The 112407-nt window shown below is 63.1% G+C and carries 111 protein-coding genes and 1 tRNA gene (2 of these 112 running past the window's edge); 63 read left to right on the top strand and 49 right to left on the bottom strand.

Going from position 1 to position 112407, the window contains the following annotated elements; translation table 11 throughout:
* On the top strand, window positions 1-1068 hold the 3' portion of the coding sequence (locus ASC86_RS03260; protein ID WP_056315927.1) for a CoA-acylating methylmalonate-semialdehyde dehydrogenase. The gene continues 429 nt to the left of window position 1, outside the view; only the last 1068 of its 1497 coding nucleotides appear in the window; its start codon lies off the left edge, out of view; it ends in the stop codon at window positions 1066-1068.
* A gap of 212 nt (window positions 1069-1280) precedes the next feature.
* Here ASC86_RS03260 and ASC86_RS03255 read toward each other — a convergent pair whose 3' ends face one another.
* Entirely contained in the window at window positions 1281-2321 is a 1041-nt protein-coding gene (locus ASC86_RS03255; protein ID WP_056315924.1) for a Fe(3+) ABC transporter substrate-binding protein, read from the bottom strand.
* Between the two features lie 265 nt (window positions 2322-2586).
* Here ASC86_RS03255 and rirA point away from each other — a divergent pair, with 265 nt between their 5' ends.
* Complete coding sequence (rirA, locus tag ASC86_RS03250) at window positions 2587-3051, top strand: iron-responsive transcriptional regulator RirA (protein WP_056315920.1); 465 nt, start codon at window positions 2587-2589, stop codon at window positions 3049-3051.
* A gap of 67 nt (window positions 3052-3118) precedes the next feature.
* Here rirA and ASC86_RS03245 read toward each other — a convergent pair whose 3' ends face one another.
* Together ASC86_RS03245 and ASC86_RS03240 are read right to left on the bottom strand one after the other, a co-directional pair.
* Window positions 3119-3508 (bottom strand): response regulator, encoded by a 390-nt coding sequence (locus ASC86_RS03245; RefSeq protein ID WP_056315918.1) that lies wholly within the window; start codon window positions 3506-3508, stop codon window positions 3119-3121.
* Window positions 3509-3589: 81 nt separating this feature from the next.
* On the bottom strand, window positions 3590-4288 hold the full coding sequence (locus tag ASC86_RS03240) for a helix-turn-helix transcriptional regulator (RefSeq protein ID WP_156386881.1): 699 nt from the start codon (window positions 4286-4288) through the stop codon (window positions 3590-3592).
* Window positions 4289-4786: 498 nt separating this feature from the next.
* On the opposite strand from ASC86_RS03240, the gene ASC86_RS03230 reads away from it, so the two are divergent.
* From ASC86_RS03230 to ASC86_RS03175, 13 genes are all read left to right on the top strand, one after another.
* Window positions 4787-6382 (top strand): ABC transporter substrate-binding protein, encoded by a 1596-nt coding sequence (locus ASC86_RS03230; RefSeq protein ID WP_056315906.1) that lies wholly within the window; start codon window positions 4787-4789, stop codon window positions 6380-6382.
* Between the two features lie 100 nt (window positions 6383-6482).
* A complete protein-coding gene (locus ASC86_RS03225; RefSeq protein WP_056315904.1) occupies window positions 6483-7487 on the top strand; it encodes an ABC transporter permease subunit in 1005 nt (334 codons plus the stop codon).
* Window positions 7488-7498: 11 nt separating this feature from the next.
* The gene (locus tag ASC86_RS03220; RefSeq protein WP_056315899.1) at window positions 7499-8389 is read left to right on the top strand and encodes an ABC transporter permease subunit; all 891 of its coding nucleotides are present in this window, start codon (window positions 7499-7501) and stop codon (window positions 8387-8389) included.
* The gene (locus tag ASC86_RS03215) at window positions 8389-9243 is read left to right on the top strand and encodes an ABC transporter ATP-binding protein (RefSeq protein ID WP_082509846.1); all 855 of its coding nucleotides are present in this window, start codon (window positions 8389-8391) and stop codon (window positions 9241-9243) included. The genes ASC86_RS03220 and ASC86_RS03215 overlap by 1 nt, the downstream gene beginning before the upstream one ends.
* A complete protein-coding gene (locus tag ASC86_RS03210; protein WP_056315896.1) occupies window positions 9240-10067 on the top strand; it encodes a dipeptide ABC transporter ATP-binding protein in 828 nt (275 codons plus the stop codon). Before ASC86_RS03215 ends, ASC86_RS03210 begins: the two co-directional genes overlap by 4 nt.
* A gap of 288 nt (window positions 10068-10355) precedes the next feature.
* Window positions 10356-10700 (top strand): RidA family protein, encoded by a 345-nt coding sequence (locus ASC86_RS03205; RefSeq protein ID WP_056315893.1) that lies wholly within the window; start codon window positions 10356-10358, stop codon window positions 10698-10700.
* Between the two features lie 260 nt (window positions 10701-10960).
* Entirely contained in the window at window positions 10961-11131 is a 171-nt protein-coding gene (locus ASC86_RS26185; protein WP_200943767.1) for a hypothetical protein, read from the top strand.
* 101 nt (window positions 11132-11232) lie between these two features.
* Window positions 11233-11559, top strand: a complete 327-nt coding sequence (locus tag ASC86_RS03200) for a CHASE3 domain-containing protein (protein WP_056315889.1) — start codon at window positions 11233-11235, stop codon at window positions 11557-11559.
* 4 nt (window positions 11560-11563) lie between these two features.
* The gene (locus tag ASC86_RS03195) at window positions 11564-12760 is read left to right on the top strand and encodes an ATP-binding protein (RefSeq protein WP_056315886.1); all 1197 of its coding nucleotides are present in this window, start codon (window positions 11564-11566) and stop codon (window positions 12758-12760) included.
* Complete coding sequence (locus tag ASC86_RS03190) at window positions 12717-13160, top strand: response regulator (protein ID WP_056315883.1); 444 nt, start codon at window positions 12717-12719, stop codon at window positions 13158-13160. Before ASC86_RS03195 ends, ASC86_RS03190 begins: the two co-directional genes overlap by 44 nt.
* Complete coding sequence (locus ASC86_RS03185; protein WP_056315881.1) at window positions 13160-13561, top strand: response regulator; 402 nt, start codon at window positions 13160-13162, stop codon at window positions 13559-13561. Before ASC86_RS03190 ends, ASC86_RS03185 begins: the two co-directional genes overlap by 1 nt.
* A gap of 158 nt (window positions 13562-13719) precedes the next feature.
* Complete coding sequence (locus tag ASC86_RS03180; RefSeq protein ID WP_244477511.1) at window positions 13720-14781, top strand: AI-2E family transporter; 1062 nt, start codon at window positions 13720-13722, stop codon at window positions 14779-14781.
* A 23-nt stretch (window positions 14782-14804) separates the two neighbouring features.
* Complete coding sequence (locus ASC86_RS03175) at window positions 14805-16049, top strand: FAD-dependent oxidoreductase (protein WP_056315878.1); 1245 nt, start codon at window positions 14805-14807, stop codon at window positions 16047-16049.
* Between the two features lie 7 nt (window positions 16050-16056).
* On the opposite strand, the gene ASC86_RS03170 is transcribed toward ASC86_RS03175, so the two are convergent.
* Window positions 16057-16857 carry a response regulator gene (locus tag ASC86_RS03170; protein ID WP_056315875.1) on the bottom strand — a complete coding sequence of 267 codons (801 nt, stop codon included), beginning with the start codon at window positions 16855-16857 and terminating at the stop codon, window positions 16057-16059.
* Between the two features lie 220 nt (window positions 16858-17077).
* On the opposite strand from ASC86_RS03170, the gene ASC86_RS25540 reads away from it, so the two are divergent.
* The gene (locus tag ASC86_RS25540; protein WP_200943774.1) at window positions 17078-17239 is read left to right on the top strand and encodes a NepR family anti-sigma factor; all 162 of its coding nucleotides are present in this window, start codon (window positions 17078-17080) and stop codon (window positions 17237-17239) included.
* A 92-nt stretch (window positions 17240-17331) separates the two neighbouring features.
* Here ASC86_RS25540 and ASC86_RS03165 read toward each other — a convergent pair whose 3' ends face one another.
* The 4 genes from ASC86_RS03165 to ASC86_RS03155 form a co-directional block, all read right to left on the bottom strand.
* Window positions 17332-17580: a YMGG-like glycine zipper-containing protein gene (locus ASC86_RS03165; RefSeq protein ID WP_056315871.1), complete on the bottom strand. Its 249-nt coding sequence runs from the start codon at window positions 17578-17580 to the stop codon at window positions 17332-17334.
* A gap of 55 nt (window positions 17581-17635) precedes the next feature.
* Window positions 17636-17791: a DUF3309 family protein gene (locus ASC86_RS24925; protein WP_082509844.1), complete on the bottom strand. Its 156-nt coding sequence runs from the start codon at window positions 17789-17791 to the stop codon at window positions 17636-17638.
* Between the two features lie 134 nt (window positions 17792-17925).
* Window positions 17926-18828: an alpha/beta hydrolase gene (locus ASC86_RS03160; protein WP_056315865.1), complete on the bottom strand. Its 903-nt coding sequence runs from the start codon at window positions 18826-18828 to the stop codon at window positions 17926-17928.
* Window positions 18829-19102: 274 nt separating this feature from the next.
* Window positions 19103-19309 carry a hypothetical protein gene (locus tag ASC86_RS03155; RefSeq protein ID WP_056315861.1) on the bottom strand — a complete coding sequence of 69 codons (207 nt, stop codon included), beginning with the start codon at window positions 19307-19309 and terminating at the stop codon, window positions 19103-19105.
* Between the two features lie 219 nt (window positions 19310-19528).
* Here ASC86_RS03155 and ASC86_RS24920 point away from each other — a divergent pair, with 219 nt between their 5' ends.
* The 3 genes from ASC86_RS24920 (at window position 19529) to ASC86_RS03145 (ending at window position 21461) form a co-directional block, all read left to right on the top strand.
* On the top strand, window positions 19529-19693 hold the full coding sequence (locus tag ASC86_RS24920; RefSeq protein WP_025426013.1) for a DUF1328 domain-containing protein: 165 nt from the start codon (window positions 19529-19531) through the stop codon (window positions 19691-19693).
* A 130-nt stretch (window positions 19694-19823) separates the two neighbouring features.
* A complete protein-coding gene (locus ASC86_RS03150) occupies window positions 19824-21077 on the top strand; it encodes an FAD-binding oxidoreductase (protein WP_056315857.1) in 1254 nt (417 codons plus the stop codon).
* Between the two features lie 111 nt (window positions 21078-21188).
* On the top strand, window positions 21189-21461 hold the full coding sequence (locus ASC86_RS03145; protein ID WP_156386879.1) for a hypothetical protein: 273 nt from the start codon (window positions 21189-21191) through the stop codon (window positions 21459-21461).
* A gap of 35 nt (window positions 21462-21496) precedes the next feature.
* On the opposite strand, the gene ASC86_RS03140 is transcribed toward ASC86_RS03145, so the two are convergent.
* From ASC86_RS03140 to ASC86_RS03085, 11 genes are all read right to left on the bottom strand, one after another.
* Window positions 21497-21919: a hypothetical protein gene (locus tag ASC86_RS03140; protein ID WP_056315853.1), complete on the bottom strand. Its 423-nt coding sequence runs from the start codon at window positions 21917-21919 to the stop codon at window positions 21497-21499.
* A 14-nt stretch (window positions 21920-21933) separates the two neighbouring features.
* Complete coding sequence (locus tag ASC86_RS03135) at window positions 21934-22722, bottom strand: TIGR02587 family membrane protein (protein WP_056318181.1); 789 nt, start codon at window positions 22720-22722, stop codon at window positions 21934-21936.
* Between the two features lie 76 nt (window positions 22723-22798).
* The gene (locus ASC86_RS03130; RefSeq protein ID WP_056315851.1) at window positions 22799-23320 is read right to left on the bottom strand and encodes a BON domain-containing protein; all 522 of its coding nucleotides are present in this window, start codon (window positions 23318-23320) and stop codon (window positions 22799-22801) included.
* A gap of 165 nt (window positions 23321-23485) precedes the next feature.
* Entirely contained in the window at window positions 23486-23962 is a 477-nt protein-coding gene (locus ASC86_RS03125; RefSeq protein ID WP_056315848.1) for a hypothetical protein, read from the bottom strand.
* A gap of 96 nt (window positions 23963-24058) precedes the next feature.
* Entirely contained in the window at window positions 24059-24751 is a 693-nt protein-coding gene (locus ASC86_RS03120; protein WP_056315843.1) for a response regulator, read from the bottom strand.
* Window positions 24748-27426 carry a sensor histidine kinase KdpD gene (locus ASC86_RS03115; RefSeq protein WP_056315840.1) on the bottom strand — a complete coding sequence of 893 codons (2679 nt, stop codon included), beginning with the start codon at window positions 27424-27426 and terminating at the stop codon, window positions 24748-24750. Before ASC86_RS03115 ends, ASC86_RS03120 begins: the two co-directional genes overlap by 4 nt.
* 8 nt (window positions 27427-27434) lie before the next feature.
* Entirely contained in the window at window positions 27435-28004 is a 570-nt protein-coding gene (kdpC, locus tag ASC86_RS03110) for a potassium-transporting ATPase subunit KdpC (protein ID WP_056315837.1), read from the bottom strand.
* Window positions 28005-28006: 2 nt separating this feature from the next.
* Window positions 28007-30043 (bottom strand): potassium-transporting ATPase subunit KdpB, encoded by a 2037-nt coding sequence (gene kdpB, locus ASC86_RS03105; protein ID WP_056315835.1) that lies wholly within the window; start codon window positions 30041-30043, stop codon window positions 28007-28009.
* Window positions 30044-30053: 10 nt separating this feature from the next.
* Complete coding sequence (kdpA, locus tag ASC86_RS03100) at window positions 30054-31763, bottom strand: potassium-transporting ATPase subunit KdpA (RefSeq protein ID WP_056315831.1); 1710 nt, start codon at window positions 31761-31763, stop codon at window positions 30054-30056.
* A 319-nt stretch (window positions 31764-32082) separates the two neighbouring features.
* A complete protein-coding gene (locus tag ASC86_RS03090) occupies window positions 32083-32514 on the bottom strand; it encodes a GNAT family N-acetyltransferase (protein WP_056315825.1) in 432 nt (143 codons plus the stop codon).
* A gap of 230 nt (window positions 32515-32744) precedes the next feature.
* Window positions 32745-32818: transfer RNA gene (locus ASC86_RS03085), tRNA-Gln, on the bottom strand.
* 568 nt (window positions 32819-33386) lie between these two features.
* Here ASC86_RS03085 and ASC86_RS03080 point away from each other — a divergent pair.
* Window positions 33387-34193 (top strand): sugar transferase, encoded by an 807-nt coding sequence (locus ASC86_RS03080; protein ID WP_244477510.1) that lies wholly within the window; start codon window positions 33387-33389, stop codon window positions 34191-34193.
* Between the two features lie 86 nt (window positions 34194-34279).
* Here ASC86_RS03080 and ASC86_RS03075 read toward each other — a convergent pair whose 3' ends face one another.
* A complete protein-coding gene (locus tag ASC86_RS03075; RefSeq protein ID WP_056315821.1) occupies window positions 34280-35287 on the bottom strand; it encodes an NAD-dependent epimerase in 1008 nt (335 codons plus the stop codon).
* 236 nt (window positions 35288-35523) lie between these two features.
* Between ASC86_RS03075 and ASC86_RS03070 the strand changes: the two genes are divergently transcribed.
* The 3 genes from ASC86_RS03070 to ASC86_RS03060 are packed head-to-tail and all read left to right on the top strand — an operon-like array spanning window position 35524 to window position 38259.
* The gene (locus ASC86_RS03070; protein WP_056318177.1) at window positions 35524-37125 is read left to right on the top strand and encodes a Ppx/GppA phosphatase family protein; all 1602 of its coding nucleotides are present in this window, start codon (window positions 35524-35526) and stop codon (window positions 37123-37125) included.
* A complete protein-coding gene (locus ASC86_RS03065; RefSeq protein WP_056315818.1) occupies window positions 37122-37868 on the top strand; it encodes an RlmE family RNA methyltransferase in 747 nt (248 codons plus the stop codon). Before ASC86_RS03070 ends, ASC86_RS03065 begins: the two co-directional genes overlap by 4 nt.
* A gap of 4 nt (window positions 37869-37872) precedes the next feature.
* Window positions 37873-38259: a VOC family protein gene (locus tag ASC86_RS03060; RefSeq protein WP_056315815.1), complete on the top strand. Its 387-nt coding sequence runs from the start codon at window positions 37873-37875 to the stop codon at window positions 38257-38259.
* A gap of 2 nt (window positions 38260-38261) precedes the next feature.
* Here the strand turns inward: ASC86_RS03060 and ASC86_RS03055 are convergent, their stop codons facing one another.
* Window positions 38262-39671, bottom strand: coding sequence for a DHA2 family efflux MFS transporter permease subunit (locus tag ASC86_RS03055; RefSeq protein ID WP_056315811.1), 1410 nt, complete (start codon window positions 39669-39671; stop codon window positions 38262-38264).
* A gap of 187 nt (window positions 39672-39858) precedes the next feature.
* Here ASC86_RS03055 and ASC86_RS03050 point away from each other — a divergent pair, with 187 nt between their 5' ends.
* Entirely contained in the window at window positions 39859-40842 is a 984-nt protein-coding gene (locus ASC86_RS03050) for an MBL fold metallo-hydrolase (RefSeq protein WP_056318174.1), read from the top strand.
* A gap of 322 nt (window positions 40843-41164) precedes the next feature.
* Entirely contained in the window at window positions 41165-42664 is a 1500-nt protein-coding gene (guaB, locus tag ASC86_RS03045) for an IMP dehydrogenase (RefSeq protein ID WP_056315808.1), read from the top strand.
* Window positions 42665-42708: 44 nt separating this feature from the next.
* Here the strand turns inward: guaB and ASC86_RS03040 are convergent, their stop codons facing one another.
* Window positions 42709-43962 carry a low temperature requirement protein A gene (locus ASC86_RS03040; RefSeq protein ID WP_056315806.1) on the bottom strand — a complete coding sequence of 418 codons (1254 nt, stop codon included), beginning with the start codon at window positions 43960-43962 and terminating at the stop codon, window positions 42709-42711.
* A gap of 259 nt (window positions 43963-44221) precedes the next feature.
* Between ASC86_RS03040 and ASC86_RS03035 the strand changes: the two genes are divergently transcribed.
* From ASC86_RS03035 to ASC86_RS03025, 3 genes are all read left to right on the top strand, one after another.
* Window positions 44222-44641, top strand: a complete 420-nt coding sequence (locus ASC86_RS03035) for an MAPEG family protein (protein WP_056315803.1) — start codon at window positions 44222-44224, stop codon at window positions 44639-44641.
* 117 nt (window positions 44642-44758) lie between these two features.
* On the top strand, window positions 44759-45541 hold the full coding sequence (locus ASC86_RS03030) for a 3-hydroxybutyrate dehydrogenase (protein WP_056315800.1): 783 nt from the start codon (window positions 44759-44761) through the stop codon (window positions 45539-45541).
* Between the two features lie 140 nt (window positions 45542-45681).
* Complete coding sequence (locus tag ASC86_RS03025; protein ID WP_056315797.1) at window positions 45682-46557, top strand: dienelactone hydrolase family protein; 876 nt, start codon at window positions 45682-45684, stop codon at window positions 46555-46557.
* Window positions 46558-46810: 253 nt separating this feature from the next.
* On the opposite strand, the gene ASC86_RS03020 is transcribed toward ASC86_RS03025, so the two are convergent.
* Complete coding sequence (locus tag ASC86_RS03020) at window positions 46811-47761, bottom strand: LysR substrate-binding domain-containing protein (RefSeq protein ID WP_056318171.1); 951 nt, start codon at window positions 47759-47761, stop codon at window positions 46811-46813.
* Between the two features lie 236 nt (window positions 47762-47997).
* On the opposite strand from ASC86_RS03020, the gene ASC86_RS03015 reads away from it, so the two are divergent.
* Window positions 47998-48306, top strand: a complete 309-nt coding sequence (locus ASC86_RS03015) for a DUF1127 domain-containing protein (RefSeq protein WP_056315794.1) — start codon at window positions 47998-48000, stop codon at window positions 48304-48306.
* Between the two features lie 317 nt (window positions 48307-48623).
* Here the strand turns inward: ASC86_RS03015 and ASC86_RS03010 are convergent, their stop codons facing one another.
* The 6 genes from ASC86_RS03010 to ASC86_RS02985 all read right to left on the bottom strand — a co-directional run bounded on the left by ASC86_RS03010 (window position 48624) and on the right by ASC86_RS02985 (window position 55027).
* The gene (locus ASC86_RS03010; protein ID WP_056315791.1) at window positions 48624-49430 is read right to left on the bottom strand and encodes a DUF937 domain-containing protein; all 807 of its coding nucleotides are present in this window, start codon (window positions 49428-49430) and stop codon (window positions 48624-48626) included.
* 94 nt (window positions 49431-49524) lie between these two features.
* Window positions 49525-50898 carry a glutamate--cysteine ligase gene (locus ASC86_RS03005; protein ID WP_056315788.1) on the bottom strand — a complete coding sequence of 458 codons (1374 nt, stop codon included), beginning with the start codon at window positions 50896-50898 and terminating at the stop codon, window positions 49525-49527.
* A gap of 131 nt (window positions 50899-51029) precedes the next feature.
* Complete coding sequence (locus tag ASC86_RS03000; protein WP_056315785.1) at window positions 51030-51767, bottom strand: 16S rRNA (uracil(1498)-N(3))-methyltransferase; 738 nt, start codon at window positions 51765-51767, stop codon at window positions 51030-51032.
* 9 nt (window positions 51768-51776) lie between these two features.
* Complete coding sequence (locus ASC86_RS02995; protein WP_056315782.1) at window positions 51777-53282, bottom strand: inorganic phosphate transporter; 1506 nt, start codon at window positions 53280-53282, stop codon at window positions 51777-51779.
* A gap of 185 nt (window positions 53283-53467) precedes the next feature.
* Window positions 53468-53974, bottom strand: a complete 507-nt coding sequence (locus ASC86_RS02990; protein WP_056315780.1) for an NUDIX hydrolase — start codon at window positions 53972-53974, stop codon at window positions 53468-53470.
* Between the two features lie 246 nt (window positions 53975-54220).
* Complete coding sequence (locus ASC86_RS02985; RefSeq protein ID WP_244477509.1) at window positions 54221-55027, bottom strand: FCD domain-containing protein; 807 nt, start codon at window positions 55025-55027, stop codon at window positions 54221-54223.
* A gap of 164 nt (window positions 55028-55191) precedes the next feature.
* Between ASC86_RS02985 and ASC86_RS02980 the strand changes: the two genes are divergently transcribed.
* A complete protein-coding gene (locus ASC86_RS02980; RefSeq protein ID WP_056315773.1) occupies window positions 55192-56466 on the top strand; it encodes a DUF3422 family protein in 1275 nt (424 codons plus the stop codon).
* Window positions 56467-56475: 9 nt separating this feature from the next.
* On the opposite strand, the gene ASC86_RS02975 is transcribed toward ASC86_RS02980, so the two are convergent.
* Window positions 56476-57372 carry a LysR family transcriptional regulator gene (locus tag ASC86_RS02975; protein ID WP_056315771.1) on the bottom strand — a complete coding sequence of 299 codons (897 nt, stop codon included), beginning with the start codon at window positions 57370-57372 and terminating at the stop codon, window positions 56476-56478.
* A 112-nt stretch (window positions 57373-57484) separates the two neighbouring features.
* On the opposite strand from ASC86_RS02975, the gene ASC86_RS02970 reads away from it, so the two are divergent.
* The 3 genes from ASC86_RS02970 (at window position 57485) to glcF (ending at window position 61705) form a co-directional block, all read left to right on the top strand.
* On the top strand, window positions 57485-58924 hold the full coding sequence (locus ASC86_RS02970) for an FAD-linked oxidase C-terminal domain-containing protein (RefSeq protein WP_056318168.1): 1440 nt from the start codon (window positions 57485-57487) through the stop codon (window positions 58922-58924).
* A complete protein-coding gene (locus tag ASC86_RS02965; RefSeq protein ID WP_056315768.1) occupies window positions 58921-60120 on the top strand; it encodes an FAD-binding protein in 1200 nt (399 codons plus the stop codon). Before ASC86_RS02970 ends, ASC86_RS02965 begins: the two co-directional genes overlap by 4 nt.
* A 277-nt stretch (window positions 60121-60397) precedes the next feature.
* Window positions 60398-61705, top strand: coding sequence for a glycolate oxidase subunit GlcF (gene glcF / locus ASC86_RS02960; protein WP_056315764.1), 1308 nt, complete (start codon window positions 60398-60400; stop codon window positions 61703-61705).
* Between the two features lie 42 nt (window positions 61706-61747).
* Here glcF and ASC86_RS02955 read toward each other — a convergent pair whose 3' ends face one another.
* Together ASC86_RS02955 and ASC86_RS02950 are read right to left on the bottom strand one after the other, a co-directional pair.
* Window positions 61748-62431, bottom strand: a complete 684-nt coding sequence (locus ASC86_RS02955) for a L,D-transpeptidase (RefSeq protein WP_056315761.1) — start codon at window positions 62429-62431, stop codon at window positions 61748-61750.
* A 237-nt stretch (window positions 62432-62668) separates the two neighbouring features.
* Window positions 62669-63448, bottom strand: coding sequence for a L,D-transpeptidase (locus ASC86_RS02950; protein WP_056315758.1), 780 nt, complete (start codon window positions 63446-63448; stop codon window positions 62669-62671).
* Window positions 63449-63648: 200 nt separating this feature from the next.
* Here ASC86_RS02950 and ASC86_RS02945 point away from each other — a divergent pair, with 200 nt between their 5' ends.
* Window positions 63649-64290 carry a DNA-3-methyladenine glycosylase I gene (locus ASC86_RS02945; RefSeq protein ID WP_244477508.1) on the top strand — a complete coding sequence of 214 codons (642 nt, stop codon included), beginning with the start codon at window positions 63649-63651 and terminating at the stop codon, window positions 64288-64290.
* 157 nt (window positions 64291-64447) lie between these two features.
* Here the strand turns inward: ASC86_RS02945 and ASC86_RS02940 are convergent, their stop codons facing one another.
* The 3 genes from ASC86_RS02940 to ASC86_RS02930 form a co-directional block, all read right to left on the bottom strand.
* The gene (locus tag ASC86_RS02940) at window positions 64448-64837 is read right to left on the bottom strand and encodes a DUF305 domain-containing protein (RefSeq protein WP_056315755.1); all 390 of its coding nucleotides are present in this window, start codon (window positions 64835-64837) and stop codon (window positions 64448-64450) included.
* A 51-nt stretch (window positions 64838-64888) separates the two neighbouring features.
* A complete protein-coding gene (locus ASC86_RS02935) occupies window positions 64889-65263 on the bottom strand; it encodes a hypothetical protein (protein WP_156386878.1) in 375 nt (124 codons plus the stop codon).
* A gap of 74 nt (window positions 65264-65337) precedes the next feature.
* Window positions 65338-65778 carry a hypothetical protein gene (locus ASC86_RS02930; RefSeq protein ID WP_056315749.1) on the bottom strand — a complete coding sequence of 147 codons (441 nt, stop codon included), beginning with the start codon at window positions 65776-65778 and terminating at the stop codon, window positions 65338-65340.
* A gap of 217 nt (window positions 65779-65995) precedes the next feature.
* Between ASC86_RS02930 and ASC86_RS02925 the strand changes: the two genes are divergently transcribed.
* From ASC86_RS02925 to ASC86_RS02900, 6 genes are all read left to right on the top strand, one after another.
* On the top strand, window positions 65996-66622 hold the full coding sequence (locus tag ASC86_RS02925) for a helix-turn-helix transcriptional regulator (protein ID WP_056315746.1): 627 nt from the start codon (window positions 65996-65998) through the stop codon (window positions 66620-66622).
* A gap of 67 nt (window positions 66623-66689) precedes the next feature.
* The gene (gene hisS, locus ASC86_RS02920; protein ID WP_056315743.1) at window positions 66690-68204 is read left to right on the top strand and encodes a histidine--tRNA ligase; all 1515 of its coding nucleotides are present in this window, start codon (window positions 66690-66692) and stop codon (window positions 68202-68204) included.
* A gap of 262 nt (window positions 68205-68466) precedes the next feature.
* Complete coding sequence (locus ASC86_RS02915; protein WP_056315738.1) at window positions 68467-69591, top strand: ATP phosphoribosyltransferase regulatory subunit; 1125 nt, start codon at window positions 68467-68469, stop codon at window positions 69589-69591.
* Window positions 69588-70280 carry an ATP phosphoribosyltransferase gene (hisG, locus tag ASC86_RS02910; protein WP_056315735.1) on the top strand — a complete coding sequence of 231 codons (693 nt, stop codon included), beginning with the start codon at window positions 69588-69590 and terminating at the stop codon, window positions 70278-70280. The genes ASC86_RS02915 and hisG overlap by 4 nt, the downstream gene beginning before the upstream one ends.
* 7 nt (window positions 70281-70287) lie before the next feature.
* A complete protein-coding gene (locus tag ASC86_RS02905) occupies window positions 70288-70890 on the top strand; it encodes a class I SAM-dependent methyltransferase (protein ID WP_056315733.1) in 603 nt (200 codons plus the stop codon).
* Window positions 70891-71000: 110 nt separating this feature from the next.
* Window positions 71001-72218 carry an FAD-dependent oxidoreductase gene (locus ASC86_RS02900; protein ID WP_056315726.1) on the top strand — a complete coding sequence of 406 codons (1218 nt, stop codon included), beginning with the start codon at window positions 71001-71003 and terminating at the stop codon, window positions 72216-72218.
* 160 nt (window positions 72219-72378) lie between these two features.
* Here ASC86_RS02900 and ASC86_RS02895 read toward each other — a convergent pair whose 3' ends face one another.
* The 3 genes from ASC86_RS02895 to groES form a co-directional block, all read right to left on the bottom strand.
* Complete coding sequence (locus ASC86_RS02895; RefSeq protein WP_244477539.1) at window positions 72379-72816, bottom strand: hypothetical protein; 438 nt, start codon at window positions 72814-72816, stop codon at window positions 72379-72381.
* 532 nt (window positions 72817-73348) lie between these two features.
* Entirely contained in the window at window positions 73349-74989 is a 1641-nt protein-coding gene (gene groL / locus ASC86_RS02890) for a chaperonin GroEL (RefSeq protein WP_056315720.1), read from the bottom strand.
* Between the two features lie 63 nt (window positions 74990-75052).
* A complete protein-coding gene (groES, locus tag ASC86_RS02885) occupies window positions 75053-75349 on the bottom strand; it encodes a co-chaperone GroES (RefSeq protein ID WP_056315717.1) in 297 nt (98 codons plus the stop codon).
* A 168-nt stretch (window positions 75350-75517) separates the two neighbouring features.
* On the opposite strand from groES, the gene chrA reads away from it, so the two are divergent.
* The 9 genes from chrA to ASC86_RS02840 all read left to right on the top strand — a co-directional run bounded on the left by chrA (window position 75518) and on the right by ASC86_RS02840 (window position 85579).
* The gene (gene chrA, locus ASC86_RS02880) at window positions 75518-76852 is read left to right on the top strand and encodes a chromate efflux transporter (RefSeq protein ID WP_056315714.1); all 1335 of its coding nucleotides are present in this window, start codon (window positions 75518-75520) and stop codon (window positions 76850-76852) included.
* Window positions 76853-76965: 113 nt separating this feature from the next.
* Entirely contained in the window at window positions 76966-77814 is an 849-nt protein-coding gene (locus tag ASC86_RS02875; protein ID WP_056315710.1) for a TIGR01459 family HAD-type hydrolase, read from the top strand.
* An 18-nt stretch (window positions 77815-77832) separates the two neighbouring features.
* Window positions 77833-78837 (top strand): bifunctional riboflavin kinase/FAD synthetase, encoded by a 1005-nt coding sequence (locus tag ASC86_RS02870; RefSeq protein ID WP_056318164.1) that lies wholly within the window; start codon window positions 77833-77835, stop codon window positions 78835-78837.
* 5 nt (window positions 78838-78842) lie between these two features.
* Window positions 78843-79082, top strand: coding sequence for a BrnA antitoxin family protein (locus tag ASC86_RS02865; protein WP_056315704.1), 240 nt, complete (start codon window positions 78843-78845; stop codon window positions 79080-79082).
* Window positions 79083-79310: 228 nt separating this feature from the next.
* Window positions 79311-82217: an isoleucine--tRNA ligase gene (gene ileS / locus ASC86_RS02860; protein ID WP_056315701.1), complete on the top strand. Its 2907-nt coding sequence runs from the start codon at window positions 79311-79313 to the stop codon at window positions 82215-82217.
* Between the two features lie 196 nt (window positions 82218-82413).
* Complete coding sequence (locus tag ASC86_RS02855; RefSeq protein WP_056315697.1) at window positions 82414-83037, top strand: hypothetical protein; 624 nt, start codon at window positions 82414-82416, stop codon at window positions 83035-83037.
* Window positions 83038-83270: 233 nt separating this feature from the next.
* On the top strand, window positions 83271-83750 hold the full coding sequence (locus ASC86_RS02850; RefSeq protein WP_056315694.1) for a GNAT family N-acetyltransferase: 480 nt from the start codon (window positions 83271-83273) through the stop codon (window positions 83748-83750).
* 103 nt (window positions 83751-83853) lie between these two features.
* Entirely contained in the window at window positions 83854-84273 is a 420-nt protein-coding gene (locus tag ASC86_RS02845; RefSeq protein ID WP_056315691.1) for a YciI family protein, read from the top strand.
* 43 nt (window positions 84274-84316) lie between these two features.
* Window positions 84317-85579 carry an RNA polymerase sigma factor gene (locus tag ASC86_RS02840; protein WP_056315687.1) on the top strand — a complete coding sequence of 421 codons (1263 nt, stop codon included), beginning with the start codon at window positions 84317-84319 and terminating at the stop codon, window positions 85577-85579.
* A 165-nt stretch (window positions 85580-85744) separates the two neighbouring features.
* Here the strand turns inward: ASC86_RS02840 and ASC86_RS02835 are convergent, their stop codons facing one another.
* Window positions 85745-86197, bottom strand: a complete 453-nt coding sequence (locus ASC86_RS02835; protein WP_056315683.1) for a nucleoside deaminase — start codon at window positions 86195-86197, stop codon at window positions 85745-85747.
* A 68-nt stretch (window positions 86198-86265) separates the two neighbouring features.
* Between ASC86_RS02835 and ASC86_RS02830 the strand changes: the two genes are divergently transcribed.
* The 3 genes from ASC86_RS02830 to ASC86_RS02820 are packed head-to-tail and all read left to right on the top strand — an operon-like array spanning window position 86266 to window position 89715.
* Window positions 86266-88284: a pseudouridine synthase gene (locus ASC86_RS02830; protein WP_082509839.1), complete on the top strand. Its 2019-nt coding sequence runs from the start codon at window positions 86266-86268 to the stop codon at window positions 88282-88284.
* Window positions 88285-88290: 6 nt separating this feature from the next.
* A complete protein-coding gene (gene rsmD, locus ASC86_RS02825; RefSeq protein ID WP_056315680.1) occupies window positions 88291-88848 on the top strand; it encodes a 16S rRNA (guanine(966)-N(2))-methyltransferase RsmD in 558 nt (185 codons plus the stop codon).
* Between the two features lie 15 nt (window positions 88849-88863).
* The gene (locus tag ASC86_RS02820; RefSeq protein WP_056315676.1) at window positions 88864-89715 is read left to right on the top strand and encodes a patatin-like phospholipase family protein; all 852 of its coding nucleotides are present in this window, start codon (window positions 88864-88866) and stop codon (window positions 89713-89715) included.
* Between the two features lie 5 nt (window positions 89716-89720).
* On the opposite strand, the gene ASC86_RS02815 is transcribed toward ASC86_RS02820, so the two are convergent.
* Window positions 89721-91571, bottom strand: coding sequence for a monovalent cation:proton antiporter-2 (CPA2) family protein (locus ASC86_RS02815; protein ID WP_056315673.1), 1851 nt, complete (start codon window positions 91569-91571; stop codon window positions 89721-89723).
* Between the two features lie 139 nt (window positions 91572-91710).
* Here ASC86_RS02815 and ASC86_RS02810 point away from each other — a divergent pair, with 139 nt between their 5' ends.
* The 5 genes from ASC86_RS02810 to ASC86_RS02790 all read left to right on the top strand — a co-directional run bounded on the left by ASC86_RS02810 (window position 91711) and on the right by ASC86_RS02790 (window position 96300).
* Entirely contained in the window at window positions 91711-93057 is a 1347-nt protein-coding gene (locus ASC86_RS02810) for a TldD/PmbA family protein (RefSeq protein ID WP_056315669.1), read from the top strand.
* Between the two features lie 31 nt (window positions 93058-93088).
* The gene (locus tag ASC86_RS02805; protein WP_056315667.1) at window positions 93089-93904 is read left to right on the top strand and encodes a 3'(2'),5'-bisphosphate nucleotidase CysQ; all 816 of its coding nucleotides are present in this window, start codon (window positions 93089-93091) and stop codon (window positions 93902-93904) included.
* Window positions 93905-93964: 60 nt separating this feature from the next.
* Window positions 93965-94195 (top strand): DUF4170 domain-containing protein, encoded by a 231-nt coding sequence (locus tag ASC86_RS02800; RefSeq protein WP_056315664.1) that lies wholly within the window; start codon window positions 93965-93967, stop codon window positions 94193-94195.
* Between the two features lie 61 nt (window positions 94196-94256).
* Window positions 94257-95570 carry a lipid IV(A) 3-deoxy-D-manno-octulosonic acid transferase gene (gene waaA, locus ASC86_RS02795; protein WP_056315660.1) on the top strand — a complete coding sequence of 438 codons (1314 nt, stop codon included), beginning with the start codon at window positions 94257-94259 and terminating at the stop codon, window positions 95568-95570.
* A gap of 22 nt (window positions 95571-95592) precedes the next feature.
* On the top strand, window positions 95593-96300 hold the full coding sequence (locus tag ASC86_RS02790; protein ID WP_056315656.1) for an HAD family hydrolase: 708 nt from the start codon (window positions 95593-95595) through the stop codon (window positions 96298-96300).
* A gap of 175 nt (window positions 96301-96475) precedes the next feature.
* Here the strand turns inward: ASC86_RS02790 and ASC86_RS02785 are convergent, their stop codons facing one another.
* A complete protein-coding gene (locus tag ASC86_RS02785) occupies window positions 96476-97573 on the bottom strand; it encodes a flagellin (RefSeq protein ID WP_056315653.1) in 1098 nt (365 codons plus the stop codon).
* 304 nt (window positions 97574-97877) lie between these two features.
* On the opposite strand from ASC86_RS02785, the gene lpxK reads away from it, so the two are divergent.
* A complete protein-coding gene (lpxK, locus tag ASC86_RS02780) occupies window positions 97878-98909 on the top strand; it encodes a tetraacyldisaccharide 4'-kinase (RefSeq protein ID WP_056315651.1) in 1032 nt (343 codons plus the stop codon).
* Here lpxK and ASC86_RS02775 read toward each other — a convergent pair.
* Both ASC86_RS02775 and mutL read right to left on the bottom strand, forming a co-directional pair.
* Complete coding sequence (locus ASC86_RS02775) at window positions 98906-99136, bottom strand: DUF2093 domain-containing protein (protein WP_056318161.1); 231 nt, start codon at window positions 99134-99136, stop codon at window positions 98906-98908. The two genes, lpxK and ASC86_RS02775, sit on opposite strands and share 4 nt — an antisense overlap.
* 276 nt (window positions 99137-99412) lie before the next feature.
* Complete coding sequence (gene mutL, locus ASC86_RS02770) at window positions 99413-101227, bottom strand: DNA mismatch repair endonuclease MutL (RefSeq protein ID WP_056315649.1); 1815 nt, start codon at window positions 101225-101227, stop codon at window positions 99413-99415.
* A 290-nt stretch (window positions 101228-101517) separates the two neighbouring features.
* Between mutL and ASC86_RS02765 the strand changes: the two genes are divergently transcribed.
* Complete coding sequence (locus ASC86_RS02765; RefSeq protein WP_056315641.1) at window positions 101518-103236, top strand: response regulator; 1719 nt, start codon at window positions 101518-101520, stop codon at window positions 103234-103236.
* Between the two features lie 157 nt (window positions 103237-103393).
* Entirely contained in the window at window positions 103394-104752 is a 1359-nt protein-coding gene (locus ASC86_RS02760) for an EAL domain-containing protein (RefSeq protein ID WP_056318158.1), read from the top strand.
* On the opposite strand, the gene ASC86_RS02755 is transcribed toward ASC86_RS02760, so the two are convergent.
* Window positions 104701-105684, bottom strand: a complete 984-nt coding sequence (locus tag ASC86_RS02755) for a LysR substrate-binding domain-containing protein (RefSeq protein WP_056315638.1) — start codon at window positions 105682-105684, stop codon at window positions 104701-104703. The two genes, ASC86_RS02760 and ASC86_RS02755, sit on opposite strands and share 52 nt — an antisense overlap.
* A 91-nt stretch (window positions 105685-105775) precedes the next feature.
* Between ASC86_RS02755 and ASC86_RS02750 the strand changes: the two genes are divergently transcribed.
* Window positions 105776-107326, top strand: coding sequence for a trimethylamine methyltransferase family protein (locus ASC86_RS02750; protein WP_056315636.1), 1551 nt, complete (start codon window positions 105776-105778; stop codon window positions 107324-107326).
* 162 nt (window positions 107327-107488) lie between these two features.
* Here ASC86_RS02750 and ASC86_RS02745 read toward each other — a convergent pair whose 3' ends face one another.
* Window positions 107489-108124, bottom strand: coding sequence for a PRC-barrel domain-containing protein (locus ASC86_RS02745; protein WP_056315632.1), 636 nt, complete (start codon window positions 108122-108124; stop codon window positions 107489-107491).
* On the opposite strand from ASC86_RS02745, the gene ASC86_RS25535 reads away from it, so the two are divergent.
* Window positions 108123-108269: a hypothetical protein gene (locus ASC86_RS25535; protein ID WP_156386876.1), complete on the top strand. Its 147-nt coding sequence runs from the start codon at window positions 108123-108125 to the stop codon at window positions 108267-108269. The genes ASC86_RS02745 and ASC86_RS25535 overlap by 2 nt on opposite strands.
* 243 nt (window positions 108270-108512) lie before the next feature.
* On the opposite strand, the gene ASC86_RS02740 is transcribed toward ASC86_RS25535, so the two are convergent.
* Genes ASC86_RS02740 through ASC86_RS02725 form a run of 4 tightly spaced genes read right to left on the bottom strand, consistent with a single transcriptional unit; the run spans window position 108513 to window position 111735 of the window.
* Complete coding sequence (locus ASC86_RS02740; protein ID WP_056315628.1) at window positions 108513-109397, bottom strand: SMP-30/gluconolactonase/LRE family protein; 885 nt, start codon at window positions 109395-109397, stop codon at window positions 108513-108515.
* Window positions 109398-109400: 3 nt separating this feature from the next.
* Window positions 109401-110033 (bottom strand): 2-dehydro-3-deoxy-6-phosphogalactonate aldolase, encoded by a 633-nt coding sequence (locus ASC86_RS02735; RefSeq protein ID WP_056315626.1) that lies wholly within the window; start codon window positions 110031-110033, stop codon window positions 109401-109403.
* Window positions 110034-110047: 14 nt separating this feature from the next.
* Window positions 110048-110965, bottom strand: a complete 918-nt coding sequence (locus ASC86_RS02730; RefSeq protein ID WP_056315623.1) for a 2-dehydro-3-deoxygalactonokinase — start codon at window positions 110963-110965, stop codon at window positions 110048-110050.
* Window positions 110965-111735, bottom strand: coding sequence for an SDR family oxidoreductase (locus ASC86_RS02725; protein WP_056315621.1), 771 nt, complete (start codon window positions 111733-111735; stop codon window positions 110965-110967). The genes ASC86_RS02730 and ASC86_RS02725 overlap by 1 nt, the downstream gene beginning before the upstream one ends.
* 135 nt (window positions 111736-111870) lie before the next feature.
* On the opposite strand from ASC86_RS02725, the gene ASC86_RS02720 reads away from it, so the two are divergent.
* Window positions 111871-112407 carry the 5' portion of an IclR family transcriptional regulator gene (locus tag ASC86_RS02720; RefSeq protein ID WP_056318154.1) on the top strand. Its footprint extends 246 nt past the window's final position, so 537 of the gene's 783 nt are visible here — the first part of the coding sequence; it begins with the start codon at window positions 111871-111873; the stop codon falls past the right edge of the window.

Here is a 112407-nt window from a genome sequence, read left to right as displayed (position 1 = left end):
GCGGGCATCACGCCGTTCAACTTCCCCGGCATGATCCCGATGTGGATGTTCGCGCCTGCCATCGCCTGCGGCAATGCCTTCATCCTGAAGCCTTCCGAGCGTGATCCGTCCCTGCCGATCCGCCTTGCCGAACTGATGATGGAAGCGGGCCTGCCTGCCGGCGTCCTCAACGTCGTCAACGGAGACAAGAGCGCGGTCGATGCGATCCTCACCCACCCGGATATATCAGCCGTTTCCTTCGTCGGCTCCACGCCGATCGCCCGCTACGTCTATGGCACGGCGGCTTCCAACGGCAAGCGCGCCCAGTGCTTCGGCGGCGCCAAGAACCACATGATCATCATGCCGGATGCCGATCTCGACCAGGCCTGCAACGCCCTCATGGGCGCAGGCTACGGCTCGGCCGGCGAGCGCTGCATGGCGATCTCGGTTGCCGTTCCGGTCGGCGAGGAAACCGCAAACCGCCTGATCGCCAAGCTTTCCCCGATGGTTGAAAGCCTGCGCATCGGCCCCTACACCGACGACAAGGCCGACATGGGCCCGCTCGTCACCAAGGAAGCCGAGACCCGCGTCCGCGGCCTGATCGAAAAGGGTCTCGAGCAAGGCGCCAATCTGGTCGTCGATGGCCGCGACTTCAAGCTCCAGGGTTATGAAGACGGCTTCTTCGTCGGCGGCTGCCTGTTCGATAACGTCACGCGGGACATGGACATCTACAAGACCGAAATCTTCGGCCCTGTTCTCTCCGTCGTCCGCGCCAAGACCTATGAGGAAGCCCTCGACCTGCCGATGAGCCATGAATACGGCAACGGCGTCGCGATCTACACCCGCGACGGCGATGCGGCCCGCGATTTCGCCAGCCGTATCAATATCGGCATGGTCGGCGTCAACGTTCCGATCCCGGTTCCGTTGTCTTACCACTCCTTCGGCGGCTGGAAGGCTTCGTCCTTCGGCGACCTCAACCAATACGGCACGGATTCGATCAAGTTCTGGACCCAGACCAAGACGGTCACCAGCCGCTGGCCCTCGGGCATCAAGGGCGGCGCCGAATTCTCCATGCCGACCATGAAGTAAGTTACGGAAAGGGCCTCTTCGGAGGCCTTTTGTCGAGAAAAAAAGGGCAGCAACCGTTAGGTCGCTGCCCTTTGTTTTGTGATAGTTCTGCACTCTCTGCGTCATCCTCGGCCTTGAGCCGAGGATCTTCCAGCCTCTTGCCAAATGGAGGATTGATGGATGGTCGGGTCAGGCCCGACCATGACGGAGGAGAGGGGGTGAGGGGAGGCCGATTACATCGCCGGGCCGTCGTTGTAGCCCACCTTGTCCACCAGCTCGGACGCCTTCTTGCGGTTCGCGGCGATCTCGGCGAGCGGCAGCGGATCGGGATTGATCTTGCCGAAGGATTTGACGATTTCCGAAGGCTCGGAGCCCGGCATGACCGGATATTCGAACACCTGCTCCGCATAGATGTGCTGGGCTTCGCCGGAGGCGAGGAATTCCATCAGCTTGATGGCATTGTCCTTGTTCGGGGCGTTCTTGGCCAGCGCCATGCCGGAAATGTTGACGTGGGTACCGCGGTCGTTGTTGTTCGGGAACAGAACCTTGATCGCGCCCGCCCAGTCCTTCTGTTCCGGCTCGATCTCGTTGGTCATCATCAGTCCGACATAATAGGTGTTGCCGAGCGCGATATCGCATTCGCCGGCATAGATGGCCTTGGCTTGGTCGCGGTCGGAGCCGTCGGGCTTGCGAGCGAGATTGTTCTTCAGGCCCGTCAGCCACTTTTCCGTATAGGCTTCGCCGTGATGGACGATCATCGAGGCGAAGAGACCGATATTGTAGGAATGCTGGCCGTCGCGGGTGCAAATCTTGCCCTTCCACTTCGGATCGGCAAGCTCCTCATAGGTGATCTCGTTCTGGGCAACGCGCTCCTTGGAGGCATAGACCACGCGGCCGCGTGTCGTCAGGCCGAACCAGTCGCCGTCCGGGTCGCGGTAGTGGGCGGGAATATCCTTGTCGATGATGGCACTGTGCACCGGCTGGGTCACGCCGCCGTCCTTGGCCTCGGTCAGGCGAGCGATGTCGACGGTCAGGATCAGGTCTGCCGGCGAATTGGCGCCTTCCGCCTGCATGCGCTCGACGAGGCCCTTGTCGAGGAAAAGCACGTTGGCGGTGATTCCCGTTTCCTTTTCGAACTGGTCGAGCAAGGGCTGGATCAATTCCGGCTGGCGATAGGAATAGATATTGACCTCGCCATCCGCAAAGGCGGCACCCGCGGATGCGGCAGCAATGGCAAGGGCAAGAATGCCCGTCCGGAAGGTTGCACGCGCCATGATATCTCCTTTTTTGGATCGGTATTTAATCTGAGTTATTCAATCACCTTTTGCAACGGGCTGCGGCAGCGGTCAAGCCAGCGGCGGTATAATCACGGGAATATGAAGTTTGTCGGTTTTTGGAATTGTTCCAAAGTGCATAAGGTCCTATATGAGAACTGGAGTATTTGCGTGAGGATTCCTCCACCCGCAAGCAGCAACCGGGACTATGACCGCCATGGCTTGAGGAGGCCTTGTCGGTCTCGATCCTAAGCCGGAGTCGAGAATGCGCCTGACGAAGCAAACCAACTACGCGGTCCGCATGCTGATGTATTGCGCCGCCAATCATGGCAATCTGAGCCGCATTCCGGAAATCGCCAGGGCTTACGGCGTCTCGGAACTTTTCCTGTTCAAGATTTTGCAGCCGCTCAACAAGGCCGGGCTGGTGGAAACCGTGCGTGGCCGCAACGGCGGCGTGCGCCTGCCAAGACCCGCCGATCAGATCACCCTGTTCGATATCGTCAAGGTTACCGAAGACAGCTTCGCCATGGCCGAGTGCTTCGAGGCCGGTGAAATCGAATGTCCGCTCGTCGACAGCTGCGGCCTGAATGCCGCGCTGCGCAAGGCGCTCAACGCCTTCTTCGAGGTGCTGCAGCAGTACACGATCGACGATCTCGTCAAAGCCCGCCCGCAGATCAACTTCCTGCTGGGCCTGGAGACCACGCCCAAGGGCCAGATCGCGGCCGCCTGAGTGGTTTGAAAGATCGAATCGTTGAAGGGCCTGGCAGAGATGCTGGGCCTTTTCGTTGGGACAACCCTCAATTCCGGCTCAGATATTCCCGCAGGATAAATTCGATCGCGGTCGGGTCCATCTCGGCCTTGTCGAGACGGAAGTCGACGCCATATTCCTCGAAGGTCTGGAAATAGGGGTCGGCCAGCGACGACGAGATGACGCCGATCGGCCCGATGAAGCCGCTCTGGCGCAGGGCCGGCACGGTCTCGCGAAAATCCCGCTGCGGCTGCAGCCGATTGTCCATCAGCACGATCGAAACCGGCTTTCCCGAGGTGATGAAGGCGAGCGCGTCGTCGATCGTCTCGCAATAATGCAATTCGATCCTGAGCGCGGTGATCTTGCGGATCAGACCGCGCAGGATGAGGTTTTCAGCCGGATCGTCGTCTACAAGCAGGATGTGGATCGGTTCTATCATGTCTGTCTTGGTGGTTCCGGTTACTGAAGGCTTGGGAAGGATATGCAGGAACTCGGGGCGGAGGCCGGCGAGGCCGCCGCTTTACTGGATGATCTGCTCGCGGATCGCCTTCGCCACCATCTGGGTGCGGTTGACCACATCGAGTTTCTTCAAAATCGTCGCCGTGTGCGAATTGACCGTATGCTCGGAGACCGAGACGATCAGGGCAATCTCGCTGGCGGTCTTGCCATGCGAAATCCAGCGCAGGATTTCCGTCTCGCGCGGTGTCAGCCCCAGCCCGGTCTTGTTCGACAGCACCTGCCGGTAAAAATAATCGAAGGCGCAGGCCGCATCGTAGCAGATCTCGAAATGATCCTGCCGGGAGATATCCTCGATATCGCCGAGGAAGAGCACGGCGTAGCGTGCGCCGTTGGTACCGGCGACCGGCACGCAGAGCAGCATGTCGAAGCCGAGTTGCGCCAGCAGGTTGCTGCCATTACCCAGATGCGGGTCGTCCGCCTTCCAGACGGAGGAGATTGTGGATTTGTGCAGGCTGCGGAACACGACGGAATCGCCGAAACGGTGGCGCTTGTCGTACTCCTCGGCAAGGCCCGATGGCAGGTCGTGCAGCGCCAGCCGATTGGACAGCATGCAGGCATCCGCCTCGTTGCCCAACTGCAGGACGCCGAAATGCTCGAATCCGAAGCGCAGCGCCATCGTGTGGAAGATACGGAAGAAATCCACACGGTTGAGCGCCTTCTCGAGATCGCTGTCGAAGTCGTAACGCCGATGATTTTTCACCAGATTTGCCACGAATCGAAAGCTTCCCGTCCCATTGCCTCCAGGTCAATTTAGCGCGCCATAAACCATTGGCAACACTAAACCGGAAGATGAGTGAAGATGCGAGCGAGGGGGAAGGCGGGGCGAGTGGGAGGACTGTTTAGAAGCTTGCGAAATTCCCCGCCTGGAGCTTGCAAGCCGGCCAGCCCTCCCGGCCCCGTGAGAGCGCTTATGGCACGAGGAGATGCTTCGCCTCTATCCGTGCACCTTGGGATTGACTTTTTTATTTTGGCATCCACGATTCGCGCTCCCCTTGCGATTTTTCGCGACACACGCGCTCAAAAAGTCGTGCATAGCGACATTGAGGTCGTTTTGAGAAGAATTTTCCAGTTGGACAAATTCTTGGAGAGGCTTATTGCAAAGGCTCGTTAAATGTCGTTTCCTCCGGCCTGACCGGACGCAACGGCGTTCAGCGTCAAAAAAACACGAGAACAAAGAACAAAGCTGGGAAGCAATCTCATGAAAAAGCTCTCTACTCTCCTTGCGGCTACTGCGATCGCCACGTTGATGGCCGGTTCCGCATGGTCGAAGACATTGGTTTATTGCTCGGAAGCATCGCCGGAAGGCTTCGATCCGGGCCTTTACACGGGCGGCCAGACGTTCGACGCCTCGTCGCGCACCGCTTACAACCGTCTCGTCGAATTCAAGCACGGCGGCACCGAACTGGAGCCGGGCCTCGCCGAGAGCTACGAAGTATCGGCCGACGGCAAGGAATACACCTTCAAGCTGCGCAAGGGCGTCAAGTTCCAGACCACGGAATACTTCACCCCGACCCGCGAGCTGAACGCCGACGACGTCATCTTCTCGTTCGAGCGCCAGTACAAGACCGATAATCCGTGGAACAAGTATGTTGCAGGCGCCTCCTGGGAATATTTTGCCGGCATGGGCTTCCCGGACCTGATCGACAAGATCGAGAAGGTCGACGACCTGACCGTCAAGTTCGTGCTGAAGCGCCCGGAAGCGCCGTTCATCGCCAACCTCGGCATGGACTTCGCCTCGATCCTCTCCAAGGAATATGCTGACAAGCTGGCAGCTGACGGCAAGATGGAGCTTCTGAACCAGCAGCCGCTCGGCACCGGCCCGTTCACCTTCGTCGCCTACCAGACGGATGCGGCGATCCGCTACAAGGCCAACCCGGACTACTGGAACGGCAAGCAGCCGATCGACGATCTCGTCTTCGCGATTACCACGGACGCTGCCGTTCGTGCCCAGAAGCTGAAGGCCGGCGAATGCCACATCATGGCATACCCGAACTCTGCTGACGTCGCAGAACTCAAGAAGGACGAGAACCTGACGGTTCTGGAGCAGGAAGGCCTCAACGTCTCCTACCTCGCCTACAACACGCTGGTTCCGCCGTTCGACAAGGCCGAGGTCCGCAAGGCCCTCAACATGGCCGTCAACAAGCAGGCCATCGTCGACGCCGTCTTCCAGGGTGCTGCAACCGTTGCCAAGAACCCGATCCCGCCGACGATGTGGTCGTACAACAATGCCGTCGAAGACGACAAGTACGATCCGGAAGCCGCCAAGAAGATGCTTGAAGAAGCCGGCGTAAAGGATCTTCACATGAAGATCTGGGCTATGCCGGTTGCCCGTCCGTACATGCTGAACGCCCGTCGCGCAGCTGAACTGATGCAGGCCGACCTCGCCAAGATCGGCGTCACCGCCGAGATCGTCTCCTACGAATGGGCCGAATACCTGAAGCTCTCGTCCGCCAAGGACCGCGACGGCGCGGCCATCCTCGGCTGGACGGGTGACAACGGCGACCCGGACAACTTCCTTGACACGCTGCTCGGCTGCGATGCCGTCGGCGGCAACAACCGCGCCCAGTGGTGCAACAAGGACTTCGACGATCTGATGACCAAGGCGAAGGCAACCGCCGACGTCGCCGAGCGCACGAAGCTCTATGAAGAGGCTCAGGTCATCTTCAAGAAGGAAGCGCCTTGGAACACGCTCGACCACTCGCTGGTCGTCGTTCCCATGAGCAAGAAGGTCACGGGCTTCAAGATGGACCCGCTCGGCATTCACCGCTTTGACGGCGTAGACATCGCCGAGTAAGATCGGTCAAAACAAAGGCACGCCGCAAAGAGCGTGCAATGGCCGGCGGCTCGAAGACATTCGGGCCGCCGGTTTTTCAAAAAAGAAGGGGTTGGCGCCCATGTTTCGTTTTATCTTCGGACGGCTCGCTGTCCTGATACCCACGTTCATCGGGGTATCGATCATCGCATTTTCCTTCATACGACTTCTGCCGGGCGATCCGGTCATGCTGATGTCGGGCGAGCGCGTGATGTCGCCCGAGCGGCATACCGAGCTGATGCACCAGCTCGGCCTCGACCGGCCGATGTACGTCCAGTATTTCGACTATCTGACCGGCCTGCTGCAGGGCGATTTCGGCTCGTCGATCGTCACCAAGCGCCCGGTTCTGGAAGATTTCGTCAATCTCTTCCCGGCAACGCTGGAACTGTCGCTCTGTGCCATCATCGTTGCAGTCGCACTCGGCATTCCCGCCGGCGTGCTGGCCGCGGTGAAGCGGGGAACGTGGTTCGACCAGTCGATCATGGGCGTCGCCCTTATCGGCTATTCGATGCCGATCTTCTGGTGGGGCTTGCTGCTCATCATCTTCTTCTCCGGCTATCTCGGCTGGACGCCGGTCTCGGGGCGCATCTCGCTGATGTATTTCTTCCCGCAGGTCACCGGCTTCATGCTGATCGACAGCCTGATTTCCGGGCAGGCGGGGGCGTTCAAATCGGCGCTGACCTATCTGATCCTGCCGACCACGGTGCTGGCGACCATTCCGCTTGCCGTGATCGCCCGCCAGACCCGCTCGGCCATGCTCGAGGTTCTGAGTGAGGATTACGTGCGCACCGCCCGCGCCAAGGGCATGCCGCCCTTCCGCGTCATCGGCATCCATGCGCTGCGCAACGCGCTGATCCCGGTCATCACCACCATCGGCCTGCAGGTCGGCGTGCTGCTTGCCGGCGCGATCCTGACGGAGACGATCTTCTCCTGGCCGGGCATCGGCAAGTGGATGGTCGATAGCGTGTTCAAGCGCGACTACGCGGTCGTGCAGGGCGGGCTGATGCTCATCGCCGCCGTCATCATGCTGGTCAACCTCGTCGTCGACGTGCTCTACGGGCTCGTCAATCCGCGTATCCGGCACTAGGAGGCGCACCCATGGCTGCTGTCGAAACACCGAAGAACCCGCCCACCGGCCTCGCCGAGTTCTGGTTCTATTTCTCTCGCAACAAGGGCGCCGTGATCGGTCTCGTCGTCTTTGTCGTCATCCTGTTCCTGGCGGTCTTCGCCGGTGTGGTCGCGCCGCATGATCCGGCGATCCAGGACCGCGCCGTGCTGCTCCTTCCGCCGGCCTTTTCCGAAGGCGGGCAGGCGTCCTATCTGCTCGGCACCGATGCCGTCGGCCGCGACATCCTCTCGCGCTTGATCTATGGCGCGCGTTTCTCGCTGTTCATCGGCGTGATCGTCGTGACCCTGTCGGTCATCTCGGGCGTGCTCGTCGGCCTGATCGCCGGCTACTTCCGTGGCCGTGTCGATACGGTGATCATGCGCGTCATGGATATCATCCTGGCGTTTCCGTCGCTGCTTCTGGCGCTGGTGCTGGTTGCCGTTCTCGGTCCCGGCCTCGTCAATGCGATGATCGCGATCTCGCTCGTCAACCTGCCGCATTTCGTGCGCCTGACCCGCGCCGCGGTGATGACCGAGCGCGCCAAGGACTACGTCATCGCTTCCAAGGTTGCCGGTGCCGGCACGCTTCGCCTGATGTTCCTCACCATCCTGCCGAACTGCCTTGCACCGCTGATCGTCCAGGCGACGCTCGCCTTCTCGGCGGCGATCCTCGATGCGGCAGCGCTCGGCTTTCTCGGCATGGGCGCCCAGCCGCCGACGCCGGAATGGGGAACCATGCTCGCCGAAGCCCGTGAATTCATCCAGCGCGCCTGGTGGGTGGTGACCTTCCCCGGTCTTGCCATTCTCATCACCGTCCTTGCCATCAACCTGATGGGCGACGGCCTGCGCGACGCGCTCGATCCCAAGCTGAAGAGGTCGTGATGTACCTTCTCGAAATCGAAAACCTGGTCGTCGAATTCCAGACGGCCTCCGGCCCCTTCCGCGCCGTCGACGGCGTCTCGCTCAAGGTGAGTGCGGGCGAAGTCCTCGCGATCGTCGGGGAGTCCGGTTCAGGCAAATCGGTCTCCATGCTCGCGGCCATGGGGCTTTTGCCCTGGACGGCGAAGGTGACGGCCGACAAGCTGACCTTCAACGGCCGCGACATGCTGTCCATGTCCGACGCCGAGCGGCGCAGGATCATCGGCAAGGATATTGCCATGATCTTCCAGGAGCCGGTCGCCAGCCTCAACCCGTGCTTCACGGTCGGCTTCCAGATCGAGGAGGTGCTGCGCTTCCACACCGATCTCGGCAAGAAGGCGCGACGCGACCGCGCCATCGAGCTGTTCAATGCCGTCGGCATTCCGAACCCGGAAGAGCGCCTCGGCCACTACCCGCACCAGATGTCGGGCGGCCAGTGCCAGCGCGTGATGATCGCGACCGCGCTTGCCTGCAATCCGAAGCTCTTGATCGCCGACGAGCCGACCACTGCGCTCGATGTGACGATCCAGAAGCAGATTCTCGATCTCCTGATGCGCATCCAGGCCGATCACGGCATGGGCCTGATCATGATCACCCACAACATGGGCGTCGTGGCCGAAACCGCAGATCGCGTCATCGTGCAGTACAAGGGCCGCAAGATCGAGGAAGCCGATGTGCTGTCGCTCTTCGAAAGCCCGAAGAGCGCCTATACCAGGGCGCTGCTGTCGGCGCTGCCGGACAATGCGACCGGCGACCGCCTGCCGACGATCACGCAGTTCCTCACCGACCAGCAGATCTTTGAAGGAGCCGTGCGATGACCCCCGTGCTCGAAGCGCGCAACCTGAAGCGCGACTACCACATTCCCGGCAGCCTGTTCAAAAAGGCCCGCACCGTCCATGCCGTCAAGGGCGTCAGCTTCTCCGTCGAGCAGGGCAAGACGCTTGCCATCGTCGGCGAAAGCGGCTGCGGCAAGTCAACGCTCGCCCGTATCGTCACCATGATCGACCCGGCGACCTCGGGCGACATGCTGATCGACGGCAATAAGGTGGACATCGCCCATCAGGCGCTGACCTCGGACATGCGCCGCAAGGTGCAGATCGTCTTCCAGAACCCCTATGGCACGCTCAATCCGCGCAAGAAGATCGGCGATATCCTCACCGAGCCGCTGGTTATCAACACCGACATGAAGGCCGCCGACCGCAAGGACAAGGCCATGGCGATGCTGAAGAAGGTCGGCCTCGAAGAGAAGCATTACGGGCGTTACCCGCATATGTTCTCGGGCGGCCAGCGCCAGCGTGTGGCGATCGCCCGCGCGCTGATGCTCAATCCGCGGCTTCTGGTGCTCGACGAGCCGGTTTCGGCGCTCGACCTTTCGGTGCAGGCGCAGGTGCTGAACCTGCTCGCCGACCTGCAGGACGAGTTCCAGCTGACCTACGTCTTCATCAGCCACGATCTCTCGGTCGTGCGCTACATCGCCGATGATGTGATGGTGATGTACTATGGCGAAGCCGTCGAATACGGCAGCCGCGAAGAGGTCTTCGCCAACCCCCAGCACAGCTATACCCGGACACTGTTTGCCGCGACGCCGCGCGCCGATGTCGACAGCATCAAGGCCCGCCTTGCCAAGAAGGCGGCGGCTTAGAAGCAGCGGGCCGCTCGCTCCGTCGTCCCCTCTTCCCCGCGTGCGGGGAGAGGGCTAGGGTGAGGGGCAAAGCTCTCATCCTCGAAGATGCCGCGGTTCCAGCGTGCCCCTCATCCGGCCTGTCGGCCACCTTCTCCCCGCAGGCGGGGAGAAGGGACAAGCGGCGACCTGTTGGCCTCATACGCTCTTTCGTGTAAACGAACCTCGCCGCCCCGGATTTTGCCTTCGGTGGCAGGCGCCGATCCGCCGCCGGAACCCGTCCGGCCGTCAATCCCGAGGAATATGACCATGGAAATCAAACGTTTCGAAACCGGCCCTCGCATGAGCCAGGCTGTCGTCCACAACGGCACCGTTTATCTGGCCGGCCAGGTCGGCAATGCCGGCGATGACGTCGCGACCCAGACGAAGCAGGCGCTTGCCGAGGTCGACCGCCTGCTGGCGCTTGCCGGCACCGACAAGACCCGCATCCTTTCGGCCACCATCTGGCTGGCCGATATGATCGACTTCCCGAAGATGAACGCTGTCTGGGATGCCTGGGCGCCGCAGGGCAACACGCCTGCCCGCGCCACCGGCGAAGCGAAGCTGGCCGCCCCGGAATACCTCGTCGAAGTGATCGTCGTCGCCGCCCTCTAGAGTTTGTCAGGGAAAAGTGGAACACGGTTTTCCCGAAAGACAAACGAAAGCAAAAGAACCCGGAGTATGTCAGGTTCAATCTGAACCTGACATACTCTAAGGGCGTATCGATAGACCGAAAAGAGGCCCGGCACGCGATTGCGCCGCCGGGCTTTTTGTTGTTTCATTAATCTTCGTTAAAATAGCACGCAGCCCCTGGAACAAAGGGCGTTGCGCCGCGTTTTCCGTTGGATTTCCGAAACCATCAGGAGGAATGCGCCATGCTATACTGGCTTCCCAGGCTCTGCCTGTTCGCGTTGATCGGTGTCGTGCTCGGCCTCGGCGCCTTGCCGGCGACATCAGAGGACATTGCCAACACGCTGATCGTGGTTCTTCTGGGCCTCGGCCTGTTTTCCGTCACGCTGAACGTCTTTCCGCCGGAACACCACTGACGCCATCGTCAGATTTCGCTTGAAGGCTGTTTCCTTTTTCAGGGCAGCCTGTACTCTCCCGCCGGGCTTGTCGCCCGGCATGCGTTGAAGGGGAGGGGGCGATGGGGAGCGTGCCGACCGGGTTTTCCCGGACCGTGCCCCTCAGCCTGTTTGCGGGCGCTCTCTTGTTGTTGGGTCTCGTGGTATCGGCGCTGGTTTTCGCTAATATGACCCGCAACAACTCCGCCGAGGCGCTTCGCACCGCGCGGTTGAACCAGCGGGCACTGCTGCTTCTCAGCCTGCTGCAGGATGCCGAGACTAACGCGCGCGGCTATATTCTCACCGGCCATGAAGTCTACCGGACGGAATTCGAGCGCGCCGGCGCGCTGGTGCGGCTGCAGATGGATAGCCTGCGCGACAGCCTGCAAAAAAACCGAGCTTGGCGATAAGACGGTGCGCCGCCTCGGCGAACTCGTCGATCTGAAACTTGCTGAAATGACCCGCACCGCGGCGCTGAACGCCAGTGGCGAGAAGGGCGCGGCGGTTGCCACCGTCACCGGTGGCGAAGGCCGGCGCATCATGCTGGAGATCGAGCAGATCATCACCCGCGTCGATGCCGTCACGAGCAACCGGGGATACCAAAACATGCGCGCGCTGACGGATGCGACATGGATGCTGCTCGCCACCATTGCCATTGGCGCGGTGCTTCTGGTCCTGCTCGTCGGCGGAGCCATGCGCCTGGTCATGGAGCATTCGGCGCAGATCGAGACGGCGCGGCGCTCGCTTTCCGAACAGAACGATACGCTGGAAACCCGCATACGCCAGCGTACCCGACACCTGGAGCGGGCAAACCGCGAGTTGCAGAGCTACAGCTATATCGTCAGCCACGACCTGCACGCCCCGCTGGTCAATATCATGGGCTTCACCGCCGAGTTCGAGCGCGCCGCTCAGGCCTTCAGGGCTTTCCTCGACACGTTTCCCGCAGGCGACAGCCCGGCAGAGCGCGAGGCGCGCGAGGCCGTTGACGTCGATATCCCCGAAGCGCTCGGCTTCATCCAGTCCTCGACCCGCAAGATGGACGAACTGATCAGTCAGATCCTGAAGCTCGCCCGCGCCGGCAGCCGGCAGTTCAACGCCGAGCCGTTAGAACTTACGGCGCTCTTTGCCGAGATCATTGCCATATCGAAGCACGAGGCCGACGCGATGGCCGCGACGATCGAGATTGCGCCGGGTTTGCCGGCCGTTCGCTCCGACCGGCTTGCATTGCAGCAGGTTTTTGGCAACCTTATCGACAATGCGTTGAAATATGCGGCGCTCGGCCGCGCCCCCGTCATCCGCATATCCGCAAGGATTGACGGCGAGGAGGCGGTGGTCGAGGTCGAGGATAACGGTCGCGGCATTGCCGCGGGCGATCTGGAGCGGATATTCGAGCTGTTTCGCCGGTCCGGCCCGCAGGATCGTGCGGGCGACGGCATCGGGCTCTCCCATGTGCGGGCGCTGACCCGGCGTCTCGGCGGCGATGTTACCGTCCGATCCGTGCTGGGCAAGGGAACCACCTTTACCGTCACGTTCCAGGCGGTGCTGCGGCAGAAACAGGAGGCGGCGGATGACAGCGGTACAACCGGTCAGGATCATCATGGTCGAGGATGACGAGGGACACGCGCGGCTGATCGAAAAGAATATCCGGCGGGCCGGCGTCACCAACGAGATCGTGCCGTTTCCCGACGGGTCTTCCGCCCTTGCCTATCTGCTTGGCGAGGACGGCACGGGTGCGGCGCATGCCGGCCGGCCGCTTCTTCTTCTGCTCGATCTCAATCTCCCCGATATGACCGGGCTGACCATCCTCGAGCGCCTGCGTGTGAGCCCGCATCTGCGCCGGATGATGGTGATCGTGCTCACGACGACGGACGACCCCGCCGAAATCCACCGCTGCTACGATCTCGGCGCCAATGTCTACGTCACCAAGCCGATGCAATACGAGGCCTTCGTCAATGCGATCAGGCAACTCGGCCTGTTCCTTTCCGTCGTCACCGTGCCCGAGGTTCCCTGATGGCTGATGCGGGAAGGGCGATCACGGTTCTCTATATCGATGACGACGAGGCACTGGGCGTGCTCCTGCGCAAGAACCTCGGCCGGCTCGGGCTGACGGTGGTGAGCGTGGCGGACGGGCGTTCGGCGCTGGCGCGGCTTGAGGACGGCGATATCGATGCCGTCGCGCTCGATCATTTCCTGACCGGCGAGATCGGCCTCGATATCCTGCCGGAAATCCTCGCCCGGCCGGATCACCCGCCGGTCGTCTACGTTACCGGCCTCGGCGAGACGGCGGTCGTCGCCGAGGCCCTGCGCCGCGGCGCCGTCAACTGGGTGACGAAAAACATCTCTTCCGATTTCTTCGTTCGGCTGGCCGAGGCCCTGACCGAGGCGGCGCGGCGTCACTCCCGCGAAACCTGACAATCCCTTGCCGGAACTTTTCGGCCACTGCCGCGTTTAGCGGCGTCTGTGCGGAAGCCTTCCGTGGACGGATAAGGGAGTGCGGCATGGGGGCGACGATGTCCGAAGCGGGACAAGCGAAATTAAAGCGCAGATATGCCGATATCGAATCGGAGGTCATGGCGGCGGAACTTGTTCTTGCCGCGCCGCCGAAGGCCGGGCTCGACCTCGTCGTCGCCTGGAGCATCGTCGGCAGTTTCATCATCATGGCCTGTGCGGTCATCTATTTCATGGAAACGATCCTGATGCCGGTGGTGCTGGCGATCGTCGTCGGCATGGTGCTCGGGCTTGCGGCCGATCGGCTGTCGAAATTCGGCGTGCCGCCGGCAGCTGGCGGCCTTATCCTCGGCCTCGTCTTCGTCGTCGGACTGTTTCTGCTCATCAATGCATTGATCGAGCCCCTGTCCTCCCTGGCGAGCGAAGCGCCGGGCATGCTGGAGCGGGTCATGGAGCGCATCCTGCCCTATCTCGAACGTTTCGAATGGGTGCGCGTTGCGCTCGCCGGAACGGACGAGAAGGCGGTTGCAGACGTCGCCATGCAGAATGCCGGCTCCATGCTCGGCATCGTTGCCTCCGGCGTCACCCCTGCCTTCGTCCAGACGCTGATCTTTCTTGCGGCATTGGGTCTCTTCCTGCTTGGCCGTGCGCAATTGCGCAAGACGATCATCCTCGCCTTCGCCACCCGCGAACGCCGCCTTGCCGCCATCCGCATCATGAATGCGATCGAAAGCGCGGTCGGTTTCTATTTCTCGACAGCAAGCATCATCTATCTCGTGCTCGGAACGATCACCGCGCTGATCGCCTTCGTCGGCGGTCTCACAATGGCGCCACTCTGGGGTCTGTTTGCCTTCGTCTCCAGCTTCATTCCCTATCTCGGCGTAACCGCCATGACGATCGCTCTCTTCGTGGGCGGCTTGATGGTGCATGATTCCTTGCTGCTGGCCATCGCTCCGGCAGCGGGCTTCTTCCTGTTGCACCTCGTCATGGAAAACCTCGTGACGCCGGCCATTCTCGGCCACCGGCTGGAGATCAATCCGTTTCTGATCTTTTCGGCGATCATCTTCTGGACATGGATGTGGGGCGCGGTCGGCGCGATGCTCGCCATGCCGCTGTCGCTGATCGCCATGACGATCTTCGAGGAGGTGCGCCCGCATCCGCCGGAGCGGCAATTGCCGGCATGATTTTGTGTAACGGAGTATGACGGATGCTTGACATCATGCCGGACGACCAGTCTCAGGACGACCTCCATGCCGGATCGAGCCCCTGGGGACGAGGAAGGCATGGCCCGCAGACGCGCCCACTGACCGAAAGCACCAAGGCGGACGTGCTGGTCGTGGGTGGCGGTATCACCGGCTCCATGGTGGCGCAGCATCTGGCCGCGCGCGGCCTGGATGTCGTCATCGCGGACCGGGAGCGTCCGGGACTCGGCAGCACCGCTGCAAGCACGGCGATGCTGCTCGGGGAGATAGACCGCAGCCTTGAGGAACTCACGGCCGTCTACGGTTTCGAAAGGGCTGCCGCCATCTACCGGCGTAGCCTTGCCGCTATGCAGGGGCTTGGTGCGCTGGTCGCCGGGCTTGGCATCGACTGCATCTTCCGCAATCGCCCGACGCTTTACATCACGGCGGAAGATATGTCCGGCAGCGCTCTCGTCGAAGAGCATCGGCTTCGGCAGAGGGCGGACTTGCCGGGCGTCCATCTGGGTCACGCCGATCTTCTGTCCGGCTTCGGGATCGATCGGGCAGCGGCGATTTATTCGCCGGGCGCGGCGGAAGCCGATCCGCTGCTGATGTCATGGGGTCTGCTGACGGATGCGATCTCCCGTGGCGCGCGGCTGCTGGACGCCAATATCAAGACCTATGATCACGGGCCTTCATCCGTAGTCGCGGTGACGGACGACGGGCGGGTTGTCGAGGCGCGGCATGTCGTGCTCGCCACCGGCTACGTCATGCCCGATTTCGTGAAAAACGGTCTCCACGAGACGGTTTCCAGCTACGCGATCGCCACCGTGCCGCAAGCGGACAGGGCTCTCTGGCCCGAGCACGCGCTCATATGGGAAGCGTCGGAGGATTATCTCTATTGCCGCACGACGGCGGATGGCCGTATCGTCATCGGCGGCGGTGACGACGCAACGACGGATGCCGACCAGCGCGCCGCAAAACTGGCCGGCAAGACGTGGTTTCTCGAAGAGAGCCTGCGCCGTCTCTGGCCGAAGGCCGAGCCTCGTGCCGCCTGTAGCTGGTCGGGCGCCTTTGGAACGACCTGCGACGGCCTGCCGCTGATCGGCCCGGTGCCGTCCATGCCGAGGATATTGGCCGCCTACGGATATGGCGGCAACGGCATCACCTTCAGCTTCATGGCCTCGCGCATGCTGGCCGCCTATATCGCCGGCCAACAGCAATCCTGGTTCGAGACTTTCGCGCTCGATCGCGATCCCCCCGGACTCTGAGCGGTCTTCAGCCTTTGCGCGACGCGTTGGCGTTTTCGTCGAAGAACAGCGCCTGGCTGATCAGCGCCTTGACCATGTCCGGGTTGAACGGCTTGGTGACGAGGAAGGCCGGCTCCGGCTTGGTGCCGGTCAGGAGCCGTTCCGGGAAGGCGGTGATGAAGATCACCGGCACCGTTGCGCCAGCCAGGATTTCGTTGACGGCATCTATGCCCGAGCTGCCGTCGGCAAGCTGGATGTCGGCAAGGATCATCTTCGGCCGTGTTTCGGCAAACAGCGAAACGGCCTCCTGATGGGTGCGCGCCACGCCGGCCACCCGGTGGCCGAGGCTCGAGATCATGTCCTCGATGTCCATGGCGATCAGCGGCTCGTCCTCGATGATCAGGATGTCGGTCGCGACCTGCTGCGAGATGTCCTGCGAGGCGCGGTCGAGCAAGGCTTCCGCCTCGGCCTCGGAAACGCCGAGGATCGTAGCGGTCTCGCTCGTCGAGAACCCTTCGACGGAGGCAAGCAGGAAGGCTTTTCTGGCCGCGGGCGAGATGCGCGCGAGATTTTCAGCGGCCTTGTTTTCCCAACCGAAGGGCGAAGGCGTATCCGGCAGGGTGATCGTCACCTTGTCGATCTGGCTGCAGAACAGCTTGTAGAGGCTGACGCGGTCGTTTGAGCCTTGCGGAAACAGCGAGATGTCGGCGATCAAGGCCTCCAGCACCGCGGCGACATAGGCGTCACCGGAGGCTTGCGATCCGCTCACCGCGCGCGAAAACCGGCGCAGATAAGGCAAATGGGCGGCGATGCGCATTGAAAGTGACATTTTAGACTTCCTTCAGTATGATGCCCCACAATTTTCATGGCTCCGATGTCCAGAAATTGTCTTGCGCAGTGTTTTGACCATGTTTTTCGGCCGATGGAAAGATTGAGGCGATGGAAGAAGGCAGGAAAGGATATTGTCCACCGGCTGCAGGGCGTGAGCCATGCGGCGGCAACGGGCATATCAGGCGTGGTCTATGAGTGACGTTCCGAAACATCAGCGCATGACGGCCGGCGCCGGCCGTGGGGGCAGGGCCGATTCCAACGGCCAGATCGCCTCGAAACTCAAGGCCCTTTACAATGCGGTGGAGCAGGAACCGATACCCGACCTGTTTCTCGATCTTCTGGAAAAGCTGGATCGCGCCGAGCGTGCCGCCAAAGGCTGAGGCCTGGCTTGATCTTCCACTGCGACCGCCGTTGGACGTCGCAAAAAAACGGGCCGAAGACCGGCCCGTTTTCTCATCCATGTTTGTTTGCCTTAGCAGGCTGCTTCGTAGCGGCGGCCGTAGCGGTCGCGGTAGAGGCAGCGGCCCGGCTCGTTGGCATTGCCGATCAGCGCACCGGCGACGCCGCCCACGGCAGCACCCACGGCCGCGCCGCGCACATTGCCGGTCGCAACGCCACCGATGACGGCGCCTGTGCCGGCGCCGATAGCTGCGCCCTTTTCCGTCTGGGTGCAGGCGGCGAGCGGCATGATGAGGGCCACGGCGACAAGAATCTTTTTCATGACAGGGTTCCTTTTGACTGGTTTGGGGGGCGACGAATGGCGTGTGCCGGACGGATCAAATCCGCCCCATCAGCACGAGAATGAGGATGATGACCAAAACGAGGCCAAGCCCGCCAGACGGTCCGTAGCCCCAGGAGCGGCTATAGCCCCAGTTGGGCAGAGCGCCGACAAGCAGCAGGATCAGGATTATCAGGAGAATTGTGCCGAGCATGGTGTGTCCTCTTCGGGTTCATGGCCATAGGACGCCGCACGTCCGGTCGGACGTTGGAACGGTCTATCGCCGAGGGGGCCGCTTCATGATCCCGGACCGAAACGGAGGAGATGCATGGCACGGCATTCTTGCTGTCACGAGAACGCCTTCGGCTTGTTTTTGTTCCCGAACTCGGCCGCCTGCGATAACAGTTTTGTGACGGCGGCCGTCGCCGACGGCCGGGAACGCCGGCCGATCCGGGCGTTCAGCGGACCGAACAGCAGGAAGTGGGACACCAACCGGTCCACCTGCTCGCGCGCCTCGGCCATCGGCAGGTGGCCGACATCGTTGAGGATCGCCGTTTGTACGCGGCTGAGGCCTCCGGAAAGATGCAACTGATGGGATGGCGGCACGATACGGTCGCGCGCGCCGATGATGTTGAGCACCGGCACATCGATATCGGCAAGCTCGCCAAAGACCGAGGTCGAGGACATCCAGGAAACGAAGGCGGCGATCTCGTCGGGCAGGGAGTTGAGCAGGCTGTCGCGCACCTCCTCCATTGCCGTGAGCGCTTCTTCCGTTTCCCATGCCCGCGTCTGGTCGAAGACGCAGTCATTCGCGCCCCAGCGGAAGTTTTCACGCGAGGAAATCCATCGGGTGAAGAAGGTGATGAACAGCATGCGCCCGAGCAGCGGCAGCCGGAGGATGCGGGCGGCGATGCGCTCCTGCCCCTCGAAACGGCCGCAGGCGAAGGCGCCCATCAGGATGACGCTTGAAACGAGGTCCGGCCGGTGGCGGGCAAGCAGCAGCGAGACGAAGCCCCCGGTCGAATGGCCGATCAGCGTCACCGGTTCGCCGCCGAAATCGCGTTCGATCGCCTGGGCATAGGCGTCCACGATCTCCGCAGTGCGAAGCGGCAGGGTCGCATCTTCGAGCGACCAGGGGCTGTGGCCGGGCAGGGGATAGGCGACAGAACACCCCTGGCGGACGATGGCCGGGGCGAAATAATTCCAGAAGGCGGGAGACATGACCATGCCGTGAATGAACACGGTCTTCATGCCTGCTTCGCGGGAGAGCCAGAGAGGATTTGGTGCTCGCAGCATGACGGACGCTTTCGTTTGTCGTCCGCACCTTTGCTGGATTGGAAGAGCGCGCGGTTCGGGCACGTTTCGCGAAGATCGCGGATGGTCCGCCAGCGCAAGGCCGGACGTGGAAGAGAACGAATGAGCCGAAAAAATGTTCCGAGCCGGTGGTTCTTCCGAAGAAGAAACGCCCGGTCTTTTGCCGGGCGTTTCCAACGATGAGGCATGATCCGGCGGCGGGAGGCTGCCGCTATCGACGCCCCTTTTCCTTTTCCGTTCTCTCCGCCGTTTCGAGCTTGTCGAGAAGTTGCACGAAAACCCCTTCGGTCTTTACGGCAGGCTCGTTGAAGAGATCCCGGAGCGTGCTGCCGATATGGAGGTTCGTTTCGCGCATCCGCGCCGGCTGGCGCAGCGTCGCCGAGGCTGATTTCCAGAGGTTGGATGTGGATACGGTCATATACTTATCTCTCATTTGCGAGTTCGCTTTCACAACGCATCCCGGAAGGTGAGGTTCCGAGAAACCGGTGGCGAAACCGTGTCGAAACGGGTCAACTTCGGCAAACGTGGTTAAGAGATCCTTTCCGCGACCGTCCGATCAAAGGCGTTCCGAGCGGCTGGAACAAAGCCCTGGTTCAGGCGTTTCTTGGAAGACCTTTATGAACCAAGGAGAATATCGATGCTTTACTACGCTCTTGTCTTTCTCGTCGTTGCAATCATCGCCGGTGTACTCGGTTTCGGCGGTATCGCCGGCGCGTCTGCGGGTATTGCCCAGATCCTGTTCTTCCTGTTCCTGGCATTCCTGGTGATCTCGCTGGTAGTCGGTCTTATGCGCCGGACCTGATGCACACGCACAAACATTTCTGAAGGAGGCGGCCTGCGGGCCGCTTCTTTTTTGTGTGGCGTCGGCTGCTTGATGAAGCCCGCGGCCTTGGCTATGGGTGACCATCTAAGCCCGCGGAGATGCCCGAAGTATGAAGACCGATATCGTTGTTCTGGGTGCCGGGATCGTGGGCCTTTCAAGCGCCATTCATCTGGCCCGCCGCGGCAAATCGGTCGTGCTGCTGGACCGGCGTGGAGCCGGCGAGGAGACCTCCTACGGCAATGCCGGCCTGATCCAGCGCGAAGGTGTTTTCCCCTACGGTTTCCCGCATGATTTCGGCGCGCTGTTCCGCTATGCGTTGAACAACACCATCGATGCCCATTATCATCTCAAGGCCTTGACAAGCCTCGTGCCGTTCCTGGCGCGCTACTGGTGGCATTCCGGTTTCACCCAGCACAATCGCATCGCCCGCGCCTATGCGCCGCTGATCGAAAATTCGATCACCGAACATGCCGACCTGATCAACGCCTCCGGCGCCGGCGAACTCATCCGCAAGGACGGCTGGATGAAAGTGTTCCGCACGGAAAAGGCGCGTGATGCTGCCTATAAGGAAGCCGAGGCGCTCTCGATCGGCTACGGCGTCAACCACCAGAAGCTGTCTGCAGCCCAGCTGAAGGTGCTGGAGCCCTCGATCACCGCCGATCTCGCCGGCGGCCTGCGCTGGACCGATCCGTGGTCGATCCGCGATCCGCACAGCCTCAACAAGGCCTATCTCGCCTATTTCCAGTCGCTCGGCGGCCGGCTCGTTTCGGGTGATGCCGCAACGCTCGAACACATTCTGGAAGGACCGGGCTGGCGCGTCGCAACCCCGGAAGGCCCGCTGGAGTCAAACGAGGTCGTCGTCGCCCTCGGCCCCTGGGCCAATACCGTCACCCGCAAGCTCGGCTATCACTTCCCGCTCGCCGTCAAGCGGGGCTATCACATGCATTACGGCACGCAGGAAGGTGCAAAGCTCAACAACTGGGTGCTCGACGCCGAGAAGGGCTATTTCCTGGCGCCGATGCTGCGCGGCATCCGGCTGACGACCGGGGCCGAATTCGCCTTCCGGGACTCGCCGAAAACCCCGGTGCAACTCACCCGTGCGGAACCCGTCGCCCGCGCCTTCTTCCCGCTCGCCGAACGACGCGACGAGGAACCGTGGATGGGCGCGCGCCCCTGCACGCCGGACATGATGCCGATCATCGGCAAGGCGCCGCGCCATCAGGGTCTGTGGTTCGCCTTCGGCCACGCTCACCACGGTATGACGCTCGGCCCGGTGACCGGCCGGGCACTGGCGGAAATGATCACCGGCGACAAGACCGTCATCGACATGAAGCCTTACCGTCCAGACCGCTTTCTCGCCTGACTGCACGAATTTTTTTCGAAAGGTCGCGGAACCGGATCGTCCTTCGAGCGTTTTGCGGGTTGGCTCATGGCGAGGCATGGGCCGGCACTCGTTAGTGGGAGCGGCATTCTCATGAAAAACCAGGCTATCGTCCACGGCATGGAAGCCGTGGGCGTGCTTATGCCGGATGGCGACCGTTTTCGGTTCATCGCGGTGAAGTTCAGCGTTTGGGCGCTGGACGGCAGTCTTTACGATACACCGGCAGAAGCGCAGGCTGCCGTGCAGGCGCATTTTGCCGGCGCACGGAAAAAGGAGGCGGCGGCTCGGGATTCCGAGCCGCATAGTTTCCCGACCGCGGAGGGCTATCACGCCTTTGCGGACATGCGCGCCGCATTCAGCGAATAGGACATGAGACCGGTCGGCTTGAATGCCGATCGGTCTTACGGGTCTTCGTAGCCGGAGGCGCGGATATCCAGCCGGTATGTTCCCGGATCGGTGCCGAACAGCAGCGCGCCGGATGTGCTGGAGAGGGCCGGCACGTAATCGAGCGTGACTTCGCGCTCCTCGACCAGCCGGTCCTGGTCATAGAGCCGAGCCGTCACCGGCACCGCCGCCGCTGTCCGTTGCCCGCGATTGACGATAGTGAAGGCGATGCGGTGGCCGCCTTCGGTGCTTTCGAATGTGCCGGCCTGCACAACAAGTTCCGGCTTGCCGTCCTCTTCGCCGGCCGCCTGCCAGGCAAGCCAGCCAACCATCGTCAGCACCAGCGCGGCAGAGACAAGGCCGGTCGCCCATTCGAGCCAATGGGCTTTACGCCCCAGGGGCTTGCGAGAAGGCTTTGCGGAGCCGGTATCGTCAGGCATCGTCGTCCTTTCTGTCACAGGATAAGCCGCGCGGCGGCAGCACCGATAGCGCCGGGGAAGGCGAGCACGATCATCGCCATGATCGCGGGCGTGGCGCCGACATTGTCGAGCCGGCCGAAGGTCCAGAGCGCATAGAGACTGATCAGCAACGCGATCACGTAACCCGGCAGGGTAAAGCGGATGAAGGCGTGCCATTGCGGCGTGCCGGGTTCGATCTCATGTCCGCCCTTGAAGGAGACGGCATAGACGAAGCCGTGCATCAGCACGAGCGAGAGCGCGACAACCGCGAGCGCATGCCAGTCAGTCATCTTGTAGGAAATCAGGATCATTTCCTCCGTCGGCGCCATGTTGAGATTGAGGAACAGCGCACCGACCGCCATCAGCAGCAACTCGCCGCCATAGCTCGCATCGTCGTTGCCGCTGTCCTGGTGCGCACTTTCGAGCTGGCTCCGGCCGAGCAGCGCACCGATGCTGGAGGGCACGGCCTGAATGGCGATCTTGCCCAGAATTTCCGATGCCGGCATGGCCGGCTGTAACAACCGGAAAAGCAGCAGAACGAGCGCACTGGTGAGAATGCCCAACCCATAGGCGATGAAAGCGTCACGAAGGTCTTCCTTCAAGTCGAAGGTTTCCTCGAAGCCGACTTTGTGGGCGATACCGACCAGAAGCGGCAGCGCCACCACCAGAAGCAGCACGAGCCGCCATCGATCCATGGAAAAACCGAGTTCCCACATTTCCATGGTCATCTGCATCGGCAGCGCAAACAGAAGAGCGCCGCCGATACCGCGGCCAAGACCGATGATGAAATGACCCGGAACGGGAACCGTGTCCCGTCCCTCTTCGCTGGCATTGCTTTTTACGGTGCCGGCCTTCACGCCCTTATTCGTCCCAGTCCGAGGGCAGGCCGGCATCGGCGGCCCGGAGCGTCAGCCGGTTGTGCACGCTGCGCACGCCGGCCACACGCTGGATCGTCATGCCGACACGCCGCCGGTCTTCGGCGGTATCGACTTCGCCTTCCAGCGTGACCACGCCTTCATCGATCTGCACTTCGAAGCTGGAGGTATCGATGTCGGCGTCTTCGAGCCTGTCGTTGATGGTTTCTTCCAGCACGTCGTCGGCAATGTCCCGGTCGGGATCGTCCTTGATCAGATCAGGCCCGCCGCGGGAGCGGATCGCCGCATCGCTGCCGGTCTCGAAGCCGGGATTGCCGGTTTCGTCGAAATTTTCGTCGGTCTCGCCATAGGCTTCGTTACGGGCCGAGCTGTCCAGGTCGGGTTGCGCATCGGCATAGGGCCAGCCGTCATCGATATCGCGCTCCTCGTAGTCGCGATAATCCGCCTCGCGGCTCGTGGGCTCGCCATCGCCGGCATCGTGCGGAAGGGGGCGTTTGATCTTGTCCATGGAAGTCTCCTGTCTCTAGGATTGTGGACATAAACGCAGCCGGGCCATGCTTGGTTTCGCGACGGGCGGCAGATCCTGGCCCCTCGATGCAAAAAAAACGGAAGCATCGCTGGATGCTTCCGTTTTTTGTGGAGGCAGCGGGCGGGGCGCCCGCTCCACCCGTGGTTAGTTCTGCGGAGCCGGCTGGGTGGCCTGCGGCGTAGTGCCGGTTGCCGGCTGCTGGTCGGTGCTGGTAGCCGGGGCAGGCTGGGTGCCGGTTGTCGTATCCGGCGTCGTGGTTGCCGGCGCGGTCGCATTGTTGTCGGCCGGTGCCATCGTATTGTTATCGGCCGGCGGCGTCGTGGTGGTCTGTTCCGTTGCCGGCGGTGTTGCTGTGTTGCTGGCCTGTTCGCCCGGCAGCCAGAAGAGCAGGGCAAGAACGACGCCGGCAAGCAGTACGATCAAAAGCGGCCACATGCTGCGGCTCTCCCGCGGCGCATCGACGGCTGCATTGTTGATGTTGATGTCGCGCTGGCGATCTGCGGCGAGCGGATCGGTGACGGGAGCACCAGTCGTTGGGTCGATGCGCTGGGAAGCCTGCTCGCTCGGCCAGGTGGCCGGGTTGATGGGGCGGCTGTCATTCGGATCGAAACGTTGGTTCATGGAAGTATCCTTTCGAAGCTGATCTCTTGCGGGGACAGTCGACTGGGAAAGGAACGCCGAACGGCTGATAAAGTTCCGCTGTGGCCGGAAAGGCGGTTATTCGCCCTCGGAAACGAAGCGGTATCCGACACCTGGCTCCGTGCGCAGGATCACCGGATGGGTCGGGTCGCGCTCGACCTTCTGGCGCACCTGCCCGATGAAGACCCTGAGATAATGCAGGTCCTCCCCATGCGCCGGCCCCCAGACGGAGGTGAGCAACGTGCGGTGAGTGACGACGCGGCCGGCATGGCGGGCAAGCAGCAGCAAAAGATCGTATTCCTTTGGCGTCAGCCGGATCGGCTCTCCGTCACGCGACACCAGCCGCCGCACCGTGTCGATGACGAGGCCGTCGGTCTCATAACTCGTCGTCGTCGCCTCTGTCTTGCCGCGATGGCGTAGTGCCGTGCGGATGCGGGCGGTGAGTTCGCCGATGCCGAAGGGTTTTTCGACGTAATCGTCGGCGCCGAGGTCGAGGGCGGCGATCTTCTCGCTCTCGCGGTCGCGGGCCGACAGGATGACGATCGGGATATCCGACCAGCCGCGCAGGCTCGCGATCACATCCTTGCCGTCCATATCCGGCAGGCCGAGGTCGAGGATGACGAGATCGGGCGCGACGGTCGCCACCGCCTTCAGTGCGTCCGCGCCATTCATGGCCTCCACCACCTCATAGCCGGCAGCGGCAAGCGCCGGTTTCAGGAAACGCTGGATCTGCGGCTCGTCATCGACGACGAGGATACGGGCCAGCATCATGGCCGGGCCTCCGGTTTGGCGCTCGATGGCAGGCGGATCACGATGCGGGTTCCTCTCTTCTTGACGGCCGGGCTTTCGGCATGGATGCGCCCGCCCATCGCTTCGATGAAGCCGCGGGCGATCGACAGGCCAAGACCGGTGCCGGCGGCGCGGCCATCGCTCTTGCCGCGGCGATAGAACTTTTCGAACACGCGGTCGAGGTCTTCAGGCGGAATGCCGCGCCCGAGATCGGTCACCGAAATCACCACATCGGAGCCATCCGGCCGGGCAAAGACCTGGATCGGCTCCTGCCCGCCATATTTCACGGCATTGTCGAGCAGATTGAACAACACCTGCCCCAGGAGCACGCCATCGCCCGCCACCAGCGGCAAGCCTTGCGCAATGCTGGTCTCGATCATCCGGTCCGGGAAATATTTTCGCGCCCGCTCCACGGCCATCTGCACCGTATCGGCCACGTCCACCCAGTCGCGTTTCGGCTGGATTGTGCCGGCCTCAATGCGGGTCATGTCGAGCAGGTTGGCGACGAAGCGGCTCATACGGCTGCCTTCCTCCTCGATCGATTGCAAAAGATCGTCGCGGCTTTCCGGGCTCATCTTGTCGCCTAGCTCGCGCAGGCTGGTGACGGCGCCGGTGATGGTGGCAAGCGGCGTCTTTAGATCATGCGAGATGGAGGAGAGCAGGGCCTCGCGATAGCGCTCACCCTCCAGCCGCGCGGCCTGCGCGACGCTTGCTTCCGAAAGCCGCGCGCGATCCATGGCGATCGCCGTCTGGTCGAGGATGGCGGATAGTGCACGCTCGTCATTGGTATCGAGCCGGTCCAGCGTCTGCTCGATGCCGCAGACGCCGACAGCGCCATGGGGGCTGAGCAGCGGGCGGAATTCGAAGCGGCTGTTTGGCAGCGTGCCGGTGCCGTATCCCGCGCGCTCCTGCTTGTCGTTGGCCCAGCGCGCTGCGGCGAGATCGGCGACATCAAGCTCGGTATCCGGCGGCCATGCTGCGGCAACGGTGAGTTCGCCGTCGCGCGGCACGAGCAGCACGACATTGCGCCGGAGACTCGCCTGCAATTGCGAAACCGTCGCCCAGATCGCGTCTTCGGCCTTCTCCGTGCCCGACAGTTTTCGCGAGAAATCATAGAGGCCCTGCAGGGCGCTGGCGCGGATGCGGGCGATCTTCGCCTGTTCGCGGATACGCGAGGCAAAGCCCCCGGCAAACAGCGCCACCGCCAGGAAGACGATCAGCGCGAAAACCTCGTGGGGTGCGGCGATGGTGAAGGTGTAGTGCGGCTCGATGAAGAAGAAATTGTAGCACAGCGCCGAGAGCACTACGGCCAGAAGCGCCGAGAGATAGCCGGACGCCACCGCCGCCCCCAGCACCGCCAGCAGGAACAGCAGCGAAATATTCGGCAGCCGCACGAAGACGTTGATGCCGATACCGAGAAGGGCGGTCACAGTGACAAGGCCAACCGCGACCGCCACGGCCTCCGGCAGGCGCCGCAGCGACGGTGCGGGAAAGAACGGAATTTTCGGCTTTTCCTGCTTTTCGTCCGGCGTGACGAGATGCACGCCGAGGCCCCGCGCACGCCGCGCAAGCGCATCCGCCAGTGACGGCGAGAAGAACCGGGTACGCTGTTCCGCCCCGATGACGATCTGGGTGACATGCTCGCGCCGGGCAAGCTTCAGGATTTCTTCGACGAAATCATTGCCGATGATCCGCCGCGTCTCCGCGCCCAGTTGTTCGGCGAGGCGAAAGATCTGGTCGAGCCGGCCGATGCCGTCCTTCGTCTGCGCTTCCCGGTCGGCGCGCTCGATGGAAACCACCGTCCACGATGCATTGAGCCCGGTCGCCAGCCGGCTCGCCACCCGCACGACCTTTTCCGAAAGCTCATCCGCCCCGACGCAGACCAACAGCCGTTCGCCCGTCGCCCAAACGCCCTCGATGGCATTCTGCCTGAGATAATCGACCACCTGATCATCGACCCGATCGGCGGTGCGCCTCAGCGCCAACTCCCGCAGCGCCGTCAGGTTGCCGAGGCGGAAGAAACGATCCACCGCGCGGCTGGCGCTATCCGGCAGATAAACCTTGCCCTCCTTCAGCCGCTCGATAAGCTCTGTCGGCGGCAGATCGACCAGCAGCACCTCGTCGGCCCGGTTCAGCACCACATCCGGCACCCGCTCGCGCACGGTGACGCCGGTGATCTGGGCGACGAGATCGGCCTGGCTTTCCAGATGCTGGATATTAAGCGCGGTCCAGACATCGATGCCGGCTGATATCAGTTCCTCGATATCCTGATGGCGCTTGGGATGCCGGCAGCCCTCTGCATTGGAGTGCGCAAGTTCATCGACGATGACGATGCGCGGACGTCGCGCCAGCGCCGCATCGAGATCGAATTCCTCCAGCATGCGGCCGCGATGGGCGACACGGATGCGCGGCAGGGCTTCGAGCCCTTCCAGCAGGGCGGCCGTCTCGCCACGGCCATGGGTTTCGACCAGCCCGACGACGATATCGACGCCGTCGCTCTTCAGCCGGCGGGCGCGCGACAGCATCGCATAGGTCTTGCCGACGCCGGGTGCGGCACCCAGAAAAACGGTCAGCTTGCCCCGGCGGTCCTTATCCGCCAGGGCAAGCAATGCGTCCGGGTCTGGCCGCCGGTTGGCGTCGCGGGGTTCGTCCGCCATGCAGTTTCTCACGTCTTCGAGGCATCCAGTGCAAGGTTCAGCTCTAGCACGTTCACGCGCGGCTCGCCGATGAAACCGAGCGCACGGCCCTCGATTTTCTGTTCGACGAGGTTGGCGAGATCGGTCTCGTTCAACCCCCGCGCCTTGGCGACGCGGGCAATCTGCGCGCGGGCGAAATCCGGCGAGATATGCGGATCGAGCCCCGAGCCGGAGGCCGTCGCCGCATCCGCGGGAACGGGCGCCGCGATGCCCGCCGCCTTCAGCCGCTCGATATCGGCCGCAACCCTGTCCTTGAGCTTCACCGAGGTCGTGCCGAGGTTGGAGCCGGATGAGGCGGCGGCATTGTAGGGATCGGGACCGGTGGCCGAAGGGCGCGGCCAGAAGTAGCGGTCGCTGGTGAAATTCTGGCCGATGAGGCTGGAGCCGATCACGGTCCCGTCCTTTTCGATCAGGCTGCCGCTTGCTTGTGCCGGCATCACGGCCTCGGCAATCCCGGTGATGGCGAGCGGATAGCCGAGGCCGGTGAGCGCTGTCATGGCAAGCGTCAGGACGATAGCGGGGCGAAGATGGTTGAGCATGGTTACACCAGATGAAGAGCGCTGACGGCGATATCGATGACCTTGATCCCTGCAAAGGGCAGGATCAGGCCGCCAACGCCATAGACCAGCAGGTTGCGGCGAAGCAGGGCGGCAGCGCCCGAGGGACGATAGGCGACGCCCTTCAACGCCAAAGGAATCAACGCCACGATGATCAGCGCGTTGAAGATCACGGCTGAGAGGATCGCCGATTGCGGCGAGGAAAGCCGCATTAGGTTCAGCGCATCGAGCGCCGGATAGGTGGCGACGAACAAGGCCGGGATGATGGCGAAATACTTCGCCACGTCGTTGGCGATCGAGAAGGTCGTCAGCGAACCGCGGGTCATCAGCAGTTGCTTGCCGATGCCGACGATCTCAATGAGCTTCGTCGGGCTCGAATCGAGGTCCACCATGTTGGCGGCTTCGCGGGCGGCCTGCGTGCCGGTCTGCATCGCCACACCGACATCGGCCTGAGCGAGGGCAGGGGCATCGTTGGTGCCGTCGCCGCACATGGCGATCAGCCGGCCGCCCTGCTGCTCGCGGCGGATATAGGCGAGCTTGTCCTCCGGTGTCGCCTGCGCAAGGAAATCGTCGACGCCGGCTTCCGAGGCAATCGCCGCCGCCGTCACCGGGTTGTCGCCGGTGACCATGACCGTGCGGATGCCCATGGCGCGTAGCTCGGCAAAACGCTCCTTGATGCCGGGTTTCACCACGTCCTTGAGGTGGATGACGCCGAGCAGGCGCGGACCATCGGCAACGGCCAGCGGCGTGCCGCCGCTGCGGGCGATTGCGTCCACGGCGCGGCGGAATTCCTCCGGCGCCTGCTGTTCGCCGATACCGGCAAAACCGAGCACGGCATCGACCGCGCCCTTACGCAGCCGTCGCTCGCCTTGATCGACGCCCGAGAGGCGGGTCTCGGCGGTAAACTCGATCACGGCATCGAAGCGGCTTTCCGGCATGGCAATGCCGAATTCACCCATTGCCAGTGCCACGATGGAGCGCCCTTCCGGCGTCTCATCCGAGAGACTGGCGGTGAGGGCGGCCTTGGCAAGCTCCGCCTGCGTCACGCCCGGTGCGGCCAGGAAATCGCTCGCCATGCGATTGCCGAAGGTGATCGTGCCGGTCTTGTCGAGCAGCAGCGTATCGACATCGCCGGCAGCCTCGACCGCACGGCCGGAGGTGGCGATGACATTGAAGCGCACGAGGCGATCCATGCCGGCAATGCCGATGGCAGACAGCAGACCGCCGATGGTGGTCGGGATCAGCGTCACCAGCAGCGCGGAAAGAACGGTGACCGACAAGACGGTACCGGAATAGCCGGCAAGCCCCCAGATCGCCACGCAGACGAACAGGAAGATCAGCGTCAGGCCGGACAGCAGGATCGACAGCGCGATCTCGTTCGGCGTCTTCTGCCGCTGCGCGCCTTCGATCAGCGCGATCATCCGGTCGACGAAGCTCGACCCCGGCGCAACCGTGATCTTCACCCGGATTTCGTCGGAGAGAACCTGCGTGCCACCCGTCACCGCCGAACGGTCGCCGCCCGATTCACGGATAACCGGGGCGGATTCGCCGGTGATGGCGCTTTCATTGACGGAGGCGACACCTTCGATGACCTCGCCATCGCCGGGGATCAGTTCGCCGGCTGCGACAACAACGATATCGCCGACCTTGAGGCTGGTGGCCGGGATGGTCTCCGTGCCGCCGCCGGCGATGAGCCGACGGGCAACGAGTTCGGATTTGGTGCGCTTCAGGCTTTCGGCTTGCGCGCGGCCGCGGCCTTCAGCGACGGCTTCGGCAAAGGTGGCAAACAGCACCGTGAACCATAGCCAGGCCGCGATCTGTCCGGAGAAGACGGTTTCGGACGAGCCGGTTGCGAGATCGCGCAGGAAGATCAGCGAGACGAGGGCGGCGCCCACCTCCGTCACGAAGATGACGGGATTGCGCAAGAGTTGGCGCGGATCGAGTTTCCGCACGGCATTCTTCGCCGCCGGCAGAAGGATGGCCGGGTCCGAGAGGCTAGGGGCTTTATGGTCCTTGGACATGATATTTCCTTTAGAAAGTCTGGCCGGCAAGCATCGCGAGATGTTCGACGATGGGGCCAAGGGCGAGCGCCGGGAAGAACTGCAGCCCGCCGAGGATCAGGATGATGCCGATCAGCAGGCCGACGAACAGCGGGCCATCGGTCGGGAACGTGCCGGCGGAAGCGGGCGACTTGACCTTGCGGGCAAGCGAACCGGCCATCGCCATGACCGGCACGACATAGGCGAAGCGGCCAAGCAGCATCGCAATGCCGAGCGTCGTGTTGTACCAGACGGTATTGCCCGACAGGCCGCCGAAGGCCGAGCCGTTGTTGCCGGCCGCCGAGGTATAGGCATAGAGGATTTCGGAGAAACCGTGCGGACCTGATGTGCCGATACTTGCGACGGCAAAGGGCAGCATGGCCGAGACGGCTGTAAAACCGAGAATGACGAGCGGCAGGATCAGCACCGCCAGCATCGCGTATTTCATCTCGCGACCCTCGATCTTCTTGCCGAGGAATTCCGGTGTACGGCCGACCATCAGTCCCGCCACGAAGACGGAAAGCAACGCAAACACCAGCATGCCATAAAGCCCGGAGCCGACACCGCCCGGCAGAACCTCGCCGAGCTGGATCAGGAACATCGGCACAAGGCCGCCGAGCCCGGTAAACGAGCCGTGCATGCCATTGACGCCGCCATCGGAAAGGCCGGTTGTAACAGCGGCATAAAGCGCCGTCATCGCCTGCCCGAAGCGTACTTCCTTGCCTTCCATATTGCCGAGCGCCGGATCGACGCCAAGGGCGGTCAGGATCGGATTGCCCTGTGCTTCCGCCCAGTAAACAACGGCGACGCCGCTAATCAATAGTACAGCCATGGCCGCGAGAAGCGCCCAGCCCTGCCTGCGGCTGCCGACCATCTGGCCGAAGGCGTAGACCATCGCCGCCGAGATCGACAGCATGGCGAAAATATTGAGATAGTTTGCAAAAGCGGTCGGGTTTTCAAACGGATGCGCGGCATTGACGTTGAAGAAGCCGCCGCCATTGGTGCCGAGCTGCTTGATGGCTTCCTGGCTCGCGACCGGGCCGAGCGAGATCACCTGCTGCGCGCCTTCCAACGTCGTCGCCGTGACGGACGGTGCAAGCGTCTGCGGCAGGCCCATGGCGACGGAGGCAAGCGCCACGACAATGGCCATCGGCAAAAGCACGAACAGCGTCGCCCTGACCATATCGACCCAGAAATTGCCGAGCGTCGAAACCTTCGAGCGGGCAAGCGCGCGGGTAAACGCGGCGGCGAGCGCCATGCCGGTCGCAGCTGACAGGAAATTCTGTACGGTCAGCCCGGCCATCTGGCTGAAATGGCTCATCGTCGTCTCGCCGGCATAGTTCTGCCAGTTGGTGTTGGTGACGAAGGAGACGGCGGTGTTGAAGGCGAGATCGGAAGGGACCGCGGCAAAGCCCTGCGGATTGAACGGCAGGATGCCCTGCAGCCTCAGCGTCGCATAGAGCGCGACGAAGCCCGCGACCGAGAAGGTGAGCATGGCCAGCGTATAGGAGAGCCATCCCTGTTCCCTGTCGGGATCGATGCCCGCAGCACGATAAAACCCGCGCTCGACGGGTCCGAGTACGGGAGAGAGGAATGTGCGTTCGCCGCCAAAGACCTTGGCCATGTATAGGCCGAGCGGCTTGATGACGATGAGCACGGTGAGAAAAAGGAGGCCGATCTGCAGCCATCCGATAAGGGTCATGGAGGATACTCCGATGGATCAGAAACGCTCGGGCCGCAAAAGCGTCACCACGAGATAGACGCCAAGGCCGATGGCGACGAGAAGACCGAGAAGGGGCTCAAGCATGGCTCGCCTCACAGCCGGTCGAGGGCGCGGGCATAGAGCGCCAGCACGAGAAGCGTGGCGCAGCCCAGCGCCAGAAAGATGAAATCGGACATGTTCCGTGTCTCCTGTTTGACAGGAGCTAATTAGGGGCGGCCGTGGTCAGGTTTCGATTGCGAAGGCGCAAGACGGGCATAAGGAAAACATAAGGATGCGTGAAAGGCCGCGTCTTCGACGATCAGCGCGCCTGAGACGGAAGTGGTCCTTCCATCAGAACGGCAGGAAGTTTGGCGGTCGGTCCCATCGCAAGCTCGAATACGGCCAGCCGTTCAAGGCCAAGGCTTCGATAGAAAGGTTCGGCATTCAGTCCGGCGAAGGCCTGAAAGCGTGTGGTGCCGTACTTTGCGGCATCCACGGCGCAGCGCAGGATAATAGAGCGCCCGATGCCCCTGCGGGTCATATCGGGGTCTGTCGCAAAATGGCGCAGATGGGAAAGCCCTGCCTCGATCTTGCCGGAGCCGGGTTGATCAAGGCTCCAGCCGCCGCAGCCGACGAGACGTCCGGCATCTTCGGCGACACAGTATTTGCCGGAAGCCAGCAGTTCAGGGTTTGCCCTCGTCATCACCGGAAGCGCGCCGGCAAGAAGCTCGGCATCATAGGACGACGCCATCAAGGCGGGATATGTCCGCAGCAGCAGTTCCGTGACTGCCGCGGCGTCTCGGGGAAGGGCTATCCTGATGTGCATGCTCAACCGGACCATCGAGAGTCGTTGATCGTTCTGCGCCTATAGCACATCGCTTTGGATGACAAAACCATAGGTCGGCCTGGCGACGTGCAGACGCGGCAAAACGTGCTGATCCAATGGCTGGGAAAGCTTTAGATTTTTCTTTTAGCAAGAATTGGCTGGGGAACCTGGATTCGAACCAGGACTAACGGAGTCAGAGTCCGTGGGTCTACCGTTAACCTATTCCCCAAAGCCTGCAAACATTGATGTTTGCGTTAGAAACGAACTTGCAGGCGACGCCGTCTTTGCCCCGGTCAGGCAAACTTGACCTCGTTTCGAGGCGCCTTCTAGCATATTCGCGCGGTCAGGCAAGAGCCTTTTTACGATTGCCGCAAGAAATCACGGCTGGTGCGAATTCCCGTCAACGGCAGATCACTGCGCATCCTTGGAAACCCCGGATGGTGTGAGGGAGTATCCGCCCCCTGTCCCGAATCGGGAGTATCCTCCTGATGGAGTAGCGCCCAGGCCGGTCTCTTGCAGCGCCGATCCGCCCAAAAATGAACCATCTTTACGGCTGTGCAATTAACCATTCCGCCGAACTGTGTAGTTGCGCAATCTTGCAAATGACGTTTATATTTAATAGACCGTTAAAGAACTAAAAGAACGTGCCTAACGCGATAGTTGCCGCTGGAAACGCTTGTCGGGAAAGAAGCTCGATGCCGTTTCTTACGGTGGCGGCGTAAATCTATAAATTACTTTTCAGCTAAAAAATTGCAAACCAAGGCATTGGATCGAGATTTACTTGCGGTAATGCAGTATTGATCGAAACTTCAAAAATTTCAGAGGCATTGGGCGCCATGACGGAAAATATTGTATTGCATCATTCGTCGGCCGTAGCGCTTGATACTCGTGGTCTTTCCCAGGGGGGCAGAGGAATCGGAAGCGTTGCTGCGGTGCAAAAGCCACACGGTGCCGAAGAAAGCAATTTTTACATCAATCCTGCATCCGCCCCTGATAAGCCGTTCCAGCTTATACTGAAGCGTGGCATGGATATCGTCGGTTCGCTATTCGGGCTGGCCGTGTTGGTGCCGTTGTTGTTGATGATCGCGGGTTTGATCAAGCTCGAAAGCCGCGGCCCGGTGCTTTTCCGCCAGATTCGGACGGGTTTGAACGATGTCCCCTTCGAGATCCTGAAATTCCGCTCGATGTATTCCGAGAGTTGCGACCATTCGGGCGTTGCGCAGACCACGGACAACGATCCGCGCATCACGCGGCTGGGCAAAATCCTTCGTAAAACCAATCTCGACGAGCTTCCGCAGCTCTGGAACGTGCTGATTGGCGATATGTCGCTGGTCGGGCCGCGTCCGCATGTTCCGGATATGCTGGCGGCCGGACGGAATTATTCTGATTTGGTGCAGGGTTACGACTACCGCCATCTGATGAGACCGGGTCTGACGGGCCTTTCACAGGCGCGTGGGCTGCGCGGCCCGACGACTCACCGCTGGGTAGCCATTCGCCGGATCGTCTGCGATGTCGAATATATCCGCAACTTCTCCATTTTACTGGATGTCAAGATCATCCTTCGGACGATCGTCAATGAACTGCGCGGTGGAACCGGCCTCTGAGCCACTGCGATCGCTGTTGCTGAAGATCGAGCCGCCCATTGAGGGGCGGCTTTTTTATGAGATGATGGCGAAGACCGGGTGGGTGCTCAGCCGCGATATCCCAGATACCAGTCCACGAATTTCCTGACCCCGTCCTCGACGCTGATGGCGGGCGTGAAGCCGGTCAGCGCGTTCAACAGAGCCGGCGATGCGTAGGTGCGCGGAACATCACCCTGCTGCATCGGCAGCATGTTGCGAATGGCGGGTTTGCCGACCGCAGTCTCGACGATCTCGACGAACCGCATCAGCTCGACCGGCTCGCCGCCGCCGATGTTGACGACCCGGAAGGGCGCCTGCCGCGACAGCGTATCTTCGACGCCGGGTGTGGTGATCCGGTTTACCTCGTCCGGGGCCACGGCCGAAAGCCTGACGATGCCTTCGACGATGTCGTCGATATAGGTGAAGTCGCGGCTCATCCGGCCTTCACCATAGATTTCGATCGGCTTGTCGTTGAGAATCGCGTCGACGAACTTGAACAGCGCCATGTCAGGCCGCCCCCAGGGACCGTAGACGGTGAAGAAGCGGAAAGCGGTCGTCGGCACCTTGTAGAGATGGGCATAGGAATGCGCCATCAGTTCCATCGATTTCTTCGTCGCCGCATAGAGCGTCATCGGTTCGTCGGCGCGGTCGGTTTCGGCGAAGGGGATTTTCTCGTTGGCGCCGTAGACGGAGGAGGTCGAGGCCAGCATCAGGTGTTGGGGTGCGACCTCCCTGGCAAGCTGCAGCATGTTCCAGGAGCCGGTGAGATTGGCGTCGACATAGGCTTTTGGATTTTCCAGGCTGTAGCGCACGCCTGCCTGGGCGGCGAGGTGGATGATGATCTGCGGCTCGGCGAGATCGGCGGCGCGTTTCAGCGCGTCGGCATCTTCCAGCATGCCGATGACCGGCTTGAAGCCGTTGGAGCGCGACAGGATGGCGTGGCGTTTTTCCTTGAGGCTGACGTCGTAATATTGCGTCATGCCGTCGAAGCCGACGACGAAATGTCCCTCGTCCAGAAGCCGCTTGGCAAGGTGAAAGCCGATGAAGCCGGCCGTGCCGGTGATCAGATAGCGCATGATATCCCTCCATCCATCGCCTTGATGCGAGCCGGGTTCGCAAAGCCCTGGATCGCTTGGCTTGGCTATCGCAGGAAAAGTCAGTCATATCAATAAAAGAACGGCTGTGACGCTCGATAGGCATTGGCAGGCAAAAAGAATTTGGCGAAACCGGCGGGCGCTGGTAAAGTCGCGCCAACGAAGATCGAGAGAGCGCTTTGAGCGGCACAGTCCCGCGCGGCGCCATGGACAGTTACGTGAGAGACCCCGACAACGGCGATAAGCCGTCCGTTTCCGGGGCGTCGGCAGCAGGCCGGGTCGAAGGGCAAAGTGTGTCCAGATCCGGCAAGGGCAAGCGTAGGCGGGGAAAGCCGTCGCGTGCACCTTCTGCAAATGTCAGCCTTTCCGGCATGCCGGCAGAGGCAGGACGTCCCGAAATGAAAGATGCGATCGGTGCGGAGCCGGTTCGCAAACGCAAGCGCAGGCGCCGTTCCAAGTCCGGTCCGGCCGCACCTGTGCCCGGCCGTGAGGCTTCGGACGCGCCCAATCCACCGAAGAGCGTCGCCAAGGATGGTTCACAGAAGGACCATCACGGCCGCAAGAATCGCAATCGCCGCGGCCTGCAGGGCCGTCCGCTGGCGACGGCGGAAAAGCCGCGCGCAGCGGCCCCGGCCGGAAAATCCGGCGCTGCACCGGCGCCCGAGCCTGTGCGGGAGCGGGCGCAGAGCGCTGGCGATCATCAGCGCTTGGCGGGCCTTTCGCCCTCCGACCGGCGGCTGCATCGGCAGCCGGAGGCGGGCGATCACGGCGCACCGCTCTATGCCGCGCTCGATCTCGGCACCAACAACTGCCGCCTGCTGATCGCGCAACCGACCCGGCCAGGCCAGTTCCGTGTCGTCGATGCCTTTTCGCGCATCGTGCGTCTCGGCGAGGGGCTTGGGGCTTCCGGCCGGCTTTCGGCGGAGGCCATGGATCGCTCCATCGAAGCGCTGAAGATCTGCGCGTCGAAGCTGCGCACCCGCAATATCCGCCGTAGCAGGCTGATCGCTACCGAAGCGGCCCGTGCCGCTTCCAATGGTGAAAGCTTCCTGCAGCGTGTACAGGAAGAGACGGGCCTCGAACTCGAGATCATCAATCGCGAGACCGAAGCGCGGCTTGCCGTTTCCGGCTGCTCGTCGCTGGTGGGGCGCGAGACGAAATCGGTGGTGCTGTTCGATATCGGCGGCGGCTCCTCGGAAATCGCCGTCATCCGCATCGGCGAAAACCGCTCCAGCCGCCTTGCCAATCATATCACCCACTGGACTTCGCTGCCGGTCGGCGTCGTTACACTGTCGGAGCGCCATGGCGGCCAGCATGTGACGCCGGAAAGCTTCGAGACGATGGTGGTCGAGGTGGAGGGCATGCTCGCGCGCTTCGACTGCCCGGATATCGACCGGCTCGACGAAGCAGGCGACGACAGCGGCTTCCATCTGATCGGAACCTCCGGCACGGTGACGACGCTTGCCGGCGTGCATCTCGATCTGCCGCGCTACGATCGCCGCAAGGTCGATGGACTCTGGCTTTCGGATGATGAAGTCTCCGCCATGCAGGCGCGGCTTCTGTCGTGGGATTTCTCGGCCCGCGCGTCGAATCCTTGCATCGGGCCGGATCGCGCCGATCTCGTTCTCGCCGGCTGCGCCATTCTGGAAGCAATCCGCCGCCGCTGGCCGTCGCAGCGCATGCGGGTTGCAGACCGGGGGCTGCGCGAAGGTCTGCTCACCGATATGATGGCCGATGACGGCATCTGGCGCCGCGGCCGTGGCCGCCGGCATCCCCGTGGCGGCGTGCCGCACGGTTCGCGCGAAGGAAACGCATCATGACGAAACCCCCGATCGGCGGAAACCGCACCGGGCGAAAACTGGGCCAGAAGGTCAAGAAGGGCAAGCTGAAAGCCTCGTCGCGCCGCTGGCTGGAGCGTCATATCAATGACCCCTACGTCCAGCGGGCGCAGTTGGAAGGCTATCGCGCCCGCGCAGCCTTCAAGCTTCTGGAAATCGACGAGAAGCACAAGATCCTGACCGGCGCGCGCCGCATCATCGACCTTGGCGCCGCCCCCGGCAGTTGGTCGCAGATCGCGGCCAATGTCACGCGCTCCACGGATGAAGACCCGCGCGTCGTGGCGATCGACTTTCTGGAGATGGACCCGCTTCCGGGCGTGCATATCTTCCAGCTCGACTTTCTCGATCCGACCGCGCCCGATCAGATCATGGAGGCGCTTGGCGGCGCACCCGATCTCGTGCTCTCCGACATGGCGGCCCCAACCACCGGCCATCGCCAGACCGACCACCTGCGCACCATGCACCTCTGCGAAGTCGCGGCCTATTTCGCTATCGACGTTCTGGCGCCGGGGGGCCACTTCCTGGCAAAAACCTTCCAGGGCGGCACCGAGCGGGAACTGCTGACGATGCTGAAGCAGAATTTCAAGCAGGTCGTTCATGTGAAGCCGGCGTCGTCGCGGGCCGAATCGGTCGAGATGTTCCTGCTTGCCAAGGGCTTCAAGGGGCGTTCCGCCGTGAAGGCCGAAGCAGAAGACGAAGCACACGACGAAATCGAAGTGGACTGAACCGGTGCTGCTCTACGTCACGATCGGCAGCCGCGATCTGTCGCGCGCCGGCGGTTTCTACGATGCCGCCCTTTTGCCGCTCGGCTTTGTCCGGCGCAAGGAAGACGACGTCGAAATCGGCTACGGGGCGGCGGATGACAGCCGCTGCCGGTTCTGGGTCGTAACGCCCTATGACCGCGAGCCCGCCACACGCGGCAATGGCTCGATGGTGGCCTTGCAGGCCGAAAGCCGGGCGGCGGTTGACGAATTCTACCGGGCGGCGCTGGCGGCAGGCGGCACGGATGAAGGTGCGCCGGGGCTTCGACCCTTCCATGCCCATTTCTATGCGGCCTATGTCCGCGATCCCGATGGCAACAAGCTGTCGGCCGTCTGCGAAAAGCCGGAAGCCTGAGCTTATTTCCCGACGACGGTTTCCGCCTGCTTTTCCACCAGCCGATGGCCGGATACCGATGCACCGGCCGTTTTCGACATGCGGATGAACGGGATCACGGCCGTCAGGGTGATTGCCGAAATCATCATGAAGGCGTTCTGGAAATCCTGCAGTTCCAGCTTCGAGCCTCTGAGCATCGTTTCGATTTCCAGTATGCCGCCGGCAACGGCGACGCCGAGCGCCAGGCTCATCTGCTGCAGCACCGCGCTCATCGAGGTTGCCTTGCTGGCGTCGCGGTCTGGAATATCGGCAAAGGACAGCGCATTGACGCTGGTGAAGAAGAACGACCGGACGAAGCCGGCCAGCAATAACACGCCTGTCATCACCAGCGCCGGGGTCGCTGGCGTGAACAGGCCGTTGATGAAGGTGAAGGCCGCGCCGCAGAGGCCGGCGGCGATCAGCGTCGTGCGGAAGCCGGCAAAGACCAGCACGCGCCGGGCGATGACCTTGGTGGTGATCGCACCGATGGCGCCGGAAAAGGTGATGAGACCGGATTGAAACGGCGATAGCCCGAAGCCGACCTGCAGCATCAGCGGCAGCAGGAAGGGCGTGGCGCCGATCGAGATGCGAAACAGCGTGCCGCCGATCGCCGCCGCCCGGAAGGCGCTGTCGCGGAAGAGCTTCAGGTCGAGCAGCGGCGCCGGATGGTTGCGCGCATGGCGCACATAGAGCACGCCCGCGATAATGCCGGCGACGACGGAGACGGCCCCGATCTCCGGCGGCAGGGCCGGCAGGCTCATGACCGAAAGGCCGAACATGGTACCGGCTGCCGCAATCGCGCTGAGGATGAAGCCGGTGACATCGATCGGCGGCGGGTTTTCGCTGACGATTTCCGGCAGGTAGATGCCGGAGAGGATGAAGCCGACGATGCCGACGGGCACATTGATCAGAAAAATCCAGTGCCAGGAGAAATAGGTGGTGATGAAGCCGCCGAGCGGCGGGCCGGCAAGCGGGCCGACAAGCGCAGGGATCGTCAGCAGCGCCATGGCGCCGACAAGCTCGCTGCGGGGCGTGCTGCGCACGAGCACCAGCCTTGCGACCGGCGTCATCATCGCCCCGCCCATGCCCTGCAGGAAGCGCGAGACGACGAAGGCGAAGATGCTGTCGGCCACCGCGCAGGAGATCGAGCCGATGACGAAGACGACGATGGCCGCGCGAAAAATACGCTTTGCGCCGAAGCGGTCGGCCATCCAGCCGCTCAGGGGAATGAAGATGGCGAGCGACACCATGTAGGCGGTGAGCGCCAGCTTCAGCGTGATCGGCCCGACGCCGAGATCGTGGGCGATGGCCGGCAACGATGTCGCAATGACGGTGGAATCCATCTGCTCCATGAACAGAGCGACGGCGAGAATCATCGGGACAATGCGCTTCATGCGGGTGGGCCTGCGTGCGATATCGGTACGGGAAGGGAAGATAGGCTTTTCCGGGCGAAAAGGGTGCCCGTGCTCTCACTTTGCCATCACTTCCCTGTGAGCGCCGGGGTCGGAATCGACCGGGGCGCTATGTCCTGCGGGTATAAGCGCATTGGACATCTTCGACAACCGAACCTGGGAGCACTTCATGACCTCTTTCTCACCCGGCCGTCGCGGGCTATTCATGGCAACGGCGGGCGGCGCACTGGCCGTCCCTTTCCTCATGACCGGCGCAACGCAGGCGCAGGACCAGACCCCGGAAACATCCATGACATCCACGAAAACCAGAGGCTTCAATCTCGGCGCGTTCAAGGTGGCGGTCATCAGCGACGGCACGCGCCTCGCCGACAATCCCCACGAAACCTACGGCCAGAACCAGCCGAAGGAGGCGGTGGCGGAACTGCTGCACGCCAACTTCCTGCCGGCCGATAAATTCGTGAACGGCTTTTCGCCGGTGCTCATCGATACCGGCTCGCAGGTCGTGCTGTTCGATACCGGCATGGGCGAGGCGGGCCGCGAAAGCGGCTCGGGCAAGTTGATCGAGGGCCTGAAGCAGGCGGGATATTCACCCGATCAGGTGTCGGTCGTGGTTCTCACCCACATGCACGGCGATCACATCGGCGGCTTGATGGAGGGTGGTGCCCCGGCCTTCAAGAATGCCCGCTATGTCGCGGGCCAGGTGGAATATGATTTCTGGAAGGACCCGGCGCGGGTCGGGACGCCGGCGGAAGGCGGCCACAAGGGCGTCGTCTCGAAGGTCGTCCCGCTGGCGGAAAAGATGACCTTCATCAAGGAAGGCAGCGAGGTCGTGCCCGGCATCGTCGGCATGGAGGCCTTCGGCCATAGCCCCGGCCACATGATCTTTCGCATCGAATCACAAGGCAAGCAACTGATGCTGACGGCGGATACCGCCAACCATTTCGTGCTGTCGCTGCAAAAGCCCGATTGGGAAGTGCGCTTCGATATGGACAAGGCGAAAGCGGCGGCGACACGCAAGCGTGTGTTCGACATGATCGCCACGGAGCGCATTCCGTTCATCGGCTATCACATGCCGTTTCCCGCGGTCGGCTTCGTGGAAAAGGCTGAAGGTGGCTACCGCTTCGTTCCCGTCAGCTATCAGTTCGACGTCTGAAACCGGAAAAACGAAAAGGCCGGCTCGTCACGGGCGGGCCTTTTCATGAAGAGAGTTTTTGCCTGACCTGCGTGTCCTCAGTCACGGTGATACTTGTTACCGCAGGTCTCGGAAAGACCGGCAGCGGATACAGCTAATAACCCATGAAAATGCGCAGGACGGTGCAAAGGCACCCCGTGTCGGGTTTTTGCTATTCCTTTCCTGTCAAACTCGTGTTACCAGCCCTCGCCAACTTCCAAGAATTTCTTGCAAGCGATCGAGGTGGCGCACTCCCAATGTTCCCCCTTCGGTAGCCTGTTTTTCCACTGAAGGGACTTGGCCTATGGCGCGCATCATCGAAACGGCAACCGGTCTCGAAGCTTTGACCTTCGACGACGTTCTCCTTCAACCCGGACATTCCGAAGTCATGCCGGGGCAGACGAATATCGCCACCCGCATCGCCCAGGATATCGATCTCAACCTGCCGATCTTGTCGTCGGCGATGGATACGGTCACCGAAGGCCGCCTTGCCATCGCCATGGCCCAGGCCGGCGGCATCGGCGTCATTCACCGCAACCTGACGCCGGCCGAGCAGGCCGAGCAGGTCCGCCAGGTGAAGAAGTTCGAAAGCGGCATGGTCGTCAACCCGGTCACCATCGGCCCGGATGCGACGCTGGCCGACGCCCTGAACCTGATGAAGATCTACAGCATCTCCGGTATTCCGGTGGTGGAAAATGCCGGCGTCACCGGCAAGCCCGGCCGCCTCGTTGGCATCCTCACGAACCGCGACGTGCGCTTCGCCTCCGATCCCAACCAGAAGATCTACGAACTGATGACCCGTGAGAACCTGATCACGGTCAAGGAAAACGTCGACCAGCAGGAAGCCAAGCGCCTGCTGCACTCGCACCGCATCGAAAAGCTGCTGGTGGTCGATGGCGACGGCCGCTGCGTCGGTCTCATCACCGTCAAGGACATCGAGAAGTCGCAGCTCAACCCGAATGCCGCCAAGGATGCGCAGGGCCGCCTGCGCGCCGCCGCCGCCATCAGCGTCGGTGACGATGGCGTCGAGCGGGCCGAGCGGCTGATCGATGCCGGCGTCGACCTGATCGTCGTCGATACCGCCCACGGTCATTCGCAGCGCGTTCTGGATGCCGTCGCCAAGGTCAAGACGATGTCGAACTCGGTTCGCGTCATGGCAGGCAACGTCGCCACCGCAGACGGCACCAAGGCGCTGATCGATGCCGGCGCGGATGCCGTCAAGGTCGGCATCGGTCCGGGCTCGATCTGCACCACCCGCATCGTCGCCGGTGTCGGCGTGCCGCAGCTGGCGGCGATCATGGCAGCCGTCGAGGCGGCGCAGGCTTCCGGCATTCCGGTCATCGCCGATGGCGGCATCAAGTTCTCCGGCGATCTCGCCAAGGCGATTGCCGCCGGTGCTTCGGCCGTCATGGTCGGCTCGCTGCTCGCCGGCACGGATGAAAGCCCCGGCGAAGTGTTCCTCTACCAGGGCCGTTCCTTCAAGGCCTATCGCGGCATGGGCTCCGTCGGCGCCATGGCCCGCGGCTCGGCAGACCGTTACTTCCAGGCGGAAGTGCGCGACACGCTGAAGCTCGTGCCGGAAGGCATCGAAGGTCAGGTTCCCTACAAGGGTCCGGTCTCGGGCGTGCTGCATCAGCTCGCAGGCGGTCTCAAGGCCTCCATGGGCTATGTCGGCGGCAAGGACATCAAGGAATACCAGGAGCGCGCGACCTTCGTGCGCATCTCGGGTGCAGGCCTGCGTGAGAGCCACGCGCATGATGTCACCATCACCCGCGAAAGCCCGAACTATCCGGGCTCGATGTAAGCTTCAGGAAAAAAAACGGCGGGCTTGTCCCGCCGTTTTGCTGTTCAGGAGGCGAGACGCCGTTCCAGGGCGCGGCTGCCATAGGCATGGCCCTTCAACTCATAGCCGACGACGAGAACCGCCGGGGCCGCAACGATGATCAGCAGGCACAGCGCCACGTCGAAGCCGGCGGCGGCTGCGGATACGGATAGCACCAGGATGAAGACGGCAGCGGCAAGCAGGTTGATGTAGAGCCGCTCGATCGTGCCGAGCAGGTAGATGTAGAGCGCAAAGATCATCGCGATGTAGAAGCCGACCGGGACGGCCACCGCCGCAACGGCCGCGGCTTCGCCGACATGCGCCTTGTGCTCGATGAAATAGGCTGCGACATGCAGGCCCGCCCCGGTCGCCGCGATCGCCGCGAAGACGAAGATGTGGCCGTAGCCCCAGACGAAGGACCTCTTGCGCTGGGCATGCAACACCTGCGCCGAGGGAATGACGAAATAGAGCCACCACATGGCAAAGGTCAGTGCCGTGCCGGCAAGCGCGATGGTAACGGCCTCAAAACTCCAGCCCTGCTCGTCGACGATTGCTGAAATCGAGGCGACGGTGCCGACGACGCCTTCGCCGAGCGCGATGATGGCCAGCAGGCTGTAGCGCTCCGCGATATGATGGGCGTGCCAGGGCGTGCCGCCATAACGCTGCTCGGCGATATAGGGACCTGCCATTTCCACCAGCGTCAGGGCGACGACGCAGAGGAAGGTCGGCAGCAGCGGCATGTCGATGAAGATCACCGCGACCCAGCCGATCTGCGCGATCAGGACGGCCGTTATATAGGTCATGCAGGCGGCCCGCCGGTCCGGGTTCTGCCGCGCCGCGCGCGCCCACTGAAAGACCATCGCCACGCGCATGATGACGTAGCCCAGCACCATCACGCCGTTATCGACATGGACGCCTTCCTCGATCGACTTGAACATCTGCGGCAGGCCGAGCGACAGAACGAGCACGCCCGCCATCTGCACCATGGTCGTCAGCCGGTAGAGCCAGTCGTCGGTATCGAAGGCCGAGGCGAACCAGGAGAAATTGATCCAGGCCCAGCAGACCGCAAACATTGCGAAGGCAAAGCCCATGAGGCCCGCGCCGAGATGCCCTTCGGCCACGGCATGAGCGAGGTGCGAGGCGGCAATGCCGAAGGCGATGACGAAGGTGAGATCGAACAGCAGTTCGAGCGGCGTGGCGACCCGGTGGCTTTCATGCGGATTGCGACCGCTCATGCGCTCGGCGCGGTGGGTTGGGAGGGCAGGGGCGTGATCGGGCATGGCAGGTCTCTCGAGCTTTGGCAGGCCAGAATTTCGGGCGCTCGACCAAGAGTCAAGCCGGCCCCGATTGTCCGGAGGGCGGTTCCCCCTTCTCCCCAGCGGGGAGAAGGTGCCGAAGGGCGGATGAGGGGCCCTGTCGGCATATTCGGAGTTAGCCGCACCTTCCGCTGATCGCTTCGCGGGAGAGGAGGGAGAAGTACACCTCTCGAATCGCCATCCGGCGCGCTATATAGGCCGATGATTCTCCACGGGAGCCCGCATGAACGCCAATACCGCCATTTTCTGGCCGATGATCGCGCAGACGGCGCTGATCTTTTCCATCTATTTCCTGATGTCGCGCCGGCGTATCGGGGCCGTCAGGGCAGGCACCGCCAAGCCGCAGGACTATCGCATCCCAACCGTCGAGCCCGCCCCGAGCGCCACGGCCGCGCGAAACCTGATCAACCAGTTCGAGCTGCCGATGCTGTTCTACATCGTCTGCATTCTCTTCAATATCACCGCCGGCGCCACCTGGCTGGCGCTGGCCGTCGCCTGGCTGTTCGTCGCCAGCCGCTGCGCCCACGCCTACGTCCACGTCACCTCCAACAGGCTCATGGTCCGGCGCCGGCTGTTCATGTTCGGCTTTGCCTGCGTCGTCGTGCTCTGGGTGCTGTTTGCGGTGCATATCGCCTTTCCGTGATCGGCCCGCCGCGATTTTCGACCTTGCGGAAAGCCGGCCGAAACCATCACATTGGGACAGGAATGAAGGGCATCGCTTCACGTCGAGGCGAGGCCCGTCACAACAGGGAGTGACATCATGAAATTGAAGGACAAGGTCTGCCTCGTCACCGGTTCGGCAAGCGGCATCGGCCGGGCGATCGCGACGCGTTATGTCGGCGAGGGCGCCAAGGTGGTCATCGCCGACCTGCAGCAGGATGCGGCCGAAAAGACCGCGGCAGACCTCACCGCTGCCGGTCCTGGCGAAGCCATCGGCATCGCCATGGACGTGACCAGCGAGGAGGCCGTCAATGCCGGCGTTGCCGCCGTTGTCGCCAGATGGGGCAGGGTGGATGTGCTGGTCTCCAACGCCGGTATCCAGATCGTCCACAAGATCGAGGACTTTCCCTTCACCGATTGGAAGAAGATGCTGTCGATCCATCTCGACGGCGCCTTCCTCACCACAAAGGCCTGCGTTCCCCACATGAAGGCGCAGGGCGGCGGCGCGATCATCTATATGGGTTCGGTGCACTCGCATGAGGCCTCGCCTTTGAAATCGGCCTATGTCACCGCCAAGCATGGCCTGCTAGGCCTTGCCCGCGTCGTTGCCAAGGAAGGCGGACCGCACGGCATCCGCTCGAATGTGATCTGCCCTGGCTTCGTGCGCACGCCGCTGGTCGAAAAGCAGATCCCCGAGCAATCCAAGGCGCTCGGCATTTCCGAAGAGGAGGTCGTCAAGAAGATGATGCTCTCCGGCACGGTCGATACGCAGTTCACCACGCTTGAGGATGTTGCCGAAGTGGCGCTGCTGTTTGCCGGTTTCGAAACCAATGCGCTCACCGGCCAATCGCTGGTCGTCAGCCACGGCTGGTACATGCAGTAAAATAGCAGGGCGCGATCACGCTCTCTTCACGCAATTTTGTGATGTGGGATGGCCTCCGGGCTCTCCCGCCTCTGGTCCGGTCATCAGCATGATCTACTCTTTAGCGCCATGGGAACCCGCTACAAGAGGAGGATGTTGGCATGGATAAACCGCTCATTACCCAGGCGATGATCAACGCCTATGACGAATATACCCACCTGACGCTCGATCGCCGCCGCTTCATGGAAAAGCTCACGGGGCTTGCAGGCTCCGCTGCGGCCGCAGCCGCAATCGCGCCGATGCTCGCGGCAAACAGCGCCAAGGCGGAAATGGTCGCCGGCGACGACGCGCGCATCAAGGGCGAGGATATCACCTATCCCGGCGCGGGCGGTGAGATGAAGGGCTATCTGGTGCAGCCGGCCAAGGCGTCCGGCAAACTGCCGGCCGTCATCGTCATCCATGAAAACCGTGGCCTCAACCCGCATATTCGCGATGTCGCGCGGCGCATGGCGCTCGAAGGTTTTATCGCACTCGCCCCGGATTTCCTGTCACCGGCCGGCGGCACGCCCGAAAACGAAGACAAGGCCCGCGAGATGATCGGCGCGCTCGATGCCGCAGCGACCGCGCAAAACGGCGTTGCGACGGTGGCCTATCTCGAAGGCAGTGACGTGACGAACGGCAATGTCGGTGCGATCGGTTTCTGCTGGGGCGGCGGGCTCGTCAACCGGCTGGCGGTGAATGCGCCCGATCTCAAGGCAGGCGTCGCCTATTACGGCGCCCAGCCGCCGGCCGAGGACGTGCCGAAGATCAAGGCCGCACTGCTGTTGCACTATGCCGGCCTCGACGAGCGCATCAATGCCGGCATCGATGCCTATCGCAAGGCATTGACCGACAATGGCAAGGATTTCGAGATTTTCGTCTATGACGGCGTCAACCACGCCTTCAACAACGATACCTCGTCCGCCCGCTACGACAAGGCCGCCGCAGACCTCGCCTGGGGCCGGACGGTGGCGTTCCTGAAGACGAAACTGGGCTGATCTGAAGGGTGAAAGGTAGCGAATCTTAACTATATGTGAGCGAAATTCGCCCTCTGCCCCAAAAATGGTCACATGCCCTATCTTCGGTTTGTTACCGGCCTCGGCTATTTATGGCCCACCGCCCGCCACAAGGACGGAATTTTGACGATATCCTTTGGGCCTCACGGCCAATATTCATAGTCCAAGCCACATTGCAAAAAGGCTGCATCCTCTTCAGGAAGATGCAGCCTTTTTATCGTCGCCGGATCGAGGCTTACCAGCCGGGCAGCATATGGCTCTGCCGCAGGCGCGGATAGCGCGGGAAATTCTTCACATCGCCATCGATATCGTCGGCTGCGGCAACGGGGGTGATGTTGTCGAGGCAAGCGGTGATGTGGTTGGTGATGGCATTGGAGAGCGAGGGCGACAGGCCCGGCCGCTTCATGATGCCGATCTGCACCGGCGCCAGCGCCGGGAAGCCGTCGGCCTGCGTCAGCACCTTCATGCCGGTGCGCAGCGCCGATTCCGGCAGCACCGAAACCGCCATGCCCGCCAGCACCGCCGAGGCGACCACGGTGGAAGACCAACTGGTGAACAGGATTTGGTATTCCTTGCCGGTCGCATCGAGCGCCGCGCAGGCCGCCTGTCGCCACAGGCAATCGCGCTTTCCGACCGCAAGCGGCACCGGCGCGTTTTCCGGCAGCGGATGGTTGATCGAGCTGACCCAGCACAGCGGCTCGGTGCGCACGACATCGGAGGCGCGGGCGCGCGGATTATGGGTCACCAGCGCGATATCGAGATCGCCCTTGGCCATCTTCTCGGCAAGGTCCACCGAGGGCTCGCAGACGATGTAGAGCTCCACATTCGGATGCGTCTTGGCAAAGCGCATGATGATTTCCGGCATGTAGCGGTCGGCATAGTCGTCCGGCGTGCCGATCCTCAGCATGCCCTCCAGCCGGTTGTCGTCGAAGGAGGCGATCGCCTCGTTGTTGAGGCGGATCATCCGGCGGGCGAAATTGAGCAGCCGGTCGCCCTCGGTCGTCAGCCGGTTGCCGCGGCCGTCCTTGGCGAAAAGCTGCTTGCCGATGCGCTCTTCGAGCCGGCGCATCTGCATGGAAACCGCCGATTGCGTCTTGAAAACCCGCTCGGCCGCCTTGGTGAAGCTGCCGGTATCGGCGATGGCAACGAAAGTTTGCAACTGATCGATATCGAGCGGTGCGGACATGGCCGGAATACCCATAAGATTGTTTGATAGATACCATTAGAAACATTCGTTGGACTGATCAATAAGGATTTGCGAGCTTGGCGATGCAAACAGCGCAAATCGCCGCTCCGGCCCGCACTCCGGACAAAACCTCGGTTCGACCCGTCCCCTGCCGACCTCCCCGGCGGACGGGTCCCCTGTGGTCGGTGAATTGCGCCTGCACCCGGAAAATTCGTGCCAGAAAAAGGAGTTTCGTTATGCGCGCGACCGATTACGCCCTCGGCCCCGACCTTGCAGGGAAGGCGGCCACTGCCTCTCGCCGCAACGGACTGGTTGTGCTGGTGGCAATGGTCTGGCGCGCCTTGCGAAACCGCAATGCGCTGATGCGCCTGGATGAACTCGACGATCGCCGGCTTCTGGATCTCGGCCTCTGCCGCGAGGATGTCCGCAGCGCCATCACCTCGACCCTGCTTGAGGATACCGGTGCCTACCTGACGAAGGCCGCCCGCGCTCGCACGCGCGGCTATTACCGGGAAGCGCTCGACAAGGCGCAGTCCGAAGCATGAACCATTCGTCATGCCTCCCGCATGTCCCGCGGGTTGGCATGGCAGGCGCGCGGCCGCCTCCGCGCGTCATCCTTCCCCGCAGGGTAGAGCCAATAGACCCTGCCGCTTGCCCGGCGTTCGATCCCCAAGGTCGGCGCCGGGCTTTTTCTGTTATGGGGAGGAAAGTGTGTTGCACCAGCCTCCTTTCTTCCGTCATGCTCGGCCTTGTGCCAAGCATCTGCTGGTCCCTCGATTTTCTCGGAGAAGCTGGAAGATCCTCGGCACAAGGCCGAGGATGACGAAAGAGAGGGGCAAAAGCCGTAAAATCGGCCGCGTGATTATTCGCTCTTGCCACGCGCACTGTCGAACAGCGCGTCGATGGTCTTCTGATATTCCTTCTGCGCCTCGATGCCGCTGTCGAACATCGTGCTGATCATGTCGGTGAACGGCGCAAGCGGGCCTTTTTCTGGCGGCTTTTCCTTCTCGGCCGGCGTCATCATGTCCTGAAACGCCTTCATGAACGGGTTATTGGCAAAAAGGTCTGCCGGTTCCGGCTTCTTCGCCACCGATTTCGGTTGCAGGAAGGCCTGCATCGCCTGGGTGAACGGGTTGTCGAAGGGGTTCGGCGCCGGTTCAGGCTTGCGGGCGAAGCCGGAGGCTTCGAGCCAGGATTGCATCATCGGCGCGAAGGGATTGTTGGCGCCTGTCATCTGGCCGGTCATCTGATCCGTCGCCTGCTTGAAAAGCCCGCCCATCAGCGCCGTCGCCATGACCGGCAGCATCTGCTTGTAGACCTCCTGGCCGATGCCGGTCATCTGCGCCGCCTGTGCGGCAATCGCCCGCGACATTTCCTTCGAGCCGAACAACTGGCCGAGAATGCCGTTGCCGTCGGCGAGCCCCTTGTCGGTGAAGGCCTTCGACATATCCTCGAAATATTGCAGGTGGTTGCCGCTTCCCATCGCCGTGAGGAAGGCGCCGAAATCATAAGGATTGGCGGCATTGCGCTTCAGCGCGGTGGAAAAGGCCGGCATTAACGCTGCCGTCGCCTTGGCCATCTGTTCCTGGGCCAGGCCGAACTGCCGGGCCATGACCTCCATTGCGTGGCCGTTTTCGGCCTGCAGCATCATATCAAAAAGCGGAAGCATCTACGGACCCTCTCCTCCGGCAACAATGGGCCGTAACCCATGTTGTTGCACTATAACGGGAAAACCTCCGCAGAAAACCGCTTTCTGCAGTCCTTCAATATTGGTAGTCGGCAAAGACCGGCTCGACCGAGCCATTCCAGCGTCCGTTGTAGAGCGCCAGCATGTCCTCGGCGAGCGTCGCCTTCTTGGCGAGCACTTCGTCGAGCGGCGCCAGGAACACGCTCTCATCGATACCGTCGCCATTGAGGCGGTTGCGGTTCTTCAGGCCCATGCGGGAAATCGCGATGACTTCGCGGGCGATATCGTAGAGCGAGATGCCGTCGAGCGTCGCCTTCAGCCCCTCGGCCGGCACGGCATCGCGCATGGCGATCGTATCGGCATAGGTCCAGTCGCGCGTCAGTTCTTCGGCGGCAGCAAGCGCCTGATCGTCATAGAGCAGGCCGACCCAGAAGGCCGGCAGCGCGCAGATACGACGCCACGGGCCGCCATCGGCACCGCGCATTTCCAGGAAGCGCTTGAGGCGAACGTCCGGGAAGAGGGTGGAGAGATGGTTCGTCCAGTCGCCCATGTTCGGCTGCCAGTCGGCGATCTCGCCCTTCAGCGCCCCGCCAAGGGCCTGGCGGAAGGTGATATGGGTGCAATCATGGTAACGGCCGTCACGCACGACGAAATACATCGGCACGTCGAGCGCCCATTCCACATAGTCGGCAAAACCGAAATCCGGCTTGAAGGCGGCGGGAAGCACGCCTGCGCGCTGGTTGTCGGTGTCGCGCCAGATCTCGCCGCGCCAGGAAACGAGGCCGTTCGGCTTGCCGTCGGTGAAGGGCGAGCTGGCGAAGAGCGCCGTCGAGAGCGGCTGCAGCTTCAGCGAAACCAGCATCTTGCGGCGCATGTCCTCTTCCGAGGAGAAATCGAGGTTCACCTGGATAGTGCAGGTGCGGTACATCATGTCGAGACCCTGCGTGCCGACCTTCGGCATATAGCGGCTCATGATGTCGTAGCGGGATTTCGGCATGCGTGGCGTTTCAGCCAGCGTCCATTTCGGGCTGCCGCCCATGCCGAGGAAGCGGATGCCCAGCGGCTCGGCGATTTCGCGCAGCACCGCGAGGTGATGGTTCGATTCCTTGCAGGTCTCATGCAGGGTTTCGAGCGGCGCGCCGGAAAGCTCGAACTGGCCGCCCGGTTCCAGCGAGATCGCGCCGCGGCCGGATTGCTCGCCAAGACCGATGATCTTGCCGGCATCGATGATCGGTTCCCAGCCGCTCTTTGCGGCCATGCCGTTCAAAAGTGCGGAGATGCTGGCCTCGCCGTCATAGGGCACGGGGCTGTTGTCGGCCTTGAAGAAGGCGAATTTCTCGTGCTCGGTGCCGATCCGGAACCGTTCCTTCGGTTTCGATCCCTCGGCCAGGTATTCGGTCAGGTCTTCGATCGAGGCAATCGGTGTCTGATCGGTGGTGTCGCGAGCCATGGGCATCTCTTCTATGGGTGCGGTAAGGCGGAAGGCCCCGGCTGCTTGAACCGGATCGCGCCCCCGCGCAAGTGAAATTCTTTCAAGCTGCGTTCAAAAAATCAACAGCATGGAACGGCAGCGGCGGGATATCATCTCCAGTCGCCGATCGCCGCCTGGATGACGGCCATGGCGGCAACCGCTGCGGTATCGGCCCTGAGAATGCGCGGCCCGAGCGGAATGGCGGTGACGAAATCGAGGCTGCGCAAAAGACGGCGTTCCTCATCGGAAAAGCCGCCTTCCGGACCGATCAGCAGCGCATGTTTCGTCTCTTCGATGCGCGACAGGATCGGCAGCGGGTTCTGTCCCTCGTCGCCCTCGTCGCAGAAGATGATGCGGCGGTCCTTCGGCCAGCTCTCGAGAAGATCGGCAAGCCTGCGCGGCTCGGCGACATCGGGAATGCCGAGCACGCCGCATTGTTCGGCCGCTTCGATCACATTGGCGCGCACGCGGTCCAGGCTGCCGAGCTTGCCTTGCACATGCTGGGTCATGACCGGCTGCAGCAGGCCCGCGCCCATCTCGACGGCCTTCTGCACGAGATAATCCAGCCGGCCGACCTTCAGCGGTGCGAAGAGATAGTGCAGGTCGCAAGGGGCCGGCTGCGGACGGGCCTGCTCGGTGGCGGTGAGGATCAGCCGCTTGCGGGTAGGAAAGGAAAGCTCCGCCTGCCACTCGCCGTCGCGGCCGTTAAAGGCCAGCACGGCATGCCCTTCCTCGAACCGCAGCACGTTGACGAGATAGTTATACTGTTCCTTGGTCGCCTCGTAGACAGCGCCCTTTGAAAGCGGCGCGTCGATGAACAGCCGCTGCATCCGGAAATTGGCCCGCATGAAAGCCCCTTACATGAAAAGCAGATAGAAGAGACCGTAGACCGCCGCCGAAAGCAATGCTGAAATCGGCACCGTGATCACCCATGCACCGACGATCGTCAGGATATGCGAGCGGCGCACCAGCCGGCGGCGATGCTGCTCGTCGGGGTTTTGCTGGGCGCGGAGTTCGAAATTGTCGTGGCCGGTTTTCTGGCGCACATATTCCAGCCGCCGCTTCGAATTGCGGGTGTACCATTCGCGGAAAAAGCCGATGCCGAAGACGGCGCCGACGGCGATATGGGTGGTCGAGACGGGCAGGCCGAAGGTGGAGGCCAGGATGACGGTTATCGCAGTCGAGAGCGCCACGCAAAAGGCCCGCATCGGATTGAGGCGGGTGATCTCATGGCCAACGACGCGAATGAGCCGCGGTCCGAACAGCAGCAGTCCGCAGGAAATGCCGAGCGCCCCGATCAGCATCACCCAGAACGGGATGGCCGAGTAAGGGCCGACTGCTGCGGTCTTCAACTGCGTGACGATGCCGGAAAGCGGGCCGACCGCATTCGAAACGTCGTTTGCGCCATGGGCGAAGGACAACAGCGCCGCCGACAGGATCAGCGGTATCCCGAAAAGCTTGCGCAGCGACTGATTGCGGTTGTCGAGACCGACGGCCTGACGCCGGATCACCGGCCGCATGACGATGAGGGTGAAGATTCCGACGACAAGACCCGTTCCGAGCCCTCTGGCTGTCTGGATTTCCATCACCCGGTCGAGGGCAATCAGCACGAAATAGCTGGTGAAGATGCCGGTCATCGCCGCGACAAGGATCGGCGTCCAGAAGATCGCCGCCTCAATCTTGTCTTCGCGGTAGATGATGAAGGTCTTGATGAAGGCGAGCAGCAGCGCTGCCACGCCGCCGCCGAGCACCGGCGAGAGCATCCAGCTCAGCGTGATGCCGAAGAGGCTCAGCCAATGCACCGCCGAAAGCCCGGCCGCAGCGATGCCGGCCCCGAGAATGCCGCCGATGATCGAATGCGTCGTCGAGATCGGTGCGCCCGACCATGTGGCGATATTGATCCAGATCGCCGAGGAGAGCAGGGCGGCCATCATCACCCAGACGAAGGCCATGCCTGTCGGCATGTAGGCCGCCGAGACGATGCTGGATTCGATCGTCTGCACCACCGTTCCGCCGGCAAACAGCGCGCCGATGATTTCGAAGACGGCGGCGATCGTCAGTGCCACCGGCATGCTGATCGCGCGTGCGCCGACGGCTGCCCCGACATTGTTGGTGACATCGTTTGCGCCGATGTTCATCGCCATGTAGCCGGCGACGACGGCTGCGAAGACAATGATCAGGAAGCCGGGCTGGTCGAGAACATAGAGCGCCGCGAACATGCCGCTGGTCAAAAGGAAGATGAGCCCGAGCCCGAGGCCGGCCCAGGGCTTCAGCACGTAATGCGACGCTTCCTCGGTAAAGGTGACCTTGTCCAGATCCTTGTCGAGCGTCGGCTTTTCAAGGCTGGGCGGTGATTTTGCCACAGACGCTCCTCCATTCGGGCCGCAAGACGGGCAAATGTCTTGCAAGGGGTGAACCCGGTTAGGTTCGCCCCCGGCCGATATTAGCCGCTTTTGAATGATTCTTTATGAAATGCAAGGCTGTGCAAACGCCCGGCGGAGGGTTTTTGCCGATCGCGCAACAAAGGATGCCGCAGGTGCGATATTATTTAGCCAGCTGCAGACTTTTGGTCCGGGCGGATCGTCTCCAGAAGCTGTTGCTCGTAGCGTAGGATCAGCTCCTTCAGCTCCGGTTCCGCGACGCGGTTTGCCGCTTCTGTGAAGCTCACCCATTCCAGCTTCCTGCTGCCCTTTTCCGGGTAGCGCTTAGCCATGTCGAACACCGCGACGGAATAGACCTGCGCCCGGCAGCGCACGCTCATGCCGTGTTCGAGGCCCTTCTGGTAGGTGTAGTCGCCGATGCTGTCGGGGTTGGCATCGCCCTTGACGCCGGCTTCCTCCCAGGCCTCGCGGGCCGCGACCTCATGGGATTTCTTGCCGTCCATCGGCCAGCCCTTGGGGATGATCCAGCGGCCGGTATCGCGGCTGGTGATGACCAGCATTTCCGGCTGCAGCGTCTTCTTCTTGAACCGGTAACACAGCGCAGCACACTGCATTCGCTCGGGACGGCGAAACATCAGGCGTACCTCGTTGGTGATGCGGTCGAAAAAGCTCAATGTCAGGGCGTCCTTTCCGGATCTTTCGTGGGAGAGAATCGTCGGTAACTGCGCAGTATGCCCTGTTTGCGAGGGCTGTAAACGCGCAGAATTCGTGATTCAAATATAGTGCTGAAAGACTTCCGATGAAGGGCCGGAAGATGGGAAACATGCCCATAAAGGATTTCCGGCCCGGCGTCTCGCCCGAAAGCGATATTCGAAGACGCTGAAACGACATTGTTGTCGCGGGCGCGCGATGGGGGCAATTCAACCGGCCCGCGTCGGGCCTTCGGCCTTTTCACGGGCCTTGAGGCGCAGGCTGGAAATGCGGCTCCATTCGCCGCTGCGCTCGGCGTCCAGGGTGGCGGTGACGATGAAATCGATATGGGCATGCGCCGCCTCGCGCGCCGCATCCGCATCTCCGGCCATGATCGCGGCATAGATCGCCTCGTGCTGGGCAAGCAGCCGCTCGGAGGCCCCCGGCGCATCGAAAAGCACGGCGCGATTGAAGAAGATGCCCTCGCTCAGGAGCCGGTAGCAGGAGCGCAGCGTGTGCAGGAGGACGATGTTGTGGGCGCTTTCGCCGATGGCGTTGTGCAGCTCGATATCGGCCTTCATTTCGCCCTCGGCCGAGCCCTCGCGATGGGCGGCGCGCATCGCCTCCATGATGCCGGTCAGCATTTCCCGGTCGAAGCGGGTGGCGCGGCGAGCGGCGAGCGCCGCGGTCATGCCTTCGAGTTCGCGGCGGAATTCGAGATAATCCAACGTCGCCTTCTGGTGGCGGGCGATGAGGGCGATGACCGGCTCGGAAAAGATCTGCCCGATGACATCGCCGACGAACGTGCCGCCGCCATGGTGGCTGACGAGCAGGCCGCGCGCCTCCAGCTCCTTCAGCGCCTCGCGCAGGATCGGCCGCGAAACCTCGAGCCGGCCCGAAAGATCGCGTTCGCTCGGCAGCCGTTCCCCGTCGCGCAGCACCCCTTCGAGGATCAGCTGTTCGATCTGGTTGACGATCTCGTCGGCCGTGCGGCTCTGCGCGATGCGGGAATAAGTATCGATGGGGACGTTTGTCACGGGCTGCTCCTTGGCAAAGAATCTAGCCATGCGGCTAAAAGTGGTCAAATTCTTTGTCCACTTTGATCATGCGAAAGATGCGGCATGCGGCAAACTGTCCTTTTCCTTTTTGATCAACGGTTGCTAAAGAGTCTGCTGATGTGAGCGCGAAGGGGACACGCTTCATGGGAAATTTTGCCTTTCCGGGGTCGCCCGTCCGGGCGCAGGCTCTGGGAGAAATTCACGCGCGGCCTTATGCGCTGGTCAGCGCGCCGCGCGTCATCTTTCAGCTTGCCTTCATGACGGATGGCGGCGCGAGCGTCGATCATGCTGTTTTGTGCGAGCTGTCGCGGGGTCGCGGCGTGGCGCCGCCCGGCCGCGAGGCCAGTCACCACGCCATGCCCTGGGGGCAGGGCACGCTGCGCTGGGAGCGCCACACCGAATTCTCGACCTATTTCTGGGATTGTCCGGCGCCCGAGAATTTCGACGATCCGGTGACGATGCACCCCTTCGGCGACGGCTTCCTGCCGCCGGGAACGCTGATCTCCGGCATCCGCCTGGAAATCCGCCCCGATACGCCCGATGTCCGCAAGGCGCTGCTCGCCTTCGACCCGACCAGCCTCTGCTACGGTGACGTCAAGGGCGGGCAGGCGACCGTCGTCACCGACTTCCGCCAGAACGGCGACGGCCTGACGCGCATTCTCATTCTCGATGCGGGCCTGACCGAAGCCGGCACCGGTGCGCTCGTTCAGCGCCTGCTCGATATCGAGACCTACCGGACCCTTGCGATGATCGGCCTGCCGATGGCGCAATCGCTGTCGCCGGACCTGCGCCGCATCGAGGACGGCCTGACCGCCATCACCCAGCAGATGCGCAGCGACGCCCGCGAACACGCCGACAAGCTGCTCGCCGAAATCACCCGGCTCGCCGCCGAACTGGAAGCGAGCGCCGCCCTCAGCCTATACCGCTTCGGCGCCAGCCGCGCCTATTACGGCATCGTCCAGGAGCGTATCCGCACGCTGGCCGAAACCGGCGTGCCCGGCTACGAGACCATCGGCAGCTTCCTGGAGCGGCGTCTGGCGCCGGCCATGCGCACCTGCCAGTCGGTCGAGGAGCGGCAGGCCAACCTCTCGCGCAAGCTGGCGCGGGCGACCGCGCTGCTCAGAAGCTGGGTCGATATCGAGCTGGAGCGCCAGAATACCGTGATCCTCAACTCGATGGATCAGCGCGCCAAGCTGCAGTTGCGGCTGCAGCAGACGGTCGAAGGCCTCTCGGTCGCAGCGATCTCCTACTATGTCGTCGGCCTGTTCGGCTATCTCGCCAAGGCGCTGGAAAGCGAGGGCCTGCCCTTGAAGTCGAGCGTGCTCACCGGCCTCTTCGTGCCCGTCGCTATCGTTGCCATGTGGTTCGTCGTCCGCCGTATCCGCCAGCATCACGCGGAAGAGGATGGCGGCCACTAAACCCCGTCTTCACCGCTCCCAATAGGGTGTCGGGCCGTAAAGCTCCGCGAGGAAATCGACGAACAGCCGCACCTTGGCCGGCAGGAACTGGCGGCTGGGGTAAAGGGCGGAAACTGCGAGATGCTTGGTGCCTTCCCATTGCGGCAGCACCTGCACCAGCTTGCCGCTTTTCAGCTCCGGCCCGACATCCCAGGTCGAGCGCAGCGCGATGCCGGCGCCCGAAATCACCGCTTCGCGGATGACCTCGGAGGAATTGGTGATGAGCGGTCCATCGGCGCGATAGGCGATCTGCCCATCCGGCCCTTCAAGCCGCCAGCTTTCGTGATTATGCGCCGGCAGGCAGATGTGGTGGGCAAGCTCGGCAATGGTTTCCGGCAGACCGTGACGCTCGATATAGGTCGGCGCGGCGCAGAGAACGCGGCGCACCGGCGCCAGCCGCCGGGCGACAAGGCTGGTATCGACGAGTTCGCCGATACGGATGGCAAGATCGAAACCGTCGGCGACGATATCGGTGAACTCGTCGGTCAGCACGATATCGAGAACGAGGCCCTGATGCGCCTCCATGAAGCGTGGCAGGTAAGGCGCGATATGCAGGCGGCCGAAGGAGGTGGGTGCGGTGATCCTCAGCCGCCCCTGCGCCAGCTGCGAGCGCCCGGTGGCAAAGGCCTCCGCCTCGTCGATGCCCGCCAGCACGCCGAGAATACGGTCGTGAAAACCTTGGCCGGCTTCCGTCAATGAAATCTGTCGTGTGGTGCGCTGGAAAAGCCGCGTGCCCAGTCGATCCTCCAGCCGCCGGATGCGCTTGGAGACCACCGCTGGCGAATAGCCGAGTGCCCGGCCCGCCGCCGACATGCTGCCCGTTGCCACGACGCGCGTGAAGATTTCAAGATCGCCCAGGTTTGTCATCAGTATCGGCCAATTATTTCGGAAACGGAAAAGATGGGAATAGCATTTGCCCGGCAGTTTCGATAGTGGTAAAGAAAATAGACCAATCGGTAAAATTCCGGAAGGGATGCGCGTGTCCGATCAGATCGCATTTCTGGCGCCCCGGCGCTCCGTGCTCGACCGCCGCGAGGCGATCATCGCCGATCTTGCCGATCTTTTGCCGCCCGGCTGTCTTGTCAGCGATATCAGAGGTCTCGTTCCCTTCGAAACCGATGCCTTCATCGCCTATCGCCAGTTGCCGCTCGCCGTCACCCTGCCGGAAACCACGGCGCAGGTGGCGGCTGTGCTCAAATATTGCGGCCGCTACGGCATTCCCGTCGTGCCGCGCGGGGCGGGCACCTCGCTTTGCGGCGGCGCGATCCCGCAGGAGGATGCCGTCGTCATCGGCCTCTCCAAGATGACCCGCATCCTCGATATCGATCTTGCCAACCGCACCGCCACCGTCGAGGCCGGCGTCACCAACATCAACATCTCCGAAGCCGTCATGCCCGAAGGCTTCTTCTATGCGCCGGACCCGAGTTCGCAGCTCGCCTGCACCATCGGCGGCAATATCGGCATGAATTCCGGCGGCGCCCACTGCCTGAAATATGGGGTGACGACCAACAACCTGCTCGGCGTGAAGATGGTGCTGTTCGACGGCACGATCATCGAGCTTGGCGGCAAGGCGCTGGATGCGGCGGGCTATGATCTTCTCGGCCTCATCTGCGGCTCGGAAGGCCAGCTTGGCATCGTCACGGAGGCGACGGTGCGGCTCTTGGCGCGGCCGGAAGGGGCGCGGCCCGTGTTGTTCGGCTTTTCCTCGTCGGAGGAGGCTGGCGCCTGCGTTGCCGAAGTCATTGGCGCCGGCATCATTCCCGTCGCCATCGAATTCATGGACAAGCCGGCCATCAGCATCTGCGAGGCCTTCGCCAAGGCCGGTTATCCCATGGATGTGGAAGCCCTTCTCATCGTCGAGGTCGAAGGCTCCGAAGCCGAGATGGAGGCGACGCTCACCAGCATCATCGAGATTGCCCGCCGCCACGGCGTGACGACCATCCGCGAAAGCCAGTCGGCGACCGAGGCGGCGCTGATCTGGAAGGGCCGCAAATCCGCCTTCGGCGCCACCGGCCGCATCGCCGATTATATCTGCATGGACGGCACGGTGCCGCTCTCCCAGCTTTCGCACGTGCTGCGCAAGACCGGCGAGATCGTCGCGCGTTATGGCCTTCGCGTCGCCAATGTCTTCCATGCCGGCGACGGCAACATGCACCCGCTGATCCTTTACAATATCAACGACCCCGAAGACGCCGCCCGCGCCGAGCAAGCCGGCAACGATATCCTCAGACTCTGCGTCGATGCCGGCGGTTGCCTGACGGGCGAACATGGTGTCGGCATTGAGAAACGCGACCTGATGCTGCACCAGTTCAGCCAAGCCGATCTCGACCAGCAGATGGCCGCCCGCGCCGCCTTCGATCCGCAATGGATCATGAACCCGTCAAAAGTCTTTCCGCTCGAAGGGCGCCCGGCCGCATGACCGTCGATTTCGAACCGCAAAGCGAAGAAGAGGCGGCCGAGATCGTGCGCGCAGTGGCGGAACGTTCCGCCCGGCTGAAGCTCGTCGGCGGCGGCATGCGTGGCATCGTTGCCGATGTGGCGGCGGATGCCGTCCTTTCTACCCGCCGCCTTTGCGGCATCGTCAGCTACAACCCGGCCGAGATGACCATGAGCGCGCTGTCGGGCACGCCGGTCTCCGAAATCGAGGCGGTGTTGACCGAGCGCCGCCAGATGCTCGCCTTCGAGCCGATGGACCCGCGGGGCATTCTTGGCCTCACAGGCGAACCGACGATCGGCGGCGTCTTTGCCGCCAATGTCTCCGGTCCGCGACGGCTTTCGGCAGGCGCCGCCCGCGATCATCTGCTCGGCATCCGCTTCGTCAATGGCGAAGGTGCGGTGATCAAATCCGGCGGCCGGGTGATGAAGAACGTCACCGGCCTCGATCTCGTCAAGCTGCTCGCCGGATCGCACGGCACGCTCGGCCTGCTGACGGAAGTGACCTTCAAGGTCCTACCGCTGCCGCCGGCCTCGGCAACTGTTGTGCTCTCGGATTTGAACGACGCGGAGGCCGCCGGCGCCATGGCGCGGGTCATGGCGATGCCCTACGAGGTTTCGGCCGCCGCCCATCTGCCCGAAAGCGTGCGCGGCCGTTTCCTCGGCGGCGCGCTCCCGGATGGGCCGGCCACCGTTCTGCGGCTGGAGGGGCTGACCGCCACCGTCTCGGCCCGCGCCGAAAAGCTGGCGCAGGCCTGTTCGGTCGCCGGCCCGGTTGCGGTGCTGGAGGATGGGGCGAGCCGAAAACTCTGGCGCGAAATCCGCGATGTCGCGCCCTATGCCGATGGCACGGAGCGGGCGCTTTGGTGCATCTCCATCGCGCCGACATCAGGCCATCAGCTGGTGGCGGCCCTTCGCCTCGAAACCGGCGTTGATGCCTTCTACGACTGGCAGGGCGGCCGGGTATGGCTGCGCATGGAGGCGGACCCGGAGGCGGCGCTGATCCGGCGTTTTATCAAGGCACTCGGCGGCGGCCACGCGCGGCTGATACGGGCATCAGCGGCCATGCGTGCGGCCACGCCGGTTTTCGAGCCGGAAGCGCCGGCTGTCGCGGCGCTCTCTGCGCGGGTACGGGAAAAATTCGATCCCAAGGGGATATTCAATCCGGGACTGATGGGGTGATGACGATGGTGCGTTTCGAGTTTGCCACGACCACCCCCCTCTGTCCCTTCGGGACATCTCCCCCTCAAGGGGGGAGATCGGTTCCGAGCGCACGGCAGGTTTTCCCTTCTCCCCAGCGGGGAGAAGGTGGCCTGAAAGGCCGGATGAGGGAGACGGCTGGCACTGAACAAGCGGGGACACCCCCTGAACTGCCCTTCGGGCACCTTCTCCCCGCGGGGGAGAAGGGGGAGTTTGTCGCGCTCACTTCGCCCCATCCGTCTCCAGAGGCCGCCGCCTGATGCAAACCTCATTCACCCCGGCTCAACTCGCAGACCCTCATATCGCGACCTCAGAGCAGATCCTGCGTAAATGCGTGCATTGCGGCTTCTGCACCGCCACCTGTCCGACCTATGTCACGCTCGGCAACGAACTCGACAGCCCGCGCGGCCGCATCTACCTGATCAAGGACATGCTGGAAAACGACCGTCCGGCGGATGAGGAGGTCGTCACCCATATCGACCGCTGCCTCTCCTGCCTTTCCTGTATGACCACCTGTCCCTCCGGCGTGAACTACATGCACCTCGTGGATCACGCCCGCGTCCACATCGAAAAGACGTATAAACGTCCGCTCGGTGACCGCCTCGTGCGCGCCGTGCTTGCCGCCGTTCTGCCCTATCCCGGTCGCTTCCGGCTGGCGCTGAAGGCGGCCGCGCTCGGCCGCCCCTTCGCGAGCTTGCTGAAACGCATCCCGCCGCTAAAACCCTTCGGCACCATGCTCGATCTCGCACCCTCGAAGATCGCACTCGCTTCTGCCGCAGATACGCCGGGCACGCACCGTATCGATGGTGTGAAGCGCGGCCGGGTGGCGATCCTTTCCGGCTGTGCCCAGCCGGTGCTCCGGCCGGAAATCAACGAGGCGACCTTGCGGCTGCTTGCCCGGCTCGGCATCGAGGTGGTTGTGCCCGAGGGGGCCGGCTGCTGCGGCGCGCTGGTCCATCACATGGGCCGCGAGGAACAGGCGCTGGACGCCGCCCGCCGCATGGTCGATGCCTGGCTGAAGGTGAAGGAGGAAGGCGGGCTCGATGCCGTCATCATCACCGCCTCCGGCTGCGGCACGACGATCAAGGATTACGGCCACATGCTGCGGCTCGATCCCGCCTATGCCGAAAAGGCGGCGCAAGTTTCGGCCCTTGCCAAGGATATCACCGAATATCTGGCAAGCCTCGATCTGCCGGCGCTGGAGAGGAAAACACTGACGGTCGCCTATCATTCCGCCTGCTCGATGCAGCACGGCCAGAAAATCACGACGGCGCCGAAACTTCTGCTGCGCAATGCCGGCTTCACCGTGCGCGATCCGGGCGAGGGGCATCTCTGCTGCGGCTCGGCCGGCACCTACAACATCCTGCAGCCGGAAATCTCGGAAAAGCTCAAGGCGCGGAAAGTGCGCAATATCGAGGCAACGAAGGCGGATATCATTGCCACCGGCAATATCGGCTGCATCACCCAGATCGCGACCGGGACAGTGATTCCGATCCTGCACACGGTGGAATTGCTCGACTGGGCCTATGGCGGCCCGAAGCCGGCGATGCTGGAAAAGGTGAGGTAAGGCATTGCGCGCCGATGTGGCGCGCAATGCGGAAGCTGTTTCTTAGCCGCCGAAGATCGTGCGCAGGATATCCACGCCGCGATCGTCATAGGAGACTTCGCCCTGCTTGTTGCCGGGGCCGACGACGATGACCTTGGTGCCGATCGGCGTGCGGGCATAGAGATGCTCGACATCCTGGTTCATCATGCGGATACAGCCGGAAGACATGTTCTGGCCGATGGTCCAAGGCTGATTGGTGCCATGGATGCGGAAGCCTGAGTCGGACTTGCCCTTGTAAAGGTAGAGCGCGCGGGCGCCGAGCGGGTTGTCGATGCCGCCTTCCTGATAGGCAGGCAGGATATGGCCCTTCTTGCGCTCGCGGACGATCATTTCCGGCGGCGGCGTCCAGCCGGGCCATTCGGCCTTGCGCTGCACCTTGACGACACCCGACCAGCCGAAGCCTTCGCGGCCGACGCCGATGCCATAACGCGTCGCCTTGCTCGGACCTTCGACGAGGTAGAGATACTTGTTGTTGGTATCGACGATGATGGTGCCCGGCGCTTCATCGGTCTTGAGCCGGACCTTGGTACGCCAGAACTGCCTCGGCGGCTTCTTCTGCTGCGTGGCGACGAGCGTGACGTCGCTCTGGGCAGCCGCGGTCTTGGCGGCTGGCGTGAAGGCGGCGGCATTGGAAGCCGTCAGCAGCAACGTGGCGGTGAATACGGCCGCGAGTATGCGGTGTTTCATGAAATCTCCCTCTCAATCGATCGGTCAGGCAGCCCACGGTGACAAAGAGACTGATCCTTGGTCGAAAGACGCTAACCAAACCTGTGTTTGCCGTGCAAGCCTGCGCTGCCCGCGATAGCCCGAATGTGATCGCAGACGCTGTATCACCGGGAACAGCTGTTGCAGAAACGACACGGGCGACGGGCCGGGAGACCTGAATCTCCCGGCCCGTCGCCCGTTTGCGAATGTTTCGTCAGATCAGATCACCACGACCTTGGTGCCGACATTCACGCGCTCGTAGAGATCGACCACGTCCTCGTTGCGCATGCGGATGCAGCCGGAGGAAACGGCATAGCCGATCGTCCAGGGCGCATTGGTGCCGTGGATGCGGTAAAGCGTCGAGCCGAGATACATGGCGCGCGCGCCGAGCGGGTTTTCCGGCCCGCCCTGCATCGAGGCCGGCAGGTAATGGCCCTTGGCGGCCTCGCGCGAGATCATTTCGGACGGCGGTGTCCAGGTCGGCCATTCGGCCTTGCGGGTGATCTTGTGGGAGCCGGCCCATTCGAAGCCCGGCTTGCCGACGCCGACGCCATAGCGGCGCGCCTCGCCGTTGCCGGTCACCAGATAGAGAAAGCGGTTGTTTGTATCGATGATGATGGTGCCGGCCTTTTCGGTCGTGTCATAGGCCACCATCTGCGGCAGGTATTGCGGGTCCATCTGGCGGCGGGCCGGCTTTTCCGGGCGGGCCATGGCGACGGGCTGAACCTGCCGCTGCGGCTCGGTGGAAATGCCGGGCAGCTGCTGCATCGGTTCGCGCACGCGCATGTTTCGGGTGGCGCTGCGGGTCTGCGGTGCTACGGCTCGCTGCTGGCGATAGACACCGGGATCGACCTGCACGCCGAGCTGCATCACCCAGGGGGCGGTAAGATCGGGGCTGACAATCACCGGCGGGCGATTGCCGTAACGATCCTGCGCCTCGGCGACGGTGGCGAAGACGACAAACAGGGCAGTGGAAAGAACAACGCTTTTCTTGAACATGGCGGACTTAGGACCTTTCGCCGGACGGGGATGCGCCAGGGCATGGCGTTCTGGGCCGGATCGTGGCACCGCTGCGGCAAGCGAATGGTAAACGTGGCATCGGTAAAAGACCGCCGGGCCCGGAAAGCTTTCGGTAGGGTTATCGCCCGCTTTAGAACTATGGTTGGCGATTGGTAAAACGGTGAATAAGGGGTTAAGACGTGACGAACGAGGCGATACCGCAGGGCATTCTCACCGGCAGCGATGGGCAAAATCGTTGCGCCTGGCATGGAGGATTGCCCGACTACCAGCACTATCACGACGAGGAATGGGGCCGCCCGGTTACCGACGATGTCCGCCTGTTCGAGAAGATCTGCCTCGAAGGTTTCCAGTCCGGCCTCTCCTGGCTGACGATCTTAAGAAAACGGGAGGCCTTCCGCGCCGCCTTCGCCGGCTTCGATTTCGATGTCGTCGCGGGGTTCGGCGAGGCGGACATCGCGCGCTGCCTTGCCGATACCGGCATCGTGCGCCACCGCGGCAAGATCGTCTCGACCATCAACAATGCCCGCCGCGCCCAGGAACTGAAGGCGGAGTTCGGCTCGCTCGCCCGCTATTTCTGGCAACACGAACCGTCCAATGCCGAGCGTCCTGCCATCGTCACCTGGGAGGCGATCAGGGCAAATCCGACGACGCCGGTGTCGGTGCGTATTTCCAAGGATTTGAAGAAGCGCGGCTGGACCTTCGTCGGCCCGACCACGGTCTATGCCTTCATGCAGGCCATGGGGCTGGTCAACGATCATATCGAAGGCTGCATCTGCCGCGAACGGATCGAAGAGATGCGCCGCAATTTCGCGCGGCCTTAACGCCGTCCCCTCTCCCCGCAAGCGGGGAGAGGGTTAGGGTGAGGGGCAAATCCCTCATCCCCGAGATATCGGAGCTTTGCCCCTCATCCGCCCTGTCGGGCACCTTCTCACCGCGGGCGGGGAGAAGGGACAAACGGCAAATTCTCAGCCTGGCAAATCACCCGCCGTTCTTGGCGAGCCATTCCTTCATCATTTTGATCTCGCCTTCCTGGGCGGAGATGATGCCCTCGGCGAGCTTCCGCAAGGCCTCGTCCTTGCCGTACTGCAGCTCGATCTTGGCCATGTCGATGGCGCCCTGATGATGGGCGATCATGCCGCGCACGAAGTCCGCATCGGCATTGCCGCTATATTCGATATCCATCGCCGCGTGCATGCGGGCATTGGCCTCGGCAAAGGCGGTGCTCGACGGGCCGGTGTCACCCTTGGGGGCGGCGGCCTGCATGGCGCCGTGGCCCATCTTGCTATGGTCCATGCTCTCCTGAGCGAGCGCAGCGGTGGAGAAAGCCAGGGCGATGGCCGAGGCAGCGAAAAGGGTTTTCAGGGACATATCTTATCCTCTTGTCCTGAATGAAAGTTCGGGCGCTGGGCGCCCGTGTGGTCAGGCAGGGAGGATGGATCGGGGAGGGGGAAACCGCGGCTTCAGCGCCCGGCCGATGAGATGGGCCTCGAGCGCGGGCGCGATGCGGCCGTTTTCGATGCCGTGTCGCTCGATCACAGGATCGTCGATGAAAATCGCGTAACAGGCGGCGCAGAGCAGCGGATGCCCCGGCTGGCCAGATTTGCCGCAAGGGGAAGCCTTCTCCCCGCAGCTCTGAACCGGCGTTGCAGCCGCATGGCCGGCATGCGCAGCGTGTTGCATGACAGCCGCATTCTCGGTCTTCAGGGCCGCCAGATGCTGCGTCTGGCCAAGCGCCGATGTCCAGCCGCTCAAGGCTGCGCAAAGGAAACAGAGCATGAGGACGATGGCGCGCATGCGGCCAACATAGGTGCGGCCTATCCGTAAGAAAAGATGCGCGGCCGGTTTTGCCGTGATCTTTCTGCGCTCCGTCACGCTTCTGAACGGGCGAAGGCGAAGATGCCTTCCATGCGATTGCCCCTGATGCCGAGGGTCGAGGTGCCGATACACCAGATGGGCCGCGCCTCGCCGGCCGATCGCAACAGCGTGCAGTAGCAGAAGGACGATGCCGCCGCCGTTGCCTGTTCGAGGATCGTCAGCACCGTCTTGTGGTCAGCCGGATGGTAGGCTTTCAAGAGGTCGAGCAGACCGCAAAGACTGTCGGCCAGTGCATGCCGGATGCGGGCGATTTCACCCACCCGGAACAGTCCGGTATCGAGGTCGCAATGCCAGCCCTCGGTCACGTGACGGGCTTCAGTCACGTCGCGCAGCCATTGTTCATGGGCTGCGACAGCCTGCGGATGAACAGCGCCGAAGCCGGGTCGTGGAATCTGGAACATGTAGGGGATGGTCGCTCCGTCGATACGGTTCATGGATGCGACATTTCGGCCGGTCTTTTTCAGCCGGGGCACAAATGCCGCTTGTGGTGGCGGGCAAGACGCTTTCATCTTGTGCGTGCGCAAAGGTTTCCCTTTGATTTTTCTAGAATAATCGACAGTGTAGGAGTTCGGAATGGCACGGATTGATCATTTACTTTTCCTGTGGTGGTGAAATTTGAATGATTGCATTCGTAGATTGCGAGAAGGCGACATGCTGATCGGAACGGTGAGCGAGCTGGTGCGCCAGCTCCACGACTACCGGCGCAAGGCCGGTCTCAGCCAGAGCGATATCGCCTGGAAGCTGGGCTTTTCCCTACCGACCGTGTCGCGCTGGGAGCGCGGCATCTGCACGCCGGACCTGCGCGCCGTCGGTGCCATCGTCGATTTCCTGCGCCGCGCCGACAGCCACGACGAAAAAACCCTGATCCGCTCGATCCTTATGGCCCGCGACAGCCGCAATCTCTGGGAAGGCGAGCAGGTGCGCTATCTCGCGGGCTCGCGGCAGGAATATATCGATACGCCGCAGATGCGCGCGGTGGTCGGCACCAGCATCCGCCATCACCTGACCGGCCTCTATCAGGATTTCATCGAGGATGCGGCGATGATCGCCAGCCTCAGGGCACGCGAGCTGGCGAGCGTCGATATCTATGGCGGTGCGGCGCTTTCGACGACCAGCATTCCCGAAGGCTTCGTGCAGCTGAAACGCATGACCTTCCAGTCGCAGCTGAAGGGCATCATCCGCGCCGAAACCCATTCCATCCTCATTCCGGCCACCGACGCGCCGATGCTGCACGGCGCACAGCTCCATAGCTGGGATGCGCTGTCGCGGCCGCTCTAAGGCTTGCCGCCTCGGGTACGATCGTTTAGGGAAAGCCGACACCCGCAAAAGCCCGGACCGGATCCCCATGACCGACAAGAAGAAAAAGCCTCAGAAGCTCAGAGCCCGCCTGCCGCGCGGCTTCGTCGATAGGTCCGCTGCCGATATCCGCGCCACCGACGAGATGATCGCCAAGATCCGCGAAGTCTACGAGCGCTACGGCTTCGACCCTGTCGAAACGCCGCTCTTCGAATATACCGATGCGCTCGGCAAATTCCTGCCTGACAGCGACCGCCCGAACGAAGGCGTCTTCTCGCTGCAGGACGACGACGAGCAGTGGATGAGCGCGCGCTACGACCTGACCGCGCCGCTCGCCCGCCATGTCGCGGAAAATTTCAACGACATCCAGCTGCCCTACCGCACCTATCGCGCCGGCTATGTCTTCCGTAACGAGAAGCCGGGTCCGGGCCGCTTCCGCCAGTTCATGCAGTTCGATGCCGATACGGTCGGCGCCGCCGGCGTGCAGGCCGATGCCGAAATGTGCATGATGATGGCCGACACGATGGAAGCCCTCGGTATCGCCAGAGGGGATTACGTGATCCGCGTCAACAACCGCAAGGTTCTGGATGGCGTGCTGGAAGCCATCGGCCTCGGCGGTGATGACAATGCCAATGCCCGCCTCACCGTGCTGCGCGCCATCGACAAGCTCGACAAGTTCGGCCCGGAAGGCGTGAAGCTGCTGCTCGGCGCCGGCCGCAAGGATGAAAGTGGTGACTTCACCAAGGGGGCAGGCCTGAACGCGGAGCAGATCGAGAAGGTGCTGTTCTTCGTCGGCATCACCGATTACGCCGAGAGCGCCGACGCGCTTGCGGCACTGGTCGCTGGCACCTCCAAGGGTGCCGAAGGCGTCGAGGAACTGAACCTGATCGGCAGCCTCGTGACCAGCGCCGGCTACGATGCCGGCCGCATCAAGATCGACCCGTCCGTCGTCCGCGGCCTCGAATATTACACCGGCCCAGTCTTCGAAGCCGAGTTGCAGTTTGCCGTCACCAACGAGAAGGGCGAAAAGGTCGTCTTCGGTTCGGTCGGCGGCGGCGGCCGATACGATGGCCTCGTGTCGCGCTTCATGGGCCAGCCGGTGCCGGCCACCGGCTTTTCCATCGGCGTCTCGCGCCTGATGACGGCGCTGAAGAACCTCGGCAAGCTCGGCGTGGAAGAGGTCGTCGCCCCCGTCGTCGTCTGCGTCATGGACCGCGATACGACAAGCCTCGGCAAGTACCAGCAGTTCACCCAGACGCTACGCCACGCCGGCATCCGCGCCGAGATGTATCAGGGCAACAAGAAGAACTTTGGCGACCAGCTGAAATACGCCGACCGCCGCAACGCCCCGCTTGCCATCATCCAGGGATCGAGCGAACGTGACGCTGGTGAAGTGCAGATCAAGGACCTGATCGAGGGCAAGCGCCTCTCCGGCGAGATCGAGGATAATGCGGCCTGGCGCGAAGCGCGTGTGGCGCAGGTCTCGGTGCCGGAAGGCGAATTGGTCGAGAAAGTGCGTGAGATGCTGGCCGCGCAGGCCGAGGATCGGAAGCGGAACGGCTGATGGCACGCGGCGAGGCGGCGAAGAACGCTTTCCCCGATGGGAAGAGGAAGGAGCGATGCGCTCCGTTGTCCCCTCTCCCCGCGAGCGGGGAGAGGGCTAGGGTGAGGGGCGAACTCTCCTCCTCGAGCCTGTCGCGACATCGCCCCTCATCCGGCCTGTCGGCCACCTTCTCCCCGCAGGCGGGGAGAAGGGAGATGCCGCACCCTCTCAATTCCATCTCCCCTTTGTCGGAAGGTCTTCTGACGGACACTGGACTTAGCCCATGACCCTCATCAACCTGCCGGATTTCGCCGGCGATCTCATCGCGGATTTCGAGCGGCTCGGCACGACGCGCGTCGATACGCCGGTCATCCAGCCGGCCGAACCCTTCCTCGACATGGCCGGCGAAGACCTGCGCCGCCGCATCTTCCTCACCCAGAGCGAAACCGGCGAAAATCTGTGCCTCAGGCCGGAATTCACCATTCCCGTCTGCATGCGCCACATCGAGACCGCGACCGGCACCCCGAAGCGCTATTCCTATCTCGGCGAAGTCTTCCGCCAGCGCCGCGAAGGCGGCAGCGAGTTCTATCAGGCCGGCATCGAAGACCTGGGCACCCGCGATTCCGCCAGCGCCGATGCCCGCGCCGTGGCCGATGCCGTGACGATCCTCGGCGGGTTGTTGCCGGAGAGGCCGCTGGCCGTCACCATGGGCGATCAGGCGATGTTCGAGGCTGTCGTCGCGGCGCTTGGCCTGCCCGCCGGCTGGCAGAAGCGGCTGATCCGCGCCTTCGGCGAGCAGACGCAACTGGAAGCCCTGATGCTGCGGCTGGCAAAGCCCGAACAGGTCGCCGGCCTCGGCGCCGAGGTGGAAGCCTTGCTCGCCAAGGATGATGAGCAAGGCCTCGTCGCCCATATCGATGGCGTGATGGAAGCGACCGGCTATCTCACCAATGCCAGCCGTGCGCCAAAAGAGATTGCCCGCCGGCTGAAGGATAAGCTGGCGCTGGCCGGCACCTCGCTCGATCCCGGCAAGCTGGATGTGCTCCGCGAATTCCTGTCGCTGAACGTCAGCCTGCGCTACGCGCCGGGCGTGCTCGCCGATTTCGCCAAAAGCACCGGCCTGCCGCTGCAGGCGGCGGTCGAGCGTTTCGACGCCCGCGTCGCGGCCTTCGCCAATGCCGGCGTCAAGCTGTCGGATATCACCTGGCGGGCCGCCTTCGGCCGTCCGCTCGATTATTACACAGGCCTCGTCTTCGAGGTCAGCCTGCGCAACGATCACCGGGTTCTGGCCGGCGGCGGCCGTTATGACGGCATGCTGACCTTGCTCGGTGCCGAGGAAAACATTCCGGCCGTCGGCTTCTCGCTGTGGCTGGACCGGATCGAAGCGGTGCGGGGAGAGCGCTCATGATCACCATAGCCTTGCCCTCCAAGGGCCGCATGAAGGACGATGCCTCCGCCATCTTCGAAAAGGCGGGCCTGAAGGTGGTCGCCGTCGGCAACGAGCGCTCCTACCGCGGCCGCCTCGAAGGCATCGACGATGTCGAGATCGCCTTCCTCTCGGCCTCGGAGATTTCGCGCGAGATCGGCAACGCCTCGATCGATTTCGGCGTCACCGGCGAAGACCTGATCCGCGAAGGGCTGGCGGAAGCCGATGGCCGCGTCGAGTTCTGCGCCCGCCTCGGCTTCGGCCATGCCGATGTCGTCGTCGCCGTGCCGGACATCTGGCTCGATGTCGATACGATGGCCGATCTCGGCGATGTCGCCGCCGATTTCCGCGCGCGTCACGGCCGTCGCCTGGCGATCGCCACCAAATACTGGCGGCTGACCCAGCAATTCTTCTCCAGCCAGCACGGCATCCAGCTTTACCGCATAGTCGAAAGCCTCGGCGCGACGGAAGGGGCGCCCGCCGCGGGCTCTGCCGATATCATCGTCGACATCACCTCCACCGGCTCGACGCTGAAGGCAAACCACCTGAAGATCCTGTCGGATGGCGTTATCTTGAAATCAGAAGCCTGCCTCGTGCGCGCCCGCAAGGCGGAGCATCAGGGCGATGCGACCGTGGCCGAGATCATCTCACGCATCCGCGCCGTCGTCTGAGGCCGGTATGGGAGACGCCGACGACATTCCGTCGCTCTACACCCGCCACGCCGATGCCTTCGACCGTCTGCGCGGCAAGACGCTGTTCGAAAGGCTATGGCTCGATCGTTTCGTCGAGGGCCTGCCGAAGGGCGGCGCCATTCTCGATCTCGGCTGCGGCTCGGGTGAGCCGCTGGCGGCTGCCCTCATCGCCGATGGTTTCAAGCTCACCGGCATCGATGTTTCGCCGCGCCTGATCGAACTTTGCCGGGAGCGTTTCCCCGACCATGACTGGCAGGTCGCCGATATGCGCGCCCTGCCGCCGCTCGGCCGCTATGCCGGCATCCTCGCGTGGCACAGCTTCTTCCATCTCGATTTCGAAGCGCAGCGGCGGATGTTCCCAGACTTCTCCGCCCTTGCTGCGCCCGGCGCGTCGCTGATGTTCACGTCCGGCCCGTCCCACGGCGTGGCGATGGGCACCTTCGAAGGTGAACCGCTGCATCACGCGAGCCTTGCGCCGGAAGAGTACCGGGCACTTCTGGCGGAAAACGGGTTTTCGGTGATCCGCCATCAGGTGGAAGACCCGGATTGCGGTGGCGCGACCATCTGGCTGGCGCGCAAGGTCGGCTGATATCTCCCGCCAAATTAACTCTCTGCAAACTCCGCTATCGCCCGAGTTGACGACGCTCGGGCCGGCAGGCTACGTCTGGTGAAAAGCATTTCCATAAGGGTGGAGCAGACGTGGCAGGAAGACTTGTTGTAGCGGGGGGCGGCCAGGCCGCCTTTGCCCTGGTCGCCAAATTGAGGGCGCTGAAGGACGAACGTCCGATCACCATCGTTGCGGGCGAGGCAAGCTTTCCCTACCAACGGCCGCCGCTGTCGAAGAAATATCTCCTGCGCGAGATGGACCTCGACCGGCTGCTTTATCGCCCGGCGGCCTGGTACGCCGAGCACAATATCGACATCCACCTCTCGACGACCGTGACTGCCATCGACCGTGCTGCCCGTAAGGTTACGCTGAGCGACGGCACGGTCCTCGACTACGAAACGCTGGCGATTGCCACCGGCTCGACGCCGCGCCGCCTGCCGGATGCCGTCGGCGGCAATCTCGACGGCGTCTTCACCGTGCGCGATTTCACCGATGCCGACCGGCTGGCGGAAGAGATGAAGCCCGGCCGCCACGCGCTGATCGTCGGCGGCGGTTACATCGGGCTGGAAGCGGCGGCAGTCGCCCGCAGCCTCGGCCTTGAGGTGACAGTCATCGAAATGGCCGACCGTATCCTCCAGCGCGTCGCCTCTGCCGCCACATCCAACATCGTGCGGGAAATCCACAAAGTGCGCGGCGTCGATATCCGCGAACGCACCGGGCTTTCGCACCTCGTCGGCACCGATGGCCGCGTCACCGCCGCCCAACTGACGGATGGCACGACCATCCCCGTCGATCTCGTCATCGTCGGCATCGGCGTCGTCGCCAATGATGCGATTGCCCACGATGCCGGGCTCGCCATCGGCAACGGCATCCTCGTCGATGCGTTCGGCCGTACCGAAGACCCTGCCATTCATGCCATGGGCGATTGCGCCGTGCTGCCCTATCAGGGCCTGAACATCCGGCTGGAATCGGTGCAGAACGCCGTCGATCAGGCAGAGGCCGTGGCGGCCCTCCTTGCCGGCGGCTCGGCACCCTACGAGCCCAAGCCGTGGTTCTGGTCGGATCAATACGACGTCAAGCTGCAGATCGCCGGCTTCGGCCTCGGCCATGACGAAACCATCGTCCGCCCCGGCCAGCGCGAGGGCAGCGTCTCCGTCTGGTATTTCCGCCAGGGAAAATTCATCGCCGTCGATGCGATCAATGACGCCAAGGCCTATGTCACCGGCAAGAAGTTGCTCGATCTCGGCATCACGCCGGACCGCGCCATGCTGGAAGACCCGGCGACCGATCTGAAGTCGCTGCTGCAGTAGGAGCGGTTTGTGTTCCCTTCTCCCCAGCGGGGAGAAGGTGGCCCGAAGGGTCGGATGAGGGGGATGGCCGGCTCGGAATATGCGGCAAAGACCCCCTCATCGCCTCGCATGCGCTCGGCACTTCTCCCCAAGGGGAGAAGGGAAAGTGGCATCTGCAGAGTTACTGCCGGCTTGCGAAATAGCTGCGGGTTTCGAGCTGGAAGCGCGGGAAGAAGAACATGCCCTGCAGCGCGCCGGAATAGCGCTGCTCCAGCCCCGAGGATTCTCCGACGCAGAACACCGGCTGCTTGCTGCCGGAAAGCGTGACGATCGTCGTGGAATAGCAGAATGAGGACGACGTCGTGGCCGCCTGCTCGAACAGTTCGAGCACATGGTTGCGGTCGGCCTGATCGTAGCAGCGCACGAGATTGAGCAGGCCGCATTCGCGCTGACGAAGCCCGTGCAGCGACGCGGCATTGTCGCCGATGTAGAACAGCCCGTTCGACAGATCGCCGGACCAGCCTTCCGAAACGCAGAATTGCCCGAGCATCTCCTGGCTGCTTTCCGCAAGCGAGAGAGCACCGGAAACCGGGAATTGCGAAAGACCCGCTCTGGCTATCTTAAACACGTTCTGCCTCGAAATATGTACGACGTTCGGACGGCATTCGCTGTCCCACTAAACTGGTACCGAAAGGAATGTTTTCCGCGCCGCCGGAAAAGTCCGGCCTGGCTGCGAAAAAATCTATGCTTCACATTCCCTGCAGTCTTGGTAACTGCGCCCCTCTCCAGAAGTGTTCCCGACGGGAAACCCAAGTAGATCGGCGTCTATGGTGCGAGAAGGACTAAACTCTATGTGTGGTCGAATCAAAGGAATGTTCGTTGCACAGTTAATACGAAAAAATTGATCGATTTTAGCTTCGAATCTTTCGTATTCCAGTTCCCGGTGAATCTGTCGTTCACTTGGGGCGCTGTTATAGTTGCTTTTTTCGGGGCATCAATGGGGGCTGCTCAAATTTTTCACACGGCCTGTTATATTTGTTGACGCTGATGTCTCGTTTTCGAAAAGCCACCCAACCTAAACCTCCGCCGAAACAAAAAAGGGCGGTCCGAAGACCGCCCTTTCCATGTCTGCAACAGGCAAGGCCTGATGATTACATCATGCCGTCCATGCCCATGCCGCCCATGCCGCCAGGCATGCCGCCCGGTGCATCCTTCTTCGGCAGTTCGGCGATCATGGCTTCCGTCGTGATCAGCAGCGAAGCAACCGAAGCGGCGTTCTGCAGGGCGGTACGAACGACCTTGACCGGGTCGACGATACCCATGGCGATCATGTCGCCATATTCGCTCGTCTGGGCGTTGTAGCCCCAGTTGTCCTGGTCCTTGTCGAGGATCTTGCCGACAACGATCGAGGCTTCATCACCTGCGTTTTCAGCGATCTGGCGAACCAGAGCCTGCAGGGCGCGGCGGACGATGTTGATGCCGGCTTCCTGGTCGTCGTTGGCACCCTTGACGGTGATCTTGACGGAGGAACGCAGCAGGGCAGTACCGCCGCCGGGGACGATGCCTTCCTGAACGGCAGCGCGCGTCGCGTTGAGAGCGTCGTCGATGCGGTCCTTCTTTTCCTTGACTTCGATTTCCGTCGAGCCGCCGACGCGGATCACGGCAACGCCGCCAGCGAGCTTGGCAAGACGTTCCTGCAGCTTTTCGCGGTCGTAATCGGAGGTGGTTTCTTCGATCTGGGCCTTGATCTGGGCAACGCGGCCTTCGATTTCAGCCTTGGCGCCGGCGCCGTCGACGATCGTGGTGTTTTCCTTGGAGATCGAGATCTTCTTCGCACGGCCGAGCATGTCGAGCGTGACGTTTTCGAGCTTGATGCCGATGTCTTCGGAGATGACCTGGCCACCGGTCAGGATGGCGATGTCTTCGAGCATGGCCTTGCGGCGATCGCCGAAGCCCGGAGCCTTGACGGCAGCGATCTTCAGGCCGCCACGCAGCTTGTTGACGACGAGCGTTGCAAGAGCTTCGCCTTCGACGTCTTCAGCGATGATGACGAGCGGCTTGCCGGTCTGGACGACGGCTTCGAGAACCGGGAGCATCGCCTGCAGGTTCGAGAGCTTCTTCTCGTGGAGGAGAACGAAAGCGTCGTCGAGGTCGGCGACCATCTTTTCCGGGTTGGTGACGAAGTAGGGCGACAGGTAGCCGCGGTCGAACTGCATGCCTTCGACGACTTCGAGTTCGGTTTCGGCGGTCTTGGCTTCTTCAACCGTGATGACGCCTTCGTTGCCGACCTTCTGCATGGCTTCGGCAATATCGAGACCGATCTGCTTTTCGCCGTTTGCCGAGATCGTGCCGACCTGGGCAACTTCTTCCGGGGTGGTGATCTTCTTGGCCTTGGCCTGGAGGTCCTTGACGACTTCGGCAACGGCGAGGTCGATACCGCGCTTCAGGTCCATCGGGTTCATGCCGGCTGCAACGGCCTTGCCGCCTTCGCGAACGATGGCCTGGGCGAGAACGGTTGCGGTCGTGGTGCCGTCACCGGCGATGTCGTTGGTCTTCGAAGCAACTTCGCGGACCATCTGGGCGCCCATGTTTTCGAACTTGTCTTCCAGTTCGATTTCCTTGGCGACCGATACGCCGTCCTTGGTGATGCGCGGTGCGCCGAAGGACTTGTCGATGATCACGTTGCGACCCTTCGGGCCGAGCGTGACCTTCACTGCGTCGGCGAGGATATCGACGCCGCGCAGCATCTTTTCGCGCGCGGTGCGGCCGAACTTAATTTCTTTAGCTGCCATGATAAAAACTCCTGGGGCTGAGGCCCAATTGGTTTTTGGAATGAGAAGTGAAAACCGGCTGGATTAGCCGATAACGCCCATGATGTCGGCTTCCTTCATGATCAGAAGGTCTTCGCCGTTGAGCTTGACTTCGGTGCCCGACCACTTGCCGAACAGAACGCGGTCGCCAGCCTTGACGTCGAGCGCGATCAGGGCGCCCTTGTCGTCACGGGTGCCGGAGCCGACGGCGACGATTTCGCCTTCCTGCGGCTTTTCCTTGGCGGTATCCGGAATGATGATGCCGCCCTTGGTCTTTGCTTCGGACTCGACGCGACGTACAACGACGCGGTCATGCAGCGGGCGGAAGTTGGTGCTTGCCATTGTCTAATCCCTCGATCAAATGACATTGCGGATCGCTGATGGACCCGATGGATGGATGTTAGCACTCCTTGAAGTCGAGTGCTAGCGGCCTGGAGATAAGGATGGTGCGGAAACGAGTCAAGGACGGGCCGTCGAAAATATTTCACGCAAATTGGTTACTGCCTGTTCATGGATATCGCTGATCAAGACGACCGCAATGTGACGCCGACCCGGCCCGGCTTCAAGGAAGCCGCTGGCGTCTGGGCGAAGATCGGCCTTCTCGGCTTCGGCGGCCCGGCCGGCCAGATCGCCCTCATGCACCGCGAGCTTGTCGAGGAGCGGCGCTGGGTTTCCGCAAGCCGCTTCCTGCATGCGCTGAACTACTGCATGCTGCTGCCCGGCCCGGAGGCGCAGCAGCTTTCGATCTATATCGGCTGGCTGCTGCACGGCACCCGCGGCGGCATCGTCGCCGGCACGCTGTTCGTGCTGCCTGGTTTTATCGTCATAACCGGGCTGTCGCTGCTCTATGCGCTCTATCACCAGTCCGGCTGGCTCGAAGGCCTGTTCTTCGGCCTGAAGGCGGCGGTGCTTGCGATCGTTGTCGAGGCGGTGGTGCGGCTCGGCAAGCGGGCGCTGAAGGGTAATTTTTCACGCGCTATCGCCGCTGTGTCGTTCCTTGCGCTGTTCGTCTTCAAGGTGCCGTTTCCGCTGGTTATCCTTGCTGCGGCAATAGCGGGCTATCTCGTGGCAAAGTTTACCGCCACCGCAGGCTCCCCCTTCTCCCCTCGGGCAGAGGGGAAAACAGGAGGCGCCGGCTGGCGCCGCGCCGCCCGTGTCCTGGCACTTTGGCTTGCGCTCTGGACCGCTCCCTTCATACTGATCGCCGTCCTTGCCGGCACCGACAGCGTCTTCATCGCCATCGGCCTGTTCTTCTCGAAGATGGCGGTCGTGACTTTCGGCGGCGCCTATGCCGTGCTCTCCTATGTCGCCCAGCAGGCGGTCGAGACCCATCACTGGCTGCTGCCGGGCGAAATGCTCGACGGGCTGGCGCTGGCGGAAACGACGCCGGGGCCGCTGGTGCTCGTCCTCTCCTTCGTCGGCTTCATGGGCGCGATGCGCGGCGCGACGGGGCTCGATCCTCTGCTGGCGGGCGTGCTCGGGGCGGCGCTGACGACCTGGGTCACCTTCGTTCCCTGCTTCCTCTGGATTTTCCTCGGCGCGCCTTATGTGGAGGGCCTGCGCCAAAACCGCGTGCTTTCAGCGGCACTTGCCGCGATCTCCGCCGCCGTCACCGGCGTCATCCTCAATCTGGCGCTCTGGTTCGGCCTGCACGTGCTTTTCGCCGGCACCACGGAGCTTGACTGGGGGCCTCTCTCCCTCACGCTTCCCGATCTTGCGAGCTTCCGCCCGGTCGCTTTCCTGCTAACCGTCCTTGCCCTTGCCGTCACCTTCATCGGTCGCGCCGGGGTGCTGCCGGTTCTGGCGATCTGTTCCGTGGCCGGGTGGCTCACAAGCCTGATTTAGCGGCTTTTCGGCGCGATTCTTTGGGATTTGGCGGCGAAATGGCATGCTCAGGCTTGTCTTTTGGGTGTGTGCCTGCGATGTCACCGGCACCCATGTTTTCAACGGAAGTCGGTATGCCCGCTCGGATCAACAGTTTTCGCGATATCGCCAGCCGCTACGATGTCGTGCTGTGCGATGTGTGGGGCGTGCTGCACAATGGCATTGCAGCCTTCCGGGAGGCCTGCGAGGTCCTGACCGAAGCGCGCGCCCGCGGCCTGACCGTTGTGCTCATCACCAATTCGCCGCGCCCGCATCCCGGCGTCATCGTCCAGATCCGCGGCCTCGGCGTGCCGGATACGGCCTATGACCGCATCGTCACCTCGGGCGACGTCACGAGGGCGCTGATTACGGCCGGCCCGAAGAACATCTTTTTCATCGGCGCCGAGAAGGATCTGCCGCTGCTTGAAGGTCTCGATGTCGAGATGGTGTCCTCGGAAAGCGCCGAGATCGTCGTCTGCGCCGGTTTCTTCGACGACGATACCGAAACGCCGGATGACTATCGCGCCACCCTCATGGGTCTGGCGCGTCGCAAAGTACCGTTCATCTGCGCCAATCCCGATCTCGTGGTCGAGCGCGGCCATCGGCTGATCCCCTGTGCCGGCGCCATCGCCAAGGTCTATGAAGAGCTGGGCGGCGAAACCCGCATTTCCGGCAAACCCTATATGCCGATCTACCGCGCCTCGCTGGCCGAAGCCAAGGCGATCCGCGGCAACATCGACCTGTCGCGCGTCATCGCCATCGGCGACGGCATGCCGACCGACGTCAAGGGCGCGCAGGATTTCGGCCTTGACGTGCTCTATATCAGCGCCGGCATCCATGCCCGCGAATATATGGTGGGCGATAAGACCGACGAAGCCAAGCTCAATGCCTTCCTGAAGAGCGAGGGGGCAACGCCGAAGTGGTGGATGCCGCGTTTGGCCTGATACCTCGAGAACATGACGATGACCGTATTCCACCGCAATGAAACCCGTCAGCCGCTTCCGGAGGCCCTGTGGGGCGGCGTCATCGCCATCGGCAATTTCGACGGCGTGCATCGCGGCCACCAGTCGGTTCTGCGCCGTGCCCTGGACGAGGCCGAAGCCCGCGGCGTGCCGGCCCTTGTGCTCACCTTCGAGCCGCATCCGCGCACGGTGTTCCGGCCGGATACGCCGGTCTTCCGCCTGACGCCGGCGCCGCTGAAGGCGCGCATTCTCGAAGGCATGGGCTTTGCCGCCGTCATCGAGTTTCCCTTCGACCGCACTTTCTCCGAGCTTTCGGCCTCGGCCTTCATCAGGACGATCCTGCTCGACTGGCTGCATGCCGGGCATGTCGTCACCGGCTTCGATTTCCATTTCGGCAAAGGCAGGGAAGGCGGCCCGGCGTTCCTGATGGCGGCCGGTGAAGAGCATGGCTTCGGCGTGACGCTGGTCGATGCCTTCCGCGACGAGAATGCCTCTGTCATCTCCTCCAGCCATATCCGCGCGCTGCTCGGCGAAGGCGACGTGTCGCAGGCCGCGGGCCTGCTCGGCTATCGTTACACGGTGGAAGCCGAGGTCATCGGCGGCAAGCAGCTCGGCCGCACGCTGGGCTACCCAACCGCCAACATGCAGCTTCCGCCCGAAGTCGAGCTGCGCAACGGCATCTACGCCGTCAAGTTCCGCCGTCCCGACGGCAGCGTCCACGACGGCGTCGCGAGCTTCGGCCGCCGCCCGACCGTCGATACCGATGGCCACGCCCTGCTCGAAACCTTCGTCTTCGATTTCAGCGACAGCCTGTATGGCGAAATCTGTTCGGTCTCCTTCTTCGGCCATCTGCGCGACGAGCTGAAGTTCGACGGCCTCGATCCGCTGGTCGTGCAGATAAAGAAGGACGAGGCGGAGGCGAGGGCGTTGCTATCCGGCGTCAAGCCGCTCAGTATCATCGACAGCAAGATCGCCTTTGCGGCTGCTGCAACTCCCGAAGGATAATCCCGATGGCCACCACGCCCCGCCGTCCCGTCAGCGCCATGGATGCTGCCGAAGCCCTGTTCAAGCCGGTCAAGAAGCCGGCCGCCCCGGCCGTCGAAAAGCGCGCGCTGCCGGAGGTGAAGGAACTGGTATCCCTGAAACTGGACAGCGCCGTGATCGCGTTTTTCCAGGAAGGCGGGCCGGGCTGGCAGGACCGCATCAACGACACCCTGCGGGCGGCGATGCAGAAAGAGCTTGGCGCCTGATCTTTCGGCGGCCGCAAGCCCCCTTCCTTTTCGCGAAAAAACCGCTTAAACAACCGCCACCATGATGCTCAACCGGCTGACCATCGATCTGCGAATTACTGGCCCGGCCTTCCGCGCGCTCTGAGCGAGGCCGGAAGGTCCGGGATTTTGGGCGTTCCCTTCGCCCCCGCCGTCATTGATTGACCATTCCCACGCCTGCGCGGCTGCCGCGCGATGAGACGATATCCCATGACCGATACTGCTGAAACGCTCGATTATTCGAAAACCCTCTATCTGCCCGAAACCGACTTCCCGATGCGCGCCGGCCTGCCGCAGAAGGAGCCGGAAACGGTTGCCCGCTGGCAGCAGATGGACCTCTACAAGAAGCTGCGCGCCTCTGCCGCCGGCCGCGAAAAATTCGTGCTGCATGACGGCCCGCCCTATGCCAACGGCAACATCCACATCGGCCACGCGCTGAACAAGATCCTCAAGGACGTCATCACCCGCTCGTTCCAGATGCGCGGTTTTGACAGCAACTACGTTCCGGGTTGGGATTGCCACGGCCTGCCGATCGAGTGGAAGATCGAGGAAGAAAACTATCGCGCCAAGGGCAAGGCCAAGCCTGACCTGAAACAGCCCGACGCGATGATCGAGTTCCGCAAGGAATGCCGCGCCTATGCCGAAAAGTGGATCAAGATCCAGGGCGACGAGTTCAAGCGTCTCGGCATCATCGGCGATTTCGACAATCCGTACCTGACGATGAATTTCCACGCGGAAAGCCGCATCGCCGGCGAACTCCTGAAGATCGCCATGAGCGGCCAGCTCTATCGCGGCTCCAAGCCGATCATGTGGTCGGTCGTCGAGCGCACGGCGCTGGCGGAAGCGGAAGTCGAATATCACGACTACGAGAGCGACACGATCTGGGTGAAATTCCCGGTAGCCGGCGGTTCGGCAGAGCTTGCCGATGCCCATGTCGTCATCTGGACCACCACGCCGTGGACGATCCCCGGCAACCGCGCCATCGCCTATTCGCCGAAGGTCGCCTACGGCCTGTACGAGGTCACGGCCGCCGAGAACGATTTCGGCCCGCGTCCGGGTGAAAAACTGATCTTCGCCGATGCGCTTGCGGAGGAGTCTGCGGCCAAGTCCAAGCTCACCTTCAAGCGCCTGCGCGATGTGTCGGCAGACGATCTCGCCGGTATCACCGCTTCGCACCCCCTCAAGGGCCACGGCGGCGGCTATGAATTCGTCGTTCCGCTGCTCGCTGGCGATCACGTCACCGATGATGCCGGTACCGGTTTCGTGCACACCGCTCCGTCCCACGGCCGCGAAGACTTCGAAGCCTGGATGTCCGGCATCAAGGAACTCGAAGCCCGCGGCATCGACACCCGCATCCCGTTCCCGGTCGACGACAGCGGCACCTACACCGCCGACGCCCCCGGTTTCGAGGGTGCCCGTGTCATGGACGACAACGGCAAGAAGGGCGATGCCAACGACCGCGTCATCAAGGCGCTGATCGAGCGCAACGCGCTGTTTGCCCGCGGTCGCATGAAGCACCAGTACCCGCACAGCTGGCGCTCCAAGAAGCCGATCATCTTCCGCAACACGCCGCAATGGTTCGTCTACATGGACAAGGACCTGAAGGACGGCACGACGTTGCGCACCCGCGCACTGACCGCGATCGACGACACCCGCTTCGTGCCCGCTGCCGGCCAGAACCGCCTGCGCGCCATGATCGAGCAGCGCCCGGACTGGGTTCTGTCGCGTCAGCGCGCCTGGGGCGTGCCGATCTGCGTCTTCGCAGACGAAGAAGGCAACGTGCTGCAGGATGCTGAAGTCAACGCCCGCATCCTCGAAGCCTTCGATGCCGAAGGCGCGGACGCATGGTTTGCTGCCGGTGCCAAGGAACGTTTCCTCGGAAACAAGCATGACGCCTCCAAGTGGACGCAGGTCATGGACATCCTCGATGTCTGGTTCGATTCGGGCTCGACCCACACCTTCACTCTGGAAGACCGCCCGGACCTGAAATGGCCGGCAGACGTCTATCTCGAAGGCTCCGACCAGCATCGTGGCTGGTTCCATTCCTCGCTTCTGGAATCGGCTGCCACCCGCGGCCGCGCGCCCTATGACACGGTCATCACCCATGGTTTCACCATGGATGAGAAGGGCCAGAAGATGTCGAAGTCGCTCGGCAACGTCGTGTCGCCGCAGGACGTGATGAAGGATTCGGGCGCCGATATCCTGCGCCTCTGGGTCATGACCACGGATTATTGGGAAGACCAGCGCCTCGGTAAGACGATCATCCAGACGAACGTCGATGCCTATCGCAAGCTCAGGAATACCATCCGCTGGATGCTCGGCACGCTGGCCCACGACAAGGGCGAGGAGATCGCCCGCGACGCGATGCCGGAACTCGAGCGCCTGATGCTTCACCGTCTGGCGGAACTCGACATGCTCGTGCGCGAAGGCTACGACGCCTTCGATTTCAAGAAGATCGCCCGCGCGCTGATCGATTTCTCCAACGTCGAGCTGTCGGCCTTCTACTTCGACGTCCGCAAGGACACGCTCTACTGCGACGCGCCGTCGAGCCTGCGCCGCCGGGCAAGCCTTGCGGTCATCCGCAAGCTGTTCGAATGCTTGGTCACCTGGCTTGCGCCGATGCTTCCCTTCACCACGGAAGAAGCATGGCTGTCGCTGAAGCCCGATGCCGTCTCGGTGCATCTGGAGCAGTTCCCGGTCGTGCCGGCCGAATGGCTGGACCCGGCTTTGGCTGAGAAGTGGAAGAAGATCCGCACCGTGCGCAAGGTCGTGACCGGCGCGCTGGAAATCGAGCGCCGCGAAAAGCGCATCGGTTCGTCGCTGGAAGCCGCTCCCGTCGTGCATGTTGCCGATGCCGAGCTTCGGACAGCTCTCGAAGGTCAGGATTTCTCGGAAATCTGCATCACCTCGGATATCCGCATCGTCGCGGATGCCGGCCCGGCCGATGCCTTCCGCCTTGATGACGTCGCCGACGTCAGCGTCGAGGCGAAGGCGGCAGAAGGCCGGAAGTGCGCCCGCTCGTGGCGCATCACCGCCGATGTCGGCTCCGATCCGGCCTTCCCGGATGTCTCGGCCCGCGACGCGGCCGCGCTGCGCGAACTCGGCTTCGGCGCCTGATTGCCTGAAAAGCCCCGGTGCAGCCGGGGCTTTTTTGATGTTTGCGGGGTTTTCCGCAGCTCGTTTTACGCTTTGTTTACCGGGTCAATTGCTCTTTGAAGGAGCCTCCGGTAAAACGCTGCCTGAAATTTGGCGGATTTTTACGCCAAGGGGGCGCGGGGCGGTCGTCGGACCGGCTTTTGCTGGAAGGGTTTTCATGGGAATGACACGAGAGTTTCGAGTGTATGCCGCGGTCGCGGGCATCGTCGCCGGCAGTGCGGTCCTGACGGGTTGCCTCGGCGATCCGACCTACGGCACCAACAAGTCCTCCGGTGAGCACCTCATCGACGACCTCGGCAGCGCCATCAGCCTCGAAACGCCGAACGCCAAGGAAGCCGCCAAGGTGAAATACCAGCCGCGTGGCGCGCTGGTGATGCCGCCGTCCGCGGAAAAGACCGCGCTGGTGCAGCCGCAGCAGTCCATGACGCAGGGCAACCCGGAATGGCTGGAATCCCCGGAAGAAACCCGCCAGCGCCTGCGTGAGGAGGCTGACGCCAACGCCAGCGATCCGACCTACGTCTCGCCGCTCGCCAAGGCCAATGCCAACGGCCGCGCCCTGACCGCCAAGGAACAGCAGGAAGCTTACCGCGAAGCCCGCAAGATCCAGATGGGCGCCTATGCCGACAAGCGCCGCTTTCTCAGCGACCCGCCGCTTGAATACCGCAAGCTGCCGGAAGAGGCGACTGCCGATCTCGGCGAGCCGGAAAAAGACAAGGAACGCCGCCGCAAGAAGGAAGCCGCGATCCAGGGGACCGGCAAGAAATGGTGGCAGGTATTCTGATGCCGTTGGCCCGAAGCATGCTTCGGGCCTTTTGCTTTGTGGGGTTGCCTCTTTCCCTTCTCCCCTCGGGGAGAAGATGCCCGAAGGGCAGATGAGGGGGTGTTTCCACAAATTCCGAGCCTGCCGTCCCCCTCATCCGGCGCTGCGCGCCACCTTCTCCCCGAGGGGAGAAGGGAAGGGAGCAAGCGGCAAATCCATGTAAATCCTCTTCCACTCCTGAGCAGGTTCTTCCCATGACGCTTTCCATCCGCGAAGCCGTGCGCGCCGATGTGCCGGTCATCCTTCATTTCATCCGCGAACTCGCCGTCTACGAGAAAGCCGGCCACGAGGTCGAGGCCACCGAAGCCTCGCTGGAAGAAGCGCTGTTCGGTCCGGCGACGGTCACGAAAGCCGCCATCTGCGAAAAGGATGGCGTGGCCATCGGCTTTGCCTGCTGGTTCCTGAGCTTCTCCACCTGGCAGGCGAAGAACGGGCTTTATCTCGAAGACCTCTATGTCACCCCCGAGCATCGCGGCTCCGGCGCCGGCAAGGCGCTTCTCAAATATCTGGCGCGGACGGCGCTCGAAAATGGCTGCGGCCGCTTCGAATGGAGCGTGCTCGACTGGAACGAGCCGGCGATCCGCGTTTATGAGGCGATCGGCGCCGAGCCGATAAGCGAATGGACGCGCTACCGGCTTTCGGGCGACGCCCTTGCCGCCTTTGCCGCCGGCTGAAAAAAATCTTAAAAAAATGCATCGGCCTGTCGATCGCGTCGATGCTCGTTCGTCGTATGGTCAGGAAAGCCGCGGTGGTTTCCAGAATCAGAGGAGTAAGACGATGCGTGTGATGGTGATCGTAAAGGCGACCGGGGATAGCGAAGCGGGCATCATGCCCTCGACCGAGCTTCTGGAAGCAATGGGCAATTACAACGAGGAACTGGTCAAGGCCGGTATCATGCTGGCCGGCGAGGGGCTTCATCCGTCGTCGAAGGGCAAGCGCATCGCCTTCGACGGCCCCGGCCGCACCGTCATAGACGGCCCCTTTGCCGAGACCCGCGAACTGATCGCCGGTTTCTGGCTCTGGGAAGTCAAGGACATGGCCGAGGCCGTCGAATGGGTGAAGCGCTGCCCGAATCCGATGCTGGGGCCGAGCGAAATCGAAATCCGCCCGGTCTTCGAAGCCGCCGATTTCGGCGAGGCGCTGACCCCGGAAATTGCGGCGCAGGAAGAGCGGCTGCGCGAACAGCTGTCCAAGTAAGCGTCCGTCTTGTCTCGCGCCACGTTCCGGTTAAATTCGCGGCGTGGCGACGAGAGAAACACATCAGGCAATCGAAACGGTATTCCGCATCGAGCGGGCAAGGCTGATTGGCGGCCTTGCCCGGCTGGTGCGCGATATCGATCTTGCCGAGGAACTGGCGCAGGACGCCCTTGTGACCGCGCTTTCCGAATGGCCGCAAAGCGGCGTGCCGCGAAATCCCGGCGCATGGCTGATGGCGGCGGCCAAGCGCCGGGCGATCGATGGTTTTCGGCGCCGCGAGATGCTGAAGCGCAAGCACGCCGAAATCGGCCGCGATCTGGAAGACGAGCAGGAAACGGGCGTCGATGCCATCGAGGCCGCCATGGACGACGATATCGGCGACGAACTGCTGAGCCTCATCTTCACCGCCTGCCACCCGGTTCTTTCCCCGGAGGCGCGCGCGGCGCTGACCCTGCGGCTGATCGGCGGCCTGACGACGGACGAAATCGCCCGCGCCTTCCTCTCCAGCGAAGCGACCATCGCCCAGCGCATCGTCCGTGCCAAGAAAGCGATCGCCAAGGCCGGCGCCGCCTATGAGGTGCCGCGCGGCGAGGAGTTGCGTGCACGGTTGCAATCGGTCCTTTCCGTCATCTATCTGATTTTCAACGAAGGTTATGCCGCAACCAGCGGGCCGGATCTGCTGCGCCCGGCTTTGTCGATCGAGGCGCAACGGCTCGCCCGCATCCTCGCCGGGCTGATGCCGGATGAGCCGGAGGTCTTCGGCCTGCTCGCCCTTATCGAAATCCAGTCCTCCCGCTTCGCCGCCCGCGTCGGTGCCGATGGCCTGCCGGTCCTGCTCACCGATCAGAACCGGGCGAAATGGGATCGTCTCGCCATCCGTCGTGGCCTCGCAGCGCTGGAACGCGCCCATGGGCTCGGTGGAGCGACGGCGCCCTATGTGCTGCAGGCCGATCTGGCCGCCTGCCATGCGCGGGCGCTGAAAGCGGAAGACACGGACTGGCCTCGCATAGCCGGACTTTACGACACGCTTCTCGATATCATGCCGTCCCCCGTTGTCGCCCTCAACCGCGCGGTGGCCCATTGCATGGCCTTCGGGCCGGATATCGGCTTGCAATTGATCGCGGATATCGAGGCAAGTGGGGCGCTAGCGAACTACGCCCTGCTACCGGCCGCAAAGGGCGATTTCCTCTTCCGGGCAAACCGACGAGCCGAAGCAAAGGCGAAATTCGAGGAAGCAGCGGCGCTGAGTAGCAATGAGAAGGAGCTGGCCTTCCTGCTTCGGCGGGCTGTGGAGTGCGGGGATTAAGATACGGGAGAAGGTGCGGCATATTCCTTCTCCCCGTCTGCGGGGAGAAGGTGGCCGACAGACCGGATGAGGGGCAGGCGGCGCGGCATCGTCAAGGATGAGAGTTTCGCCCCTCACCCTAGCCCTCTCCCCGCATGCGGGGAGAGGGGACGACGGAGGCCTTCGCTATTCCCGTCTCTCCTTAAAAAACTCTTTCAAAATCGCCCCCGCCTCGCTCTCCGCCATGCCCGAATAGACATCCGGCTGATGATGACACGTCGGCTGCCGGTAAAACCGCACGCCATTGTCCACCCCACCGCCCTTCGGGTCTTCCGCACCGTAATAGAGCCGCCGGATGCGGGCAAAGGAGATCGCCGCCGCGCACATGGTGCAGGGTTCGAGCGTCACATAAAGATCGGCATCGACAAGCCGCTCCGAGCCGAGCGCTGCTGCCGCCTCCCGGATCGCCTCGATTTCCGCATGCGCCGTGACGTCGTTTCTTTCGCGGGTGCGGTTTCCGCCCCTGCCTATGACCTTGCCGTCATGGACGACGACGGCGCCGATGGGCACTTCGCCGCGCTTCCCGGCTTCCCTAGCCTCGTCGAGCGCGATTTCCATGAAACGGTTGCTGTCGGCCATCCCGAATATTTTCTCTTAACCCTTGGCCCCCGACCTGATAGGACAGCCTCAAAAGGCAGGCAACACAAATGACATCCAAAGACAAGTCCGAACGCCCCGGTGGCAAGCGCCCCGGCCAGGCGAGCAAATTTTCCGCAGGCAAGCCGAAGGGCGACAAGCCTTTTGGCGCCAAATCCTTTGGCGACAAATCCTTTGGTGACAAGGGCGGCAAACCCCGCGGCGACAAGCCATACACCGGCAAGCCCCGCGCTGAGAACGTAGAGGCCGGCGCAAGGCCGCCCCGTCCGCGCCCGCAGGCGGCCGCCCCCGCCCCCGATGAGCCGCAGCGCATCTCCAAGATCCTGGCGCGCGCCGGCGTCGCCTCGCGCCGCGATATCGAGCGCATGATCATGGAAGGCCGCGTCTCGCTGAACGGCAAGGTGCTGGAAACGCCCGTCGTCAACGTCACGCTCGAAGACAAGATCGAGGTCGACGGCCAGCCGATCCGTGGCATCGAGCGCACCCGCCTCTGGCTTTATCACAAGCCCAGCGGCCTCGTGACCACCAATTCCGACCCGGAAGGCCGCCCGACGGTGTTCGACCATCTGCCGGAAGACCTGCCGCGTGTGCTCTCCATCGGCCGCCTCGATATCAACACCGAAGGCCTGCTGCTGCTGACCAATGACGGCGGCCTCGCCCGCGTGCTGGAGCTTCCCGCTACCGGCTGGCTTCGTCGCTACCGCGTGCGCGCCCATGGCGAGATCGATCAGGCAGGCCTCGACAAGCTGAAGGATGGCATCGCCGTCGACGGCGTGCTCTATGGCAGCATCGAAGCGACGCTCGACAAGGTGCAGGGCTCCAACGTCTGGATCACCATGGGCCTGCGAGAAGGCAAGAACCGTGAGATCAAGAACGTGCTCGGCGCGCTCGGTCTCGAAGTCAACCGCCTGATCCGCATTTCCTACGGCCCCTTCCAACTCGGCGAACTGCCGGAAGGCCGCGCCCAGGAAATCCGGGGCCGCACGCTGCGCGACCAGCTCGGTCCGCGACTGATCGAAGAGGCCAAGGCCAATTTCGAAGCGCCGATCTTCGATGCCGCGCCGGAAGAAGAGGAAAAGCCGCAAAAGGCGGAGCGTGCGCGCAACGACGAATGGTCACCGCGCGAAAAGCCGGGCGACAAGCGCGAACGCGCATTGTCCCGTCTCGACACGCGCCGCGACGATCGTGGTGACCGCAAGGGTGGTCGCGATGACCGTCGGGACGGGCGCGACGAGGCTCCGTCCTTCGCCGACCGGCCGAAGCGCGAACCGGCCCAGCGTGCCCGCAAGGCCAATGTCTGGATGGCGCCGGGCGCTCGCCCGGTTGCGGAAAAGAAGCCGAAGGACGCCGAGGCTGCGGCCGCTGACACACCGCTGCGCCGCGAGCGGCCGGAAGGCGCGCCGAAGTCGAAGCGCTACGGCCGCAATTCTGAAGGCCAGCTGATCAAGTCGTCCCGCAAGTTCGATCCCGACCGCAAGAAGCCTTCGGCTGCCGCGCGCCCGGACTTTGCCCCGCGCCCTGCCGCCAGCCGTATCGATGCCGATGGCTGGATCAGTGGCGAGGAAGCCCCGAGCCGCGATAGTGGCGATCGCAAGCGCGGTTTCGATCGCGGCGAGCGCGGTCCCCGCGATTTCGGTGACCGTCCGCCGCGTCGCGAAGGCGGCTTTTCGGATCGTGCCCGCGGAGACCGCCCCGATGGCGACCGTCCGCGCCGTGAAGGCGGCTTTTCCGATCGCGCCCGTGGAGATCGCCCGGATGGCGAACGTCCACGCCGCTCCTTCGGCGACAAGCCCTTTGGCGACCGGCCCCCGCGTGAAGGCGGCGACCGCAAGCCGAGAAGTTTCGGCGACCGGCCGGAGGGTGATCGTCCCCGCGGCAAGAGTTTCGGTGGCAAGAGCTTTGGCGACAAGCCCGCCGGCGGCCGTCCCGCAGGCAAATCCTTCGGTGCCAAATCCGGCGCTCCGCGTGGCGGCAAGCCCGGTGGCCGTCCGGCCGGGGGCAAGCCTTCGGGCCGTCCCTTTGGCGGCGGCAAGCCCGGTGGCGGCAAGCCGCGCGGTCGCGGGAACTGATCGATCGTGCGGATCGTCGGCGGTGAATTTCGTGGGCGCGCATTGGCCGCGCCCAAATCCAACGACATCCGGCCGACCACGGACCGGACGCGCGAAAGCCTGTTCAACATCCTGAGCCACACTTATCCCGAGGCTCTGGACGCCACCCGCATCCTCGATCTTTTCGCCGGCACCGGCGCGGTCGGGCTCGAAGCCCTGTCGCGCGGCTGCCGGCAGGCGCTGTTCGTCGAGCAGGGTGTCGAGGGCAGGGGTCTGCTCAGGACGAACATCGAAACGCTCGGCCTGCAGGGCCGCGCCAAGATTTACCGGCGCGATGCCTGCGATCTCGGTTTCGTCGGTACGGCCGAGCCGTTCCACCTGCTGTTTGCCGATCCGCCCTATGGCCGCGGTCTCGGCGAAAAGGCGCTTGCCTCGGCGGCTGCCGGCAGCTGGCTGGTGCCGGGCGCGCTGGCGATCCTCGAAGAGCGTGCCGATGTACAGCCGGTTCCGCAGGAGTGGTTCGCCTTCCTCGAAGAACGGCAGTTCGGCGATACGCGCATGCATTTCTATCGCTACGGGGCCTGATCGGGAGAGGGCTGTATGGACGAGCCATCGACACCGCCCGCTTCAGACCCGACGATCGCGCTTGCGCTTGGCGGCGGCGGGGCGCGGGGGCTTGCCCATATCCACGTCATCGAAGTGCTGGATGAACTCGGCCTCAAGCCGAAGCTGATCGCCGGCTCCTCCATCGGCGCGATCATGGGCGCTGCCATGGCCGCCGGTATGCGCGGCACCGATATCCGCCAGCATACGCTGACGGCGATCAGCCGCCGTGGCGAACTGATGAACCGGCTCTGGCGGCTGCGGCCAGCCAGTCTTGCCGAAGCGATGAACGGCAGTTTCGGTTTCGGCCAGTTCAATATCGAGCGGGTACTCGATGCCTTCCTGCCGGATGCGATCCCGCAGGATTTTTCCGGGCTTTCCATTCCGCTTCAGGTGGTGGTGACCGATTATTACGGCCAGACCGAGCATGTCTGCGAAAGCGGCAATCTTCGCCAGGCGATTGCCGCCTCGGCGGCGCTGCCGGCGATCTTCCGCCCCGTCAGGATCGATGGACGAGTGATGATCGACGGCGGCATCTACAATCCGGTGCCGTTCGATCACCTCTCCGGCAAGGCCGATATCGTCATCGGCGTCGATGTCGTCGGCGGGCCGGAAGGCGACGGCAAGACGCTGCCGAGCCGCATCGACAGCCTGTTCGGCTCCAGCCAGCTGATGATGCAGTCGATCATCGCCATGAAGCTGAAGGCGCATCCGCCGGATATCTTTCTGCGCCCGGAGGTCAACCGTTTTCGCGTCATGGATTTTTTACGCGCGCAAGAGGTGCTGGCCTCGACGGCTGCGGTGCGGGACGATCTGAAGCGGGCGATCGAGCGGCGTCTCAGGACGTAGCCGCGTCACTCCACCTTGCCCAAGGACTGCGCCGCCGCCCGTGCCGGCTCCGGCAATATCCGGTCGTCGTCGTCATTCACCGGCATGGCGGCCTCCCGTTTCGGCTTGACCAGCGGCTCGGGCTTGACCGGCTCGTGGTGCAGCATGTCGCGGCCGGCGGAGATGCCTTCGGTCGCCTGCACCGCAAGCCGCGCCTCGTCGCGGCGGCGGATGTCGTCGGTGATCGCCTGCGCCGTATCGCCGGCCACGCCCAATCCCTGCAGCGTTTCGCGGCCGAAGACGAGGCCGGATTCGAAGGTTTCACGCAGCTCGTAATCGACGTTGCGGGCGCGTAGCGACAATGTGTGGACCCGGTCGTAGGAACGCACGTAAAGCTTGACGTTGGGATATTCCGTCTGCACGAGATCGACGATGCGGTCGGTGATTTCGGCCTTGTGGGTGCAGACGGCGACGATCTTCGCCTTCTCGATGCCGGCGGCGCGCAGCACATCGAGCCGGGTGCCGTCGCCGAAATAGATACGGAAGCCGAAGCCCGCCGCCTGGCGCACGCGGGCGGCGGAATGATCGATGATCGTCACCTCGCGCCCGCCTGCCAGCAGGATCTGCGAAGCGATCTGGCCGAAGCGGGAAAAGCCGATCATCAGAACATCGGCGCCGGCCCCGGCAAAATCCTCCTCCAGTTCCTCGGTCGTTTCTTCCTGCTCCTGCATCAAAAGCCCGGCAAGAGCGGAGGCGGGGGGCGTCAGCGCCATGGAAACGGTGACGATGACGATCAGCAGCGACGATATCTCGTCGGAAAAGATGCCGGCGGCGGCCGCCGCCGAAAACAACACGAAACCGAACTCGCCGCCCTGCGGCAGAAGCAGGGCGATACGCACCGCATCATTGTGGTTGGAGCCCGTCAGCCGGGAGAGCCCGTAAATCACGATGGATTTGGCGAGCATCAGCAGCGGCACGACGATGAGGATCAGCCCATAGTGCTTGAAAACCACCTCGATCTGGAGCGACAGCCCGACCGCCATGAAAAACAGCGCAAGAAGAATGCCGCGGAAGGGTTCGATATCGGCTTCCAGTTCATGGCGATAGGATGATTCCGCTAAAAGCACGCCGGCAAGAAATGCCCCCATGGCCATGGAAAGGCCGGCAAGCTGCATCAGCGTCGCCGCTCCCAGAACGATTAGCAGCGCGGCCGCGATCATCACTTCGCGCGCGCCGGTGCGGGAAATCACCTGGAAAATCGGATTGAGCAGGTAACGACCGGCGATCACCATGATCAGGATCGCGCCGACGGCGACGCTGAAATCCTCAAGCGGCGCCGTCGTGTCTTCGGGCGCCTGCAGGGCGAGAAGCGGAATCAGCGCCAGAAGCGGCACGATCGCCAGATCCTGCAGCAGCAGAATGGAAAAGGCCCGCTGGCCGTAGTGGGTGTTCGCATCATTCTTCTCCTCCAGAATCTGCAGCGCAAAGGCCGTCGACGAGAGCGCAAGGCCGAAACCGGCGATGACGCTGCCGGCCCAGTCGAGCAGTTCGAAGGAAAAGATCAGGGCGGAAAGCACCGCCCCCGTCGCCAGCACCTGCGCGGAGCCGAGGCCGAAAATGTCGCGGCGCATCTGCCAGAGGCGTGAAGGGTTCAGCTCCAGCCCGATGACGAACAGCAGGAAGACGACGCCAAGCTCGGCAAAGCCGAGGATTTGTTCGCCATCGCTGATCTGGTGCAAAAGCGGCCCGATGATCACGCCTGCCGCAAGATAGCCGAGCACCGTGCCGAGCCCGAGCTTCTTGAAAATGGGGGCAGCCAGCACCGCGCCGCCGAGCAGAAGCAGGGCCTGGGAGGTGAGGGCGGGCGTCGTTGTCATAGGGTTCTTTCTCGTTCGGCTTCTGGGCCATACGGCAACAGCGTTGCGCGGCAGGGGAGCGCATTGGACAAGAATCGGTGAATGCCCTTGATGCTTAAGCCAGTGCACAATAAATGGGACAGGAATGAAAGGCTAAATCATGTCCGATGTTATCGATTCCGGTGCTCTCCTGAAGCGGGCGTCCGAGCTTGTGGATCTCGCGAAAAAGGCGGGCGCGGATGAGGCGGATGCGGTCGTGGTGCGCGGCCGCTCGCGTTCGGTCTCGGTGCGGCTCGGCAAGGTCGAGGCGACGGAATCCTCCGAAAGCGATGATTTTTCGCTGCGGGTCTTCGTCGGCCGCCGCGTCGCCAGCGTCTCGGCCAATCCGGGCTTTGACCTGAAGACGCTCGCCGAACGGGCCGTCGCCATGGCGAAAGCCTCGCCGGAAGACCCCTATGCCTGCCTTGCGGATCACGACCGGCTGGCCAGGTCCTATCCCGACCTCGAACTCTTCGACCCGACCGAGGTCGCGACCGAAGCCCTGACGGAAGCGGCGCTGGCTGCCGAAGCCGCAGCCCTCGACGTCAAGGGCGTCACCAATTCCAGCGGCGCCGGTGCGTCCGCCGGCATGGGCGGGCTGGTGCTGGTCACCTCCCACGGCTTTTCCGGCTCCTATATGGCGAGCCGGTTCGGCCGCTCCGTCAGCGCCATTGCCGGCGAAGGCACGAAGATGGAGCGCGATTATGATTTCGACAGCCGCCTCTATTTCGCCGATCTGAAATCCGCAGTCGAGATCGGCCGTACTGCCGGCGAGCGGGCGACGGCCCGGCTTTCGCCCCGCCAGATGCCGACGCAGCAAAACCTGACGGTGGTTTTCGATCCACGAATGGCGCGCGGCTTTGTCGGCCACATCGCCGGCGCCATCAACGGCGCCTCCGTCGCCCGCAAGACCAGCTTCCTGCGCGACAAGATGGGCGAGCAGGTGATGAAGGCAGGCCTCACCATCACCGACGACCCGCTGATCGTGCGCGGCTCCTCGTCGCGTCCCTTCGATGGCGAAGGCATTACGGGTAAGAAGCTTTCGATGATCGAGGATGGCGTGCTCAAGCACTGGTTCCTCTCGACCTCGACGGCGCGGGAGCTGGGTCTTGAGACCAACGGCCGCGGCGTGCGCGGCGGCCCGGCGGTCAATCCCGCCTCCACCAATTTCGCGCTGGAGCCAGGCGATATCGCGCCGGAAGACCTGATCCGCGCCATCGGCACCGGCTTTTACGTCACGGAACTCATCGGCCAGGGCGTCAACATGCTGACCGGCGAATACAGCCGCGGCGCATCCGGCTTCTGGATCGAGAACGGCGAGATCGCCTTCCCGGTCTCGGAAGTCACCATCGCCTCCAACCTCAAGCAGATGTTCATGGCGGTCACGCCGGCAAACGATATCGACCGCAAGTTCGGCGTTGCCGCGCCGACGCTTGCCATCGAAGGCATGACGCTTGCCGGAACCTGATCCCCAGCGGCAGCAAACGGAAAGACATCAGATGAACGCCGTCCACCCCTCGCCGGAGCAATGGCTGAAGGATCTCGAGCTGATCGCCTCGGCGGCGCAGCTCGCGGGGGAGAAGGCGCTGACCTTTTTTGGCCGAAACCCGGATGTGCAGTGGAAGAACGGCGGCCGCTCGCCGGTGAGCGAGGCCGATTTCGCCGCCAACGACATCCTCAAGGAAAAGCTGCTCTCCGCCCGCCCGAATTACGGCTGGCTTTCGGAAGAGACCGATGACGACGAGGCGCGGCTCGGCTGCGATACCGTCTTCGTCGTCGATCCGATCGACGGCACCCGCGCCTTCATCGCCGGAAAGGCTGTCTGGTGCGTCAGCGTCGCCGTCGTCCATGGCGGCAGGCCGGTTGCCGGCGTGCTCTATGCGCCGGCATTGGAGGAATTGTTCGAGGCCACGCTGACATCGGAAGCGCGCAAGAACGGCAAGCCGATCGCCACATCCCCGAGCGAGGCCGGTTCGATCCGCCGCATCGCCCTTGCCGAAGATGTCGTCGGCGTTCTCGAAGGCGGCTACCGCGCCGGAATAACCCGCATCCCGCATGTGCCGTCGCTGGCCTACCGCTTGGCGATGATCGCCGATGGCTCGATCGACGGCACGGTGGTCAAGAAGAATTCCCATGACTGGGATCTGGCGGCGGCCGATCTCATCCTGCAGCGGGCCGGCGGTTCGCTGCACGACCTCAAGGGCGAGACGATCGTCTATAACCGGCCGGTCGTTTCCCACGGCGTGATGTGCGCGGCGGAAAACACCGCGCTTCCGGCATTAATCGCCGCTGCACAAGGTCTGGAGCACCATTGACCTTTGCGCCTGAATGCCGCAAACCAACCCAAAAATACCGATAAAAGAACGGAAGACAAAATGGCTCAGGACAACAAGCAGTTGCTCCATCTGGTGTTCGGCGGCGAGCTGACCTCGCTCACCGGCATGCATTTCCGCGATCTCGACAAGCTCGATATCGTCGGCATCTACCCGAATTACGAAACGGCGCTGGTTGCCTGGAAATCCAAGGCGCAGCAGACGGTCGATAACGCCCATATGCGCTATTTCATCGTTCACATGCACAAGCTCTTGGACCCGGATCAGGCCTGATGGGCTTGGTGGGCGGCGCGATGCGGGCCGGTTTCCCTTGTCATCGTGGGGTGGTGAGATCATGAGCGGCCTGCTCGCGAAAATCACCCTGTCGGCCTATCGCTGGGCGGGAACGGCGATGTACCCCTTCGTTTGGGGCTATCTCGCCATGCGCGCCGCCAAGGGCAAGGAAGACCCCAAGCGCCGGCAGGAGCGTTACGGCCATGCCAGTGCCGCCCGGCCGCAGGGGCCGCTCGTCTGGTTCCATGCCGCCAGCGTCGGCGAGACCAATGCCGTCGTGCCGCTGATCAAGGAAGTCGCCCGCCGCGGCGTTTCCGTGGTGCTGACGACGGGCACGACCACCTCGGCCCGCGTCGCTGTCGAACGGCTCGATCCCGGTATCATCCACCAATATGTGCCGCTCGATTTCAAGCCGGCGGTCAGCCGCTTCCTCGATTACTGGGAGCCCGATCTCGCTGTTATCGCCGAATCGGAGATTTGGCCGATGACCATCCTGGAACTCGGCGAGCGCCACATTCCGCAGGTCCTCGTCAACGGTCGCCTGTCGGACCGCACCTTCACGCGCTGGAAGAAGCAGCTGTGGCTCGCCGATGCCCTGTTCGAGAACCTGGCGCTGGTGATCGCCCAGTCCGATCTCGATGCCGACCGTTTTCGCGCACTGGGCGCGCTTCCGGTCATGGTCTCCGGCAATCTCAAGGTCGATACCGACGCCCCGCCGCACGATGCCGAAGCGCTGCGCCGCTACCGGGCCCAGATCGGTAGCCGCAAGACCTGGGCGGCGATCTCCACTTTCGAGGGAGAGGAAGCCGCCGCCGGCATCGTCCATCGGGCGCTGAAGGAGCGCACCGGGCTCCTGACCATCATCGTGCCGCGCCACCCCGACCGCAGCGACCAGATCGAGGCGATGCTGGTTGCCAAGGGGCTGACGGTTGCGCGCCGCACCCGCAATGATCCGATCACCCCGGATACCGATATCTTCCTCGGTGATACCATCGGTGAGATGGGGCTTTACCTGCGCCTCACCGAAGTCGCCTTCGTCGGCCGCTCGCTGTTTGCCGAAGGCGGGCAGAACCCGCTGGAGCCGGCCATGCTCGGCTGCGCCATCCTGTCTGGCGGCAATGTCCAGAACTTTCGCGATACCTACCAGACGCTTGCCAAGAACGGCAGCGCCAAGATCGTCCGCGATGTCGAGATGCTGGCCAAGGGCGTCAACTATCTGCTCGTCAACGACGAGATGCGTCGCAAGATGATCGATGCCGGGCTCGAAACCGTGCATGAAATGCGCGGCGCGCTTTCGGCCACGATCCGCGGGCTCGAACCCTACATCAACCCGCTGACGGTGAAGGCCCGGCTGCAGCCGCGCAACGAGACCTGAAGCCATCTCCGGCTGGACCCGAATGACGAACCAACAGGCGATTTCCGGCATTCTCTTCGACAAGGACGGCACGCTGCTCGATTACGCCAAGAGCTGGGTGCCGGTGAATTACGAGGTTGCCCGCATCGCCGCCAATGGCGACGAGGCGCTATCCCATACACTGCTCTCCGCCTGCGGCATGGACCCGGAAACCGGCTTCGTTTTTCCCGATAGCCTGCTTGCCGCCGGCAACACGGTGGAGATCGCCACCGGCATGGTGCTGGCCGGCGCGCCCTATACGGTGGAAGAACTGACGGCCAAGCTCGACGGCCTTTTCGCCAATTCGGCCGATTATGCCGTGCCGGTCACCGACCTCGCCGCCTTCTTCGCCGGCCTGCATGCCAAGGGCTACCGCCTCGGCGTCGCCTCCAGCGACAACGAGCGATCGATCCGGGAAACGGCCAGGCGCTTCGGTTTTGCCGAATATCTGCATTATGTCGCGGGTTATGACAGCGGCTATGGTGTGAAGCCGGAGCCAGGCATGGTTTTGGGCTTCTGCGCCGCCACCGGCCTTGCCCCGCACGAGGTCGCCGTCGTCGGCGACAACAACCACGATCTCCACATGGGCCGCAGCGCCGGCGCCGGCTTGACGGTCGCGGTCCTGACCGGCACGGGATCGCCGGCTTCGCTGTCGGAAGCTTCGGATTTCTGCCTGAAGGATATTACCGAGCTTGAGGGTGTGTTGCGGTAGGGTCGCGGAGGGAAGCGCGAGAAACTTGCTCCGTCGTTCCCTCTCCCCGCAAGCGGGGAGAGGGCTAGGGTGAGGGGCAAACTCTCGTCCCCGAGAATGCCGCGGCCCTTGCCCCTCATCCGGCCTGTCGGCCACCTTCTCCCCGCAGGCGGGGAGAAGGGACAAGTAGTGAGTTTCACCTGAACAACTGCATCAACAGCGACGGCGCATTGTTGGCGATGTTCAGCGCCTGCACCGCAAGCTGCACCTGCGCCTGTACCGCCTTCAGCTTCACCGAAGCTGTGTTCATGTCGGCATCCACCAGCCGGCCGACGCCCCTGTCGATCGTGTCGGTGAGGGTGCGGTTGAAATCCGTCTGCATCTCGATGCGCATGCTGAGCGAGCCAAGCGTCGCGGCCCGGTCGGTCAGCTTCTGCTCGATTTCGTCGTAGCGGCTGACCAGGAGGTCGGTCGCGTAATCGAGCATATCCTCCGGCACCTCGCCCATATGGGCGGCGCTGAACATGTCGTCGACATGGCCGCCATGGTTGAAGGAAACGGCGGTGTGGCCGTTGAAGGCCGGCAGCCAGGTGTTGATCTTCGACGGGTCCGCGTTGGGAATGCCGCCGCTGAGGCCGCTGGCGTCCGGCAGGTCGGCAAGCCCGTCCATCGTCGTCAGCCCGCCCGCCTCGTTCTTGTAGTCGGCCTGGCCGAAGATATTGAGGTTCATGTAGTCGTAGACGTTGATCAGGCCGATGCTGCCCTTGGTGTAGCTCGAGACGATGCCGCCGAAGACGAGGTTGGGGTCCGGCGGACTCATTTCGATATAGTTCAGCGTCTTGCCGTTGGCATCGACATAGGATTTTTCGGTATAGTTGAGTTTGCCCGGCGCCAGAAGGTTGCGGCCGTTGAACGAGGCGGATTCGATCACCGACAGGAACTGCTTCTGCAATTCGTAGACCTCGCCGCTCACCTTGTAGCGATCGACGCCCGGACCCTTCATCATCACCACCTTGGATTTGATCTCGGAGGTGATGTCGATCAGGTTTTCCATCGCTTCATAGGCGACGTCGACAACCGCGGCGCCCAGCTCCAGCGCATCGATGACCGTTGATGTCGCCTTGTTGGTGTTGCGCATGTCGGTCGCGATCGACCAGTAGGCGGCATTGTCGGCGGCCTCGGAGATGCGCATGCCTGTCGTGACGATGTCCTGCTGCTTTGCGGCAGTGCTGTCGTTATGGCGCAAAACCGCCAGCGCGGCCGTGGCCGCGGCGTTGAAACTGGTGAGTGTCATTACAAATTCCGCTACACTATACTCAAACGGAGGTTACCAAGTCTGGTTAACCGAATGTGGCCTGGAGTGGTTAAAACTCGGTATAAGTGTGCCGGCCGTAATACCCCTAAAACTCGCCCTCCCACCGCGCCGGTCGCGGGTGCTTGTGCCGTGAAGGCCTTGCATTCCCGGAAAATATGCCCTTTTGTGTCGCACGGAAAACGGCGGAAGATATTTTCTAGCCGGTTGAATTTGTTGTGCTTGAGAGAGATTTTTTCGAATTTCGCTGTCCCGATGTCGGGGATGCTGGCAGGAAAGAGGGCCGATGGTTTCTGAAGCACCGCCGTTCTGGTGGACCGAGACGGACTGGCGTGCCCATGCCCTTTCCCCGGTTGCATGGATGTATGGGCGGATCGCCGGCATGCGCATGGAGCGCGCACGCCGGGCGTCGATCCCGGTGCCGGTCATCTGCGTCGGTAATTTCACCGTCGGCGGCGCCGGCAAGACGCCGACGGCGATCGGGCTGGCGCGCGCCGCCAAGGCGAAGGGCCTGAAGCCGGGCTTCCTCTCGCGCGGCTATGGCGGCTCGCTCGATGTGACGACCGTGGTCGATCCCGCCCATCACCGTGCCCGCGATGTCGGCGACGAACCGCTGCTGCTCGCTGCCGAAGCCCTGACTGTCATCTGCCGGAAGCGTGTCGAGGGCGCCCGCCGGCTGGCGGCCGAGGGTGTCAACCTGATCATCATGGATGACGGTTTCCAGAGCGCCCGCCTGCATTTCGATTATTCGCTGCTCGTGATCGATTCCCGCCGCGGCATCGGCAACGGTCATCTGGTGCCGAGCGGCCCGGTGCGCGCGCCGCTCGCCATCCAGATGCGCCATGCCTCAGCGCTTCTGAAGATTGGCGATGGCGAGAAGGCCGACGCCCTGATCCGCAGCGCTGCCCGCGCCGGCAAGGGCATTTTCGAGGCTGATGTCGTGCCGGTCGGAAATCCGGTGGGCGAGGGCAGGCCGGTGCTCGCCTGGGCCGGCATCGCCGATCCGCAAAAATTCTTCCGCACGCTGGGCGAGATCGGCGTCGAGATCGGCGAAAAGCGGGTCTTCCCCGACCACCACCATTTTTCCGAGGACGAAATCGCCGACCTGCTCGACGATGCCGCCGCTCACGGCCTCAAGCTGGTGACGACGGCCAAGGACAAGGTGCGGCTGGAGCCCGGTCATGGCCGGGCGGGCGAGCTTGCTGAAGCATCCGCTGTCGTCGACGTGGAAATCCGTTTCGACGATCCGAGCGCACCGGCCAAGATCATCGACGCCGCGATCAATGCCGCGCGGCTGAGGCTATTGCAGAAGAATTAGGCCTTCTGGTTCGGCAGGGCGCCAGCTCGTTTTTCGGCATCGAACGCGGCTTGGGCGTCGATATAGGGCTCCTGCCGGGCGACGCTCCAGTAGCGCAGTTCATCGACGGGAATGGCGGTGCCGGTCATGGCGCAGGTGACGAATGCGCCGGGCAGCACGACCTGGAAATCGCCGTCGAGATAGCGGATTTTCGCTTCCCTGCCGCCGGTTCCCTCGAAACGGTTCATCATCCGTCGCCCTCGCATGTCGTTGACCTGATTGCAGCGGTCCCGGTTGCGGCCGGGACGTCTGATTATTATCGTTCTGCTATAGTGCGGGACAGGGGGGATTTCCAGTGGAAACACGTAGTCGTGTCTGGAGCAAAGACCCCTCCCCAACCCTCCCCACAAGGGGGAGGGAGTTTATAGCGGGTGTTGAAACTCCAAGGCCAAAGCTTGCTCCATAGACTCCCTCCCCCTTGTGGGGAGGGTTGGGGAGGGGCCTTCGCTGAATCCCACGTCCCCTCAACTCCGCCCGAACAACCGCTCGATATCGCTGAGCTTCAGCTCGATATAGGTCGGCCGGCCATGGTTGCACTGGCCGGAGCCCGGCGTCTCCTCCATCTGCCGCAGCAGCGCATTCATCTCCTCGGGCCTGAGCCTCCGGCCGGAGCGCACCGAGCCGTGGCAGGCCATGGTGGCGGCGAGATAATCGAGGCGGCTCGCCAGACCGGACGCCGTATCCCATTCCGCAAGCTCGTCGGCCAGTTGCCGCACCAGCCCCACCGCATCCATCTCGCCGAGCATCGACGGCGTTTCGCGGATGGCGATCGCCCCCGGCCCGAAGCGCTCGATGCCTAGCCCGAGCCGTGAGAACTCGCCGGCATGGGCGATCAGCCGGTCGCAATCGTCCTCGGGTAGATCGACGATCTCCGGGATGAGCAGCGCCTGCGCCGGGATCGGCCGCGCATTCAGTGCTTTGCGCAAGGCCTCGAACACCAGCCGCTCATGCGCCGCATGCTGATCGACGATGACGAGCCCGTCCGCCGTCTGGGCGACGATATAGTTTTCGTGCAACTGCGCGCGGGCCGCCCCCAGCGGATGCTGCGGTTCCGGCGTTGCCGCCTCACGCACCGGTGCCTCGAAACTCTGGACGCGGGCGGACGGCGTCGTCAGCGTGTCGAAGGCCGTCTGTGTCCCCTCTGCAAAATCGTTCCGCGGTGCGGCATGGAAGCTTGTCGAACGATAGGGAGATGTCGCGGCACTCCAGTTTCCGGGCCAGTTCGCCGCCGGCCGTGGCGGCTCGGGGCGGAAGGCGCGCATCAGGCCGCTGGCGCCGGTGGTGGACGCCCGGTCGCCGCCCATGGTCAGCGCCTGGCGGATTGCGCCGACGATCAGCCCGCGTACCAGGCCGGGATCGCGGAAGCGCACGTCGGATTTCGCCGGATGCACGTTGACGTCGACCAGCTCTGGATCGAGCGTCAGCGACAGAACCGCGACGGGATAGCGCCCCTGCGGAATGGTTTCGGCATAGGCGGCCCGGAGCGCCGACCAGATCAGCTTGTCCTGCACCGGCCGGCCGTTGACGAAGGCATATTGCTGCAGCGAGTTGCCGCGATTGAAGGTCGGCACGCCTGCAAATCCCGAAAGGCGCACGCCCTCGCGCTCCGCATCGATCTCGATGGCATTGTCGCGGAAATCGCGGCCGAGCACCTGGGCGATGCGGGCCAGCCGGTCGGCGCCGGTCGCGGCGAATTCGAGCGTCGTGCGATCAGAGCCGGACAGCACGAACCGCACCTCGGGAAACGCGATCGCCATGCGGCGCACGACCTCGGAAATGGCCGAGGCCTCCGCCTTTTCCGTCTTCATGAATTTCAGGCGCGCCGGGGTGGCGAAAAACAGGTCGCGCACCTCGACGACGGTGCCGGTATTGGCCGGCGCCGGCCGCACCTTATCGACCCGGCCGCCGGTGATGCTGATCTGCGCACCTTCGCTGGCGCCGGCAGGCCGGCTGGAGATGGTGAGCTTCGCCACCGAGCCGATCGAGGGCAGCGCCTCGCCGCGAAAGCCCAGCGTGCGGATATCGGTCAGGTCCTGGTCGAGCTTGGAGGTGCAATGGCGCTTGACGGCAAGCTCCAGATCCTCCGGCCCCATGCCGGAGCCGTTGTCGGTGACGCGCAGCAGCGTCTTGCCGCCGCCGGCGGTGGCGATCTCGATGCGGGTCGCACCGGCATCGAGCGCATTCTCGATCAGCTCCTTGGCGGCGCTGGCGGGGCGTTCGATGACCTCGCCGGCGGCGATCTGGTTGATCAGGGTTTCGGAAAGCTGTTTGATCGGCATCGCCTATTTTCGCGGATTCGGCGGTCGCTGGAAAGGCCGATGATGCCGCCATCCCCGGCGATCTGCGGTTTGCCGTGAAAGCGTCCAAACGGGCGGCCGGATTTTTAATCTGCCTTTAATATAAAGCTGCGATTTTTCCCGGTGAACCTGAATGAGCACGGGTTTGTTCCTGGGGAAACCGCCGCGTCGCTGGCCGCGCTGGAACCTTTCTTCCCCCGGCATTGCCCGCGCGGCAATACCGTCAGCATGTCCCCCAGAAGAAGCCGTCAAGGCGAAATGAGGACCATGCAATGAATGATGTGGCGTCGCCCGGCGCAGACATCCAGAACGCGATGCTCGAAGCGACGTCCGATGCTCTTGGCCTGGCCATTCTGGTTTGCGACAAGAATGACGAGATCGTCTTCGCGAGCCGCCCGATTCTGCAGCTCTATGCCATTGCACGGGAATTCATTGCGCCCGGCACGCGGCTGCGCGATTTCCTCGGCGCCGTCTACGATACCGGGCTTCGCGGCATCACCTCGCCGGAACAGAGCCGCCGCCGCGTCAACCGCGACGACTGGATCGCCGAGCGGATTTCCTATCATTGGCGCGAGCGCCACGAGACCGTCGAGCGCATCGGCCAGCAGCGCTGGGCAAGCGTGCGCATGCGCCGCCTGTCGAACGGCCTCGGTGTCGTGTCCTTCACCGATATTTCCGAGCAGAAGAAACGCGAGGAACAGCTTCACCTCGACATGGAGCGCATCGGCGTCACCGAAAACATTCTCGACCAGTTGCCGAACCCGCTCTTCGTCAAGGATCGCGGCCTGACCTATATTGGCGTCAACCGTGCCTTCTGCGCCATCCACGGCGTCGAGCCGGAGGCGATCCTCGGCCGTTCGGTTTGGGATCTCGTCGAGCCCGAGCTTGCCGAAAAATTCGAACGCTCCGACCGGCATGTGCTGGAAACGGGCGAACCCTTCACACTTGCCGAACAGCTGGTGCGCAGCGATGGCGAAGACCTGTGGGTGCTCACCCGCAAGTTCCGCGTCGGCGAGGCCGGCAAATACCTGCTCGTCACCTGCATGGACGACGTCAACGCGCTGGTGGCCGGAGCCGAGTTCCGGGCCAACGAGCCGCTGCGCATCAAGAATTACGATATCTTCGAGCCGGCGCAGAATTGCTACGATCCGTTTCGCTCCGTCGATATCCAGCACATCAAGGAAGCCGTGTCGATCATCGAGCCGGCCGCCGCCGCGCCGCGCCGCGTGCTGGTGCTTGCCCAGTCCGCCGGCATGGAGGAGTGGCTGGTGCCGCAGCTCGGTCGCTGGGGTTTCGATGCCTGCGCGGTGCGCGACCGCAAGGAACTTTCCGCCTTTGCCGAGGCCGCCCACGGCCACGGTCTTGCCATCGATCTCTTGCTGGTCGATGCCGAAAGCAGCGACATCCGATCCGTCCTGTCGGCCTGGAACGCCTCGCCCTTCCTGATCGTCGGCCGCGACAGGAAGCTGGCCGACCTGCATGCCGATATCGAGACGCTGGTCGAATATGCCCGCATGCCACGGCCGGGGACACCCGAACCGTCTGCCGCCTGGGAGATGATCGTGCCGGACGAGCCGGTGGTCACCGACCGGCCGCCCGAGGTCGAGGTGGTGGTGGCCGAGGATAACGAGATCAATCAGTTCGTCTTCGCCCAGATACTCGAAGGCCTCGGCATCAGCTACCGGCTTGCCGTCAATGGCGAGGAGGCGGTGCGGCTGTGGCAGGAGCACCGGCCGAGCCTCGTGCTGATGGATCTTTCCATGCCGGTCATGAACGGATTCGATGCGGCGCTGGCGATCCGCGCCGCGGAAGGCGGTTCCACACCCCGCACCCCGATCATCGCCGTCACCACGCCGGCGCTCGACATCGACATCGATCGCAGCCGCGCCGCCGGCATGGACGACTACATCACAAAGCCGATCAGCCCCGACATGATCGAGGCGGTCTACCGCAAATTCGTCGGCATCCGGGAGGAGAGGCTGGCTGGTTGAGACACGCCCGCCGTGCAAGGCAAGGCAGCGCTGTCAACTCGTCAGAATTCGCCATGCCGCTACCGGAAGTAGGCACCATTTACTGTCCAATTGTTAACTTTCGTTGGCCATGGTCGAGCCAACCGAGAATGCCCTGACCAAGGCCGGGAATGTGTTTATGAATCCTGCTGAAGCTTCGTCTCAGCACATCGTCGAAAGCAGATTGCACGGGATTGCAAACGTCGATCCCCTGACCGGTCTCGGCAACGCGCAGGACCTGCGCGACAAGGTGCGCGCGCTTGCCGCCGAGCGCGCCAGCGATCCAGCACCCTTCACCATCGGCCTTGCCAATCTTGACGGCTTCAAGCCGATCAATGATCTTTTCGGCCCCGAGGCCGGCGATACCATCCTGCGCCAGGTGGCAAACCGGCTGGTCGCCTGCGTGCCGGACGGCGCTTCCGTCATCCGCGCCAGCGGCGACGAATTCGCCTTCATCCTGCCGCTGGTCTTCGAGCGCAAGACGGCCGAGCGCATGGGCATGATGCTGAAGGAAGTGCTGTCCGCCCCCTTCGATCTCGGCGAGCGCAATGTGCGCCTTTCCGCCTCCTTCGGCTTTGCGGTCTATCCCTTTGCCGGCGATGAATTCGAGAACCTCCTGAAGAGCGCCGACACCGCGCTCTACCGCTCCAAGCGCCGCGGCCGCGGCCAGATCACCGTCTATTCGCAAGAGATTGCGCAGGAGATGAAACGTTCTACCCAGCTCGAACAGGCGCTGCGCAATGCCGTGATCGCCGACGAGGTGGACGTGCATTTCCAGCCGATCGTCAACCTGAAGAACGACATGGTCGTCGGCTTCGAGGCCTTGGCGCGCTGGTGCGATCCCGATCTCGGCTATGTCTCGCCGGCCGTCTTCGTGCCGCTGGCCGAAGAGCGGGGCTTCATCGATTCGCTGTCGGAAGCGTTGCTGCGCAAGGCGGCGCAGACGGCGCTCTCCTGGCCGAAGGAGCTTTTCCTCTCCTTCAACCTGTCGTCCGCGCAGCTCACCGATCCGAACACCGCCGCAAACGTGCTCGGCATCATCCACCGCGCCGGGCTCGATCCGCGCCGGTTGGAGCTGGAAATCACCGAAACGGCGGTCATGATGGACGCCGACACCGCCAAAAAGATCATTGCCGAACTGCGCGAAGCCGGCGTGCGCATCGCGCTCGACGATTTCGGCACCGGCCAGTCGAGCCTCGGCCGTCTGCGCGAATTCGCCTTCGACAAGGTCAAGGTCGACCGCGCCTTCGTCTCGCAGATTTCCACCGACCGGGCCTGCGAGCACATCGTCAAGGCGATCGTCGCCATGTGCGACGGGCTTAACCTGCAGGTCGTGGCCGAAGGCATCGAGAATTTCTCCGAGGCCCTGAAGCTGAAGGCGCTCGGCTGCGGCATGGGGCAGGGCTATTTCTACGGCAAGCCGGCCGATGCGACGACGACGCGCCGTTATCTCGCCGGGAAATATGGCGAAGCCGAACCCGCCGCCATCGCCGTCTGAAGCGCCTCGGCGCTATCCTCCCGCTCTTTCCGCCCTTCCTCCAGCAACCAGTCGCGCACCCGCCGCGCCTGATGGTTAAGCTCGCGCGAGCGTGGCCAGACCACGTAGAAGGCAAGTCCGGTTTCCAGCACATGGCCACCGACCGGCACCAGTGCGCCGGAGCGCATCTGCCGCTCGATCAGGTGCTGCCAGCCGAGCGCCACGCCTTCCCCCGCCAGTACCGCCTGCACCACCAGCACATAATCGTTGATCGCGAGGCGCCGCGATTGCGGCGGATAGGAAATGCCGGCGCTGGCAAACCATTCCGGCCAGTCGCAGGCTTGCCGCACCGGTTCTTCCAGATGGATCAGTCGATGCCGCACGAGGTCTGCCGGCGAGGCGGGAGTGCCGTTGGCCTCGACGAAGGCCGGGGTCGCAACCGGCACGATTACCTCCGGCGCGAGCAGGGCGGCATGGTAGCGCGGCCAACTGGCGGGATCGCCGCCGCGCACGCCGAGCGGGATGGGCTCCTCCTCCAGATCGATGTCCCGCACGCTCGTCTGGATGCGCAGGTCGATTTCCGGCAGGTCGGCGCGAAGCTGGGCCAGCCGTGGCAGCATCCACATCGAGGCAAAGGCGGTGGAGGCGGCGAGCGTCACATTGGTCTCGCGCTTCTTCGCCCGTATATCCTCCGCCGATTTCTGGATGCGCGACAGGCCGAGCGTCACGTCCGCATGAAATTTCTCCCCCGCTTCGGTGAGGTGAACGGCACGGTGCACGCGGTGGAACAGCGGCACGCCGAGCTGGTCCTCCAGCCCGCGCACGGCATAGGAAACGGCCGCCTGCGTCATGCCCAGTTCCTGTGCCGCGCGGGTGAAATTCTGGTGGCGGCCAGCCGCTTCGAAGACGACGAGGCTGGAGGCGGAGGGCAGGAGGCGGCGAAAGGTTTCCATAAGTTCAGTTTATAGCATGACGCAGATTTTTCCAGCGTTACAGTTGGGTTTTTCCCCATTACCATCAGTTCAAACGAGGGGAGAACGACCTATGGATACGCTCGAGATGACAGAAGCCGCACCGCAGCGCCGCAGCCGAGGCGCCCGCCCGCAACGCGGCCATGGCGGTCAGAAGATCGGCGTGCCTTACATTGCCCGGAATATCCCGACCTACGACATTCTCGGCGAGGAAAATCTCGTGAAGATCGAGAAAGTCGCGGACCGTATCCTCTCCGAGGTCGGTATCGAGTTCCGCGACGATCCGGTTGCCCTCGATCACTGGAAGAAGGCTGGCGCTAACGTCGATGGCGTGCTGGTGCGCTTCGAGCCGGGTATGCTCAACGAGATCGTCTCGTCGGCGCCGGCGCAGTTCACCCAGCATGCCCGCAATCCCGCCCGCAATGTCGAGATCGGCGGCCGGAACGTGGTCTTCTCGCCGGCCTATGGCTCACCCTTCGTCATGGACCTCGACAAGGGCCGCCGCTACGGCACGCTGGAGGATTTCCGCAACTTCATCAAGCTCGCCCAGTCGAGCCCATGGCTGCATCATTCCGGCGGCACGATCTGCGAGCCCGTCGATATCCCCGTCAACAAGCGCCATCTCGATATGGTCTACAGCCACATCAAATATTCCGACCGCGCCTTCATGGGCTCGATCACGGCGGAAGATCGGGCCGAAGATTCGATCGACATGGCCCGTATCGTCTTCGGCAAGGATTTCGTCGATAAGAACTGTGTCATCCTCGGCAACGTCAACGTCAATTCCCCTCTCGTCTGGGATGGCACGATGACGAAATCGTTGCGCGCCTATGCGCGGGCAAACCAGGCGGCGGTCATCGTTCCCTTCATCCTCGGCGGCGCCATGGGTCCGGTCACCAATGCCGGCGCCATCGCCCAATCCTATGCGGAAACGCTGGCCGGCTGTGCCTTGACGCAGCTGGAGCGCAAGGGTGCGCCGGTGATCTTCGGCAATTTCCTCTCCTCCATGTCGCTGCGCTCGGGCTCGCCGACCTTCGGCACGCCGGAGCCTGCCATCGGCTCCATGGTCATCGGCCAGCTCGCCCGCCGGCTGAAGCTGCCGCTGCGTTGCGCCGGCAATTTCTCCAATTCCAAGCTGCCGGATGCGCAGGCGATGCAGGAAGGCGTGATGTCGATGATGTCGGCCGTGCATTGCGGCGCGAATTTCATCCTGCATTCCGCCGGCTTCGTCGATGGGCTGCTCGCCATGTCATACGAGAAGTTCATGATGGATACGGATTTCTGCGGGGCGCTGCATTCCTATCTGGCCGGCGTCGTCGTCGACGACAACACGCTGGCGATGGATGCCTTCCTGCAGGTCGGCCCCGGCAGCCACTTCCTCGGCTGCGATCATACGATGCGCAACTACCAGACGGCCTTCTGGGACTCGGCCCTGTCCGACAACGAGCCCTTCGAGAAATGGAGCGAGGAGGGCGGTTCGACCGACATGGCGACCCGCGCCAACCGGCTGTGGAAAAAGACGCTCTCCGAATACGAAGCGCCGCCTCTGGATGTAGCCGTCGACGAAGCGCTGCTAGACTACATGAACCGGCGCAAGACCAGCATGGCGGATGCCTGGTATTAGAGTTTGTCAGGGAAAAGTGGGAACCGGTTTTCCCTAAAAGACAAACGAAATCAAAAAAATCTAGAGTATGCCTGGTTCAATCTGAACCTGGCATACTCTAAGACGGACATGGAAACGGCGGCGCATCAGCACCGCCGTTTCGCATTTTATCCGGCCTTATTGTTAGTTATTGGTGGCCGGATCGGCCGGCGTCATGCCACCGGCCGGCGCCGTCGTGGTCGGCGTCGTGGATGACGTGGTCGAGGTATCGACCGGGGTATTGGCATTCCGCTCGGCCACGACCTGCGAACGGGTCTTGAATTCCGGCGCGTTCTTCAGCGAATCCGCAGTTTCCTGCGTCGTCAGCTTCAGGTCGTCGGAGTTCGGCACGGTTGCCACGGCAATCGTATCGAGCGGAACGGCGACGTTCTTTTCGCCGATGCCGAGGAAGCCGCCGACACCGATCACGGCCGCTTCGACGGAGCCGTCCTTGGTGAAGATCACGTCGTTGATCTCACCGATGCGCTCGTCCTTGGCGTTATAGACCGACTGGCCGATATAGGTGCTGGCCGCGATCTGGTCTTCGGTCTGCTCGCTGAGGAAGCCCGGACCACCGGCCGGAGCGGCCGCGTCAGCAGACTGGTCGGACGGGGTGACCGGCTTCATCGCCGGCTGTTCGCCGGTCGATGGGGTTTCCATCGGCTGGGTGGTGGCGGCGTCCGGCTGGGTCGCGCTCTGCGCAAAACTTGCCGGGGCAAATACGGTGACGCCGGCAAGGAGGGCACCTGCGGCGACGGAAGCTACGAGTTTCTTGGTCATGTCAAACCTGCCTTTCGTTCTCTTTGTCGATCAGGGCGCGTGGATGGGAGATGGGTCCGCCGCACCGGTGATGCCTGAACAACGTCAGATGCAAAAAGTGGTTCCGAAAAAAATGCCGCTGAATTTATGGAACTTTTTGGCTTGAGACCGCGGCAAGGCGCAGGAATTTTGTGCTCGATAGTGTTCCTGCGGTTGCGGAAAAGGTGCCGGGGCCAATCGCTTTCTGGCGCTGGCAGCGGCCGACAACAAGCCGTGCCACACCCTCCATCGTCATGCTCGGGCTTGACCCGAGGATCTACCAGGCCATACCGAATGGAGAGGCCGGTGGATGCTCGGGTCAAGCCCGAGCATGACGAAAGAGAGGGGCGTGACGGAGGAGAAAACCGCCCTAGAGCCGGAAAGCCGGTTCGAAACGGCCGTTGACGGTGATGCCGAGATCGAAGGTCTTGCCGGCATGGGGATCGGCCGCGCGGGCGGCATCGTCCATGTCCGCCCAGGCGGAGGTCACCATCAGGCGGTCCGCCTTCGCGCCGATGAAGGCTGGGCAGCTCGACTGGACGGCGGGCACGGCGTAGCGCTTCAGATGCGTGCCATCCGGACGATAGACATCGACCGCGCCTTGTCCCCAGCGCGCATTCCACAAAAGGCCGTCCGCGTCGCAGACGGAGCCATCGACATCGCCACCCTTGCCGCTCTGGTCGGAGAAGAGGGTTGCATCGCCGACCGGCAGGCCGGTCGCCGGGTCGAGATCGACGCGCATGATGTGGTTGACCATGGAATCGACGAAATACGCCGTCTTGCCATCCGGCGAGAAGCAGATGCTGTTCGGGATGCTGATGCCGTCGTAAAGCTTGGTCACAGTGCTGCCGGCGACGTGATAGATGGCGCCGGCATTCTTCTCGGCGCTGCGGCCCATTGTGCCGATCCAAAGATTGCCGGAGGCGTGCACCCGCCCGTCATTGGAGCGGTTGCCCGGCTTGTCTTCCAGCGAACCGAATTGCGTCAGCGCGCCGGACTTCGTATCGCGGGTGAAAAGCCCGTCGTCGGAAACGATCAGTTGCCGCTGGGGATCGATCACCGCAACGACGCTCGACAGGAAGGGCATGGCATGCACCTGCTTTTCGCCGCTCTCGAGATGCAGCGCGTGCAACTCCTTGCCCTTGATATTGTGCCACCAGACGGTGCCGGTGGCGGGATCGTAGGCCGGGCCTTCGCCGAGTTGAAGGGCTGCGTCGCAGAGAATACTGCCGGAAAAGGCGATCGTCTCGGTCATCGATCAGCCTCCGTAAACGCTGTCATAGGCGGCAAGGGTCGCCTTGGCGCGCTTACCGACTTCGGCCGCATCCATGCCGGCCTTGTAGAGGCTGGAGCCGAGGCCGAAGCTCTTCACGCCGATCTTGGCGTAATCAGCGAAGTTGGTCTCGGAGACGCCGCCCACGGCGGCGATTTCCAGCTCCGCCGGAAGCACGGCGCGGATCGCCGAAATGCCGGAAGGGCCAAGCACGCTGGCCGGGAAGAATTTGAGACCCGTCGCACCGGCACGGGCGGCGGCAAGCGCTTCGGTGGGGGTGAAGACGCCGGGCATCGTCACCATACCTTTATCGGCGGCAAGGCGGATGACGGCGGGTTCGACATTCGGGCTCACCATCAGCCGCCCGCCGACGGCATCGAGCTGCTCGACCTGATCGGTCGTCAGCACCGTGCCGGCGCCGATCAGGCAGCCGGCCGGCGCCATCTTCACGGCGATCTCGATCGAGGTGAACGGATCGGGCGAGTTGAGCGGGATCTCGATGGCGGTGAAGCCGGCCTCGATCAGCGTGCCGACGACGCTTTCGGTCTCGCTCGGCTTCAGGCCGCGCAGGATGGCGATCAGCGGGTATTTCATGGGAGGGAAGGGGATGCGGCTCATCAGTGGTCTCTTTCTCAGGCGGGCCAGAGGGTGCAGGCGGCTGCGGCCAGGCCGCGGCGGACGGCATCGTCGGCATCGATGATGGTCGGTTCGAGCCCGAGCGCCGAAAGCGCCGAGCGGTAAAGGGCGGAAAGCGGGCCGGAAGCGACGAGGCAGACGCCGCTGCCCGGCCGTGCGGAAGACAGCGCACCGGCAATCTCAAGCCCGATCAGCGTGCCGGAAAGCCGCGCCTTGGCATCGAGCGCCGGCAGGCCATGCAGCAACTGGCCGGCGCGCACGGTGAACAACAGGTTGGTGGTCATCGCCGGATTGCGTCCGGCGCGGATGACGGCCTCGATGAAACTCTTGTTGTCGCCATCGAAGGCGCCGCCCTCGGCGACGGCATGGCTGAGGATCGAGTGCTTGGAGACGACGTCGAAGAGTTCTCCAGTCATGAAGGTGGAAAAACCATCGACCACGCCGCCGGTCAGGCGCACCCATTTGCTGTGGGTGCCGGGCATGCAGACGATGTGGTTGCCGTTGCCGAGCGTGCCGGCTGCGCCCAGAAGCTGGGTCTCCTCGCCGCGCATGACATCGGGTTGTTCTTCTGCGCGCTGCGCAAGGCCGGGCAGGATGCGGATGTCGCGGTTGGGATCGGGAACGATCACCGCCGCGCCGACGATACCGGAGAGCGGTGCCGGGGTATCGAGGTAGCCGGCCTCGACCCAGCCCTGCCGGGCGCCGGCCATGCCGCAGATCACCACGGGCAGGTGTGCGGGTGCGCCGACGGCGGCAAGGTGTGCTTCGAGGATCGGCGAAAAGCCGGTCTTGGCGGCGGTGGTCATGCCCTCGTGGCTGCGGCGTTCGGCAAGCACATCGCCGTTTTCGCCGACCAGCCACAGCCGAAAGCTCGTCGTGCCCCAGTCGACTGCCGCATAGGATGCTGCCGTCATTACAATACGCCTCCGTCGATAATCATGGTTTGCGCCGTCATCCGCGCCGAACAATCCGAAGCAAGGTAAAGGCATGGCCCCACCATGTCATCGGCGATCAGCGTGTGTTTCAGACATTGTTTGTCCCGCATGGCGGCAATGGCGGCGTCGGTGAGCCACAGCTGTTTCTGTCGTTCGGTCACGACCATGCCGGGCAGGATGGCATTGACGCGGATGTCGTCGGGGCCGAGCCTGCCGGCCAGCGACTTCGTCAGGCCGACGATGCCGGCCTTCGCCGTCGCATAGGCGGGGATTTCGCCCATGTTCAACAGATAGGCGATCGACGAGAAATTGACGATCGAGCCCCCGCCGGCCCGCTTCATATGCGGTGCGACAGCCTGGGCGAGGAAGAAGACGGGACGCAGGTTGATCGACAGGTTCTCGTCCCAGCTTTCGGGTGTCACATCCTCGATTCTCTGGCGGTCGTCGCGGGCGGCATTGTTGACCAGTACGCGGATGTCCCCGATTGCCGCCGCCGCCTGATCGACAATCCCGGCAAGCGAACGGGCGTCACGCAGATCGGCGCGGAGGAAAACCGGGGCGAAAGCGCAGTCATTCGCCAGCCGTTCAGCCAGCGCCCGGCTCTCGGCCTCGGCGATGTCGATGAAGGCGACGCGGGCGCCCTGCCGCGCAAAAGCTTCCACAAGCGCCGCGCCGATGCCTGAGCCGCCGCCCGAGATCAGGACGCCACGGCCCTGCAAGTCGTGAAACGCGGCGGCCGGAAAAGCCATCAGGTCAATTCTCCTGAAGTGAAAATGAAAAGTTCCATTATTCGGAACTATATCCTATTATGTGGAATAATCGCGCCACGGACGCTCGGTTGTCAAGGTTGGAACCCACCCATGCCATCGCATGACCCCAAAAATATGACGAATGCACCAGATACCGGAACCGGCACGCTCGGCAAGGCCTTGGCGCTCGTCGATATCGTCGTTTCCAGCGACCGGCCGCTGCGCTTCACCGATATCCTCGACATCGCCAGCCAGCCGCGCGGCACGCTGCATCGACAGCTCTCGCATCTGGTGGAAGAGGGGCTGTTGTCGCTGCGCGGTGATCTCACCTATGAGCCCGGACTGCGCCTCTTGAAATTCGCCGCCCGCGCCTGGGCCGGCAACGAGTTCCGCGCCATCGCCGCCCCGCATCTGAGGAAGCTGCACGAGGAGACCGGCGAAACCGTGCATCTCGGTGTGCTGCGCGGCAGCGAGGTCGTCTATCTCGACAAGGTCGAGAGCCGTCAGACGGTGCGGATGCAGTCGCAGATCGGCAATGCATCGCCGGTCTATTGCACCGGGCTCGGCAAGGCCGCGCTGTCGGCGCTTTCGCCGGTGGCGCTGAGGGAAGTGGTGTCGCAGCTTGTGTTTCGCACCTTTACTGATAACACCCACCGCGATGCCATCTCGCTC

It is taken from the genome of Rhizobium sp. Root1212, assembly GCF_001424985.1.
In the GTDB taxonomy this organism is placed as follows: Bacteria; Pseudomonadota; Alphaproteobacteria; order Rhizobiales; family Rhizobiaceae; genus Pararhizobium.
This window is presented reverse-complemented; position numbering and strand designations above follow the sequence as displayed.

Bases quoted from the DNA above. Each gene is read 5' to 3' on its own strand.
- ASC86_RS02855 (WP_056315697.1), top strand. From the start codon at position 82,414: ATGGGAATGACACGAGAGTTTCGAGTGTATGCCGCGGTCGCGGGCATC.
- ASC86_RS02905 (WP_056315733.1), top strand. From the start codon at position 70,288: ATGGGAGACGCCGACGACATTCCGTCGCTCTACACCCGCCACGCCGAT.
- ASC86_RS03030 (WP_056315800.1), top strand. From the start codon at position 44,759: ATGAAATTGAAGGACAAGGTCTGCCTCGTCACCGGTTCGGCAAGCGGC.
- ASC86_RS25540 (WP_200943774.1), top strand. From the start codon at position 17,078: ATGACGGCCGGCGCCGGCCGTGGGGGCAGGGCCGATTCCAACGGCCAG.
- kdpB (WP_056315835.1), bottom strand. From the start codon at position 30,043: ATGTCCAAGGACCATAAAGCCCCTAGCCTCTCGGACCCGGCCATCCTT.
- ASC86_RS02815 (WP_056315673.1), bottom strand. From the start codon at position 91,571: ATGACAACGACGCCCGCCCTCACCTCCCAGGCCCTGCTTCTGCTCGGC.
- ASC86_RS03010 (WP_056315791.1), bottom strand. From the start codon at position 49,430: ATGCTTCCGCTTTTTGATATGATGCTGCAGGCCGAAAACGGCCACGCA.
- ASC86_RS24920 (WP_025426013.1), top strand. From the start codon at position 19,529: ATGCTTTACTACGCTCTTGTCTTTCTCGTCGTTGCAATCATCGCCGGT.
- ASC86_RS03190 (WP_056315883.1), top strand. From the start codon at position 12,717: ATGACAGCGGTACAACCGGTCAGGATCATCATGGTCGAGGATGACGAG.
- ASC86_RS03215 (WP_082509846.1), top strand. From the start codon at position 8,389: ATGTACCTTCTCGAAATCGAAAACCTGGTCGTCGAATTCCAGACGGCC.
- ASC86_RS02875 (WP_056315710.1), top strand. From the start codon at position 76,966: ATGCCCGCTCGGATCAACAGTTTTCGCGATATCGCCAGCCGCTACGAT.
- ASC86_RS03000 (WP_056315785.1), bottom strand. From the start codon at position 51,767: ATGCGGGCCAATTTCCGGATGCAGCGGCTGTTCATCGACGCGCCGCTT.
- ASC86_RS02805 (WP_056315667.1), top strand. From the start codon at position 93,089: ATGAACGCCGTCCACCCCTCGCCGGAGCAATGGCTGAAGGATCTCGAG.
- chrA (WP_056315714.1), top strand. From the start codon at position 75,518: ATGGATATCGCTGATCAAGACGACCGCAATGTGACGCCGACCCGGCCC.
- ASC86_RS03200 (WP_056315889.1), top strand. From the start codon at position 11,233: ATGGGGAGCGTGCCGACCGGGTTTTCCCGGACCGTGCCCCTCAGCCTG.
- ASC86_RS02800 (WP_056315664.1), top strand. From the start codon at position 93,965: ATGGCTCAGGACAACAAGCAGTTGCTCCATCTGGTGTTCGGCGGCGAG.
- ASC86_RS02755 (WP_056315638.1), bottom strand. From the start codon at position 105,684: ATGGAAACCTTTCGCCGCCTCCTGCCCTCCGCCTCCAGCCTCGTCGTC.
- ASC86_RS03115 (WP_056315840.1), bottom strand. From the start codon at position 27,426: ATGGCGGACGAACCCCGCGACGCCAACCGGCGGCCAGACCCGGACGCA.
- ASC86_RS03130 (WP_056315851.1), bottom strand. From the start codon at position 23,320: ATGGACAAGATCAAACGCCCCCTTCCGCACGATGCCGGCGATGGCGAG.
- ASC86_RS03185 (WP_056315881.1), top strand. From the start codon at position 13,160: ATGGCTGATGCGGGAAGGGCGATCACGGTTCTCTATATCGATGACGAC.
- ASC86_RS02730 (WP_056315623.1), bottom strand. From the start codon at position 110,965: ATGACGGCAGCATCCTATGCGGCAGTCGACTGGGGCACGACGAGCTTT.
- ASC86_RS02915 (WP_056315738.1), top strand. From the start codon at position 68,467: ATGACCCTCATCAACCTGCCGGATTTCGCCGGCGATCTCATCGCGGAT.
- ASC86_RS02775 (WP_056318161.1), bottom strand. From the start codon at position 99,136: ATGAACCGTTTCGAGGGAACCGGCGGCAGGGAAGCGAAAATCCGCTAT.
- ASC86_RS02975 (WP_056315771.1), bottom strand. From the start codon at position 57,372: ATGACAAACCTGGGCGATCTTGAAATCTTCACGCGCGTCGTGGCAACG.
- mutL (WP_056315649.1), bottom strand. From the start codon at position 101,227: ATGCCGATCAAACAGCTTTCCGAAACCCTGATCAACCAGATCGCCGCC.
- ASC86_RS03155 (WP_056315861.1), bottom strand. From the start codon at position 19,309: ATGACCGTATCCACATCCAACCTCTGGAAATCAGCCTCGGCGACGCTG.
- ASC86_RS02940 (WP_056315755.1), bottom strand. From the start codon at position 64,837: ATGTCCCTGAAAACCCTTTTCGCTGCCTCGGCCATCGCCCTGGCTTTC.
- groL (WP_056315720.1), bottom strand. From the start codon at position 74,989: ATGGCAGCTAAAGAAATTAAGTTCGGCCGCACCGCGCGCGAAAAGATG.
- ASC86_RS03160 (WP_056315865.1), bottom strand. From the start codon at position 18,828: ATGAAGACCGTGTTCATTCACGGCATGGTCATGTCTCCCGCCTTCTGG.
- guaB (WP_056315808.1), top strand. From the start codon at position 41,165: ATGGCGCGCATCATCGAAACGGCAACCGGTCTCGAAGCTTTGACCTTC.
- ASC86_RS03050 (WP_056318174.1), top strand. From the start codon at position 39,859: ATGACCTCTTTCTCACCCGGCCGTCGCGGGCTATTCATGGCAACGGCG.
- ASC86_RS03245 (WP_056315918.1), bottom strand. From the start codon at position 3,508: ATGATAGAACCGATCCACATCCTGCTTGTAGACGACGATCCGGCTGAA.
- ASC86_RS03220 (WP_056315899.1), top strand. From the start codon at position 7,499: ATGGCTGCTGTCGAAACACCGAAGAACCCGCCCACCGGCCTCGCCGAG.
- ASC86_RS25535 (WP_156386876.1), top strand. From the start codon at position 108,123: ATGTCAAACCTGCCTTTCGTTCTCTTTGTCGATCAGGGCGCGTGGATG.
- ASC86_RS02725 (WP_056315621.1), bottom strand. From the start codon at position 111,735: ATGGCTTTTCCGGCCGCCGCGTTTCACGACTTGCAGGGCCGTGGCGTC.
- ASC86_RS02845 (WP_056315691.1), top strand. From the start codon at position 83,854: ATGCGTGTGATGGTGATCGTAAAGGCGACCGGGGATAGCGAAGCGGGC.
- ASC86_RS03210 (WP_056315896.1), top strand. From the start codon at position 9,240: ATGACCCCCGTGCTCGAAGCGCGCAACCTGAAGCGCGACTACCACATT.
- ASC86_RS02830 (WP_082509839.1), top strand. From the start codon at position 86,266: ATGACATCCAAAGACAAGTCCGAACGCCCCGGTGGCAAGCGCCCCGGC.
- ileS (WP_056315701.1), top strand. From the start codon at position 79,311: ATGACCGATACTGCTGAAACGCTCGATTATTCGAAAACCCTCTATCTG.
- ASC86_RS03170 (WP_056315875.1), bottom strand. From the start codon at position 16,857: ATGTCACTTTCAATGCGCATCGCCGCCCATTTGCCTTATCTGCGCCGG.
- ASC86_RS03175 (WP_056315878.1), top strand. From the start codon at position 14,805: ATGCTTGACATCATGCCGGACGACCAGTCTCAGGACGACCTCCATGCC.
- kdpA (WP_056315831.1), bottom strand. From the start codon at position 31,763: ATGACCCTTATCGGATGGCTGCAGATCGGCCTCCTTTTTCTCACCGTG.
- ASC86_RS03140 (WP_056315853.1), bottom strand. From the start codon at position 21,919: ATGCCTGACGATACCGGCTCCGCAAAGCCTTCTCGCAAGCCCCTGGGG.
- ASC86_RS02835 (WP_056315683.1), bottom strand. From the start codon at position 86,197: ATGGCCGACAGCAACCGTTTCATGGAAATCGCGCTCGACGAGGCTAGG.
- rirA (WP_056315920.1), top strand. From the start codon at position 2,587: ATGCGCCTGACGAAGCAAACCAACTACGCGGTCCGCATGCTGATGTAT.
- ASC86_RS02930 (WP_056315749.1), bottom strand. From the start codon at position 65,778: ATGAACCGTATCGACGGAGCGACCATCCCCTACATGTTCCAGATTCCA.
- ASC86_RS03035 (WP_056315803.1), top strand. From the start codon at position 44,222: ATGAACGCCAATACCGCCATTTTCTGGCCGATGATCGCGCAGACGGCG.
- kdpC (WP_056315837.1), bottom strand. From the start codon at position 28,004: ATGCTCAACCATCTTCGCCCCGCTATCGTCCTGACGCTTGCCATGACA.
- ASC86_RS24925 (WP_082509844.1), bottom strand. From the start codon at position 17,791: ATGCTCGGCACAATTCTCCTGATAATCCTGATCCTGCTGCTTGTCGGC.
- ASC86_RS03255 (WP_056315924.1), bottom strand. From the start codon at position 2,321: ATGGCGCGTGCAACCTTCCGGACGGGCATTCTTGCCCTTGCCATTGCT.
- hisS (WP_056315743.1), top strand. From the start codon at position 66,690: ATGACCGACAAGAAGAAAAAGCCTCAGAAGCTCAGAGCCCGCCTGCCG.
- glcF (WP_056315764.1), top strand. From the start codon at position 60,398: ATGCAAACCTCATTCACCCCGGCTCAACTCGCAGACCCTCATATCGCG.
- ASC86_RS02750 (WP_056315636.1), top strand. From the start codon at position 105,776: ATGGATACGCTCGAGATGACAGAAGCCGCACCGCAGCGCCGCAGCCGA.
- lpxK (WP_056315651.1), top strand. From the start codon at position 97,878: ATGGTTTCTGAAGCACCGCCGTTCTGGTGGACCGAGACGGACTGGCGT.
- ASC86_RS02760 (WP_056318158.1), top strand. From the start codon at position 103,394: ATGAATCCTGCTGAAGCTTCGTCTCAGCACATCGTCGAAAGCAGATTG.
- ASC86_RS02820 (WP_056315676.1), top strand. From the start codon at position 88,864: ATGGACGAGCCATCGACACCGCCCGCTTCAGACCCGACGATCGCGCTT.
- ASC86_RS02950 (WP_056315758.1), bottom strand. From the start codon at position 63,448: ATGTTCAAGAAAAGCGTTGTTCTTTCCACTGCCCTGTTTGTCGTCTTC.
- hisG (WP_056315735.1), top strand. From the start codon at position 69,588: ATGATCACCATAGCCTTGCCCTCCAAGGGCCGCATGAAGGACGATGCC.
- ASC86_RS03120 (WP_056315843.1), bottom strand. From the start codon at position 24,751: ATGATGCTGGCCCGTATCCTCGTCGTCGATGACGAGCCGCAGATCCAG.
- ASC86_RS03090 (WP_056315825.1), bottom strand. From the start codon at position 32,514: ATGGCGTCGTCCTATGATGCCGAGCTTCTTGCCGGCGCGCTTCCGGTG.
- ASC86_RS02850 (WP_056315694.1), top strand. From the start codon at position 83,271: ATGACGCTTTCCATCCGCGAAGCCGTGCGCGCCGATGTGCCGGTCATC.
- ASC86_RS02925 (WP_056315746.1), top strand. From the start codon at position 65,996: ATGCTGATCGGAACGGTGAGCGAGCTGGTGCGCCAGCTCCACGACTAC.
- waaA (WP_056315660.1), top strand. From the start codon at position 94,257: ATGAGCGGCCTGCTCGCGAAAATCACCCTGTCGGCCTATCGCTGGGCG.
- ASC86_RS26185 (WP_200943767.1), top strand. From the start codon at position 10,961: ATGCTATACTGGCTTCCCAGGCTCTGCCTGTTCGCGTTGATCGGTGTC.
- ASC86_RS02980 (WP_056315773.1), top strand. From the start codon at position 55,192: ATGGGAAATTTTGCCTTTCCGGGGTCGCCCGTCCGGGCGCAGGCTCTG.
- ASC86_RS03040 (WP_056315806.1), bottom strand. From the start codon at position 43,962: ATGCCCGATCACGCCCCTGCCCTCCCAACCCACCGCGCCGAGCGCATG.
- ASC86_RS03055 (WP_056315811.1), bottom strand. From the start codon at position 39,671: ATGAAGCGCATTGTCCCGATGATTCTCGCCGTCGCTCTGTTCATGGAG.
- ASC86_RS02965 (WP_056315768.1), top strand. From the start codon at position 58,921: ATGACCGTCGATTTCGAACCGCAAAGCGAAGAAGAGGCGGCCGAGATC.
- ASC86_RS03020 (WP_056318171.1), bottom strand. From the start codon at position 47,761: ATGTCCGCACCGCTCGATATCGATCAGTTGCAAACTTTCGTTGCCATC.
- ASC86_RS03005 (WP_056315788.1), bottom strand. From the start codon at position 50,898: ATGGCTCGCGACACCACCGATCAGACACCGATTGCCTCGATCGAAGAC.
- ASC86_RS03225 (WP_056315904.1), top strand. From the start codon at position 6,483: ATGTTTCGTTTTATCTTCGGACGGCTCGCTGTCCTGATACCCACGTTC.
- ASC86_RS02765 (WP_056315641.1), top strand. From the start codon at position 101,518: ATGAATGATGTGGCGTCGCCCGGCGCAGACATCCAGAACGCGATGCTC.
- groES (WP_056315717.1), bottom strand. From the start codon at position 75,349: ATGGCAAGCACCAACTTCCGCCCGCTGCATGACCGCGTCGTTGTACGT.
- ASC86_RS02735 (WP_056315626.1), bottom strand. From the start codon at position 110,033: ATGAGCCGCATCCCCTTCCCTCCCATGAAATACCCGCTGATCGCCATC.
- ASC86_RS03205 (WP_056315893.1), top strand. From the start codon at position 10,356: ATGGAAATCAAACGTTTCGAAACCGGCCCTCGCATGAGCCAGGCTGTC.
- ASC86_RS03015 (WP_056315794.1), top strand. From the start codon at position 47,998: ATGCGCGCGACCGATTACGCCCTCGGCCCCGACCTTGCAGGGAAGGCG.
- ASC86_RS02785 (WP_056315653.1), bottom strand. From the start codon at position 97,573: ATGACACTCACCAGTTTCAACGCCGCGGCCACGGCCGCGCTGGCGGTT.
- ASC86_RS03180 (WP_244477511.1), top strand. From the start codon at position 13,720: ATGGCGGCGGAACTTGTTCTTGCCGCGCCGCCGAAGGCCGGGCTCGAC.
- ASC86_RS03165 (WP_056315871.1), bottom strand. From the start codon at position 17,580: ATGAAAAAGATTCTTGTCGCCGTGGCCCTCATCATGCCGCTCGCCGCC.
- ASC86_RS03230 (WP_056315906.1), top strand. From the start codon at position 4,787: ATGAAAAAGCTCTCTACTCTCCTTGCGGCTACTGCGATCGCCACGTTG.
- ASC86_RS03145 (WP_156386879.1), top strand. From the start codon at position 21,189: ATGAAAAACCAGGCTATCGTCCACGGCATGGAAGCCGTGGGCGTGCTT.
- ASC86_RS03075 (WP_056315821.1), bottom strand. From the start codon at position 35,287: ATGCGCTATCTGATCACCGGCACGGCCGGCTTCATCGGCTTTCACCTT.
- ASC86_RS02870 (WP_056318164.1), top strand. From the start codon at position 77,833: ATGACCGTATTCCACCGCAATGAAACCCGTCAGCCGCTTCCGGAGGCC.
- ASC86_RS02790 (WP_056315656.1), top strand. From the start codon at position 95,593: ATGACGAACCAACAGGCGATTTCCGGCATTCTCTTCGACAAGGACGGC.
- ASC86_RS02740 (WP_056315628.1), bottom strand. From the start codon at position 109,397: ATGACCGAGACGATCGCCTTTTCCGGCAGTATTCTCTGCGACGCAGCC.
- ASC86_RS02810 (WP_056315669.1), top strand. From the start codon at position 91,711: ATGTCCGATGTTATCGATTCCGGTGCTCTCCTGAAGCGGGCGTCCGAG.
- ASC86_RS03025 (WP_056315797.1), top strand. From the start codon at position 45,682: ATGGATAAACCGCTCATTACCCAGGCGATGATCAACGCCTATGACGAA.
- ASC86_RS02865 (WP_056315704.1), top strand. From the start codon at position 78,843: ATGGCCACCACGCCCCGCCGTCCCGTCAGCGCCATGGATGCTGCCGAA.
- ASC86_RS03150 (WP_056315857.1), top strand. From the start codon at position 19,824: ATGAAGACCGATATCGTTGTTCTGGGTGCCGGGATCGTGGGCCTTTCA.
- ASC86_RS02745 (WP_056315632.1), bottom strand. From the start codon at position 108,124: ATGACCAAGAAACTCGTAGCTTCCGTCGCCGCAGGTGCCCTCCTTGCC.
- ASC86_RS03065 (WP_056315818.1), top strand. From the start codon at position 37,122: ATGACGAAACCCCCGATCGGCGGAAACCGCACCGGGCGAAAACTGGGC.
- ASC86_RS02935 (WP_156386878.1), bottom strand. From the start codon at position 65,263: ATGCGCGCCATCGTCCTCATGCTCTGTTTCCTTTGCGCAGCCTTGAGC.
- ASC86_RS02955 (WP_056315761.1), bottom strand. From the start codon at position 62,431: ATGAAACACCGCATACTCGCGGCCGTATTCACCGCCACGTTGCTGCTG.
- ASC86_RS03125 (WP_056315848.1), bottom strand. From the start codon at position 23,962: ATGAACCAACGTTTCGATCCGAATGACAGCCGCCCCATCAACCCGGCC.